The following is a 115,343-nucleotide window of genomic DNA, read 5'->3' as shown; positions in this document are numbered from 1 at the left end:
ACTGCGCTGGAACGACGTGCCGCCGCCCTTGCAGCGCCTCTGGTGGCAGTCTGCCCGGACCCCGCACAGCGGCCTCGGCTGTGGCTGGCGCAACTGGTTCTACGCCGAGCGTCCGGATCTCTTCCGTCGCCTCCCCGAGTCGACCCGCACCCGCATCGCGGCCACGGCGCTGGGACCGGCGGGCGCCTGGTGGGTGCGGGACCGGGTCGATCCGGTGGTGGAGATGCTGCTCGGCCGCGAGGTCGTCGCGGCCCGTGCGGTGCCGGGCGGCGTACGACTGGAGACGGTGAGTCGGACTGGGGAGCTGAACTCCCTGGATACCGAACACGTGATCGCAGCCACGGGGTTCCACGCGGCCCTGGACCGGCTCGACCTGCTCTCCGAGGAGTTGCGAGCGAGCCTGTCGACGACAGCCGACGGCTCCCCCGCTGTCGGGCGGGACTTCGAGTCCTCGCGCCGAGGGCTGTTCATGGCAGGTCTGCTGACGGCCTCCACCTTCGGCCCTGCCATGCGCTTCGTCCACGGAGCGACCTTCACGGCGACCACGCTCGTACAAGGCGTACGCCACCGGTTGCGCGCCGCAGCCCCGCCCGCCCAGGCAATCCCCGTACCGGTGGGCCGGGGACGCGCACAAGCACAGTGACGGGTCGCGCCGTCGACGGGGGGGGACCGGGTGCCGGAGGCAGTTCCTCCGGCACCGCGAGCGGAGCGCTATCGACCGGACCCGGCTCGGCCTCGTCGGTACAGGATGGCGCCGCTCGTCAACAAAAGCGCGGCGATGCCCGACGCCGCCAGCACCTGCCCGTCGGCGCCGGTCTCGGGGAGGGAGGGCGGTTGTCTCGGGGGCGAGGACGGTGGCTTCCGCGGCGGCATGCCGGCCGGAGCGCTCGAGGACGCCGACGCGGGGGGTGACTGCACCGGCGGCGTGGTGGGGGGCTGTGCCGCCCGCGGCGCGGTGGGGGGCTGTGTGGGTGGTGTGTCGCCGTAGCCATAGCCGTAGCCGTCGCCTGGCCCCCTGTCGTCGCCGTACCCGGCAGCGTCGCCATGGCCGTAGTCGTCGCTGGGCCCGCTGTCGTCGCCGTACCCGGCAGCATCGCCATGGCCGTAGCCGTACCTGCTGTCCCCGCCGTACGCGGCAGCGTTGCCGTGGTCTGTGCTGTGCATGTGATTCCCCTGCTCCTGGCCGTCAGCCGGGGCGGATTCGCGGTCACCACCCCGCGACCTGCTGGTCTTCGGGCCCCCGACGCGGACGTTCGCGAGGGGCGGGCCGGGCGCGGTGCTCGCGTCGCCGGTGTCGGGGCTCGGGCTTGTGAGACCGCTCCCCAGGGTGTGGACGCTGTCGCCGGGCCGGGCGGCAGGCGGCTCGGACAGGGCGCCGAGCGATTCCCCCGGGGTCACCTCCTGGGACGAGTCCGCGAACGCCGGGACGACGCACAGGGACAGCACACTCGTCGCAGCGGCGGTCACGACCATTCGCTTGCTCAGGTTCTTTCGCAATCTCGTCGTCTTTCTGATCAGATAAGTGGGAAGATCCGGACGACACAGTGGTCAGTTCCTTCTTCTCTTCCCACCGCTGCGCCGGGAAGCGATTTCACGCCTGCCGTAGTTTCGTCGCCACCCGATTTTTCGGCTGGTCCAGTGATGGGACCCGGTGAAGTGCCAGTACTGACAGTCGAAGCACCGGTAGATACGATCCGGAATCCTGTCCAACAGCGGCTGCCTCACCAGCCAGATCCTCGCCTCGGATTCATTACGGAACGACGCCTTCCCCGTCTCCGGGCAGCGCGGCAGGATAATCACATCAGTCATGTTCTCTCCGAGACGTGATTCGGATCGAATCCCCCTTCGACGGAAGGATGGAATCGATGGCGCATCGCCAGTAAACCCCTGGATCAAGGGAGTTACCGCCTTACGGATGAGTAGCCATCAAGCTTCATCCGAATAGCCCCGCATTGGCCGTTTGATGTGAATTGAACTGATCGGATGATATCGAGATGGGCACGCCGCTCCGTTCGCGGCCACAAGAGAGTGAAAATATCGAAACCTGCAAAAAAAGAAGCGACCATCGGAAGGATGGCCGCCGTCCGTGCCGGATCGACTCTGCGAGTACCGGTCCGGCTTTATTCAGTTTTCAATCTGCCCCAAGATCTCCGGGACAGCGACTGTCGCGGGCTGGAGCGACCTACGTGCAGAGATTGCCGATATCCGTACGCGGCAACCACTGAAAAAGCGGGTCCCGCACCGAAGTCGCGAGACCCGCCTCTCCACCGCACGAGGATCAGTCGATGGACCCGATCGGCTGGCAGAGGTTGTTGCCGAAGGCCTGCGACGCGTCGCCACCAACGGACACGTTGATGGGGATGGAGACGATCTGGGTCACGTCGGTCGACGACCGGCAGTCCGTAATCTGCAGGTTGTCGGCGAACGGGAACGGGTCGCTGTACTCGCCACCGTTGGCGCTGGCAACCCCGCCGCCGGCAAGACCGAGACCGCCGACCATGGCCGCGACGGCCGCGACCTTCTTGAGCTTGTTCATCATGTCTCCGTTTTCTTCTCGCACACGTCCATCCTTACGGACCGTGTTCGACTCGTCACTAAAGCTACACGAGCCCCCCTAGTCACACCATTTCCGACACACCCGACTGAGTGGCAGTAATCCCCTTATCCACCGTTTGGCGCAATCGACTTCACGGGATCCGGGTGGACGGTGGCAAGCGTTTCGCTCAGGCGGTTGTCGGCACGGAAGCGGCGGCCGGGGTGCGGACGGTGGTGCTCTCGCCGTTGGCCCGCAGCGTCGCGCAGACCTATGGGACCGGGGCACCGTGACGGTGGCCGTCCGCTGAGCATCGGCCTGAACGGCCTGTTGCAGCCTCGTGAGTTCGACGCCATCCGCGGTGATCCTCACCCCGCCGGTCTGCGTCTGCCGACACTGGATGCCGACAGTGACCGCACCGGTGACCATGGTGTCGACCTTCTCGACGCCGACCGCCTGAGGGAGGTCCTGCTGCTGCCCAGCCAGGTGCCGTACCGGGAGCCGGGCCGGAGGGGTGTCAGCTGTGGTAGAGCGCCTCGATCTCAACCTCGTACGCCGCCGTCACCACATGGCGCTTGACCTTGAGGGACGGGGTGAGAAGTCCGTTCTCCTCGGTGAAAGAACCCTCCACCAGCCGGAACGCACGGATGGATTCGGCTCGGGAGACCGCCTGGTTCGCGTAGTCGACGGCCTTCTGGACGTCCTCACGCATGCGGGGGTCGTTCGCCAGCTCCGAGAGCGGGGTGTCGGCGGGCATGCCGCGGACGTACAGCCAGTGGGCGACGTCCTCGGGGTCCAGGGTGATCAAGGCGGCGACATACGAGCGGTTGTCGCCGACGACGATGCACTGGCCGACCGGGGGGCGGCTGCGCAGCCGGTCCTCCAGCACGGCTGGCGAAACGTTCTTGCCGCCGGAGGTGACGAGAATGTCCTTCTTACGGCCGGTGATGGTGAGGTAGCCGTCCTCGTCGAGCGCGCCGAGGTCGCCGGTGGCGAACCAGTCGTCGGTGAGGGCGGCGTCGGTGGCGACCGGGTTGTTCCAGTAGGTGCCGAAGACGATGGCGCCCTTGATGAGGACCTCCCCGTCGTCGGCGATACGGATCGCGGTGCCGGGGACGGGCCGGCCGACGGTGCCGGGGCGGGGTTTGAGCGGAGGGACGATGGTGGCGGCCGCGGTGGTCTCGGTGAGGCCGTAGCCCTCGTAGACGATGATCCCGGCGGCGTAGAAGAAGAGGTTGAGGTCGCGGTCGAGCGGGGAGCCGCCGCTGATGGCGTAGCGCATCCGGCCGCCGAGCTCCCTGCGGATGCGGCGGTAGACCAGCAGGTCGTACAGGGCCCAGGCGGCGTACAGGCCCGAGGTCGGGCCGGGGCCCTGGTCCAGGAACCTGTCGAGGTGGGCGCGGGCGAAGCGGACGCCGAGGCGGTGGGCGCGGTCGAAGGAGGCGCCGCGGCCGATGCGTTCGGCGGTGGCGCGGCCGGTGGCGTGGATCCGCTCGAAGAGGTACGGGACGCCGACGAGGAAGGTGGGGCGGAACTTCTTGAGCGCGGGCCGCAGTTCGTCGGGCTTGATGCTCGGGCAGTGGCCGATCTCGATGCGGGCCATCAGGCAGGCGATCTGGATCGCACGGCCGAGGATGTGGGCCAGCGGGAGGAAGAGGAGGGTGGAGGCGACCTGGCCGGAGATCTCCTTGAAGATCGGGTGGAGCAGTTCGACCGTGTTGGCGGCCTCCGCGTGGAGGTTGGCGTGGGTGAGGACGCAGCCCTTGGGGCGGCCGGTGGTGCCGGAGGTGTAGCAGATGGTCGCGGCCGTGTCGGGGGTGAGTGCGGCGCGGCGTTTGGTGACCTCGTCGTCGGGGACGCCCCGGCCCAGGTCGGCGAGGTGGCCGAGGGCCCCCTGGTCGATCTGCCAGACGTGCGGGGGCTGGGAGTGGCGGGCGGTGGCCGTGGCGACGGCCTCCGCGTTCTCGGCGGACTCCGCGATGACGAAGCGGGAGCCGGAGTCGCGGACGATCCACTCGATCTGCTCGGGCGAGGACGTGGCGTAGACGGGGACCGACTGGCCGCCGGCCGCCCAGACGGCGAAGTCGAGGACCGTCCACTCGTAGCGGGTGCGGGACATCACCGCGACGCGGCCGCCGGGTTCGAGGCCGGCCGCGATCAACCCCTTCGCGGTGGCGGTGACTTCGCGGGCGAAGGCGGTGGCGGTCACCGGGTGGTAGGTGCCGTGGTGGTCGGCGCGGCGCAGGACCACCGCGTCGGGGGCCTCGGTGGCGTTGACGAAGGGGAGGTCGGCGATGCTGCCGCCGGCCAGGCGGGGCGCGAGGGCGGGTGAGCGCGCCTCGCGGACGACGCCCTGCGCGTCCCTGACGACCTCGACCTTGACCCGGTCGGTCAGGCCGCCGCGCTGCTTCGCCCGGCTCAAGTCCTTGCGTACGCCCATCACCGCTCCCCGAGGACTCTCGACCACTTCGTTACCGACGAGTCAACTTACCGGTGCGTAAGAAATTTTCAATGGTTTCGAACGATTCCGGGGAACGGGGAGAGCGGGGCGGCGGGCGTGGGTCGTCTCCAGGGCGGGGTCGTCAGGTTGTCCCGTCGTCGCGTCGTCATGTCAGCATCTCGTCCGCCTTTTCGATCGCGTCGGCCAGGTCGTACAGGTCCTTGTCCTCGCGGTCCCTCGCCAGGGTCTCGGCGCGGTAGGAGAGTTCGCGGAGGGTCGGGCTGGCCGGGAGGTCGGTCCAGAGGCTGTCCTGCTGGCGGAGGGAGTCGGCGAAGTAGGCGGCCACGGCGGCTACTTGGAGGCCGTACGGGGAGGCGTCCCACAGGTCGTCGTGGAGGGCCGATGCCTCCAGGCCGGCCGACTCCTCGTGCGGGGTGCGGGTGTCGGGGTCCAGCCAGCGGACGGTGGCGGTGGCGAGGTGGCCGCCGTCGGTGCCCTTCTTGCTGCGGACGACGTAGAGGGCGGTGACGGTGTGGCCGGGGCCGACCTCGCCGCCGTCCACGCGGTCGTCGCGGAAGTCCTCGTCGGCGACCTGCCGGTTGTCGTAGCCGATCAGGCGGAACTCCTCGACCGTCGCCGGGTCGAAGGAGACCTGGGCCTTGGCGTCGCGGGCGGTGAGGTCGATGTGGCGCGGGAGTTCCTCGCAGAAGACCTCCTCGGCCTCCTCCTCGGTGGCGACGTAGGTGGTGTGCCCGTCTCCCTGGTCGGCGAGTTGTTCCATGAGCGCGTCGCCGTAGTCGCTGCCGACGCCCACACCGAACAGGGTGATGCCGTGTGCGCGGCGTTCGCTCGCGATGCGTTCGAGGATGGTCTCGGCGTCCGTGGAGCCGGTGTTGGCGAGGGCGTCGGAGAGGAGGACGACCCGGTTGGTCGCACCCTTGCGCAGGCCCTCGACGGCGGTCTCGTAGCCGGTCTCGACGCCCGCCGCGAGGTTGGTGGAGTCGGTGGGTTCCAGGCTGTCGACCGCCTCACGGATCTCGCCCCGGTTGTCGTCGAGGCGGGTCATCGGCAGGACGGTCTCGGCCTCGTCGCTGAAGGTGACGATGGCCACGGAGTCGTCGTCGCGCAGCCGGTTCGTCATCGTGCGCAGGGCGTCCTGGGCGAGGTCGAGACGGCCCGGTTCGGCCATGGAGCCGGAGACGTCGATGACGAAGGTGAGGGCGGCGGGCGGGCGCTTGCTGTCGCCCTCGGCGGCGCGGGTGGCGAGGCCGACGCGGACCAGGGACCAGTTCTCGTCCTTGGTGCGGGCGCCGTCGACCGTGACCGAGAAGCCGTCTCCGTCGGGGCGTTCGTAGTCCTGGCGGAAGCTGTTGACGAACTCCTCCGGGCGGACCGTCGACGGGTCGGGCAGGCTGCCGTCGGCCAGGGTGCGGCGGGCGTAGCCGTAGGAGGCGGTGTCGACGTCGAGAGCGAAGGTGGAGAGGTAGTCGGGGGACGGGGCGATGTCGCGGGAGTCTTCCTTCCCTTGTTCGCCGCGTTGTTCGCCGGTGCCGGTGCCCTCGGGAGCGGGGGCCGGGAAGCCGTCCGCCTTGCCGCCGCCCTGTCCCCGGTCGTACGACGAGGAGTTGCCGCCGTCGCCGCTCGCGCTGCAGCCGGTGAGGAGCAGGGCGCCGGCCGCGCCCAGGGCGAGGAGTGCGGTGCCCATCCGTCGCCGTGCCGTTGCTCTCGGCCTCTGGCATGTCGTCCCACCGGTCCTGCGATACGTGTGCATCCGGGCCCCCTAGCCACGTCGTCCGTCGCCTTTTCGCGGGTTTTCGCAGGCGACTGTTGTGACTGTGACGGCGGAGGGGGCCCGGATGTGCGCCACGGGGTGTTGCGGATGCGTCTCGAAGCGGCCACGGCGGGGGCCCGCCGAGACCGGTGGGTGATCCTCCGGTGACCTAGGAGACGACGTCCTTGCGGCCGAAACCGCGGAAGGCCAGGGCGAACAGCACCAGCGCGTACGTTATGGAAACCGAGACGCCCTGGATCATGTCGGTGTACTCGGGCTGCGGGCGGACGACGTCCAGCCAGGCGTACTGCCAGTGCGCGGGCAGGAAATCGCGCCAGTCGCCGAGGGCGGTCACCGAGTCGAGCACATTGCCGACGATGGTGAGGCCGACGGCGCCGCCGACCGCGCCGAGCGGGGCGTCCGTCCGTGTGGAGAGCCAGAACGCCATGGCGGCGGTGACCAGTTGGGACACGAAGATGTATCCCACCGTGATCAGCAGCGCCTGAGCGGCGGCGCCTTGCGCGATCTCACCACCGGTGGGCAGTTCCAGGGGGCCCCATCCGTATGCCACCGAGCCGACGACGAGCGCGACGACCGGCAGCAGCACGATCGCCGCCAGGCTGAGGGTGAGGCCGACGACAAGCTTGGACCACAGCAGCCGGGCGCGCGGCACGGGTGCGGCGAGGAGGTAGCGCAGGGAGGACCAGCTGGCCTCCGAGGCGACCGTGTCGCCGCAGAACAGCGCGACGGGGATGACGAGCAGGAAGCCCGCGGCGGCGAACAGGTTCACCGCGGCGAAGTTCGCGCCGGACGCCGTCGCCGTGTCCATCAGGTTGACCCGGTTGCCGCCCTCCTCGCCGGGTGTGCCGCCGACCTGGAAGGCGATCAGCAGCACGAGCGGCAGGGCGAACAGGATGCCGCCCATGACCATCGTGCGGCGGCGCTTCAGCTGCCGGACCAGCTCGACCCGCAGGGGCAGGGTGCGGCCCGCGCGGTAGCCGTCGGCGACCTCGACGGGCTCTTTGTGCCCGGGGTGTCCGGGTTCCGTACGCGCGGGTTCTGCGTGCTCGGCACGCTCGGCCAGCGTGCTCATGCGGACTCTCCGATCAGGGTGAGGAAGGCGTCTTCGAGGCGGCGGTGCGGACCGACCGACTCCACGGGGACCTCCAGCCGCACGAGTTCGGCGACCAGGCGCTGGGCGCTGCCGTCGGCGTCGAGGCGGACCACCAGGCCGTCGTCGGCGCGGACGGCCGAGTCGACGCCCGGCAGGGCGGCGATCTTCTCGACGACCGGCTCGTCCACGGGTTCGGACGTGCCGACCAGGAGCGTGTCGCCGGAGCCGACGATCTCGCTCACGGGGCCGGCCTGGACGAGCTTGCCGTGGTCCATGACGACCAGGTGCGTACAGGTCTGCTCGACCTCCGCCAGCAGGTGGCTGGAGACGATGACCGTGCGGCCGGCCGCCGCGTAGCGGATCATGACCTCGCGCATCTCGCGGATCTGCGGCGGGTCGAGTCCGTTCGTCGGCTCGTCGAGGATCAGCAGGTCGGGCAGGCCGAGCATGGCCTGGGCGATGGCGAGGCGCTGGCGCATGCCCTGGGAGTAGGTGCGGACCGCGCGGGCCAGGGCGTCGCCGAGACCGGCGATCTCCAGGGCCTCGGCGAGGTGGGCGTCCTCGGCCGGGCGGCCGGTGGCGGCCCAGTACAGCTCCAGGTTCTCGCGGCCGGACAGGTGCGGGAGGAAGCCCGCGCCCTCGACGAAGGCGCCGACCCGGGAGAGGACCGGGGCGCCCGGCACGATCGCGTGGCCGAAGACACGGATCTGGCCGCCGTCCGGCTGGATCAGGCCCATCAGCATGCGCAGGGTCGTCGTCTTGCCCGCGCCGTTCGGACCGAGGAGGCCCAGGACCTGGCCCTTCTCGACGCGGATGGAGAAGTCACGGACGCTGTAGCGGTCGCCGTTCTTGTACTTCTTGCTCAGGTCGGTGATCTGGAGCGGGACCTCGGCGAGCGCCGGGTCGGGGGCCGGGGTGACGATCCGGCGGCGCCCGGTGACGAGGAGGACGGCCGCGATCACGGCGCCACCGATCGGCAGGTACCAGACCCAGGCGGGCAGGACGTCCGTGCGTTCGGCCCGGGCGAGCGGTGTGGGCACCTCCAGATCGCCCTTGAGGGAGACCGTGTACGTCGCCGGGGCCGTCGGGGAGGCGTAGCCGAGGTCGGTGGAGGCGAGGACGAGGCGGAGGCGGTGGCCGTCGTCGAGTTCGTGGTCGATGGCCGGGAGGGTGAGCTCGACGTCCTTGCCGGACTTGGCGCCCTCGACCCGCAGGGGCTCGACGAGCTGGGAGGGGAGGACCTGGGACCTGCCGTCCGGGCCGACGTCGTAGACCTTGGCGAAGAGGACGGCGTCCTCGCTGGTCGACTTCACGTGGACGGTGGCCGTGGGCGAGCCGGTGATCTGGAGGTCGTCCGCGACGGGCTTCGACTGGAAGGCGGCGAACTGGCCGGGGAAGTCGAGGGAGATGCTGACGCCGAGCGAGGACAGCTGGGCCAGGCCGCCGCCGGCGCCGAGGCCGGGGAGGGCCGACACGGCGGGCGGGTTGGCGCCGGCCGGGTTCTCGAAGCTCTGCTCGCGTCCGGCGAGGGCGATCGACGTGGGGTCGCTCTCCAGGCCCGGGTAGGTGTCGTCGGTCGTACCGCTCAGGCGGGTCTCGCCGTCGCCGGAGCCGGCGCCGAGGGTGCGGGTGACGCGGAACGCCGAGCCGGTGTCCGCGCTCTTGTCGTCCTTGAGGTATCGGTCGAACCAGGAGTTCACCCGGGACTGGACGCGGGAGGTCTCCATGTCGCCGCCGTCGTGGCCGCCGGAGATCCAGTCGACCTCCACGGGCGCGCCGTTGGCCTTGATCGCCTTGGCGGCGGCGTCGGCCTGGCCGAGCGGGAAGAGGGAGTCGGTCTGGCCCTGGAGCAGCAGCGTGGGCACCTTGATGCGGTCGCCGACGGCCTCGGGGCTGCGCTCGTCAAGGAGCTTCACGGCCTCCGCGTCGGGCTGCCCCGACTCGGCGACCCGCTGGTACATCTCGCAGAGTTGCGTCTCGAACTTGTCGCAGCCGCCGCCGCTGTTGACGAAGAGGCCGGCCCACAGCTTCTTGAACACGCCGTTCGGGAAGAGGGCGTCCGACAGGTTCCAGTACGTGATCGCGGGCGCGATGGCGTCGACCCGGTCGTCGTAGCCGGCGGCCAGCAGTGAGATCGCGCCACCGTACGAGGCGCCGGCGACGCCGAGGCGCGGGTCGCCCTTCTTGTCGAGCTGTACGTCGGGGCGCTTCGCGAGCCAGTCGATGAGCCGGGAGACGTCGGCGACCTCGCCCTTCGGGTCGTTCAGCCCGATCTTGCCGGTCGACTCGCCGAAGCCGCGCGCCGACCAGGTCAGTACCGCGTAGCCGTCCCGGGCGAGGGCCTCGGCCTGCCGGCGGACGTCGTCCTTGCTGCCGCCGAAGCCGTGGCCGAGCAGGACGGCCGGGCGGCGGCCGTCGGCGCCGGAGGTGAAGTACGAGGTGTCGATGCGCACGCCCTCGGCCGTGTCCATGGCCTGGTCGGTGCGGGTCACCGGCGCCGCCTCGTCCGAGGCGGTGGCCGTCCAGGTGCCCGCGCCGGCGAGCACGACGACAGCGGCCGCGGCGGCGATGGTCCGCCGCGGCCTCCGCCGTAGCGCTCCGCGCAGTCGCGGCCCGGTCAGTCGAAGATCCATGCGTCAACGGTACGGGGGCGTGGTGGTGGGTCACGGCCCCCTCAGGGGGGAAGAGTGGGACATCCCACGGTCGTACGGGAGGAATTCGGCATACAGCGGGTGCGGTATGCCGGGGTGTGGGACATGGCTGACAGCAACCTGATAAGTCGGGCAGGGCCGGGGAGCGGACATGGCGGGGCACCACCCTCTCCCGGGAAAAGGGCGCGGGCATTGTACGGAATCAGTCGTCGCCCTGAAACCGCTGTTGTTTCCCACCGACCTGCGTGTTTACCGTTGATCTTTGTTGGTCGCCATTGAGTCGTTCGGCTGTTCTACGGCACCCGGCGGCTGCCCCCACCGAGCGGCGCTCTGACGCGACACCTTCTGATCAAGGAGTCCAAGCCTGTGACGAGCCGTACCGTCACCCTGCCCACGACCGACTTCGGCAACGTCACACTCCTCGAGCCCGGCTGGTGCATCGGCCACCCGAACCACCGGCCTGAGGACCAGCGCGTTGACATCCTCCACAGTGGCCCCGACGTCACCCTCACCTTCCGCGGCCACCACATCGCCGACGCATGCCTCGTGCAGTCCCCGTTCACGACAATCGACATCCCAGAGATCTGCAGCCGTATGCCCGGTGTGTCCGTCAGCCTCATCGGTCGCACCCTTGACCCTGTCGGCCTGCACGAGATGGCGGCCACGCTCGACGGCTACGCCGACCGGCTACGCGACATGGCCGACGAACTCACTCAGCTGCTAGGCCGAAGCGGGGCATAAGAGTACGGGTGGGCACTCGCCAGGGGACGCGAGCACCCACCCCTGCCCAAGGTCAGCGATCGGACGGACATGCTGACCCCAAGGCCTATGTGCGCTTCTTCGCGGCCTTCTTGGCTTCCCTGTACGTGCGCCACATCTCGGTGGCCGTCTCGCAGTGGACCTGCCCGTACCCGCAGTCAGCGCACCCCGTCAGGTGGTTCATGAAGGTCCCGTACTCGGCTTCGCCGGGAAGCTGGTCCGGGAACACGAAGTGTGCCGGTCTGCGGGGTGCTCGCTGCCCCCGCTCGCTTCCACTCACGCCTTCCTCCGCTTACGGCGCGGAGGCTGATGATGGTTGCGAATCTCGACGTTGAGGTCAGATACGCGGGACATGTCGCCGCGCGCCCTGGCCTCCGTGCGCTGCCGGACCAGCGCGGCACACACCTGGCAGTCCGTCGACGGCTTGGGTTCATCAAGTGGAAGCCCGAGCGAGATCGGCGAGTAGTCGAGAGTCGTCCTGTGGCTGCTCATGCCCATGAGACTCCCGGAAATGTCCTGTCCTCCATCAGGACAGAACCAGGGCAGTTACCGACACCGGACAGGACAGTTTCACCAGGGGACTGCGTCGGTAGGACTACCGTCGAAGGCACGCGCACGAGGGGACACGGCCATGCCGAGGCAGCGGAACACCACGTTGGAGACGCTGCTCACCGAGTTCGGCTACACCCACCAGCAGCTCGCCAACGAGGTCAATCGCGTCGCCCTCGACAAGTACGGGGAGTCCGCGAACTGCACCGACCGGCACGTCCGCCGGTGGATCGCGGGCGAGGTCCGGTGGCCGTGGCCCCGATACCTCCGTCCTCTCCAAGAGCTCTTCGGCCGCACCCCGGAAGCCATGGGGTTCGTACCTCGCAAAGCCTGTCCGACGCTCCTCACGGCTCCGCAGCCAGCGCCCGCCAAAGAGCACCACCCTGTGCAGCGCCGCACCTTCATCGCCGGTGCCCTGATCACCGCCCTCGGCACCGACCAGGCACCCCAACACGGTCGCCTCGGCATGGCCGACGTGGACCGGATCCAGGGCACCATCACCAGGCTGGACGCGCACTTCAACGGTCTCGGCGGTGGAGCTCTGGTCGATGTGGCCACCGACTATCTCGCCCGCATCCAACGTGCCCTCGACTACTGCACTTACGGTGAACGCGTCGAGCGGGCGCTGATGCGCGCCGTAGCCGATGTGGCGGCCTGCGCCGGATGGTCGGCCCACGACTGCGGGGACCATGCGAAGGCCGCCCAATTGCGCAATGAGGCCCTGCAAGCGGCCCTGCTGGCCCGCGCCCCGGTCGCCGTGACCCGTGCGTGGTCCGACCTCGCCGCCCAGGCCGAGCACGCCGGACGCCCCGCCGAGGCCGCACGGATCAACAGGGCCGCCCTCTCCGAACGGCACCTGCGCACTCAACCGCTGATCTCCACGCTCCTCCACGCGCGGCTGGCCGACTGTCTCGCGCAGACCGGGGACCGGTCGGGCATGGGCCGTCAACTCGCCGCCGCCGAGCGGGTCTACGACCGTGCCGAGCCAAGAGGTGCCGCGAGCTGGCTCGCCTTCCTGACACCGGCGGAACTGTCCGGGCTCGGAGCCATCGCCCACCAGAGCGCGGGGCAGTACGCCCGCGCGGAACAGCAGACGGCGCAGGCTCTCGCTCTCCTCGATGGCCGGTTCACCCGCAACCGGGCCTACTACACGGTGCTGCTCGCGGAACTCCAGCTCGCGCAAGGGGACATGGAGCGAGCTGCGTCAACTGTGGCTGGTGTGCCCGTGTCCGGGGTGACGAGCAGCCGTATCACCGCCCGTCTCGACCAAGTGGCCAAAGCGGCCCGGCAGGAAGGAACCCAGTGACTACGCCCGCCCCACTCGACCTTCGCCAGTATGGACACGCGGACGCCCCAGGTATCCGTGTACTCCTCCTCGACGTCCATGACGAGGTGTACGAGGGCAGTGACGACCCTCTCGCCGGACGGGACGAGTTCGCGAAGTTCGTCGACCACTGGTCCGCGCACCCCGGCTTCGCGTGCGTGGTCGCGTACGAGGGCGATCAGCCTGTCGGGTACGCCTACGGCGCGCCGTTGAGTTCAGCCACGACCTGGTGGGCCAAGGTGACTCCCGCCCTGCCGGAGGTGTTCACTTCCGAGACCGGGACGCGGACGTTCGCTCTGTCCGAACTGATGGTTCGGGCGCCGTGGCGCGGCACGGGGGCCTCCCGTCGAATCCACGATGCCCTGTTGGAAGGTCGGCCGGAGGAGCGGGTGACTCTGCTGGTGCACTGGGACCACTGCAAAGTGCGCGCCCTGTATGGAGGGTGGGGATACCGGACAGTCGGCGAGACTGTGCCATTTGAGGGGGCGCCGAAGCTGTGCGCGGCCGTTTTGGATCTCCGTTGAGAAACGACCGCGTCAGCGCTGTGCCGTTGCACTAGCCGCCCATGCTGGCCAGGGCGAGGCCGTAAGGGCCCCTCCCCGGCTCTTCGTTAAAGGATGGCGCAGGATGCACTCGCTCACGAAAGGGCTGTGGACCAGCGCTCCATGGCGTGCTCTGCGAGGAAACGAACAAGCCTGAGGTCGGCAGCAAGATCCCTCGCCTCCCGGCTGTACGGGGCGAGAAGCGGCTCGCCCTTCCTTCCGCCGCCTTCCTTCATGTGCACAATTCTGTTTCTGATGCCGTACACGCGTGTGGACACGTCACGGCGATAGTCATAGCTGGCGCGTACGCCTCCGGAGGTACCGCTTGCAAGGGGCTGGACATCCTGGATGACCTGCGGGCTGCTCAGTGCTGCGAAAAGGTCTCCGTCCCGCAAAAGGCCCGCGAGCTGAGCCGGTGTCACAGCGAAGTCGATGACGGCGTCAAGCTGGTTCTTTTCGCTGTTCAGCCGGTCGGACCCAGCAGGTCGCGCAAACGGGGACGTTGCCTGGCTGGGTTTGGTGACGCCCTGGGCAGCGACGACCGAGGCGACAGCCTTATCCATGTAGAACTCCAGCACCTGGTAGTACTTCAGATAGCGCTCAACAGGATCACGGGCCAGCGAGTTCCCAGCGCCGTACAATTCCGCAGGATGCGCATCGTATTCCCGCTCGGGAAAGCGGACCTTCCCCGAGTACGACGGTCCACGGCGGCTGCCTACCCTGTACTCGGTGTTCCACAGACGCAGTGACGCTCCCGTCCCCTTTCCCAGACCGAAGAGGTACGAGGTGCCGTAGTTGATCAGCTCCTGCTCCGCATCGGCCGCGTTGAGGGCGGAGACCCCCGAGAGTTCGAGAGCTGGAGAGAGACCGCTTCCGTTACGAGCGTTGTAGAGCAGGCCCAAGTCGAGGGGCACAGAGACCAATCGCATGGTGCGGCCCGGAACACCTCCGGGGGCAGCCGTCTCGCTCACGACGAAGGCTCCGCCCTCGGCCAGCAGCCCAACCAAGTCGCGGCCGAGGGCACTGTCTGGGTCGATGGCCTTCTTCTGCTGGGGAAGCAGGTTTCGCGCCAGCACTCCGTGGAACTGGTCGAAGTCGCCGACAAGACGAGCCCTGATCACGTTGTCCTGCGGATACCAAACCGCGTGACGGCCGGGCAGGGGAGTTCCTGAGCTGATCACGCGAGTGACGTCGCTGAGCTGTGTAGCCGACCTCAGGCGCACACGGAGTCCGCCAGCCCCGGAGAAGACAACCCGAGCATCATTCTCCGGCCCACGCCCCCCGCTCCAGTCAACATGCACGTCGGTGCGCCCGCTCACGAGACGACGCAGGCTTTCGACCGCCTCGCGGTAGGTGATCCGGGGTTCCGCGAACCAGTCCTCGTCGAAGTCGTCTTCCCAAAGGTCCTCCTCATACAGCGAGAAACCTTCCACCTGCACCCTCCCTCTTCCGTACATGGCCTACCGGGTGTCAGCCAGTGAGGGCATGGTAGGGACGGACGTTGGCGAGGAACATCGGTTTTCGGGGTAGCGCTTGGCTCTTCATAGCGCTCTGTAAACGTGGCCGTCAGGTCGAGCCGGGAACTCACCCGGTGCATGACCTCGTATGCGATCTGTCCGGCAGCCGAACGGGAACCGCTGCCTTGTCCACAACGGCTCCGGTTCCGGCCGACGCAGCCACTGCGCAGATGGACCACAGTGGCGGGCTTCGTGTCCAGAGCTCTACCACGCTCCCGACGAGCCACCACCCGCCCCCGATGTGCCCGCCGACTGGAAACCACAGGTCAGCAGGCACATCAAAAAGGGGTCCTCAGTGGTTGCGCGGGAAGCCCAGGTCGACGCCGGTGGGGCCGTCGGCCGGGTCGGGCCAGCGGGTGGTGACGACCTTGCCCCGGGTGTAGAAGTGCGTGCCGTCGTTGCCGTAGATGTGGTGGTCTCCGAAGAGGGAGTCCTTCCAGCCGCCGAAGGAGTGGTAGCCGACGGGGACCGGGATCGGGACGTTGACGCCGACCATGCCGGCCTCGACCTCCAGCTGGAAGCGGCGGGCGGCGCCGCCGTCGCGGGTGAAGATCGCGGTGCCGTTGCCGAACGGGGAGGCGTTGATGAGGGCGATGCCCTCGTCGTAGGTGTCGACGCGCAGCACGGTCAGCACCGGGCCGAAGATCTCGTCCTGGTACGCCTTCGCCGTGGTCGGGACCTTGTCGAGGAGCGAGATGCCGATCCAGTGGCCGTCCTCGAAGCCGTCGACCGTGAAGCCGGTGCCGTCGAGGACCACCTCGGCGCCCTCGGCCGCCGCGCCCGTGACGTAGGACGCCACCTTGTCGCGGTGCACGGCCGTGATCAGCGGGCCCATCTCGGAGGTGGGGTCGTTGCCGGGGCCGATCTTGATCTTCTCGGCGCGCTCGCGGATCTTCTCCACGAGCTCGTCACCGATCGCGCCGACCGCCACGACCGCGGAGATCGCCATGCAGCGCTCGCCCGCCGAGCCGTAGGCCGCCGAGACGGCCGCGTCGGCGGCCGCGTCCAGGTCCGCGTCCGGGAGGACCAGCATGTGGTTCTTGGCACCGCCGAGGGCCTGGACGCGCTTGTGGTTGGCGGAGGCCGTGGTGTGGATGTAGCGGGCGATCGGGGTCGAGCCGACGAAGGAGATCGCCTTGACGTCCGGGTGCTCCAGGAGGCGGTCGACGGCCACCTTGTCGCCGTGGACGACGTTGAAGACGCCGTCGGGGAGGCCGGCCTCGGAGAGGAGTTCGGCGATCTTGATGGAGGCCGAGGGGTCCTTCTCGGACGGCTTGAGGATGAAGGTGTTGCCGGTCGCGATGGCCATCGGGAACATCCACATCGGGACCATCGCCGGGAAGTTGAACGGCGTGATGCCCGCGACGACACCGAGCGGCTGGCGGATCGAGGCGACGTCCACGCGGCTGGCGACCTGCGTCGACAGCTCGCCCTTCAGCTGGACGTTGATGCCGCAGGCCAGGTCGACGATCTCCAGGCCGCGCGCGACCTCGCCGAGCGCGTCGCTGTGCACCTTGCCGTGCTCGGCGGTGATCAGCTCGGCGATCGCGTCGCGGTTGGCGTCGAGCAGCGCGCGGAAGCGGAACAGGATCTCCGTGCGCCTGGCCAGCGAGGACTGGCCCCAGGTGACGTAGGCCTCCTTGGCGGTGCGTACCGCCTCGTCGACCTCGTCGACGGTCGCGAACGCGACCTTGGTGGTGACCGCGCCGGTCGCCGGGTCCGTGACCGGCCCGAACGTACCCGACGCGCCTTCGACGGTCTTGCCGCCGATCCAGTGGTTGACGATCTTCGTCATGCCGAAAGACTCCTTCTCACAGATGGCGGCGTCGGGTTGAGACGTGCCGGTCGTACTCCTGGCGTGCCTTGACCGCCGACGCGCGCGTCGCGGTCTCGGCCACAGGTACATCCCACCAGGCCTGCGCGGGAGGCGGGCCCGACACTGTGTCGGCCGTTTGGGTCTCCACGTAGACACATGTGGGAGTGTCGGCCGCCCGCGCCTCGGCGAGGGCGGCGCGCAGGTCACGGATGGTCTTGGCGCGCAGGACGCGCATGCCGAGACTGGCCGCGTTGGCGGCGAGATCCACGGGCAGCGGGGCGCCCGTGAACGTGCCGTCGTCGGGGTTGCGGTGCCGGTAGGCGGTACCGAACCGCTCACCGCCGACCGACTCGGAGAGACCGCCGATGGAGGCGTACCCGTGGTTCTGCACGAGCAGCACCTTGATCGGGATGTTCTCCTGCACGGCCGTGACGATCTCGGTCGGCATCATCAGATACGTGCCGTCGCCGACCAGCGCCCACACCGGGCGCCCGGGAGCGGCCAGCCGGACGCCGATCGCGGCCGGGATCTCGTATCCCATGCACGAGTAACCGTACTCCAGGTGGTACTGGTCCCGGGACCGTGTGCGCCACAGTTTGTGCAGGTCACCGGGGAGGGAGCCGGCCGCGTTGATGAGGATGTCGGACTCGTCGACGATCGCGTCGAGGAGGCCGAGGACCTGGGCCTGGGTGGGCCGGGTGTCCGGCTCGTCGGCCTCGTAGCAGGCGTCGACGCGGTGCTCCCAGCGCTGCTTGTCCTCCGTGTACTCGGAGACGTAGCCGTCCGCGACCCGGTGCCGGTGCGGTTCCAGGGCCTCGGCCAGCGCCTCCAGTCCCGCCCGCGCGTCCGCGATCAGCGGCAGCCCGGAGAGCTTGTGGCCGTCGTGGGGCGCGAGGTTGAGGTTGAGGAAGCGGACGCCGTCGGCGGCGAAGAGGGTGCCGGAGGCGGTGGTGAAGTCCGTGTAGCGGGTGCCGACGCCGATCACCAGGTCGGCGGTGCGGGCGAGTTCGTTCGCGGTCGCGGTGCCGGTGTGGCCGATGCCGCCGACGTCCTGCGGGTGGTCGAAGCGGAGCGAGCCCTTGCCGGCCTGGGTGGACGCCACGGGGATGCCGGTGGCGGCGGCCAGTTCGGCGAGCGTCTCCTCCGCGCGGGCGTGGTGGACACCGCCGCCGGCGACGATCAGGGGGCGGCGGGCCGCACGGATCGCGCCGATCGCGGCGGCCAGTTCGGCGACGTCGGCCGCCGGGCGGCGGATGTTCCAGGTCCGCTCGGCGAAGAACTCCTCCGGCCAGTCGTACGCCTCCGCCTGCACGTCCTGCGGCAGGGCGAGGGTGACCGCGCCCGTCTCCACCGGGTCGGTGAGGACACGCATCGCCTGCAGCGCGGCCGGGATCAGGGCCTCGGGGCGGGTGACCCGGTCGAAGTACCTCGACACCGGGCGCAGGGTGTCGTTGACGCTGATGTCGCCCGCGTACGGCACTTCGAGCTGCTGGAGTACCGGGTCGGCCGGGCGGGTGGCGAAGATGTCGCCGGGGAGCAGCAGCACCGGGAGGTGGTTGATGGTGGCGAGGGCGGCGCCGGTGACGAGGTTGGTGGCGCCGGGGCCGATGGACGTCGTCACGGCGTGCGTGGAGAGCCGGCCCGACTGCCGGGCGTAGCCGACGGCCGCGTGCACCATCGACTGCTCGTTGCGGCCCTGGAGGTACGGCATGTCGTCCGCGTACTCGATCAGCGCCTGGCCGAGGCCCGCGACGTTGCCGTGACCGAAGATGCCCCAGGTCGCGCCGATGAGCCGCTGCCGCTCGCCGTCGCGTTCGGTGTACTGGACGGAAAGGAAGCGGACGAGCGCCTGGGCGACCGTAAGCCGGATCGTGCTCATCGGTACCCCTCCGTGTGGTCGGGGTGGAAGCAGATCCGCCACTGCCGCTCGGATCCCGGACCGGCCATCACGTTCAGGTAGTACATGTTGTGGCCGGGCTGCGCGATGGACGGGCCGTGCCAGCCGTCGGGCACGAGCACCGCGTCACCGGAACGGACCTCGGCGAGCACCTCGGAGCCGCCCTCGCGGGAGGGGGACACGCGCTGGTAGCCGAAGCCGTGGGGACCGTCGATCTCGAAGTAGTAGATCTCCTCCAGCGCGGTCTCCTCCCCCGGCCGGTTCTCGTCGTGCTTGTGCGGCGGGTACGAGGACCAGTTGCCGCCGGGGGTGATGACCTCGACGGTGATCAGCTTGTCGCACTCGAAAGCGTCGGCGGAGGCGAAGTTGCGCACCTGGCGGGCGCAGTTGCCACTGCCCCGGTCTTCCACGGGGACCTCCGGCGCGGGGCCGTAGCGCGCGGGGAGTCGTCGCTCGCACTTCGCTCCTGCCAAAGCGAAGCGGCCTCCCGCGCCGGAGGCGATCTGTACCCGGGCGTCGCGGGGCGCGTACACGAAGTCGGAGACTCCGGCGAACACGCTCTCCCTGCCCAGGATCTGAAACTCTGCGTCCTCTTCGCCGCCGGGTTCACCTGTTTCACGGGATTCACCGGAAGTATCAGATTCACCTGACTCACCTGATGCACCCGATGCACCTGGTTCGTCCGATACCCGCACCGAACAGCCGCCGTTGAGGGACAGCACGATCCACTCGCTGTCCCCGGTCGTGAACGTGTGCGTCCCGCCCGGCCCCAACTCCACGACGCGCAGGCTGCTGTGGGACCAGCCGGCCCGCTCGGGGTCGATGTCGACGGCGTACCGCGCGTTCGCGGTGGCGCCCTTGGGTACGTACAGCTCGGTCTTCTGTGTCATGCGGCCCTCACAACAGTCCTACGGCGGTGTCCACGGCGGCGGTCACGTCGTCGTCCGCCGGGTAGAGCAGCGAGCGACCGACCACCAGGCCCTGCACGGTGGGCAGTTGCAGCGCGCCCCGCCACTTCTCGTACGCGCCCTCCTGGTCCTCGCCGACATCGCCGCCGAGCAGTACGGCGGGCAGCGTCGAGGTCTCCATCACACGGGCCATGTCGTCGGGGTTCTCGGTGACGGGCACCTTCAGCCAGGTGTACGCAGAACTGCCGCCGAGCCCGGCCGCTATGGCGATCGACTTGGTGACGGCGTCGGCGCTCAGGTCGTTCTTGACCTTGCCGGTGGCCGGGTCGCGGCGGCTGATGAACGGCTCGACGAACACGGGGAGCCTGCGTTCGGCCATGGCGTCCACGGCACGGGCGGTGGACTCCAGGGTCGTGAGGGAGCCCGGGTCGTCGTAGTCGACGCGCAGCAGGAGCTTGCCGGCGTCGAAGCCGAGGCGCCGCATGTCCTCGGGACGGTGGCCGGTGAAACGGTCGTCCAGTTCGAAGCTGGCGCCCGCGAGGCCGCCCCGGTTCATCGAGCCCATGACGACCTTGCCGTCCAGGGCGCCGAGGAGGAGCAGGTCGTCGAGGATGTCGGCGGTCGCGAGGACACCGTCCACACCGGGGCGGGAGAGCGCCAGGCACAGCCGTTCGAGGAGGTCGGCCCGGTTCGCCATGGCGAGCTTGCGGTCACCGACGGAGAGGGCGCCACGGGCCGGATGGTCGGCGGCGACGATCATCAGCCGCCCGGAGTCACCGACCAGGGGGCGCCGGATACGCCGGGCGGCGGCCTCGGCGATCGCCTCGGGGTGGTGGACCCGGGTGCGGACGAGGGCGGAGACGTCGACGCGGCCGAGGGGGCCGGTGGTGGAGGCGCGGCCGAGAGGGCCGGCGGCGGGGCTGCCGTTGGTGGCAGCGGTGGGGCGGCCGGGTTCGATGGTGCTCACAGGACCGCTCCCGCCGCGACCGCCGCCTCGATCTCTTCCACGGTGGGCATCGCGGAGGAGCACTCCAGGCGGGAGGCGACGATCGCGCCGGCCGCGTTGGCGTGCCGCATGATCTTCTCCAGGTCCCAGCCTTCGAGCAGGCCGTGGCAGAGGGAGCCGCCGAACGCGTCACCGGCGCCGAGGCCGTTCAGGACGGTCACGGGCAGCGGCGGGACCTCGGCGGACTCGCCCTTGCTGTTGACCGCGAGCACACCCTTGGGGCCCTGCTTGACGACCGCGAGTTCGACCCCGGCGTCGAGCAGCGCGCGGGCGGCGGCCTGCGGCTCGCGGACACCGGTCGCGACCTCGACCTCGTCGAGGTTGCCGACCGCGACGGTCGTGTGCCGCAGGGCCTCCTCGTAGAACGGGCGGGCCTCGGCCGGGTCGGTCCAGAACATGGGGCGCCAGTCGAGGTCGAAGACCGTCGTCCCGGCCCTGGCCCGGTGGGCGAGGGCCGCGAGTGTCGCCGTACGGCTGGGCTCCTCGCTCAGGCCGGTGCCGGTGACCCAGAAGATCCGGGTCCCGGCGACGGCGTCGAGGTCCAGCTCGTGGGCGTCGATCTCCAGGTCCGGGGCCTTGGGGCGGCGGTAGAAGTACAGCGGGAAGTCGTCCGGCGGGAAGACCTCGCAGAAGGTGACGGGGGTCGGCAGGCCCGGGACCGGGGTGACCCAGCGGTCGTCCACACCGAAGTCGCGCAGCGCCTGGTGGAGGTACTCGCCGAAGGGGTCCTCGCCGGTGCGGGTGATGACGGCGGTCGAGCGGCCGAGACGGGACGCGGCCACCGCGACGTTCGTCGCCGAACCGCCGAGGAACTTCCCGAAGGACGTCACCTGCGGCAGCGGAACCCCCGTCTGCAACGGGTAGAGGTCCACACCGATCCGCCCCATGGTGATGAGGTCGTACGCCATCGAGTTCCCTTCACGCGCCGGTTCCGACAAGGTCTAGTCCCGTCGGAGCAACCCTGTCAATACTTTGTCCAGACATTCGGACTACCTATTGACACCCTCAGCTTCGAGGCCTGAAGCTGACTTCCATGACGTCGTTGTCACCTCAGTCCTCACTCTCGCGCATCCGAGTCGGCTCGGCGCCCGACTCCTGGGGCGTCTGGTTCCCCGACGACCCCCAACAGGTCCCCTGGCAGCGCTTCCTCGACGAGGTCGCCGCTTCCGGCTACGAGTGGATCGAGCTGGGTCCGTACGGCTATCTGCCGACCGACCCGGCGGTTCTCACCGAGGAGACCGCCAAACGCGGCCTGAAAGTGTCGGCCGGCACGGTCTTCACCGGGCTGCACCACGGTCCGGACGTCTGGGAGAAGACCTGGGCCCATGTGGCCGACAACGCGGTCCTCGCTCAGGCCATGGGCGCCAAGCACCTCGTCGTCATCCCGTCGTTCTGGCGGGACGACAAGACGGGCAAGGTGCTGGAGTCCAGCGAGCTGACCGTCGAGCAGTGGCGGCACCTCACCCAGCTCACCGAGCGGCTCGGGCGGGAGGTGCGGGAGAAGTACGGCCTCCAGATCGTCGTCCACCCGCACGCCGACACCCACATCGACAGCGAGGAGAACGTCGTCCGCTTCCTGGACGGCACCGACTCCTCGGTGGTGTCGCTGTGCCTCGACACCGGGCACTACGCCTACTGCGGCGGCGACAGCGTCAAGCTGATCGAGACCTACGGGGAGCGCATCGGGTATCTGCACCTCAAGCAGGTCGACCCCGAGATCCTGGCGGACGTGCGCGCGAACGAGATTCCGTTCGGGCCGGCCGTGGCCAGGGGCGTGATGTGCGAGCCGCCGAAGGGTGTGCCCGAGCTGGGGCCGGTGCTGGCCGCCGCGCAGAAGCTCGACGTGGATCTGTTCGCGATCGTCGAGCAGGACATGTATCCGTGTGAGCCGGACAAGCCGTTGCCCATCGCCCAGCGGACTCGGGCCTTCCTGAGGTCCTGCGGCGCGTGAGCGCTCCGCTGGGAACCGGGCACTGAGACGAGGCGCCGGGGAACTGTGGGTTGTTCGCAGGCTGCGGCTGGTTCGTGGCTGGTCGCGCAGTTCCCCGCGCCCGCCCCTGACGGGGCGCTGATGCCGCACTCTTGTCACAAAGAACCCCCTTCTGTCACGTATGTCACGTGTATGCGGGTCTTCCGTCACACCTGTACGACGGACCCTGCCGGTGATCCCCTCGTGTCGTTGAGCGACACAGATTTGTGATCGCCAGCGCAGTGCCCGGCTCCCCCGACGGTCTTCCCGGCCGCCGCCGCGGTGCGCGCAGGGAGGGCCACTGATGACCGACCCACGACTCTGGTCGTACAAGGACATCGCGGCGCACATCCGTGTGCAGCCCGACACCGTCCGCTCGTACCGCAAACACGGGCTGCTGCCGCCGCCCGACCACATGGAGAACGGCAAGCCCTACTGGTACGCCGACACCGTCCGCACCTGGGTCGCCTCCAGACCGGGCAACCGGGGGCGCAAGGTCGACTGATCCGCTCCGCATCCCGCTTATTCGTTTGTCCCCGGGTCCGTTCGCTGTCCAGGATCCGGGGATGAGCTTTTCCCGGAAACCCCTGCTCACCGGTGAGAGGGCCGTGCTGCGGCCGTTCACCGAGGACGACGCGACCGTGATGGCGCGGATCCTGGCCGACCCGGAGGTCGTCCGGCTCACCGGCAGCACGACCGAGGAGTTCGGGCTGGACCGCCTGCGGTCCTGGTACGGCAGCCGCAACGACCAGGCCGATCGCCTCGACCTCGGCATCGTGGACCGGGCGAGCGGTGAGCTGGTGGGTGAGGCCGTGCTCAACGAATTGGACGAGGCCAACCGCAGCTGCTGCTTCCGGATTTTGATCGGGCCCGGTGGACGGGGTCGGGGGCTGGGCACGGAGGCTGTGCGACTGACGGTCGGGCACGCCTTCGAGGGGCTGGGGCTGCATCGCGTGTCGTTGTACGTCTACACCCACAATCCGCGGGCCCGGCGCGCCTACGAGAAGGCCGGCTTCGTGGCCGAGGGCGTCGAGCGGGAGACGCTGTGGCAGGGCGGAGAGTGGATCGACGCCGTGCGGATGTCGGTCCTCGCGCCGGAGTGGGCCGCCCATCGGGGACGGCCTGACGGAGGGCGGCCTGACCGAGGGCGGGGCGACGCAGGGCGGGCCGACAGTGGACGGCCCGGCAGAGGACGGGCCGACGGCGGGCGGGGCGAGTCGGGTGGGCCGGTCAGCTCCACGGCTCGATGACCGTCACTCCGCTGCCGGGTGCCGTGCCCATCGCCGCGAGGGCGGCGGGGGCCGCGTCCAGGGGGATCGTCGAGGTCACCAGGAGGTCGGGGCGGAGGACGCCCGCCCGGACCAGCTCCAGCATCCGGGGGTAGGCGTGGGCCGCCATGCCGTGACTGCCCAGGAGTTCGAGTTCCAGGGCGATCACTCGGGCCATGGGGACGGGGGTGGTGCCCGTCCCGGACGGAAGCAGACCCACCTGGAGGTGGCGGCCCCGGCGGCGAAGGCTGTTGACGGAGGCCGCGCAGGTGGCCGGGGAGCCGAGGGCGTCGAGGGAGAGGTGGGCGCCGCCGGCGGTCAGCTCGCGGACCGCTGCGGCTGTGTCTGGTTCTACCGACGCGTTCACGCACTCCGCCGCGCCGAACCTGCGGGCCAGGTCCAGGGCCTGGGGGGAGATGTCCACCGCGATCACCCTCGCGCCGGAGGCCGCCGCGATCATCACGGCGGAGAGTCCCACACCGCCGCAGCCGTGGACCGCGACCCACTCCCCCGGCGCGACACGGCCCTGTGCGACGACCGCGCGGAACGCCGTGGCGAAGCGGCAGCCGAGTGAGGCCGCCGTGCCGTACGACAGCTCCTCCGGCAGCGCCACCAGGTTCACGTCGGCGTGGTCCAGGGCGACGTACTGGGCGTACGAGCCCCAATGGGTGAAGCCCGGCTGGGTCTGCCGCTCGCACACCTGCTGGTCCCCGGCCGCGCAGGAGGCGCAACTGCCGCAGGCGCAGACGAAGGGGGCGGTCACGCGGTCGCCCGGGCGCCAGGCGGTGACCGCCTTGCCGGTCGCCTCCACGACGCCGGCGAGTTCGTGGCCGGGGACGTGCGGGAGGGTGATGTCGGGATCGTGGCCCTGCCAGCCGTGCCAGTCGCTGCGGCAGAGGCCGGTGGCTTCGACCCGGACGACGACTCCGTGGGGGGTGGGGGTGGGTGCGGTGAGGTTCTTGACTGTGGCCGGGGCTCGGAACTGTTCGAACACCACCGCGCGCATGCGTCCCATCCTTCGTTCGCGAGCCGTTGATCCCTTCCGGATCCCGGCCAGCATCGCATGCGACCACCCGCCCGCCGACCCCTCGAACACCCCCCGACCCCCGCCCTCCGACGCTCCCGGGCGCGGCACGCGAGCACCCGCCGCGCCCCGGACGGCCCCGGCACCCCACCCCCCGATCGGACTTCTCTTGGATTCATACCCCTAGGGGGTATAAGGTGGATGCCCTGATGGGTTACTCGAACCCCACACGCCCCGACGAGGAGTAACGACATGACCGTCGAGACCGACACCCCGGGTTCCGTCACCGCCGTCTACAAGGTGAGCGGAATGAGCTGCGGGCACTGCGAAGGCGCCGTTACGGGCGAGATCACCCAGCTGGCCGGTGTCTCCTCCGTGAAGGCCGTCGCCTCCACCGGTGAGGTCACCGTGACGTCAGCCGCCCCGCTCGACGAGGAGGCCGTACGCACCGCGGTCGACGAGGCGGGCTTCGAGCTGGTCGGCAGGGCCTGAGGCCGGGCACGGATACGGACGGCACGGGCACGGGCACGGACATGACGAGCACCACCGCGGTGGCCCGGACGAGTGAGCCCGTCCACGAGGTCGAGCTGACCATCGGAGGGATGACCTGCACCTCCTGCGCGGCCCGCGTCGAGAAGAAGCTCAACCGCCTGGACGGGGTCATCGCCTCGGTGAACTACGCGACGGAGAAGGCGAAGGTCGCCTACCCCGCGGGGGTGGCGGTCGCCGACCTGATCGCCACCGTGGTGAAGACGGGCTACACGGCCGAGGAGCCCCCGCCCCCGGCGCCCCCGGAGGCCGCCGCGGAACCGGCGACAGAGGAGGGGACCGACCCCGAACTCGCCGCCCTGCGGCAGCGGCTCACCGTCTCGACGCTGCTCGCGGCGCCCGTGATCCTCATGTCCATGGTCCCCGCCCTGCAGTTCGACAACTGGCAGTGGCTCTCACTGACGCTCGCCGCGCCGGTCGTCGTATGGGGCGGGCTGCCCTTCCACCGGGCCGCGTTCACCAACCTCCGGCACGGCGCGGCCACGATGGACACACTCGTATCGGTCGGCACGCTCGCCGCCTTCGGCTGGTCCCTGTGGGCCCTCTTCTGGGGCCACGCGGGCATGCCGGGCATGCGGCACGGCTTCGAGTTCACCGTCTCGCGCACGTCGGGCTCGTCGACGATCTATCTCGAAGTGGCCGCCGGGGTCGTGGCGTTCATCCTGCTCGGCCGCTATCTGGAGGCCCGCGCCAAGCGCCGCGCGGGCGCCGCGCTCAAGGCGCTGCTGAAGCTGGGCGCCAAGGACGTCTCGGTGCTCCGCCAGGGGCGTGAGGTGCGGATCCCCGTGGGACAGCTGGTCGTCGGCGACCGCTTCGTCGTACGCCCCGGGGAGAAGTTCGCCACCGACGGGACCGTCGTCGAGGGCGCCTCCGCCGTCGACGCGTCCATGCTGACCGGTGAGTCGGTGCCGGTGGACGTGACGGTCGGGGACGCCGTCACGGGCGCGACCGTGAACGCCGGGGGCCGGCTGGTCGTCGAGGCGACCCGGATCGGCGCGGACACCCAGCTGGCCCGGACGGCACGGCTGGTGGAGGACGCGCAGAACGGCAAGGCGGAGGCACAGCGGCTGGCCGACCGGATCTCGGCGGTGTTCGTCCCCGTCGTCATCCTGATCGCGGTCGCCACCTTCGGCGCCTGGCTCGGCCTCACGGACGACACCACCGCCGCCTTCACGGCGGCCGTCGCGGTGCTGATCATCGCCTGCCCGTGCGCGCTCGGCCTCGCCACCCCGACCGCCCTGATGGTCGGCACCGGCCGTGGTGCCCAGCTCGGCATCATCATCAAGGGCCCCGAGGTCCTGGAGTCCACCCGCCGCGTCGACACCGTCGTCCTGGACAAGACCGGCACCGTCACCACCGGCCGGATGACCCTCCAGAAGGTGTACGTCGCCGATGACGTCACCGAAGGCGCCACAGAGGAGGACGTACTGCGTCTCGCGGGCGCCGTCGAACACGCCTCCGAGCACCCGGTGGGCCGGGCGATCGCCGCGGGCGCCGAGGGCCGCGTGGGCGCGCTCCCACCGGTCGAGGGTTTCGAGAACCTGCCAGGAAGGGGCGTACGCGGCCGCGTGGCGGGCCACGACGTCCAGGTGGGCCGGTTCCTCGAAGGACCGCTCCCCGAGGCCCTGAGGAGCGCCAAGGAGGCCGCCGAGGGTGAGGGGCACACGGCGGTCGTGGTCACCCGCGACGGAGTGGCACTCGGTGTCGTCACCGTCGCCGACGCGGTCAAGGAGACCAGCGCCGAGGCGGTACGGCGGCTGCGGGCGCTCGGGCTCACGCCGGTGCTGCTGACCGGGGACAACGAGCGGGTGGCCCGGTCCGTGGCCGCCGCGGTCGGCATCGCACCCGAGCACGTGATCGCCGAGGTGCTGCCGCAGGACAAGGTCGACGTCGTACGCCGGCTCCAGAGCGAAGGCCGCACGGTGGCGATGGTCGGGGACGGGGTCAACGACGCGGCCGCGCTGGCCGCGGCCGACCTCGGGCTCGCCATGGGCACCGGGACGGACGCGGCGATCGAGGCGGGCGACCTGACGCTCGTCCGCGGGGACCTGCGGGTGGCCGCCGACGCCATCCGGCTGTCGCGGCGGACCCTGTCCACGATCAAGGGCAATCTCGCCTGGGCCTTCGCATACAACCTGGCCGCGTTGCCGCTGGCCGCCGCCGGGCTGCTCAACCCGATGATCGCTGGGGCAACTATGGCCTTTTCGTCCGTTTTCGTGGTAACGAACAGCTTGCGACTCAGGACATTTTCATGACCGCCGGGCAAAAGTCCCTCTAGAGTCCGGAAGCAGCACCACATAAGCTCTTCACAAGGCTCGCGCATCATCCTTACGCTGGGGCCTCGATCACCGATTCGCGCCTCTTGCGTATCTTCAGGACATACGGCGAGAGACGCAGATCACAGTGGTGTGAACGTAACCAGCGAAGGCGTTCGTGAGTCTAAGTTGGCGATGTCAGAAGCGTCTTGGGGGGCGTGACTGACATCTGGGGATGTCTTGGGGGACGTTCCCGGAATTGCGTTGCCGGGGCACGTGCACCGGGGAGCTTTGAGCGGCCCTCCCGTACGTACGCGTCCCGGCAGACCGCACACCGCCGCACAACAGAGAGATACAAGTAGGACGAGTTCTGCTCGTTCTGCTCAGCGATTCAGGCGCTGGTCCACCAGACGCCCGGCCGGATCCCGTGGGGGGAATCCGCACCGGGACATGGGAAGGCGCCCTGCTCGCCGGCCCGTGGGGGGACCAGCGTTGCAGGGCGCCTTCTCTTTATTTTTTGGGGCTCGGTTCGCCTCCGGGGCGCCTCAGCCGGTGTCGAGACGGCGAACGTGCTCGACCCTTCGGGCCTCCGCGCGATCGCCGTCTCGACACCGGCGCGCCCCTTCGGCTCACTCGCCGTAGGGCGCCCTCTTCTGTGGTGCGACAAAGCCGTGGGCCCCAGTGGGGCAGAGCAAGGGGCCCGTACGGATGGTTCTCCGTACGGGCCCCTTGGTCACACGTGCTCAGCGGGCAGTGCTCAGCACGTGCTCAGCGGGCCTCGACCGGGACGAAGTCGCGCTCGACGACGCCCGTGTAGATCTGGCGCGGGCGGCCGATGCGGGAGCCGGGCTCCTTGATCATCTCGTGCCACTGGGCGATCCAGCCCGGGAGGCGACCAAGGGCGAAGAGGACCGTGAACATCTCGGTCGGGAAGCCCATGGCGCGGTAGATCAGACCCGTGTAGAAGTCCACGTTCGGGTAGAGGTTGCGCGAGACGAAGTACTCGTCGGAGAGCGCGTGCTCCTCCAGCTTCAGCGCGATGTCCAGCAGCTCGTCGGACTTGCCGAGCGCCGAGAGGACGTCGTGCGCGGCAGCCTTGATGATCTTGGCGCGCGGGTCGAAGGACTTGTACACCCGGTGGCCGAAGCCCATCAGGCGGACGCCGTCCTCCTTGTTCTTCACCTTGCGGATGAAGGAGTCGACGTCGCCGCCGTTCTGCTTGATGCCCTCCAGCATCTCCAGGACGGACTGGTTGGCGCCGCCATGCAGCGGGCCCCAGAGCGCGGAGATGCCGGCGGAGATCGAGGCGAACATGTTCGCCTGCGAGGAGCCGACCAGACGCACCGTGGACGTCGAACAGTTCTGCTCGTGGTCCGCGTGCAGGATGAGCAGCTTGTCCAGCGCGGAGACGACGACCGGGTCGAGGTCGTACTCCTGGGCCGGGACCGAGAAGGTCATGCGCAGGAAGTTCTCGACGTAACCGAGGTCGTTGCGCGGGTAGACGAACGGGTGACCGATCGACTTCTTGTACGCGTACGCCGCGATGGTCGGCAGCTTGGCGAGCAGTCGGATCGTGGAGAGGTTGCGCTGCCGCTCGTCGAACGGGTTGTGGCTGTCCTGGTAGAACGTCGACAGGGCGCTGACCACGGAGGACAGCATCGCCATCGGGTGGGCGTCACGCGGGAAGCCCCGGTAGAAGTTCTTGACGTCCTCGTGCAGCAGCGTGTGCTGCGTGATCTCGCCCTGGAAAACAGCGAGCTCGTCGACGGTGGGAAGCTCGCCGTTGATCAGCAGGTACGCCACCTCAAGGAAGGTGGAGCGCTCGGCCAGCTGCTCGATCGGATAGCCGCGGTACCGCAGGATGCCGTTCTCGCCGTCGAGATAGGTGACGGCGGATTTATAGGCAGCGGTGTTGCCGTAGCCGCTGTCCAGGGTGACCAGACCGGTCTGGGCCCGGAGCTTCCCGATGTCGAAGCCCTTGTCGCCGACGGTGCTGTCGATCACCGGGTAGGTGTACTCGCCGTCGCCGTACCGCAGTACTACAGAGTTGTCGCTCACGTCATCCCTCACCGACGTAGTGCCTCATCCTTGAGGTGCCCTGACTGTCTCTACCATCCCCCAATTGGCTCAGGAGAGTGCACTCGGGGTCGACCATCGGGCCCATCGGCGGCACTGAGTGCCGCCAACTTGCTCATCCTGCCCCCTCCGTCCGACATCTGGAAGGGCTGTGTGACCTTTACGACTCGTTTGATCGATCAAATTTCACTCACGGGTCACACGAACGGCACGAGAGGTTCCCCCGAAGAGCGCCCACGGCTACAAAACCCGTGGTGCGAGCCGGAAGTCGAGGGCCGTGCACCGCCGGCCGGCGGAGACGGTGCGGACCGCCTGTCCTATCGCCCGGCGGGAGCCGACGAGGACGACCAGCTTCTTCGCCCTGGTCACCGCCGTGTAGAGGAGGTTGCGCTGGAGCATCATCCAGGCTCCGGTGGTGACCGGGATCACCACGGCCGGATACTCGCTGCCCTGGGACCGGTGGATCGTCACCGCGTAGGCGTGCGCCAGCTCGTCCAGTTCGTCGAACTCGTACGGCACCTCCTCGTCCTCGTCCGTCAGGACCGTCAGCCGCTGGTCGACCGGGTCCAGCGCGGTGACGACGCCCACGGTGCCGTTGAAGACGCCGTTCTCGCCCTTCTCGTAGTTGTTGCGAATCTGGGTGACCTTGTCGCCGATGCGGAAGACCCGGCCGCCGAACCGCTTCTCGGGCAGGTCGGGGCGGGCCGGGGTGATGGCCTGCTGGAGCAGCCCGTTGAGGTTGCCGGCGCCCGCCGGGCCCCGGTGCATGGGTGCCAGCACCTGCACGTCCCGGCGCGGGTCGAGCCCGAACCTGGCCGGGATGCGCCGGGCCGCCACGTCCACCGTCAGCCGCCCGGCCTCCTCCGTGTCGTCCTCGACGAAGAGGAAGAAGTCCTTCATGCCGTCGGTGACCGGATGCTGTCCGGAGTTGATCCGGTGCGCGTTGGACACCACCCCGGACTGCTGGGCCTGTCGGAAGACCTTGGTCAGCCGGACGGCAGGGATCGGGCTGCCGTCGGCCAGGAGGTCGCGGAGGACCTCGCCGGCCCCGACGCTGGGGAGTTGGTCGACGTCGCCCACGAAGAGCAGATGCGCCCCCGGCGGCACCGCCTTCACCAGCTTGTTGGCCAGCAGCAGGTCCAGCATGGAGGCCTCGTCGACGACCACCAGGTCGGCGTCCAGGGGGCGGTCCTTGTCGTAGGCCGCGTCGCCGCCGGGCTTCAGCTCCAGCAGGCGGTGGACGGTGGAGGCGTCGGCGCCGGTCAGCTCGGCGAGGCGCTTGGCGGCGCGGCCGGTGGGGGCGGCCAGCAGGACCTTCGCCTTCTTGGCACGGGCCAGTTCGACGATCGAGCGGACGGTGAAGGACTTGCCGCAGCCGGGGCCACCGGTCAGGACGGCCACCTTCTCGGTCAGCGCGAGGCGTACGGCCGCCTCCTGCTCGGGGGCCAGCTCCGCCCCCGTACGCCCCCTCAGCCAGGACAGCGCCTTGTCCCAGGCCACGTCGTGGAAGCCGGGCATACGGTCCTCGCCCGTGCGCAGGAGACGCAGCAGCTGGGCGGAGAGGGAGAGTTCGGCGCGGTGGAAGGGGACCAGGTAGATCGCGGTGACCGGGTCGTCGTGCTCGCCGTTCTGGCCGGGGACCTTCTCCCGTACGACACCGGGGTCGCCGGAGTCCTCGTCCGGCAGGGCGAGTTCGGCCAGGCATTCGATGACCAGGCCCGTGTCGACCTGGAGGAGCTTGACCGCGTCGGCGATCAGCCGCTCCTCCGGCAGATAGCAGTTGCCCTGGTCGGTGGCCTGCGAAAGGGCGTACTGCAGGCCCGCCTTGACGCGCTCCGGACTGTCGTGGGGGATGCCGACGGACTGGGCGATCCGGTCGGCGGTGAGGAAGCCGATGCCCCAGACGTCGGAGGCGAGGCGGTACGGCTGGTTCTTCACGACTCCGATCGAGGCGTCGCCGTACTTCTTGTAGATGCGCACGGCGATGGACGTGGACACCTCCACCGTCTGGAGGAAGAGCATGACCTCCTTGATCGCCTTCTGTTCCTCCCAGGCTTCGGTGATCTTCTTGGTGCGCTTGGGGCCGAGGCCGGGGACCTCGATGAGGCGCTTGGGCTCCTCCTCGATGATCTGGAGGGTGTCCAGGCCGAAGTGCTGGGTGATGCGGTCGGCGAAGACCGGGCCGATGCCCTTGACCAGGCCTGAGCCGAGGTAGCGGCGGATGCCCTGAATAGTGGCCGGGAGGACTGTCGTGTAGTTCTCGACCGTGAACTGTTTCCCGTACTGCGGGTGCGAGCCCCAGCGGCCCTCCATGCGCAGGGACTCGCCGGCCTGGGCGCCGAGGAGGGCGCCGACGACGGTGAGGAGGTCGCCGCCGCCCCTGCCGGTGTCCACGCGCGCGACGGTGTAGCCGTTGTCCTCGTTGGCGTACGTGATGCGTTCGAGCACGCCTTCGAGTACGGCGAGCTGTCGTTCGCCCGGGGGGTTCCCCGCCTGTTGAGCCATGATCCGACGGTACCGTCAGGGTCTGACGGCCGGGGTGGGCGGAGCGGGGCCGAAGCCTCGGGAGTACCTGGCGGGAACCGTCGGCGCCTAACCGACCTTGCGCAGTTCACCGTCGCCGAAGACCGCCACCATGACGAGATTTCCGCCCAGAGCCTCGACGTACCTCGCCACGACATCCGTTCCGGAGACCTGGCCGCTCTCGATCTGCGAGACCCTTCCCTTGGTCACGCCCATACGCTCGGCCACCTGGGCCTGGGTGATCCCGCGTTCCTGGCGCATGTCGGCCAACCGCCAGGCACGAGCCTCGGCGAGCATGCTTCGGGTGCCTTCGACGAACGCGTCCCGGCCGCCGGCCAGTTCCTCCGCCCGCTCACGATGTCCGCTCGCCGACCATGTGACGTGTCCGCTCACTTCCCCGACTCCTTCTTCCGATCAGCGACGTACTCGGCATACCGGCGCTCGGCCAGCGGAATGGCCTCGTCGTACCAGGCCTTCCAGTTTCCGGCCTTGTCTCCGGCCACCAGCAGGATCGCGGAGCGCCACGGGTCGAACACGAACAGGACACGCACCTCGCTCCGGCCGGAGGACCCCGGACGCAACTCCTTGAGGTTGTGCAGCGCCGATCCCTTGATCCGGTCCACCAATGGACGCCCCTCGGCAGGTCCATGGCAGGCGAGAATCCAGATCGCCTGGTTCACGAGCACGTACGAGTCGGCGTCGGACTTCTCCAGATCGTGCAGCCACTGATCCACCTCGTGCGTCAGGTAGACGTCCCACTGCTCTTCCACCTTCTTCGACCCTTTCGCGAGTTTAGCATTCACTAAACACAGGCGGAGTGGCCGAAAGGCGGCGAACGCGGAGGCGTTCACTCGTACGAGTCCACGTCGACGTCACCCCCGACTTCCCTCTCTGAGCGGCGTTCACCCCCCGGAGGGCCTCTTGAGCGCTTCGAGGAAGGGGGCGAAGGCGGAGGTGGACAAGGTAAGGGTGCGGGTGGTGGGGGTCTTGGAGTCGCGGATGGCTATGTGGGTGGGGGTGGTGGCTATTTCCACGCAGGCGTTGGCGTCGTCCGGGCCCGAGTAGGACGACTTCCGCCAGATGTACATGGGGCGCCTCACAGCGAACCGCCCCCGCCGCCTCAGCCGTTGGACGGGGTGGGTGAGCAGGAGGACGGGCGGGGGCTCGGGCTCGTCGTGGCCTGCACGCCGTACTGGGGGTGGATGCCCTCGGCCAGGTTCGGCGAGCGGGGCAAGTACGTGTGGTGCGAGCTGGCGGCGGCGTAGGACCGGGGACGGCCCCGGCAGACCGGGCCGCTACCGCGTCACCCGGTAGCGCAGGTGGACGAAGCGTGAGCCGAAGGTGCGGGTCTCCACGAGTTCGAGGTCCACCCGGCGCTCGTCCCGGGAGAAGAATGGGATGCCGCCGCCGACCAGCACCGGGTAGACCATGACCTGGTACTCGTCGATCAGGCCCGCCTCGGCCGCCTCCACGGCGAGAGTCGCGCCGCCGATCGCGATCTCGCCCTCTCCCGGCTCGGCCCGCAACCGCTCGATCTCCTCCGCCAGGCCACCCGAGGCCAGACGAGCGTTGCCCCGCACCGCCGACAGCGTGGTGGAGAACACCACCTTGGGGAGCGGATTCCAGAGTGCCGTCCACTCGCGCTCCGCGTCGTCGAGCGTCGCGTCCTGTTCGGCCGTCTCCCAGTACAGCATCGTCTCGTACAGCCGTCGCCCCAGCAGGTGGACGTCGACCCCACGGATCTGGTCGATCCAGAAGCGGAAGACCTCCGGGTCGGGGGCCGTCCAGTCGAAGCCGCCGTCCGGTCCGACGATGTAGCCGTCGAGTGAGACGCTCATCGAATAGGTCACGCTGCGCATCGGAAGTCCTCCTCGGTGACGGGTTCGCCACTATGACCGCCGGACGCCGCCGAACTCATCGCGGCTCGCGGGATCCCCTGGACCGAGTCGCCTCACGAGCCTCGGTCACGATTGGATTTCAGCCACTGCCGACCTCTTGCTCCAAGCCGTGTAATCGATTCCAATCCTCCTCGTGTAATCGATTCCACGAGGAGGTGGAGCGGCGATGGCGGGTATCAAGGACGTCGCGGCCGAGGCGGGGGTGTCCGTCGCCACGGTGTCGCGGGTTCTGAACGACCATCCGTCGGTCAGCGAGGACGCGCGTGCGCGGGTGACGGCCGCCGTGGCCGCGCTGGGCTACCGCCCCAACGCCCTCGCCCGCTCCCTGCGCACGGATCAGACCCATACCCTCGGGCTGGTCATCAGCGATGTCATGAACCCCTACTTCACGGAGCTGGCACGGTCCGTGGAGGAGGAGGCGCGGGCGCTCGGGTACAGCGTGATCATCGGGAACGCCGACGAGCGGCCCGAGCTGCAGGATCATCACGTACGGAATCTGCTGGACCGGCGGATCGACGGGCTGCTCGTGTCGCCGACCGACGGCGGTTCGCCGCTGATGCTGGACGCCGTGCGGGCCGGGACGCCGATGGTGTTCGTGGACCGGTGGATCCCGGGTGTGGACGTGCCGGTGGTGCGCTCCGACGGACGGGCGGCCGTGCGGGACCTCGTCGCGCATCTGCACGGGCTCGGGCGACGGCGGCTCGCGATCATCGCCGGTCCGGCCGCGACCACGACCGGTCGGGAGCGTGTCGAGGCGTTCCGGGAGGCCCTCGCCGAGCACGGGCTGCCGTTGCCGGACGCCTACATAGGGCAGGGCGACTTCCAGGCCGAGAGCGGGCGGCGGGTGACCGAGGGGTTCCTCGATCTGCCCGAGCCGCCCGAGATCGTCTTCGCCACCGACAACCTGATGGCGCTGGGCGCGCTCGACGCCGTCCGCGCGCGGGGTTTGCGGGTTCCGGAGGACATCGGCCTCGCCGCGTTCGACGACATCCCCTGGTTCGTGCACACCGATCCGCCGATCACGGCGGTCGCCCAGCCGACGGGCGAGCTGGGGCGGGCCGCCGTACGCGCCCTGGTCGACCGCATCGAGGGGCGGCCCACGCGGTCCGTCACCCTCCCCGCCCGTCTCGTCGTACGCCTCTCGTGCGGCGAATCCACCGACGATTCGCCCGCCGCGTTCCCGGCGGAGTCACCCGTAACGAACAGGAGCACGTCGTGAGCGACCCGGACGAGTTGCTGCGCATCGAAGGCCTACGCAAGACCTGAGCGCTTCGGTTCTGCCGAGTGCTTCGATCGTTCCGTCCGTCGGCGCGACCGGCCGTCGGGCGGCCCCAATCCACCTGTACAGGGAGATGGACATGTACGACTACGACCTCCTGGTCGTGGGATCGGCCAATGCCGATCTGGTGATCGGTGTCGAGCGGCGGCCGGGGGCCGGTGAGACCGTGCTCGGCTCGGATCTGGCCGTGCACCCGGGCGGCAAGGGAGCCAACCAGGCAGTGGCGGCGGCCCGACTCGGGGCGCGAACGGCGCTGCTGGCGCGGGTCGGTGACGACGGGCATGGGCGGCTGCTCCTCGACTCGCAGCGCGCGGCCGGGGTCGACACGGCCGGGGTTCTGGTCGGCGGGGCGCCCACCGGCGTCGCGCTGATCACGGTGGACCCGTCGGGCGACAACAGCATCGTGGTGTCGCCGGGCGCCAACGGGAAGCTGACCCCCGAGGACGTGCGGGCGGCGGACGCGCTGCTGCGGGCCTCGCGGGTGGTCTCAGCGCAGTTGGAGATCCCGTTGGAGACGGTGGTGGAGGTGGTGCGGCGGCTGCCGCAGGGGACGCGTTTCGTGCTGAACCCGTCGCCACCGCGGGAGTTGCCCGCCGAGGTGCTGGCCGCCTGTGATCCGCTGATCGTCAACGAGCACGAGGCGCAGGTCATCGTCGGCGGTGAGCTGGCGGGTTCGCCGGAGGACTGGGCGCGGGCGCTGCTGGCGCTGGGGCCGCGTTCGGTGGTCGTCACGCTGGGCGCGGAGGGCGCGCTGGTCGCGGACGCCGAGGGCAGTGCGCGGGTGCCGGCCGTGCGGGTGGACGCCGTGGACACCACGGGGGCCGGGGACGCGTTCACCGCGGCGCTGGCGTGGCGGCTGGGCGCGGGCGCGGAGGCGGCCGAGGCCGCCGCGTACGCGGCCCGGGTGGGGGCGGCCGCCGTCACGAAGGCCGGGGCGCAGGTGTCGTTCCCGACAGCCGCGGAGGTCGCTGCGCTGTGAAGCGGGCCGGGATACTCAACCGTCATCTGGCGGGCGCTCTGGCCGAGTTGGGGCACGGGCACAGGGTGCTGGTGTGCGACGCGGGGATGCCGGTGCCGGCGGGGCCGCGCCTGGTGGACCTGGCGTTCCGGGCCGGGGTGCCGTCCTTCGCCGAGGTGCTGGACGGGCTGCTCGACGAGATCGTGGTCGAGGGCGCGACCGCCGCGCGCGAGGTCCGGGACGCGAACCCGGAGGCGACGGCACTGCTGGAAAACCGCTTCCCCGACCTGGAACTCGTCTCCCACGAGAAGCTGAAGGAGCTCTCGGCGGGCGCGCGGCTGATCGTACGGACCGGGGAGGCGCGGCCGTACGCGAATGTGCTGTTGCGGTGTGGGGTGTTCTTCTGAGCGTGTGAACACGTTTCGCGAGCGGGTGAGCACGTCTCGCGGGCGAATACTTCGAGGGGCCCCGTCCATTGGACCGGGCCCCTCGGCTTTCCCCTCCCGTACCAGAACCCCCGCGATCCCCCCGGATCCCCCTCCGGAAGTCCTGATGCCACATACGACACCCGGAGTGCGGGGAGGGTTGCACGGTGTCTTGAGAAATCTTTGGTATGCCAATGCCGGGGCGGTCGGGGCTGATCGGGGGCGGTCGGTCAGGGCGCTCGGGTGGGCCCGGTCCGCGGCGGTAGGCGGTGACCGCGACACGAGGCTGTTCGAATTATGTCCCGATGGTGTCACTTCACGGGCAAGTGCGTTGCGGGTGCAACGCGTTGTGGGAGAGCATGTTCGGGACGTAGGTGAACCGGACACACGGGGGTGGACACGACGTGAAGTTCGACATGGGGTCGACGACCCTGGCGGACCTCGGCAAGAGCACGCTCGGATCGAGCGACGACCTCGGGACGCTGATCCAGCTGCTGATCAGCGCGGCGGAACCGCTGGAGGGCAAGTTCAACGGCGCGGGCAAGCTGGCGTTCGACTCGTTCAAGAACCGCGCGGACGAGATCACGGCCGATCTGAACGGCTCGCTCGCCGCGATCCTGGGCGGTCAGTCGGGCATGGACGACGCGTTCGGCACGGGTGACGTGGAGTCCCAGGACAACGCCAACCAGAACATGGGCCTGGCCAACTTCGACGCGGCCCGCTTCGGCGCCCGATAAGCCACCAAGAGCATCAGTAGGGGGACATCCACATGGCGCAGAATCAGGACCGCCGTTCGTACGACACCGGGGCTTCGGGCGAGGTGCAGACCGCGCTCGGCACGATCGTGGGGCAGCTGGAGCGGGTGCTCACCGACCGCGACGCCGCCGTCAAGGCCGCGATGACCGAGTTCCAGGCCGACGGTGTCTCGGACGACTACCACGGCAAGGAAGAGCGCTGGAAGAAGGCCGCGGCCGAGGTCCGCGAGATCATCCGTCTGGTGCGCACCACGCTCGAACAGAACGACGGCACCGCCCAGTCCACGCTGGCCAAGGCCCGCGCGGCGGTCGACCAGATCGGTTGACGGAGCGGATCGGGCGACAGCGTGCGGATCGGCTGACAGAGAAGTGATCGGGGTCCCGTAGCCGTGGCAGCGCAGGATTACGACAGCCAGTTGCTGGAGTCGGTGTCGGTGCGGCGTCGACGGCTGCGGGACGCCCTGCTGTTCGGGGCGCAGCGGCAGCGGCGCTCGGTGGACGAACGGATCGGGAAGATCTTCGCCGGGATCGTCATCGCGGCGGTGTTGTGCGCGGGATGTGTGGGGTGGTCTTTCGTGTCGAACCGCATCATCGGGAAGAGCCCGTACGGAGGTTCCGTGCAGCCGTCGGTCACGCCGTCCCCGTCTGTTTCCACAGCTGTTTCCACAGCCCCGACCAGCACTTCTACCCGGTGATAGGTTCGATCGCGTGATGTCTACGGGGACGTTGGGACAGGCAACGGGCGGAGCGCGGACGGCGCTCAGCCGGGTCACGCTGGTCGGTGAGCGGCGGCGGGTGGATCTCGTGCTGCCGTCACGGGAACCGGTCGGACTGCTGCTGCCGGAGATCATGCGGCTGCTGGACGACCGGGTCGGCGGGCAGCCCGAGTTGCGGCATCTCGTCACCGCGGACGGTTCCGCGCTGGCCCACGACAGCACGCTGGAGTCGGCCGGGGTTCCGGACGGCGCCGTACTGCGACTCGTCCGGGCCGAGGACGCGCCGTCGGCGCCCGTGGTGCACGACGTCACGGACGAGGCGGCCGAGGATCTCGATGCCCGCGGTTGGCGCTGGCGGCCGGCCGCGCGCCGGGTCACCGCCGGGCTCGCCACGGTCGGCTGGGCCCTGGCCGCCGGGGTGTTCGCACGGGCCGCGTACGAGCCCGGGGTCGTCGCCGGCGCGCTGCTCGGCGTCGCGCTGGTGGCCGCGCTCGCGGGTGCGCTGCTGGGGCGGGCCGGGAAGCGGGGCCTGGCGACGACGCTGATCGCGACGGCCGGTGCGCTGGGGCTGCTCGGCGCGTCGACGTTGGCGCAGGCACAGAACTGGTCCGGGACACCGCGGGTCGCGGCCATGGCCACGGCCGGGGTCGTCACGCTCGCCCTGCTCGGGCTGTTCACCCCGCTCGGCCGGGGCGGGCTGGTCGGGGCGGGGGCGCTGGCCGGGGCCTCGGTGTGCTGGTTGGGGGTCGCCGCGACCGTGTCGGACGCGGTGTCGCCGTCGGTGCCGGAGCAGGCCGAGGTGGGGGCCGTTCTCTCGGTGGTCTCCGTGGTCGTGCTCGGGCTGCTGCCCCGGCTGGCGCTGATGGCGTCGGGTCTCTCCGGTTTGGACGACCGGCGTTCCGGTGGCACGTCCGTGAGCCGCTTCCAGGTGTCGGCGGCACTCACCGCCACGCACCGGGGGCTGGCCCTGGCGACGGTCACGATGGCCGTCTCGGCCACTGCGGCCGGGGTGTTCGCGCTGCGCGCGCCCACCAAGTGGACCGTGCTGCTGGCCGTCGTCACCATGGTCGTCCTCGCGCTGCGTGCGCGGGCGTTCCCCCTGGTCGCCGAGGTCGTGGTGCTGCTCGGTGCGGCGGCCGTGCTCGCCGTGCGGCTGGTCTCGGTCTGGCTGGACCACTCCGGCGGGGCGGCCGGTCCGCTCACCGTCCTCGTCCTGCTCGCCGTACTTCCGCTGCTGGTGCTCGCCGTGCAGCCCGCCGAGCATGTACGCGTACGGCTCCGGCGCTTTGGCGACACCCTCGAATCCATTGGCGTCATCACTCTGTTCCCGCTGCTCATCGGGGTGTTCGGCGTGTACGGACGACTGCTCGACACGTTCGCTTAGGAGCTGGGGGCCGCACATGGCGCAGGCAGGGGACTGGCAGCGGGACGTGCTGCGCGAGCTGGGGCGACTGGAACCGGCCGGTGGGGGCGACGATCCCACTCCCGGGCCGCCGGAGGCACCCGCCCGGCGGGCCGAGCCGACGCTGCGGCTGGTGCGGTCGGTGCCGACGGGCCCGCCCGAGTCGGCGGACGTGCCTGAGCCGACGAAGACGCCTGCGGGGCCTGAGGCGTCCGAGCTGCCGGGGCTTCCGGGGTCCGCGAAGGGGGCCTGGGACGACCGCTCCCCGCGATCGGCACCGGCCCACGGCACACCTGCCGGGCAGCCGCCCGTGCGGGCGATGCCCGTCTCACAACCACCGGCGCATGCGACGCACACCGCACAGCCGACACGTGCCGCACAGCCGGGAGTGCCCTCAGTCCCGGACGTGTCGGCGCGGTCGGCGTCTCTCCCCCAGCCACCGGCGCATGCGACACCCGCCGCACAGCCACCGGCACGCCCGACACCCGCCGCACAGCCGCCCGTGCGGGCCTCACACATCACGCAGCCGCCGGTTCAGCCTGTCGTGCGGCCGTCGGTCGCGCCGCCCGTCATACGGCCGCCCGTGCCGCACACCCCCTCCGCGGACCCCCGCACGGGGCTCCCCCAGGCCTCCGCGCAGCCGCCGGTCGCGCCCGGTGACGGGGACCGGGCGGGGCAGCCCGGCGACACCCCTCCCGGGTCCGGGGCTTCCCCGGCCGCCCCCGTCCCCCGTGGCTCCCGTGCGCCGCAGACCCCCGTGCGCGCCCCCGACTCGGTCCCCACGATCGACCCTCGGCTCGCGCACGCGCTCGGGCGGCCGCAGCACGGGGACTCGGTGGCCCGGCGGACGGGGCGGTCGATCCGGAAGCTCACGTCCTCCGCCGCGCAGGACGTGGCCGAGGAGACGCGGATCGCGCGGGAGTTGCAGCAGCCGGTGACGACGGGGCGCGTGATCGCGGTGACGTCGATCCGGGGCGGGGTCGGGAAGTCGACGACGGCCGCGCTGCTGGGGCGGACGTTCAACCACTACCGGCACGACCCTGTGCTCACGATGGAGGCGGACGCGGCCCTGGGCACCCTGCCGGTGCGGATGGGGGCGGACTCGGTGCGCTGGGCGGCGGCCGATCTCGCGCGGATCCTGAACCCCGCCATGCAACTCACCGATGTCACCGGGTACCTGGTGCCGGTGTCCGACGGCGGCTGGCTGCTGCCCGGGAGCCAGGGCCGGGTCGGGGCCCCGCTGGACATCCGTACGTACCGCACGGTGACCCTCGCGCTGCGGCGCTACTTCGCGGTGACGGTGGTGGACTGCGAGACCCTGCCCGGCGAGGTGGCCCGTACGGCGATGGACACGGCGCACGCGCGTGTGGTCGTCGCGCCCATGACCGCCGAGGGTGTCAACGGCACCCGCCAGGTCCTGGACTGGCTCGGGCAGTTGCCGCACTCCGCGCTCGCCTCGACCGTCGTCGCGCTGACCGCCAACTCCCCCGACCTCACGCTGGACCTCAAAACGGCGGTCGCGCACCTCAAGGAGTCCGGCGTCCACGTCGTCCCCGTCCCCTACGACCGCCACCTCGCCCAGGGCGGCCCCATCCGCACCGCCCTGCTGGGCCAGGAGACCCGTGCGGCGGCGATCACGCTGGCGGCGGAGGCGATGACCCGGGCGGTGAGGATGCGATGAGCACGGCAGCCACCCAAGTGATACGAGAAGGGGTCCGTCCGTGACCCAGCAGTTGGTCCATCGGCCCGCGCGGAGCACCCGGCCGCTCAGGGCCGCCGGGGGCCGGACGATAGAACCGCCACCGAACCTCCCGGAGGGCAAGGCGGGGACGGCGGCGACGGCGTTGCTGCCGATGGCGGGTGTCATGGGCTCGGTCGTGATGATGACCGTGATCCGTAACAGCCAGTTCGCGGCGCTCGGCGCGATCGTGCTGGTGTTCGCGCTGCTCGGCGCGGTCGCCCTCTTCCTGTCCCAGCGCGGCAAGGCCCAGCGCACCCGGCGTACGCAGCGGGAGCGGTATCTGGAGTATCTGGAGGAGCTGCGCGAGGAGTTCGGCGCGGACGAGCGGCAGCGGCGGCAGCTCGCGCGGGTGCTCGATCCGCCCCCGGAGGCGCTGTACGACCTGGTGCGCGACCCCGCCCGGCTCTGGGAGCGACGGCGGCAGGACGCGGACTTTTTGCGGGTGCGGGTCGGCACCGGTGACGTACCCGTGGCGAATCTGGCCATCGGGCAGAACCAGGGCGGGGTGCTGACCCCGCCGGATCCGTTCATGCTGAACGAGGCCCGGGCGCTGCTGGCCCGCTATTCCGTCGCCAACGACTGCCCGATCACCGTGCCGTTGGACCGCGCGGGCAACGTCAGCGTGGTCGGCGACCGGGAGGGCGTGCTGCGGGTGGCCCGCGCGCTCCTCGTCCAGGTCGCCGTCTCGCACGCGCCGGACGACGTGGCCGTGGCGTTCGGGGTGCCCGGCGAGCGGCTGGCGGACTGGGAGTGGGTCAAGTGGCTGCCGCATGTGCTGGACGGGCAGGAGCACGACGGTCCGGTGGCGGCCCGCCGGATCGCGCCGAGCCTGCCGCAGCTGGCCCGGCACTTCCGGCACGAGCTGGGCCGGCGCGCGTCGTACGCGGCGGAGGTGCGCCGGGGGCTCGCCGACCGCAAGGCGCTGAGGCTGGCGTCCCGCATGCTCGTCGTGAGCGACGAGTACGGGGAGACGGCCGCCGAACTGCCCCGGCCCGACACGGCGGTCGGGCTGCCCGACATGGGGGTCACCGTGCTGCATCTGCTGGAGGAGCAGGTCCACGAGCCCGATCAGGTGTCGGTGCGGATCACCGTGCGGGGCGACCAGGTCGTCGTGGAGGACCTGCGTGCTCCGGAGGGCATCGTGGTCGCGGAGCCCCACACCGTCCCGGCCGCGCACGGCACCTCCGACCACGTCACCGCCGCCGGTGCCGAAGGCCTCGCCCGGTCGCTCGCGCCGCTGCGGCTGTCCGCCGAGTCGGCCGCCGAGGGCACCCCGGTCACCGGCCCCGTCGACTTCCCTGGCCTCCTGGGCATCGACGACCCGGCCGTTCTGAACCTGGTGGACCTCTGGGCGCCGCGCGGTGAGCGTGAGTTCCTGCGCGTACCCATCGGCTTGACGGACCGTCACGAGCCCGTTCTCCTCGACCTCAAGGAGTCCTCGGAGCTGGGCATGGGCCCGCACGGGCTGTGTGTGGGCGCGACCGGTTCGGGCAAGAGCGAGCTGCTGCGCACCCTCGTACTGGCGCTCGCCGCCACCCACTCCCCCGAGGATCTGGCCCTCGTCCTGGTCGACTACAAGGGCGGCGCGACCTTCGCCCCGTTCACCGAACTCCCGCACGTGGCGGGCGTGATCACCAACCTGGAGAACCAGGCGGGGCTCGTCGAGCGTGTCCACTCCAGTCTCGCGGGCGAGGTCAAGCGGCGGCAGCAGGTGCTGAAGGACGCGGGGAACGTGGCCGACATCGGGCACTACGCCGCCCTGCGCGCCACCCGGCGGCCCGACCTCGAACCTCTCCCCCACCTCTTCGTCGTGATCGACGAGTTCGGTGAACTCCTCACCGCCAAGCCGGACTTCATCGACCTGTTTCTCTCCATCGGGCGCATCGGCCGTTCCATCGGCGTGCATCTGCTCCTCTCCAGCCAGCGCATCGAGGGCGGCAAGCTCAAGGGGCTCGACACCTACCTCTCGTACCGGCTGGGGCTGCGCACCTTCTCCGCCGACGAGTCGCGGACCGTGCTCGACACGACCGACGCGTTCCATCTGCCGCCGCTGCCGGGCTTCGGCTATCTGAAGGTGGACACGTCGACGTACGAGCGGTTCAAGGCGGGGTACGTGTCGGGCGCGTACCGGGGTCCCGCGCTGGTCGCGCAGGAGGACGACACACCGCTGGCCTGGACGTATCCGACGTACAACACGCTCGGCAGCGGGCCCGTGTCCGCCGCGGACGGGGTCGCCGACGAGCCCCGGGCGACCAAGCGGGAGACCGGGCCGACCGTGATGTCGGTGATGGTCGACCAACTCGCCTCCGCCGCGCGGCCGGTGCGGCGGATCTGGCTGCCGCCGCTGCCGGACGCGATCACGCTGGACGCGGCGGCCGGGCCGGTGCGGGTGGACGAGCGGGGGTACCGACTGGCCGCCGCCGAGGGGCCGTTGCGAGTGCCGCTCGGGGTGCTCGACGATCCGGCGAAGCAGTGGCAGGGGCACTGGGTGCTCGATCTGACGGTCGCGGGCGGTCACGCGGCGGTGATCGGCGGCCCCCAGTCCGGCAAGACGACGCTGCTGCGGACACTCGCACTGTCCCTCGCCACGACCCACACGCCCGCCGAAGTCGCCGTCTACGGGCTCGACCTGGTCGGCGGCGGGCTCTCCGCCCTCTCCGGACTGCCGCACGTCGGCGGGATCGCCGGGCGGGCCGACCGGGAGCGGGCCGCGCGGACGGTCGCCGAGGTGCGGACGATGCTGGTCGAACGGGAGGAGCTGTTCCGGAAGCACGGGATCGACTCCGTCGACCAGCTGCGGCACCTGCGGAAGCAGGGCGGGCTGCGGGAGCTGGGGTCCACCGACATCGTGCTGATCATCGACGGGTTCGGCGCGCTGCGCGACGAGTTCGCCGAGCTGGACGACACGGTCGTGGATCTGCTCAAACGCGGCGGCGGCTACGGCATCCATGTCGTCGGCGGCATGCTCCGCTGGAACGACGTACGGATCGCGACGCAGTCGATGTTCGGGACGCGGGTGGAGCTGCGGCTCAACGACCCGAGCGATTCGAGCGTGGACCGCAAGCTCTCCGAGACACTGTCACCCGACACTCCGGGGCGCGTCCTGACCGACGGCAGGCTGTTCGCGCAGGCCGCTCTCCCTCGCCTCGACGGACGGCCGTCGACGGGTGACCTCGGTCCGGCGCTGGAGAACGCGGCCCGTACGATCCGCTCCACCTGGCACGGTGAACTGGCCGCGCCCGTAAGGGTGTTGCCGACGCGGCTGCCGTCCGACCGGCTGCCGTCGCTGGTCGCCGAGCCGAACCGGGTCCCGATCGGGGTGGACCAGGACGCCCTGGCACCCGCCCTCCTCGACCTCTTCGGCTCGGACCAGCATCTGCTGATCCTGGGCGACAACGAGTGCGGCAAGACGAACCTGCTGAAGCTGGTCGCCGAGCAGCTCGTGGACCGTTTCTCGGACGAGGAGCTGGTCTTCGGTGTCTTCGACCCCCGGCGCGGGCTGCGGGGTGTGATCCCGGAGCCGTACCGGGGCGGGTACGCGCACAACGCGAAGCTCGCGGCGAACCTCGCGACGGGCATCGCGAGCGAGCTGGAGAAGCGGATGCCGGAGAGCGCCGACCCGGACGCGTCGGCCGACGAGCCCGCGTTCGAGGGCCCGCGGATCGTGATCCTGGTCGACGACTACGACATCCTCACCACCGCCGGGCAGCAGCCGCTGGCGCCGTTCCTGCCGTACGTGTCGTCGGCGCAGGACATCGGGCTGCACTTCGTGATCACGCGCCGGGTGGCGGGCTCCTCCCGGGCGATCTACGAACCGCTGCTGCAGACCCTCCGCGAGACCGGTACGGCCGCGCTGCTCATGACCGGTGAGCGGAGCGAGGGCCAGCTCTTCCCGGGTCTGTACGCCTCGGCGCAGCCGGCCGGGCGGGGCACGCTGGTCCGCCGGGGCCGGGCCCACCAGCTGATCCAGACCGCCATGGCGACCGACGGAAACCCCGAAGGACCACACTCAGGACCGAACCTTCAAGGACTCCCGCTGTGACCAAGGACGTCATCGCCCTCACCCCGAAGATGCCCGACGTCTGGACCCTCATGACGAGTCTGTACGCCGGCGGCTCCGACCTGGACCTGTCGGCGGCGGCCGACGGCGCGGTCGTCCAGCTGCACGGCCCGGGCGGGCGTCCGCTGGTGTCCGTGGAGTCGCCGGTGCTGGTGCAGGTGCCGGGCGAGGCGGAGCGGCTGCTCGGGCAGCGTGCGGAGACCCCGTTCTGGTGGACGGAGGCGCGGGCGTCCACGGCGGTGCCGGAGGCGGAGCGGCTCGCGGGAGTGGTGTGCGGGCGGCTCAACGCCCTGCTGGGCGGCTCGACCTGGCCTCCCGGGGCGGCGAGCACGAAGGTGGTGGACGTGTCCGCCGTACCGTCGGCGGGGTCGGGGCAGCCCGCCGTGGACGTGGTGACCGAGCACGCGGCCGTCGTCCTCGTCGACCGCCCGGTGGTGGCACTGACGAGCTGGCTCGCGGAGATCATGCGGACGGCCGTGGCGTCCCGGCGGTCCCTGCAGATCGTCACGCCGCCCGGCGTACGCCTGACCACCGCCGCCCGTACGACGCTCGCGCGCGTCCCCAACCGCTGGGTGGTCCAGGACCCGGAGTGCGGCTACTACGACGGGCTGTCGGGGGCGGTGCTGCGCTGGCAGAACGGGGCGTTCTCGCCCGCGTTCGCGCAGGACGGAACGGCGACCGTGGCCGCCGCGTTCACGCGCCCGGCGAGCAGCCCGGCGGACGGCCCCGCGAACGGCCCGGCGGACGAGGCGCCGGGACGGCAGCTGATCGTCGCCCTCCGTACGGTGCACAGGGCCGACGAGCGGCTGCTGCTGGGCGGCGCCCTGGAGGCGGCCTGGGAGGCGCTGACGGGGACGGCACCTGCGGGCTGGGGTACGGCCGAACCGGTCAACCTCCCCTGGTCGCCACGGCAGTTGACCGACCTGGCCCGGGAGCGGGCGCCCGAGCCGTCGCAGCTGATCGTCGTCGGCACCCCGGACCGGCCGGCCATGGCGACGGTCCGGGTGACGCGTACGACGAAGGGTGTGGAGGAGGACGTGGTCCTGACCGTCGGGTACGCGGCCGGTGAGGAACCGCCGCTGGACCGGATCCAGCCGCTGGCCGACACGCTGGTCCGGGAGCACGGGCTGCGGACCATGCTGACCTCGGTGCGCGTGGCGCGCGCCGACCTGACGACCGCACCCCGCCTGGAGGGGCCGCCGCTGCCCACGGCCTTCACGCTCGGCCCGGACGACGTGCACACCGTCGGGCTGGACCGCGCGCGGCGGCCCCCGGTCGAGGTCCGGGCGGTCCACCTCGGCCCGCCGGCCCGTCCGGCGCTGCACTACCCGCTCGGGGACGGCGCGGACGCGGAGGCGTGGGGGCGGCTCCAGCAGCTCACGGCCCATCTCAAGGGTGATCGTTCTCGGCCATCCAGCCCTGCTCACCAAGGGTGACTCGCGTCACTAACTCAACGACCAATACGAGCAGTACGAGCTCTGACGGGCGAAGGATTTACCGGCCTGACCTGGGTGCCTAACCTCCCGGCAACAGCTGCCAGAAGGCACGCGCCAGGAGGAGAACCATGGCCAGATCCAGCCACGTCGGCACCGGGCACACCAGCGTCACCAGCACGGCGTCCGTGTACCGGCGTCCCGTCCGGCGCCCCCTCGCGGCGGCGTTCGCCGCGACCCTCGCGCTCGGCACCCTGGGCGCCTGCGGCGGTGGTGACGACGCCGCGCCGAAGGTGGCGGAGAACAAGATCGCGGCGGGCCAGGTGCCCGACTACTACCCGGCGGACTACGCCGACCTGATCGCGGCGGCCGAGAAGGAGGGCGGCAAGCTCACCGTCTACTCGAACCTCGGCGACGAGAACATGGCGCCGATCGTCCGGGACTTCAAGAAGAAGTACGGCTTCGTCAAGACCGTCTCCGTCAACGAGCTGGACAGCGACGAGCTGTTCCAGAAGACCCTGTCCGAGAACGCGGCCGGCTCCTCCCCGGCGGACGTCCTGATCTCCAGCGCGGCGACCGCGTGGGCCGACTTCTCGGCCCGCAAGGGCACGGTCCTGGAGTACAAGTCGCCGGAGCTGGAGGAACTGGGCGCCGGCGCGGAGCTGCTGCCGAGCGTGTACTCGATATCGCAGGACCCGATGACGATCGCGTACAACACGTCGCTGATGGAGACCCCGCCGACCACGCTGACGGACTTCGCGAAGATCCTCACCTCGGACGAGGACAAGTACAAGAACAAGGTGACGGTCCGCGACCCGGAGGGCTCGTTCGGCTTCACGGTCACGCGGGCGCTCACCGAGGGCAACCCGGAGTCCTGGTCCGACCTGGAGAAGATTCTTCCGCTGACCCGCCCGGAGACCTCGTCCGGCACCCAGCTGGAGAAGATCGTCGCCGGTGAGTACATGGCCGGCTTCCTGATCAGCGCCTCCCCCGCGTACCCGGTCGTCGAGGACAGCGCGGGCCTGGTGAAGATCGTCTTCCCGAAGGACGGCACGGTCGTCCTGCCGCGCGGTCTCGGTATCGCCGCCGAGGCGCCGCACCCGGCGACCTCGAAGCTCTTCCTGGACTTCGCCCTCTCGGACGAGGGCCAGCGCGCGGTCGCCGAAGGCGGTCTGGCCTCGTACCGCGAGGGCGTGAAGGGCGAGGGCCTGCACACCTACCAGGAGGTCGTCGACGCGGTCGGCGAGGAGAACATCATCCACGTCGAGTACAAGCCGGTCACGAAGGACGACGCCGCCGCCTGGCAGGAGCGCTTCGACGGACTCCGCAAGTAGGCAGCCCGGGACGATCGGAGTCAGAACAGATGTCAACCCTCACCCAGCCGCCGCGCACACCCGCCGGCGAGTCGCCCACGGAGACGTTCAGGCCGCCGCGCTACCGCCGCCCCCTCGGCATCGGGCGGGACACGGCCGTCCAGTACGCGGTCCTGGCGTTCCTCGCCGTCCTGGTGCTGGCCCCGATCGTCCCGACGCTCTACCAGAGCATCCGCAACCGCCCGCTCTACGAGGCGGGCGGGGCCTTCACCCTCAGCGGGTACAGCGACCTCTTCACCAAGGCCGGTTTCGGTGAAGTCGCGCTGAACACCCTGCTGTTCGCCTCTCTGACGACGATCCTCAGCCTGGCGATCGCCATCCCGATGGCGATCGTGGTGGTCCGGACGAAGCTGCCGGGCGGCCGGCTGGTCGCGCTGGCGATGCAGTGGCCGTTCTTCATCTCGTCGCTGATCCTGGGCTTCGGCTGGATCATCATGTACGGCCCGGCCGGGTTCGTCAGCGTCAAGGTGCAGCAGGTCTTCGGCGGGGTGCCGTGGAACCTGTACTCGATCCCCGGCATGGCGCTCACGGAGGCCGTGGCGCTCGCCCCGATCGCGTACGTCTTCTGCGCCAACGCCCTGCGGCAGTCGGACGCGTCACTCGAATCGGCCGCCCAGGTCTGCGGCGCCGGCCCCTTCCGCATCCTCGCCCAGGTGATCGTCCCGCTGCTGCGGCCCCCGATCGTCTACTCGGCGATCCTCGTCTTCTCCGTCTCCATCGAGACGCTGAGCGTGCCGCTGCTGTACGGCCAGCCGGTCAGCATCGACGTCTTCTCAACTTTCCTCTACCACAACGGACTTCAGTCGGTGGACCCCGACTACACGATGCTGGGCGCCGCCTCCACGGTGATCCTCGTGCTCACCCTCAGCCTGGTCGCCGTACAGGCGAAACTCCTGAAGGACGCGGCCCGGTTCGTGTCCGTGCGCGGCAAGGTGACCCGGCCGCGCAAGCTCGACCTGGGCTGGCTGAAGTGGGTGAGCATCGCCTGCATCTGGTTCTACGTGATCGTCGGCGCCCTGATCCCGATCGCGGGCCTGGTGATGCGGTCCTTCACGCTCGTCTTCACGCCGCTGCAGTCGCCGTTCAGGACGGTCACGACGAAGAACTACGAGCTCGTCTTCGACTCCGACAACTACGTGCAGTCGCTGTGGAACAGCCTCGTCGTGGCCGGTGTCGGCTCGGTGGTGGTCAGTGTCCTCGCCGTGCTCGCGGTGATGGTGGCCCGCCGCTCCACGTTCAAGTGGGGCCGGGCGGTGGAGTATCTGGCCCTCATCCCCCAGTCCCTCCCCGGCATCATCATCGGTATCGGCTTCTTCTGGGCCTTCGCGCTCGCCCCGTTCGGGATGGGCTCGGCCCTCCAGGGCACGATCTACGCCGTCATCATCGCCTTCGGCATGCGGGCCCTGCCCAGCGCGTTCGGCTCGGTCGCCCCGGCGATCATGCAGATCGGCGCTGAACTGGACAACGCGGCCCGGGTCTCCGGCGCCGACTGGCTGATGACCTTCTTCCGCGTCCTGCGGGCCCTGATCACACCGGCGTTCGCCGGAGCGCTCGTCCTCACCTTCGTGATCATGCTCAAGGAGTACTCCCCGGCCGTGTTCCTCAGCTCGGCCGACAACAACATCCTCGGCACCACCATGCTCAGTCTCTGGACGCAGGGCAGGGCCGGATCCGTCGCCGCGCTGGCCACCCTCCAGATCGGCATCACCGCGGTCTTCGTCGCACTCGCCGGACTGCTCATGAAGGGAAAGCACCATGCCTGAGGTGACCGTCAAGAACCTCGCCAAGACGTTCGGCGACAACTCCGTCCTCCGCGATGTCACCTTCACCATCAAGGACGGCGAGTTCTTCACTCTGCTCGGCGCGAGCGGCTGCGGCAAGTCGACGACGCTGAACTGCATCGCGGGCCTGGAGCAGCCGACGGAGGGCTCGATCGCGGTGGGCGGGAGACCGTTCGTGGACGCCGGGGCGGGGATCTTCCTGCCGCCCGAGGAGCGCAACCTCGGCATGGTCTTCCAGTCGTACGCGCTGTGGCCGCACATGACCATCGCGAAGAACCTCGCGCTGCCGCTCAACATACGCAAGGTGCCCAAGGACAAGCAGCGGACGCTGATCCACGACGCCCTCGACAAGGTGGGTCTGGCCGCGCTCAGCGGCCGGTACCCGCACCAGCTCTCCGGCGGCCAGCAGCAACGAGTGGCTCTGGCAAGGGCGTTGGTGTACTCGCCGTCGGTCCTGCTGCTGGACGAGCCCCTGTCGAACCTCGACGCGAAACTCCGCGAGCAGGCCCGTGCCTGGCTGAAGCGGCTCCAGGAGGAGCTGGGCATCACGACCGTCTACGTCACCCACGACCAGGACGAGGCCCTGGCGCTCAGCGACCGGATCGCCGTGATGGAGGGCGGCAACATGATCCAGATCGGCACGCCGCACGAGATCTACGAACGCCCCGCTGCCCCGGCCGTCGCCGCGTTCGTCGGCCGCTGCAACTTCCTCACCGGCAGGGTGGTGAGCCTGGACGGCACCCGGCACACCGTGCTCCTCGACTCCAGCGGGGACGTCGTACGGGTCGACAGCGAGCAGCGCGTCCCGGCCGGCGACTCCGTGACGGTGGCGGTCCGCCCCGAACGCCTTGAGGTCGTCGCCTCGGCCGAGACCCCGGCCGGCGTGAACAGGCTCAACACCCACGTCATCACCAGCTCCTACGTCGGCTCCCGCTACGAGTACGACGTCCGCCTGGGCGACCAGGTGGTGCAGGTGCTGAGCGGCAACGGCGGGCTCGCGGGCGAGGTGGCACTGGTCTTCGACCCGGGGCACGCGCTCCTCTACGCCGACAAGGTCGAACTGCCGCAGGACCAGCGGGACTTGCTGACGGTGACGTCGTAGCCATGGCGGCCCCCTTCTGACCATTCTCCCCTCCCCCAGTCCCCTGGAAGGCCGTTGAACCCGGCCTTCCAGGGGACGCCCTCATGAGCGGTGACTGCCGGGAAACGGCAACGAAGAGCGGAGCGAGGCTGCCCGACAACCTCGTTGTCTGCCCGGTCGTGGCGGGTGAGGCTGTGGCCATGAGAATCGGCGCGACGCTGCTCACGTTGTCCCTGGCCCCGTTGCTGGCCTGCGTCCTTGTGTTCGCCGTGTGGCTGCCCCAGGACATGAACCGCTACGAGGAGTACGGGGCGGCCGAACCGTGCGGCGCCGGCGCCCCGGCGAGGGAGTGGGAGGACTGTCTGCGTACGGTCTCCTTCACCGTCGACAGCACCCGGAACACACGGAGCAGAAGCGGCGGTTACCGGGCGGCGTTGTCCGGCGCGCCCCTCTGGAACCGGACCGTGGAATTCGGTGGCCCGGACCCCCTGCTGGAACGCCTGCGGCCGGGGGACCGGGTCACCGGAACCGTCTGGCGCGGAGACATCACGGCACTCAGCCGGGAAGGCGTCCGGCAGAGCACCTCCGAGGAGCCCCGCGACGAACCCCAGATGACGGCCGCGATCGGCACGTTCGCGGGCCTGCTGGCGGCCCTGGGGTTCTGGCTCGGCGCGATGCGGCTGACCCGGCCCCGTGACCGCGAGATCTTCACCTGGGCGGGGTACGGCAAACCACTGCTCATCGCGCTGCTCGTCGCCTGCTGCGGCGTGGGGCTGCCGTTCGTGTGGCTCGGCCTCCCGTGGTGGCTCGTGCCCGCCGTCGTCGTACCGCTCATGGTGTACACGGCCTGGCAGGTCCACCGGTACCGACAGCCGCGTGCCGCTCGACAGCCGGTGCCGGTACCGGAGTAGGAATGCCGGTGAGGCGGGTGGCCTCGCGCCCCGGCGGGCGGGCCGGGTCAGTGCCGCCGGACCGGGATGCCCAGTGCCCGGAAGATCTCCCGGGCCTCCTCCCGGTACGGGGCGGGGTCGTCGTGGCCGGTCCGTTCGGCGGCCCGGCCGAGGAGGTCGAGGGCCTGGGCCCGGATGGTTCTCGGCCGCGGCCTCGTGGACCCGCCTTCCGCTAGTACCGCCGACCGCGCCTCTTCGGCGGCCGGCGCCCGGGAAACCGTCTCACCAGCGACCGCCAGCCCGGCAGATCGATCTCGACGAGCACGGTCTTGCCGGGCGGCTTGCGGTCCTGGACCTCCCAGCGGTCGGCGAGCGCGTCGACGAGGAGCAGACCGCGCCCGTCCTCGTCCAGGGGGCGGGTCTGTCGTACGGCGCCGGGGCCGGGCGGCAGGCGTTCGGCGCGGGTGTCGGTGATCTCGATGCGGAGGGAGCCGGTGGGGAGGGAGAGGCGCAGCTCGAAGTCCCGGCCGGGGACGCGGCCGTGTGTCACGGCGTTGGCCGCCAGCTCGGCCACGACCGCCGCCGCCCTGTCGGAGGCGTCCGAGCCGTACGGGATGCCCCAGGCGTGCAGTTGGGTGAGAGTGAGGCGTCTCGCCAGGCGAGCGCCCAACGGTGTCGAGCTGAAGCGCTGGGTGAAGGCGTGCACGGTGGCGGGGTACCGCGGAGCGGGTGGAGCGGTCATGCCGCCAATGTGGCCTGCGGGGACGCCGGTTCACCAGCTCCGCGCCGCGTACGCTGCGGGAGCGTACGCGGTTACGCACTGGACGGTACTGGTGACGTGCTGTGACCATGGGCGTTGGACGGTGTGGTTCGGTGGGCGGGTGCGCGGGAGGTGGCCCATGGTGGCCGACAGCGGCGACATGGCGGCGACTGGGACGGGCGGCGGGGAGCCGGAGGCGTCCGACAGCCTGCGGACGTTCGGGGCGATGGTCCAGGCGCTGCGGGAACACGCGGGGCTGGGCCGCGAGGAGCTGGCCGACGTCATCGGTTACTCCAAGCACATGGTGGCCTCGGTGGAGTTGGGGCGGAGGATGCCGGACGCGGCGCTTGTGGAGGGGGTGGATCGGGCGCTGGGGAACACCGGGGCGCTGATCAAGGCGGCTCAGCATCTGGGGAGGCAGCCGGGGTTGGCGGCTTGGTTCCGGAAGTGGGCGCGGTTGGAGGGGACGGCGATCGTGCTCTATACGTACGAGTGCCGCCTGATTCCCGGGTTGTTGCAGACCGAGGCGTACGCGCGAACGCTGTTCAAGAACCAGCTGCCGCCATTGGGCGATGAACAGATCGAGGCCCAGTGGGCGGCACGGTCGGAACGGCAACGACTGCTGAGGGAGCGACCGAACACGGCGTTCGGGTTCATCCTGGAGGAGGGGTTGTTCCTGCGCCACACAGGCGGGGCGAAGATCACGAGGGAACTCATCGGCCACGTACTGGAACTCGGCGAGTTGCGGAATGTCGAGATTCAGATCATGTCTCAGAGGCAGGAAACCCACTCCGGACTCGATGGCCCCATGCAGTTGCTGGAGACACCCGAGAACCGACACCTCGCCTACTGCGAGGGGCAGGAAAGCGCCCAGTTCATCTCTGACCGCAAAGTGGTCAGCATGCTTCAGATGCGGTATGCCAGGATGCGCTCACAGGCTCTCACTCTCACAGACTCCAAGAGCCTGTTGCAGCGGATGCGAGGGGACCTATGAGCACCACTGAACTGGCCTGGTTCAAGAGCAGCTACAGCAGCGGCGGCTCCGGCGACTGCGTCGAGGTCGCCCTCTCCTGGCGCAAGTCCAGCGACGGCGACGACTGCGTCGAAGTAGCCACCTGCCCCCACACCATCCACATCCGCGACTCCAAGAACACCACCGGCCCCCAGCTCACGCTCTCCCCCACCGCCTGGGCCGACTTCCTCCCCGCCGCCGAAGGCTGACCGCACAGCGACGCCCCCACCGGAGGCGTCCGGCGGGGGCGTCGTGTGGTGCAGGTCGGGGTGGCTAGCCGGCCGTGGTCCTACGGCGGCGCATCCACCACACCAGCGCTCCGCCCACGGCGGCCAGCGCCGCGGAGACCGCCGCGATCAGGCCGACAGGGGTGTCGGATCCGGTGTCGGCGAGGTCGCCGCCCGGAGGCGTCGGCTTGTCTCCGGTGTCGCCCGGGTCCGGCTTGTCCGCACCGTCGGTGGGCTTGTCGGTCGGGGTCGGGTCGGGCTTGTCCGTCTCCGTGGGCGTCGGGGTCGGGGTGGGAGTTGGGTTGGGGTTGGGGTCGTCACCGTCGGAGGCGGTCACCTTGCCGCCGCCCAGATAGAGCGTGTCGGTGTCCCGGTAAGAGGCGTCGTCGGACTTCCGGGAGTTGACGGTGGTGTTGTCCAGGTCCCGGTTCTCCAAGTTGAACTGTGCACGGGAGATGTTCCGCTTGGGCTGCTTGGAGAAGTCCACGCCGCCGACGATGTACACCCGGACGCCTTGCGCGGTGTCCACGTCGTACGTGAACTCGCCCTCGGTGTAGATCTTCCGGTACTTGCGGAAGAGCTCGTCCTTGTCCCAGTTCTGGTTGGGGGCGCGCAGCGGCCACGCCTCGACGTCGTTGCTGTTGATGACCGGCCGGAAGTCGGTCGGGTTCTTCGCGTCCTGCTGCCGGATGTACTCGGCTGCGACCCGGGAGGTGTAGACGCGGCGCAGGTCGGCGTACTGCGGGGCGCTGTTGATCTGCTTCTCGACCTCGGGGACGATCATCGAGTCGATGACCGCCTGGGCGGCCCTGATCTCCGCGTCGTCGGGGTCGCAGATCGGCTCGCCCGGGCCCTCGGTGACGGTCTTCTGCGCGGTCGACTTCAGGGCCAGCGGGGCGTCGAGGATGTAGATGCCGCCGTCCTGCTCGCGCACCTGCGCGGGCTTGGGCTCGATCCAGTTCCGCAGGCCGGGCATGCACGGGTTGCCGTTCTGCTTGGGCAGGGCCGCCCAGTACCGCTTGCCGAGGTCCGTCTTGGGGTCCATGGCCTTGTAGAAGTCGTGCTTCATCTGAAGGTCGGCTTCGAGCAGGATGCGGCCGGCGTCGGTGGAGCCGAACTTGGAGTCCATGACGCGGTCGGGCTCGTCCGGGTTCAGGTTCACCCAGAACTTGTCCGGCGTCAGCGCCAGCCATGTGAACATCGCATCGGAGGCGAGCTGCATCTTCGCCTCGCCGCCCCAGCCGGGGTTGTTGTCCGGGTCGGGCATCTGGTCGGCGCGCATGCTGTATTGCATGCCCTTGCCCTTGCCCAGGCCGCCGACGTAACGCAGCTCGACGGTGGAGAAGTCGACACCGCCGAAGCCGCCCCTGGGCAGAGTGCCGCGGGTGTCGAGGCGGCGGGCCTCGGCCTGGAACCGCTTGGCTTCCTCCAGCGTGCGGCCGGAGCTCAGGGCCCGCTGGTTGGCCGGGCCGCGGGTGCCGCAGCTGTTCGCGGAGGCGGCCATGGTCTTGGGGCCGCCGGTCTGGCAGCCGGGGGCGAACCAGCGCTGGTGGTCGGAGTAGCCCTTGATGGGGGTGGTCTTGGGCGCGGGGTTGTAGATGCGCTGGTTGCCGCGTACCTGGTTGCGCTTGCCGCGCTCGTCCGAGATTTCCTTGTTGAAGTCGTTGATCAGCTTCTGCTGGCCGGCGGTGAACTTCTTCGCACCGGTGTAGCGGAAGGTGTGGTCCTTCATGGAGCGGGCGACGACCTTGTCCTTCTCAAGCTGTGCCTTCTCCAGGCGGGAGTTCGACTTGAACTCGTTGAACTGCTTGGTCCTCTTGTTGTAGGCGTCGTAGCGGCGTTCGCCCACCTTTTTATTGTCGGCGTCGAAGAGTTCGACGTAGACCTCACACCGCCAATCCGGGCCGATGAGCTTGTAGTCACGTACGAGCCGGGCCTCGAACGCGGCACCCTTGGTCACGTTGGTCTGGTTGCGGATGTAGATCTTGTCGAACCAGTCCTTGAAGTCCTTCTTCTCGCCGGTGTTGAGCCAGCGGGCGTAGATCTCCATCGCCCGGTCGGCGGGCTTGCCGGAGGCGTCGGCGGTCTTCCGCCACTCCTTGTAGTTCTTCTCCGGGTCCGAGTCCTTGGAGCTGGCGGTCTCCCTCTCTTGCGCCGTGGGGGCCTGAAGCCCGTCGTACGCCTGGCCCGGGAGGTCGAACTCGTAGTTCGCCGGAAGGTCGTTCGCTATGTGGAAGTTACCGCTCAGGTCGTCGGGGAATCCGGAGTCCAGCGGGGTCTCGGGTTCTTCTGGCAGCCCGTTGCGGGTGTCGCAGCGCTTGCCGGGCGGATTGCCCTTGAGCTTGGCCGTGACCGCCGGACCGGCGGCGGCGGTGTCGATGGGCATGCCCGGCAGGCCGGTCAGGGTGACGGCGGCGGCCAGGCCCGCGGCAGCCGTGAGGCGCGCCGTGAGCCGCCACCGTCCGGGTATCTGGAGAGCTCGGTTAAAGATGACGTCTTCCCTCGTTGTGGGGGGCACTGAGGGGGTGTGGGTCGCGCGTGAGGCCCCCGTGACGTGTACGCGCCGCGGCTCACCATAGAGCCCGAAGTCGGCGTATCAAGGGGATTGTTGACGTTGATGGCGTTGTCAACGAAGCATCAATTGTGGGTAAAAAGTGGGTAGTTCATCTCAGCGGGGTGCGACGGCAGTCCCACGCGGCGCCTCGGCGCCCGGCACGCGCCCTCGCCACACCGGCCAAAGCCCCAGGTAGTTCCTCCCCCGCTCCCGGCTTCACCCGACGCTGGGGCCTCGTCGAGGGCTTCCGTCCGACACATCGAGAACACGCCCCGAACACCACAGGCGCCGCACAGGACTTTCACAAGACCCGCCGGGTGTTCGGACGACTAGCCGCCGACGAAGTACAGCTCTTCCATCGTGGACGTGGCGAACTCGGTGTGCCGCACGCGGAAGGCCGTGGTCCGGATCTGCTGCCAACCCCAGGGGTCGGCTTTACCCAGGGCCAGTGCGGCGAAGTCGGCCCATTCGATGTCGGCCGGGTCCTCCTCGTCCAGGCCCAGGTCCTCCAGCGCCTCGGCGGGGATGCCTAGGGCGGAGGCGACGGCGCCCGGGTCGCCGGTCACCTCGAACGGCTCGTCCCCGGTCCAGCCGGCGGCGTGGAACATGGTCCCGTCGGGCAGCCAGACGATGTCCTCGGTGTGGGACGCCCCGCCGTGGAAATGGACACGGCCGACGATGCGGGCGTCCGGATAGCGCTCGCGCAACGTGCGGGCCTCGGACAGGAGGGGGGTGTCGTTGCCGCTGTCGGCCAGCGCCGGGTCGCTGATACCGAGGACGTGCCCCCACGCGGCGGCCTGGACGATGTCGAGGTCGGTCCGTGTGTCCGGGGAGGGCACGTCGAGGACGGACCGGGGCCCGATCTCCTCCAGGACCTCGTCGACGGTTCCGAACGACGCGGCGAACTCCGCTGCCCGGACGCGGTCGTTGGGGGGAAACGTGCGCGCGTCCACGTCGAACGGCGGGAGGAGGACGGTGATGTTGCAGTGGCCCATGGATCCGCGCACCATGCGGTCGGGCGGGAGGGTCCAGAAGCTGTTGTCGGTCATGCGGGCCACCGTAGCGGCGCTCACAGGCGGGCCGACGAAACGGCCTGTTGGCGTTTGAGGTCCGACGAAGGCTTCATCAGCCCTGATGCGGAAGCGGTGGCCACGGTGGTACTTGGCCTGTCAGCTTGTCGGACGGCCATGGCTGCTGAGGGAGAGGCCGAACACGGCGCTCGGGTTCAGATGCGGTATGCCAGGATGCGCTCACAGGCTCTCACTGTCACAGACGCCAAGAGCCTGTTGCAGCGGATGCGAGGGGATCTATGAGCGCCACGGAACTGGTCTGGTTCAAGTCGAGCTACAGCAGCACCGGCTCCGGCGACTGCGTCGAGGTCGCCCTCTCATGGCACAAGTCGAGCTACAGCAGCGGCGGAGACGGCGACTGCGTCGAAGTAGCCGTAGCCCTCCCCCACACCATCCACATCCGCGACTCCAAGAACACCACCGGACCTCAGCTCGCCCTCTCCCCCAGCGCCTGGGCCGACTTCGTCCCGTACGCCGGGCAGGGCTGACCCCGACATGATCGGAACGGTCTTCCGGAGCGACGACGTGCCCGAGGAGCACCGGTTCGAGTACTGGGGCGAGTTGATGCACCGGGCGATCGCGCCCAGTCACATGAGCAGCCCGTTCGCCGACGACTTCTGGGCGGAACAACGGCTGATGGAGCTGGGCCCGGTGCTGGTGTGGCCGACGTCGCACCTGCCGACGGGGTTCCGGCGTACCGAGAAGCAGGTGCGGCAGTCCGACCCGGAGATGTACCACCTGTCGCTGGTGCTCGGCGGCGACCTGGGGTTCGAGCATGTCGGGCGGGCCGAGGCGTACGGCCCGAGCGACCTGTGGGTGAGCGACACGTCACGGCCGTACGAAGTGCACCTGCCGACCGACCGGGGCCGTCAGGTGATCACGGGCGTGGGCGTGGACTTCCCCAAGGCGCTGGTGCCCCTGCCGCCCGTCCGCATCCAGCAGTTGCTGGGGCGGCGGCTGCCGGGGCGGGCAGGGGTGGGTGCCCTGCTGACGGGGTTCCTCACCGGCCTGGAGCAGCAGGCCGACGTCCTCCAGCCGTCCGACGCGCCCCGGCTGGGCACCGTCCTGATCGACCTGCTCTCCGCCTGGTTCGCCCAGGTGCTGGAGGCGGAGGACGCGCTGTCTCCGGAGACCCGCCAGCGGGCGTTGACGACGCGCGTACGGGCGTTCATCCGCCAGAACCTGCACGACCCCGAGCTGGCACCGCCCGTGATAGCGGCCGCGCATCACATCTCACTGAGCTATCTGCACCGGCTCTTCCAGGAGGACACCCCCGGTGAGACGGTCGCGGCCTGGATCCGCGCCCAGCGCCTCGAAGGCGCCCGCCGCGACCTGGCGGACCCCAACCTCGGCTCCACTCCCGTCCACACCATCGCCACCCGCTGGGGGATGGTCCGCGCCTCCGACTTCACGCGCGCGTTCCGCAGCACGTACGGGGTGTCGCCCATGGAGTACCGCGTGCTGGTACAGGCGGGGGCACAGCCATCGTGATCCCCTGCGGTGAGCCGCTGGGCGAGCACCGCGACACCCATCGGAACGGACGACACCCCGCCCGTCAGCGATTCAGGTCCATGACCCCGACCCCGAGCCCCTCATAGGGCTCGGGCTCCACCGTGGCGACCAACGCACCCATGGGGATCATGTGGTTCGGCCTCGCCGCATGAACAGCGGCCGAAACGCTGTGGGCAACGCCCCCACGACCAAGCTCCGCAATGGTCACGGCCATCGCATAGTCGTCTTCGACGAGATGGAGTACGTCGATCAGCAGACCCACGTGGTCGACGATTCCCTCGCTGTGGCGCTCGGCCTCCAGAAGACAGAAGACGGGCGCCCACAGGCGTACGTCGTCGCTCGCGGCCGCGGCATGGATGAGGCCGGAGACCTGTTTGTTGCCCCCCATGGCCAGGAGAGTCGGAGCGTCGAGGACGTAGTGCTCAATCTGGTTCATCCGGACGCCTCCGGTTCCGACACCGACACCGCTAGGGCGGCTCGGTGAGCGGCCGTGGCCTCCCGCATCTTGCGGCGCATTTCGGCGGACTCCTCGTCCGACACGTAGTGGCCGAAGCGGTCGGCGATCAGGGCGCGCGTGCGATCGGCACGTTCCTTGATCTGCTCGGGTGTCAGTGTCTGAGCGGCTATGTCCTGCATGAGGGCACGAAGGCTCGTCCCTCGGGCCTCGGCCACGGCGGCAAGCTGGTCACGGACTTCGGCGGGCACGCGGATCATGACGTCGGACATGGGGCCAGTATACGTGATGTATACGCCCACTCCGGCGGCGAGACCGGCACCGACCACTCTGCCGGGCTCGCCGCCGGAACTACGCCGCGTGCTCCACGAAGCGCCGCGCCGTCTGTGCCAGCAGCTCGCGGCCGTCGCCCGCCCACAGCTCGTCGTTGAACAGCTCGACCTCGATGGGGCCGGTGTAGCCCGCCGCCTCGACGTAGGACTTCCACTCGCGCATGTCGATCGCGCCGTCGCCGATCTGGCCCCGGCCGGTCAGGACGCCCTGGGGCAACGGGGTGATCCAGTCGGCGAGTTGGAAGGTGTGGATGCGGCCGGAGGCGCCCGCGCGGGCGATCGCCGCCGGGGCCGTGTCGTCCCACCAGATGTGGTAGGTGTCCACGGTCACGCCCACCTGGTCCGCCGGGAAGCGTTCCGCGATGTCCAGCGCCTGGGAGAGCGTCGACACCACGCAGCGGTCCGAGGCGAACATGGGGTGGAGCGGTTCGATGGCCAGGCGTACGCCGTTGGAGGCGGCGTAGGGGCCCAGCTCGGCCAGCGCGTCCGCGATGCGTTCCCGTGCGCCGTGCAGGTCCTTCGAACCCGCCGGAAGGCCGCCCGAGACCAGGACCAGCGTGTCCGTGCCCAGGGTCGCCGCCTCGTCGATCGCCTTGCGGTTGTCGGCCAGCGCCGCCGCCCGCTCCGTCGGATCGATCGCCGTGAAGAAGCCGCCCCGGCAGAGGGTCGTGACCGACAGCCCCGCGTCGCGGACCAGTTTGGCCGTGGCGTCCAGGCCGTACACCGCCACCGGCTCGCGCCAGAGGCCCACGCCCCCGATACCCAACTCCACGCATCCGTCGACCAGTTCGGGCATCGACAGCTGCTTGACCGTCATCTGGTTGATGCTGAAACGCTCAAGTCCGGTACTCACTGGGCCACTCCATACACCGCGAGCAGGTTCTTCATCCTGGCCTCCGCCAGCGCCGGGTCCGGGAACAGGCCCAGGCCGTCGGCGAGTTCGTAGGCGCGCGCGAAGTGCGGGAGGGAGCGGGCCGCCTGCAGGCCGCCGACCATCGTGAAGTGCGACTGGTGGCCGGCCAGCCACGCCAGGAACACCACGCCCGTCTTGTAGAAGCGGGTGGGGGTCTGGAAGAGGTGGCGGGAGAGTTCGACGGTGGGGTCCAGGAGCTCCCGGAAGCCCTTCGTGTCGCCGGTGTCCAGGACGCGGACCGCCTCCGCCGCCAAGGGGCCGAGCGGGTCGAAGATGCCGAGCAGCGCGTGGCTGAAGCCCTTCTCGTCGCCCGCGATCAGCTCGGGGTAGTTGAAGTCGTCGCCCGTGTAGCAGCGGACGCCGACCGGGAGCCTGCGGCGGATGTCGATCTCGCGCTGGGCGTCCAGCAGGGAGACCTTGATGCCGTCGATCTTGTCGGGGTGGGCGGCGATGACGGCGAGGAAGGTGTCCGTGGCCGCGTCGAGGTCCGACGAGCCCCAGTAGCCGTCCAGCGCCGGGTCGAACATCGGGCCGAGCCAGTGCAGGACGACCGGTTCGGTGGCCTGACGGAGCAGATGGCCGTAGATCTCCAGGTAGTCCTCGGGGCTCGTCGCGGCGGCGGCCAGCGCGCGCGAGGCCATCAGGATCGCCTGGGCGCCCGACTCCTCGACGAGCGCCAGCTGCTCCTCGTACGCCTTGCGGATCTCCGGCAGCGAGGCCGTCGACGGGTCGGTGAGCTGGTCGGTGCCCACGCCGCAGGCGATACGGCCGCCCACCGACTTCGCCTCCGCCGCGCTGCGGCGGATCAGCTCCGCCGCGCCGGCCCAGTCGAGGCCCATGCCGCGCTGCGCGGTGTCCATCGCCTCGGCGACGCCCAGGCCGTGCGACCACAGGTGGCGGCGGAAGGCGAGGGTGGCGTCCCAGTCGACGGCGGCGGGGGAATCCGGGGACACGTCCGCGTACGGGTCGGCGACGACGTGCGCCGCCGAGAAGACCGTACGGGAGGTGAAGGGGGCGCCGGTCGTCAGCGCCAGCGGTTCGGTGCGGGGGCTGTAGGGCCTCAACAGCCCGTCCGCGCCGGGGAGTCGGATCGTCACAGCGAGATCTCCGGTACGTCGAGACGGACGCCCTCGGCCGAGGACTTCAGGCCCAGTTCGGCGAGCTGGACGCCGCGGGCTCCGGCCAGCAGGTCCCAGTGGTAGGGCGCGTCGGCGTAGACGTGCCGGAAGAACAGCTCCCACTGCGCCTTGAAGCCGTTGTCGAACTCGGCGTTGTCCGGCACCTCCTGCCACTGGTCGCGGAAGGAGTAGGTGGCGGGGATGTCGGGGTTCCACACCGGCTTGGGGGTGGCGGAGCGGTGCTGGACACGGCAGTTGCGCAGGCCTGCCACCGCCGAGCCCTCCGTGCCGTCGACCTGGAACTCCACCAGCTCGTCGCGGTTGACGCGGACGGCCCAGGACGAGTTGATCTGGGCGATCGCGCCGCCGTCCAGCTCGAAGATGCCGTACGCGGCGTCGTCGGCCGTGGCGTCGTACGGCTTGTCCTGCTCGTCCCAGCGCTGCGGGATGTGGGTGGCGGTGAGGGCCTGGACGGACTTCACGCGGCCGAACAGCTCGTGCAGCACGTACTCCCAGTGCGGGAACATGTCGACGACGATGCCGCCGCCGTCCTCGGCGCGGTAGTTCCAGGAGGGGCGCTGAGCCTCCTGCCAGTCACCCTCGAAGACCCAGTAGCCGAACTCGCCGCGGATGGAGAGGATCCGGCCGAAGAAGCCGCCGTCGATGAGGCGCTTGAGCTTCAGCAGGCCCGGGAGGAAGAGCTTGTCCTGGACGACGCCGTGCTTGATGCCGGCGGCGTTCGCGAGGCGGGCCAGCTCCAGTGCGCCGTCCAGGCCGGTCGCCGTCGGCTTCTCCGTGTAGATGTGCTTGCCGGCCGCGATCGCCTTCCTGATGGCCTCCTCGCGGGCCGAGGTGACCTGGGCGTCGAAGTAGATCTCGACGGACTCGTCGGCGAGGACCGCGTCGACGTCCGTGGTCCAGTGCTCCAGGCCGTGCTGCTCGGCGAGCGCCTTCAGCACGTGCTCCCGGCGGCCGACGAGGATCGGCTCCGGCCACAGCACGGTACCGTCGCCGAGGTCGAGGCCGCCCTGCTCACGGATGGCGAGGATCGAGCGGACGAGGTGCTGGCGGTAGCCCATGCGTCCGGTCACGCCGTTCATGGCGATCCGTACGGTTTTGCGTGTCACGGCCGGTCCTTTCGTTGGTGTGCGTTCGTTTCTGCGTACGCGTCCGGCGCCGCGTACGCCCGACGAAAGGGTGAGCGTCACAGCAAGCGCTTTCTATCCAATGAGAAGCTAGCCTCTGAGCAGCGGTCTGGACAAGACCGCGAGGGGGTCGAGTTGTTCGAGGGAGCGAACGGTGATCGCGGCCGTAAGGTTCCCCGACAGCCCGAACATCACGCGCACCGGAGGACGAGCAACGATGACTGTGACCCTGGCGGACGTGGCGGCCCGTGCGCAGGTGTCGCCCGCGACCGTATCCCGGGTGCTCAACGGCAACTACCCGGTTGCCACGTCCACGCGCGAGCGGGTGCTGAAGGCCGTGGACGAGCTGGACTACGTCCTCAACGGTCCCGCGAGCGCGCTCGCCGCCGCCACCTCCGACCTGGTCGGCATCCTCGTGAACGACATCGCCGACCCCTTCTTCGGAATCATGGCCGCGGCCATCCAGTCCGAGATCGGCGGGCCGGGCGGGCGTGCGGGCGGCGAGCGGCTGGGTGTGGTGTGCAACACGGGCGGCTCCCCGGAGCGCGAGCTGACCTATCTCACGCTGCTGCAGCGGCAGCGGGCCGCCGCGGTCGTGCTGACCGGTGGGGCCATCGAGGATCCGGCGCATCTGGCCGCCGTCGGCCACAAGCTGAGGAAGCTGGCGGAGGCCGGGACGCGGGTGGTGCTGTGCGGACGGCCGCCGACGCCGGAGGCCATCGCGATCACCTTCGACAACCGGGGCGGCGGTCAGCAGCTCACCGAGCATCTGATCGGGCTGGGGCACCGGCGGCTCGGGTACATCGCCGGGCCGCAGGAGCGGACGACGACCCGCCACCGTCTGGAGGGGCACCGGGCGGCGCTGGAGGCGGCCGGGATCGAGGACGATCCCCGGTGGACGGTGTACGGGCGCTATGACCGGCTCTCCGGGTACGAGGCGACGCTGGAGCTGCTGCGACGGGATCCGTCGCTGACCGCCGTGGTCGCCGCCAACGACACCGTGGCGCTGGGGGCTTGTGCGGCGCTGCGGGACTCCGGGCTGCGCATTCCGGACGATTTCTCCGTGGCCGGGTTCGACGATCTGCCGTTCAGCATCGACGCGGTGCCCGCGCTGACGACGGTGCGGTTGCCGTTGACGGAGGCGGGGGCCCGGGCCGGGCGGATCGCCATGGGCCGGGAGGAGCCGCCGCCGGGTGGGATCGCCACGGTGCGGGGGGAGTTGATGGTGCGGGGGTCCAGTGGGGGGCCTCGGGAGGCCTGAGGCGGGGCGGGTTCGGAGGGGTTGGGGGCGTGCCGGGTCGGGGGCGTGCCGGGTCGGGGGATCTGCGGAGTCCTTGGGAGAGGGTCGCGCACAGGGTGAGCGCGCAGAGCGTGATGCCGCCGAAGACGGTCGGGTTCACCCAGCGGGGGCACCAGCTCGGTTCCCGCGCCGCCCGCTGTGACGCACCGGGAGCTGACCGGCAGGGTCATGCGCGTCACCGCATGGACCCCGGTGGCGCCGACGGCCGCGCACATCATCTGGTCCGGGTCGAGGATGTTGAGGATGTAGAGGCCTTGCATCACGCCGTACGCGTACGCGCCGAGCGCCGCCGCGCCCGTCATGACCGCGAGCAGGGCGCGCGAACCGGGCGTTGGGCGGGCGCCGACCGCTGCCCGGCTTCCGGCTTCCGGCTTCCGGCTTCCGGTGAAGAGGAAAGTCCACGATTGGCGAGTGCGGGTCGGCGAGTGCGGGTCGGTCGTGGTTGCTCGCGCAGTTCCTCGCGCCCCTTTCGAGGTGCGGGGGTGTGGGCCGGAGCGGTTCGAAGGCGAGGGTCCCTCACGGAGCGTGATGGTTCGACGCGCGACAGTTACCACTCCGCCTTACGTTGGGCGGGAAGCCATCTCACCCCACCAAGGAGGAACCATGGCCGCCAAGGACAAGGGCAGCATGGACAAGATCAAGGGCAAGGCCAAGGAGATGACCGGCAAGGTCACCGGCGACCGCGAGCAGCAGGCCGAGGGCAAGATGCAGCAGGCGCGCGGCGAGGCCAAGAAGATGAAGGGCAAGGCGCAGGAGCGCGTCCAGGAGACGCAGCGCTCGGCGAAACGCGGCAGTAACGGTATGTGAGGTCGCGTAGCGCCTACTCGTACTCAGACGCGTACGAATACGAGTACGGCCGAGGACTGGTGACACTGCGGTTCGCGGCCAGTGGATGGGGGCTCCCGTAGGCAAGGGAGCCCCCATCGCCATGAGCGCCGCGATCGCCTCCACAGAGGGCCACTCCCGCCGCGCATGGCCCCCGCCAAGCCGTTGGGACGGCCTCGGGCAGAGCCGCGCCCCTTGGCCTCCGCCAGACCACCGGCACGGCCGTGAGCTGGGCGGGCAGGTGAGTACTCACGCATCACGGGTACCCGGCGCCCATGGAGACTCGGGTCGCAGGGCCGGTGCTGCCGGAGAGCAGGGGCCGGGTCTCGGCTGCGGTCGTGGAGTTCCTGCGGGGGAAGGGCGCTCCGCCGGACAGCCGGGAGATCGCCGGGGCCGACCCCTTCGGCGACGATCTCCAGCTCGCCCTCTACCTCTGCTACGAACTGCACTACCGGGGCTTCGCCGACGTCGACGCCGACCTCGAATGGGACCCGGAGCTGCTGCGCTGCCGGGCGGCCCTGGAGTGGCCGTTCCTCGAATCGCTGCGTGACCGGGCGACCCGGCATGTGAGCGCCAAGGAGGCGCTGGACGACCTGCTCGTGGAACCGGCGGCCGGCGACGGCGGTGTCGGTGTCGGTGTCGGTGACTTTCTGCAGGACGAGGGCGAGCTGTGGCAGGTGCGTGAGTACGCGGCGCAGCGGTCGCTGTACCACCTGAAGGAGGCCGACCCGCACGCCTGGGTGCTGCCCCGGCTGTGGGGGCGGGCGAAGGCGGGGATGGCCGCGGTGGAGTTCGACGAGTTCGGCGGGGGCCGGGCCGAGCGGGTGCACGCGCGCCTCTTCGCCGACCTCATGACCGACCTGGGTCTCGACCCGGCGTACGGCCGTTACGTGGACGCCGCCGGAGCCGAGGCGCTCGCGCTGGTGAACCTGATGTCCCTCTTCGGACTGCACCGTGCCCTGCGCGGCGCACTGGTCGGGCACTTCGCGACGGTCGAGATCACCTCCTCCCCCGGTTCCCGGCGGCTCGCCCACGCCATGCGGCGGACCGGGGCCGGCGCCGCCGCCGAGCACTTCTACGACGAGCACGTGGAGGCCGACGCCGTACACGAGCAGATCGTCCGGCGGGAGGTCGTCGCCGGGCTGCTGGAGGAGGAACCGCAGCTGGACGCCGACGTGGCGTTCGGCGTCGACGCCACCAACCATCTGGAGGATGCCCTCGCCGACCGCGTCCTCGGAGCGTGGCGGGCGGGCCGGTCGTCCCTTCGCACGCCGGTCTGACGAGTCCGACGAGTCCGACGAGCCTGATGGACGAGTCTGATGAGTCCGACGATCGGATGACCGATTGCCCTGCTGACGCACCAACCGGAGGCCAATCCCCGTGATCCCACTCTCCCTGCCCGTGTCCCTGCCCGGCGTCTACGCCCCGCAGGACGACACCGAACTCCTGGTCCACGCCCTGGGGCGCGAACCTCTCGCCCCGCGGGCCCGTGTGCTGGACGTCGGTACGGGGACGGGAGCCGTCGCGCTGGCCGCGGCGCGGCGGGGCGCGCTGGTCACGGCGGTCGACATCTCCTGGCGGGCCGTGCTCAACGCCAAGGTCAACGCCGTACTGGCCGGGCTGCCGATCACCGTCGTACACGGAGACCTCCTGGGGCCCGTGTCCGGGCGGTCCTTCGACCTCATCCTGTCCAATCCGCCGTACGTGCCAGGCCCACAACCGGCGCGGCGGCGCGGGCCGGGCCAAGGTCCGGGCGCGGCGCCGAGGCCCGACAGGCTCGGCCCACCGAGGGGCACCGCGCGGGCCTGGGACGGCGGGTGGGACGGCCGGCTCGTGCTGGACCGGATCTGCCGGGACTCGCCGTCGCTGCTGCGGCCCGGCGGGGTGCTGCTGTTGGTCCACTCGGCCCTGAGCGACGCGGAGCGGACGCTGACGCAGTTGCGGGCGGCGGGGTTGCGGGCCGACGTCGTGGAACACCGCCGGGTCGCGTTCGGGCCCGTCCTGCGATCGCGGAGCGACTGGCTGCGCGGTCGTGGGCTGCTGGGAGCTGGGGCCGAAGGGGACGACGGCAGCGGCAGTAACGGGGGCGGCAGCGGCAGTAACGGTGACGGCAGCACTGACGGTGGCGGCGACGAGAAGGAAGAGCTGGTGATGATCCGTGCCGAACGTCCCCGCTGAACGCCGCCGCGTCAGCCTGCAACGTCCTGGCCCACTGCTGGTCGAGGGGCCGGTCGAGGTCACGCTGGACGACGGTACGACCGTGTCGTCGGACCGCTTCTGCGTGGCCCTGTGCACCTGTCGTCGCAGCCGGATCCACCCGTGGTGCGACACCAGCCACCGGCGCCGCGCCCAGCCGCCCACCGGTGTCGACGACCCCGGCCCCGCCCAGCCGCCACCACCCGTCTGAAGGGACCCCGAAGCCATGCGGCCCAAGGAGCACAAGCGGCCGGAGCATCGGTCGTACCGGATCGGGAGCGCGCCGCAGGAGGGCGAGCACCCGGCGCCGGACCGGGGACAGTGCCTCTGCCACGGCTCCCGCTTCGGCCCGGACGGGAGCATCGCCCACGGGAACATCGTCCACGGGCCGGCTGCGCAGCCGTCGGAGCGGCGGGACATCCGATGCGGCCGCGGGTCCGACGGTGGCCGGTCGCGCCCCGCGGCGGAGCCGCGTTCCAGTCACGGCCCGCGCCCCTGAAAACAGGGCTGCGCCCATGTCCTGCCGACCCCGTCAGCCGGCTGGAGCCTTCCGGCCCCCACCCGACAGCCGACCCGCACCCACACGCCCCGGCGGGGTGACGCACATCGCCGCCCGACGTGTACGGTCCGAAGGCATGAAGCTCGCATTTTCCACCCTCGGTGTCCCCGGTCTCCCCATCGCCGACGTCGTACGGCTCGCCGTCACGCACGGCTATCACGGCGTCGAGTTGCGCGCCCATCCCGAGGAGCCGGTGCATCCGGGGATCGGGGCCGACGACCGGGCCGAGGTGGCCGCCGAGTTCAAGGCGGCGGGCGTGGAGATCCTGGGGCTCGCCGGGTACGCGCGGGTCGCGGCACCGGGCGAGGACGGCCCCGTACTGGACGAGATCCGCGAACTGCTGGACCTGGCAAAGGACTTGGGCGCCCCCTTCGTCCGCGTCTTCCCCGGCGCCGACCTGGCCGGCGGCCAGAGCACGCACGAGGCCGACGCGATCGCCGCCCGGCGGCTCGGTACGGCGGCGGAGGACGCGGCCGACCGGGGCGTACGGGTCCTGCTGGAGACCCATGACTCGCACCGCACCGGCGCCGACGCGATCCGCGTGCTCGGCCCGGTCGGCCACGGCAGCGTCGGCTCGCTCTGGGACGTGATGCACACCTGGCTCGGCGGCGAACAGCCCGCCGAGTCCTACGCCGCCCTCTCCCCCTTCCTCGGCTACGTCCAGGTCAAGGACATCGCCTCCCCCGACGACACCACCCCGCTCCCGCTCGGCGCGGGCGTCCTCCCGCTCGGCGAGTGCGTCGAACTCCTCTCCCGCAAGGACTGGGACGGGTGGCTCTGCTGGGAGTACGAGAAGCGGTGGTACGAGGGGGCCGCGCCGCTGCCGGAACTGCTGGCGGCGGGCCGGGAGCACCTCGGACGACTCCTCAACGACGCGGCGTAAAGCCACGGCCTGAGCTTGAAGTATCAAGCAGAACAGCAAGCTCAGGCGGCTTTCCACAGGCGTTTTGACCGTGAATCACTATCGACTCACCCAAAGTCGATCACCTATCGATCACCCGTCAAACAAGTACCGACAGTAACTCTTGGAAAACGGAGCGCTGCGGCACACCCCTACAGCAGACTTACCTCCCGCAACGGCCTGCGCAACTGGCCACGTATCGGGGGGATTTGGCATATGCAAGGCACGGTAGACGGTTTCAGCTACGGTGCGGTCACCCCAGTGACCGCCTATGTCATGGCCTGCTTAGGCGCGGCGCTCGGACTGCGCTGCGTCGTCAGGTCGATCTACAACGAACAGTCCTGGAAACCCGGCTGGCTGGCCCTCGGGGCCGCGTCGATCGGCTGCGGCATCTGGACGATGCACTTCATCGCGATGATCGGCTTCCGGGTCAAGGAGAGCGAGATCCACTACGACGTCGGGCTGACCGTGCTCAGCCTCGTCGTGGCCGTCACCGTCGTCGGCATCGGTGTCTTCGCCGTGGGCTACCGCGGGGTCAGCACGTCCACGCTGTGCTCGGCGGGGTGTGTCACGGGGCTCGGCGTGGCCGCCATGCACTATCTGGGCATGGCGGCCATCCAGTTGAACGGCTACATCCAGTACGACATCGCCGTCGTCACCCTCTCCGTCGGCATCGCCATTTTCGCCGCGACCGCCGCGCTCTGGGCGGCCGTGTCGATCCGGGGCTTCCTGACCAGCCTGGGCGCCAGCCTGGTGATGGGGGTCGCCGTGTCCGGGATGCACTACACGGGGATGGCCGCGGTGGGGGTGCATCTGCACGGCACGGCCCCCGGCGCGTTCACCGGTGAGTCGCCCACGTCGATCCTCCTGCCCATGCTCATCGGGCCGATCATCTTCCTGCTGCTCGCGGGTGTGGTCGTGATGTTCGACCCGATGCTCGTGCTGGGCGAGGGCGACTGGGACCGGTCCGCCGTCCGTCGGCAGGAACGGGATCGGGCGGAATCCCGGCAGCCTTGGCGCGCCGACCGCCCCGACGTACCGCTGCAGCACCCGGACGACTCCCCCGGCTCCCTCTTCGACCCCTCGACCCGCCGAACCCAGCAGCCTCCGCAGGCACAGCCCCAGCCCCAGCACACCGGACGCCGCATCCAAGAGTGGTGAGGCCGGTCGGTGAAGCCGCTCCGAGGAAATCTCGTACGCGATGGTTGAGGAACCCCGCCCTCGCATCCCCGGGCCACGGACGCGATCCGTGCCGCCCGGGCGCGGAGTGAACGCGGGCAACCAGAACGCCCGACACCGTCCGGGGCGTTCGGCCGAGCACGAGACCTGGTAACAGGATTCACTCCCGCTCAGTCCCCAGGAACGGTAGCCCAAGCTCCGCGAACGCCTCGTGGAAGCCCGGGAACGTCTTCCGTACGCAGCCGGGGTCGTCGAAGGTGATGCCGGGTGTCCGCAGGCCCGTCACGGCGAAGGACATGACGATGCGGTGGTCGCCGTGGGTGGTGATCTCCGCGCCCCGGGGGGTGCCGGGGCGGATCTCGATCCAGTCCTCGCCCGTCGCCACGTCCACGCCCAGCCGCCGGAGGTTCTCCGCGCAGGCCTCCAGCCGGTCGCACTCCTTCACCCGCGTGTTCGCCACGTCCTCGATGCGCACCGGCCCCGAGGCGAAGGGGGCGATCGCGGCGAGCGTCGGCATGGTGTCGGAGATATCCCGCATGTTCACGGTGACGCCGTGCAGTTCGCCGGTGCCCTTCACCGTCGTACGGTCCACGCCGACGTCCACCAGCGCGCCCATCCGCCGCAGCACCTCCACGAAGCCCAGGTCCCCCTGGAGCGCCCCCTGGCCCAGGCCCGGCACGGTGACCTCGCCGCCGGTGAGCGCGGCGGCCGCGAAGAAGTAGCTGGAGGTGGAGGCGTCGGGTTCGATCGGGTAGGTGGTGGCGCGGTAGCCGCCCGGCGGGACGACGTAGGTGTCGCCCTCCCGGCCGACCTCCACACCGAACGCCCGCATCATCGCGATCGTGATCTCCACGTACGGCACCGAGACCAGGTCGGTGACGGTGATGCGCAGGCCGGTGCGGGTGAGCGGGCCGAGCAGGAGCAGGGCGGTCAGGTACTGGGAGGACTGTCCGGCGTCCAGCACCACCTCGCCGCCCTCGACGCCGCGCGCGGTGACGGTGAGCGGGTGGTGGCCCTCCGCCTCCTCGTGCCGCAGGTCCACGCCGAGGTCGCGCAGGGCGCGGGTCAGCGGGGCGAGAGGGCGGCGGCGCATCTGGGCGGAGGCGTCGAAGCGGTAGGTGCCGTGGCCGGCGGCGGCGAGGGTCGGCAGGAAGCGGGCGGTGGTGGCGCCGTCCCGGCAGTACACGTCCGCCTCCGCGACCGCGGGGCCCTGCGGGCGGCCGTCGACCTGCCAGGCGTCCGGGGTACGGCCGACGCGGTAGCCGAGGCGGACCAGGCCCTCCGCGAAGCCCTCCGTGTCGTCGGACCTCAGGGGGCGGAGGAGGGTGGTGACGCCGTCGGCTGCCGCCGCGAGGAAGAGGGCACGGGCGGTGAGGGACTTGGAACCGGGGATGTCGACGAGGGCCATGGCGCCATGCTGGACCTTGACCGTGTCGGTGCGCCGGACTGTCCGGCAAGTGGACCCCGGGTGCGGTTGGCTTCCGGCGCGGGGGAGTTCGGGGGTTTTGGAGGTTCGGTGCGTTGGCGGGTGCGGGTGAGTGGGGCTTCTCGCGCAGCTCCCCGCGCGCCTGAAAGACACGGCCCCTGCGGGTTGAAAAGCACGGGGCGGAGTCCCTGCTTTTCAGGGGCGCGGGGCAGTGTCGATGTGCGGCTCCGCCGCGTGGGCGCGACCAGCCCCCACCGGACCCGCACCCGCCAACGCACCGAACCCCCGAACTCCCCGCGCCCGCCGCGCCGCCGGTTTACTGTGCACTCCCTTGACCGGAAGAAACTTCCCGGATATTCGTGACACCTTGGAAGTTTCCTTCAACGGATCCCATGGATCTCTCCGGAAGGAGCACACGTGCCCACCAGACGTACCGTTCTCGCCGCCACGGCCGGTGTCACCGCGGCCCTGACCCTCGGCACCGACGCACAGGCCGCCGACGCGGACGCGGAGGCGGATGACAGGAGACTTCGCGCCCTGGTCGCGCGCATGACCCTTGAGGAGAAGGTCGGCCAGCTCTTCGTGATGCGGGTCTACGGGCACTCGGCGACCGCGCCCGACCAGGCCGACATCGATGCCAACCTCCTGGAGCTGGGCGTCCGGACGGCCGCCGAGCTGCTGGCGAAGTACCGGGTCGGCGGGATCATCTACTTCTCCTGGGCGCACAACACCCGCGACCCGCACCAGATCGCCGACCTGTCCAACGGCATCCAGCGCGCCTCGCTCGGCCTCCCCCGCGGTCTGCCCGTCCTCGTCTCCACCGACCAGGAGCACGGCATCGTGGCCCGGGTCGGCAGGCCCGCCACGCTGCTGCCGGGCGCGATGGCCCTCGGCGCGGGCGGCTCCGGGGCCGACGCCCGCGAGGCCGGACGCATCGGCGGCGCCGAGCTGCGGGCGATCGGTGTCCGGCAGGACTACGCGCCGGTCGCCGACGTGAACGTCAACCCGGCCAACCCGGTCATCGGTGTGCGGTCCTTCGGCGCCGACCCGAAGGCCGTCTCGGCGCTGGTCGCCGCGCAGGTGAAGGGGTATCAGGGGGCCGGGGTCGCGGCCACCGCCAAGCACTTCCCGGGGCACGGGGACACGGCCGTCGACAGCCACTACGGCTTCCCGGTCATCGAGCACACCCGGGAACAGTGGACGGCCCTCGACGCTCCGCCGTTCCGGGCCGCGATCCGCGCCGGCATCGACTCGATCATGACCGCGCACATCATGGTCCCCGCCCTGGACCCCGCCGGCGACCCGGCCACCCTGTCCCGCCCGATCCTCACCGGCATCCTGCGCGGCGAGCTGGGCTACGACGGGGTCGTCGTCACCGACTCGCTCACCATGCAGGGCGTACGCGAGAAGTACGGTGACGACCAGGTGCCGGTGCTGGCGCTGCGGGCCGGTGCCGACCAGCTCCTCAACCCGCCGTCGATCGACGTGGCGTGGAACGCCGTCCTCTCCGCCGTACGCGCCGGCCGGCTGACCGAGGCCCGCCTCGACGAGTCGGTCCTCCGCGTCCTGCGGCTCAAGGCGAAGCTCGGGCTGTTCGAGCGGCCGTACGTGAGTGACGCCGACGTCGACCGGGTGGTGGGGACCGGGCGGCATCTCGACGCCGCCGACCGGATCGCCGAGCGGACCACGACCCTCCTGGTCAACGAGGGCTCGCTGCTGCCGCTGTCCCGTCGTACGCACCGGAACGTGCTGGTGGTCGGTGCCGACCCGGCGTCCCCGTCGGGCACCACGGGACCGCCGACAGCCGTCCTCGCCGCCGAACTCACCTCCCTCGGCTTCACCACGACCCGCCTGTCGACCGGTACGGCACCCACGCAAGCCCTCATCGACCAGGCCGTCGCGGCGGCGGCCGGCAAGGACGCGGTGGTCGTGGCGACGTACAACGTGACGGCGGCCGGCACGCAGAGGACCCTCGTCGCGCGGCTCCTCGCCACCGGGGTCCCAGTGGTGGCGGTCGCGGTCCGGAACCCGTACGACGTGGCCCAACTGCCCGAGGTGAAGGCCTGTCTGGCGTCGTACTCGTGGACGGACGTCGAGGTGCGGGCGGCGGCGCGGGTCCTGGCCGGGCGGGTGGCGCCGCGCGGGAAGCTGCCGGTGCCAGTGCAACAGGCCGACGACCCGGCGCGGGAGCTGTACCCGATCGGGCACGGGCTGACGTACGCACCCTGACCTACGCCCCCTGGCCTACGGACGCCGACGTACCGATCCTGACGTATGGGTCCTACGTCGCAAAATTCGCTCACCATCCCCAAGTGGCGCAAAGCGCACGGTTTGTCTGGCGTGGCCCTCTCCGCGGGGTCACGCTGGGCGGGGGTTCAGCGGGGGTGACCATGCGAGGGGTGCGGCGCGTTCGAATGGTGCGTACAGGGGTGGTCGTGGCTGCCGTCGTCCTGGCCGTCGCCGCGCTCCCGGGGTGTGCGTCCTGGTCGGGCGGGGTGGGCGAGGAGACCGGGGAACCGACGACCACGACGGCGCCGACCCGGCCGTCCGGGTACGGGACGGTGTTCCTCGGGGTCGACGAGTGCAGTTCGTTCGGGACCACCAGCTTCACCGAGGTGCCCTGCGCGGGCGAGCGGGCCGCCGCCCGGGTGGTGGCGCGGCACGACGGCCGGGTCGGGCAGGGGCCGCTCTGCCCGCCGACCACCGACTTCGTCCTCCACATCAGCGAGTCCCCATCCTCCTCCGGCGAGTCCGGCGCGTCCGTGGAGTCCGGGGAGTCCGGGCAGTCCGCCGAGGACGAGGACGGCGACGGTTCCGTACCGCGGGGCTACGCCTGTATGCGCAAGCTCCAGGGGCCGCACCCGGGCGACCCCGGCGGCGGAGGCGGTCCCCGCACCATCGCCGGTGACTGCGTCTACGGCGCCGGGCGGGGCGAGGTCCGCGAGACCGCCTGTGACGGCCGGGGCGAGCACGATCCGGAGTACGAGGTGACGACGGCCGTCGACGCGAGGACGCGGTGCCCGGCCTCCACGGACCTGTATGTGCGGCTGGGCGGGGCCCGGCCGGTGGGGTGCGCGGTGCCGGTGTGAGAGGGGCCGTCGACGACTGAGCCCCGGTGCCGCCCGTACAGGCTCGGCACCGGGGCTCGCATCACGTGCGGCGCGCGCCGGTTACGGCCGCAGCGCCGGCTCCCGCTCGACGTCACGCTTGTCGAGCTTGGAGTCGAACTTCGCCAGCGGCTTCGCCTTGCTCGGGTCCGCCTGGACGGTGGCCGGGGCGACGCCCGCCCACTTCAGGATCCGGGCCGTGGCCAGGTCCTTCTGCGCCTCGACGAGACCGGCGACGTTGGCGCCGTGGTTGGCGCCGGGTGCCGTGAACACGTACGAGTCGCGGGCCTTCTTGCCCAGGTGGAACGGCTCGGCGCCCCACGGGTCGTTCTGCCCGTAGACGAAGAGCATCTGCTTGGCGTTGTCGTGGACCCAGGTGTCGACGTCCCGCATCGCGTGCCGCTGGAACTTCATCTTGATGTCACGCGGGACGAAGTTCCGGGGCGGCTGGTAGCCGTAGCGGATGTACTTCTTCTCGATGTGCGGGAACTCGATCGTGGGCGCGCCCAGCTGCGTACCGGCCTGGTAGAAGTACGGCGTGTACGGCTCCAGGCCCTGGTCGGCGTAGAAGGAGAAGCCGGAGATCGTGTCGATGGACGTCCAGATCTCGTCGTCCGTCGCGGACTTGGCGTCCTTCGGGATGACGTCGCTGTCGCAGTCCGCGAGCTTGCTGTACTGCCAGAAGCCCCAGACGTAGTCGAGGACGACCGCCTCGTACGCCTTGTCGAGGCTGCCGACCGTGTCGAAGGTGTAGCCCTCGGCGGCGGCGACCTCCGCGTACTTCTTCTCCAGCGGCTCACGACGGACGAGCGCCTCGCGCTGCACGGCGTTCAGCCGGTCGCGGCACTCCTTGGTGCCGACCTTCGCGAAGAACCGGTCGTACGCCGAGTCCTCCTTGTTGACGACGTCGTTGGGGGCGACGTACGCGACGACGCCGTCCATGTCGTGCGGGTAGAAGCGCTCGAAGTAGGTGGCGGTCATGCCGCCCTTCGAGCCGCCCGTCGAGATCCACTTCTTGTCGTAGATCTTCCTCAGCGCCCTGAAGATCCGGTGCTGGTCGCTGGCCGCCTGCCAGATGTCCAGCTTGGACCAGTCGGCCGGATCGGGGCGGGACGGGTTGAAGAAGCGGTACTCCATGGAGACCTGGTTGCCGTCCACGATCTGCGTGGGCTCGCGGCGGCCGGGGTTCGTGGAGACGTTGTAGCCGCCGGTGTAGAAGACCGTCGGGCGGGCCGTGTCCTTGTGCAGGACCGTGATCCGCTGCTGGAACGTGCCCTTCTTCGGGTTCCTGTGGTCCACCGGCTGGGTGAAGTTGAGGACGAAGAAGCGGTAGCCCGGATACGCCTTCTCCTCGACCAGGCTCACGCCCCGTACCCCGAGCAGTCGGTCCTTGATGTCAGCGGTGTCCGACCCCGCGGCGGTGGCCGCCCCCGCCGTGCTCAACGTGCCAATGAGCACCACGAGCGACAGCACCCATCTGAGTGCTTTGCGCATGCGTTTCTCCCCTATGCAGCAGCTGTGCGCCGGAAGCTATCGGAGCCACGGCCGGGGCACCAGGGAAGAATGGGGCCAACTGGACTGCTTTCAGCCGCAGATGGGAGGGATAGGGAAAACCCTGTGTGGCACACCGATCCGCCGGCGGTCCCGGAGGCCCGGGAGGCGGCGGCCCGGTGCGTGGCGGTTCAGCGGAGGATCCAGCCCGAGTCGTACGTCTCGCCGCCGGCCCGTGCGTTGATCCACACGGCGCGTCGGCCCGCGTGCACGGTCACGGGACCGGCGGGGTGTTTCCCGTTGCGCACCCACTGGCCGCCCCAGGCCCGGATGCGCAACGTCCCCTTGCGGGCCTGCTTCCTGGGTACGAGCACGGCGCACACATACCGGCTGCCCTTGCGGTACACCCGTACGGTCCCGGAGTCGAAGGTCAGGGTCCGCACCTTGCGCCCGGCGCAGGACGCGGCGGCCTCCGCGCTCGCCGACGGCCCGGCCAGGGTCAGCAGCCCGGCGGTCGTCAGCACGGCCACTCCGAGCGCCATGTGCCGACGTATCCCACGCCTGCTCACCGCTGCCCCTCCCGCCGCACATCCGTACCGATATCCCGTACTGATGTACGGACGCACGACCCCCTCGAACGGTTGCGCGCTCAAAGGGACACGCTACCGGGATTCATTCGCAGTGCATCGGGCTTCAGCCCGGTGGTGAAGCGAATCTGATGGTTGCGACGCGGAGCGTCGCCGCGTCTGGTCCGGCGGAGCCGGACACGGCATGTTCACCACCCGCGGTGCGGAGCGTCGTGATCGCTGGTCCCGGCGGAGCCGGGCTGTGCTCACACCGGCCGGTTCTGCTGCTCGATGTACTGCCTGACCACGGTGAGCGGGGCGCCGCCGACGGTGCCGGCGAAGTAGGAGCCCGACCACAGCTTATTGGCCCGCCAGTAGTGCCGTACCAGGTCGGGGAATTCTCCCCCAGCCTTCGGCCGGGAGGTGCCCCCAGGCGCAGACGGCGCGAGGAGACGCCCTTGAGGGAGTTGACCAACTTGGTGACGGCGACCTTGGGCGGGAAGTTCACCAGGAGGTGGACGTGGTTGTTCTCGCCGTTGAACTCCACCAGCGTGCACTCGAAGTCCGCGCACACCGACCGCATGATCTCCTCCATGCGCGTCAGATGAACATCGATGAACACCTTGTGCCGGAACTTGGTCACGAAGACCAAGTTCACATGCATCACGAAAGCACAGTGACGACCAGTTCTGATCTCCTGCATCTCACTCATAACCCAAGTATGTAGCGTGGCCGTCATGCAGCTCAGGTACGCCTTCCGCCTGTACCCGGACCCCGGCCAGCGCACCGCGCTGGCCAAAGCGTTCGGGTGCGCCCGCGTCGTGTTCAACGACGCGGTGCGTGCCCGTGAGGACGCCCGCAAGGCCCAGCAGCCGTTCCCGAAGATCGGCGAGCTGTCCACCCGCCTGATCACCCAGGCAAAGCAGACCACCTCACGCTCCTGGCTGGGCGAGGTCTCAGCGGTCGTCCTGCAGCAGTCCCTGCGCGACGCCGAGACCGCGTACCGCAACTTCTTCGCCTCCCTCAAGGGCACCCGCAAGGGCCCGAAACTGGGTGCACCCCGGTTCAAGTCCCGCAAGGACACCCGCCAGTCGATCCGGTTCACCGCCAACGCCCGCTGGTCCCTCACCGGGAGCGGACGGCTGAACCTGCCGAAGATCGGGGCGGTGAAGGTGAAGTGGTCCCGCACGCTGCCCGCCACCCCCACCTCGGTCACCGTGGTCAAGGATTGCGCCGGCAGGTATTTCGCCTCCTTCGTCATCGACACCGACCCACAGGCGGATGCCGAGCGGATGCCCGCCACCGACCGCACCGTCGGCATCGACCTCGGCCTGACTCACTTCGCCGTTCTGTCCGACGGCACGAAGATCGACTCCCCGCGGTTTCTGCGCCGCGCGGAGAAGAAGCTGAAGAAGGCCCAGCGGGAACTGTCCCGCAAACAGAAAGGTTCGAAGAACCGCGAAAAGACCCGGCTCAAGGTCGCCCGCACCCACGCCGAAGTCGCTGACGCCCGCCATGAGTTCCACCACCAACTCTCCACACAGCTGATCTCCGAGAACCAAGGGATCGCCGTGGAGGACCTGTCGGTGACGGGACTGGCCCGCACCAGACTGGCCAAGTCCGTCCACGACGCCGGCTGGGCCTCATTCATCAACATGCTCCGGTACAAGGCGGAGCGGTACGGACGGACCCTGATCAAGATCGGCCGGTTCGAACCGACATCCCAGACCTGCTCGACCTGTGGCGTCAAAGACGGGCCCAAACCCCTGAACGTGCGGGAATGGACCTGCGCCGCCTGCGGCACCGTCCACGACCGGGACATCAACGCCGCGATCAATGTGAAGACGGCCGCCGGACTGGCGGTATCGGCCTGCGGAGCGCCGGTAAGACCAGGAGCAATCCCGGCACAGCGCGAAGAAACAGGAAGCCACGGATTCCCGACCGCACCCTGTGCCGCGTAGCGGCACAGCAACGATCGAGAAGGCCAGAATCCTCGCCCTTCAGGGCGAGGTGCAAGTCAAGAAAGGCCCCTACGGCTTCAGAACCGGCTCGCCCACGAAGGTCCGCCAGAGTTCCGCGTACCGGCCCTCGCGGGCCAGCAGTTCGTCGTGGGTGCCGTCCTCCGCGACGCGGCCGTGGTCCATGAGGACCACGCGGTCGGCGCGGGCGGCCGTGGTGAGACGGTGGGCGACGACAAGGGTGGTGCGGCGGCCGGCGATACGGTCGGTGGCTTGGTTGACCTGGGCCTCGGTGGCCAGGTCGAGGGCGGCCGTCGCCTCGTCGAGGAGCAGGATGTCGGGGTTCACCAGCTCGGCGCGGGCCAGGGCGATCAGCTGGCGCTGCCCGGCGGAGAGGTTGCGGCCGCGCTCGGCGACCTCGTGGAGATAGCCGCCGTCGAGCGTGGCGATCATGTCGTGTGCGCCGACGGCCCGGGACGCCGCCTCCACCTCGGCGTCGGTGGCGTCGGGACGGCCGTAGGCGATGGCGTCCCGGATCGTGCCCTGGAAGAGGTAGGCCTCCTGCGGGACGACGCCCAGGCGGTGGCGGTACGAGGTGATGTCGAGGTCGCGCAGATCGGTGCCGTCGACCGTGACGCGGCCGCCGGTGGGGTCGTAGAAGCGGGCGACGAGTTTGACGAGCGTCGACTTGCCGGCGCCGGTCTCGCCGACGAAGGCGACGGTCTGCCCGGCGGGGATCGACAGCGCCACACCGCTCAGGGCCGCTTCCCCTTCGAGGTCGGCCCCGTACGCGAAGTCCACGTCCTCGAAGGTGATGTCGCCGCGCAGGGAGAGCACCTCCAGCGGCTCGGCGGCGGACTTCGTGGACGTCGGCTCCTGGAGGAGTTCCTGGATGCGGCCCAGGGAGACGGTGGCCTGCTGGTAGCCGTCGAAGACCTGGGAGAGCTGCTGGACGGGGGCGAAGAAGAGATCGATGTAGAGGAGGTAGGCGACCAGGGCACCGGTCGTCAGGGTGCCCGCGTCGACGCGGTGGGCGCCGACGACCAGGACGGCCGCCGCCGCCGCCGAGGACAGGAACTGCACGAAGGGGAAGTAGAGGGAGATCAGCCACTGGCCGTGGACGCGTGCCTGGCGGTAGCTGTCACTGCCGGCCGCGAACCGCTCGCCGCCGTCACGCTCGCCCCGGAACGCCTGCACGATCCGCAGCCCGGCCACCGACTCCTGCAGGTCCGCGTTGACCACGGACACCCGCTCCCGGGCCAGCTCGTAGGCCTTCACGCTCGCCCGGCGGAAGAAGACCGTACAGACAATCAGCGGGGGGAGCGTGGCGAAGACGACGAGGGCGAGCTGTACGTCGAGCACGAGCAGGGCGCCCATGATGCCGAAGAAGGTGACGACGGAGACGAAGGCCGTGACCAGGCCGGTCTGGAGGAAGGTCGAGAGAGCGTCGACGTCCGTCGTCATCCTCGTCATGATCCGGCCCGTCAGCTCCCGCTCGTAGTAGTCGAGTCCGAGGCGCTGCAGCTGGGAGAAGATCTTGAGGCGGAGGGAGTAGAGGACGCGTTCGCCGGTACGGCCGGTCATGCGCATCTCGCCGATCTGGGCCGCCCACTGCGCGAGGACCGCGACCAGGCCCAGCAGGGACGCGGCCCAGACCGCGCCCAGGGCCGCCTGCGAGACGCCCTCGTCGATGCCGTGCCGGATCAGCACCGGCAGCAGCAGGCCCATGCCCGCGTCGACGGCGACAAGCGCCAGACTGATCAGGAGGGGCAGGCCGAAGCCGCGCAGCAGCCGCTTCAGGCCGTACGACTCCTCCGGCGCGACCGCGCGGGCCTCGTCGATGCCGGGGGTGTCGGTCGCCGGGGGCAGCGCCTCGACCTGCGCGAGGAGTTCGGGGGTGGCGGGGGTGCCGTCGAAGGCGGTGTCGCGGGGCTCCCGGTCGCCGGTCCACAGCCGGGGCGTGATGCCGCGCTCGGCGTCGAACTCGGCGTCCAGCTCGTCCCGTATCGAGTCGCGTACGGGGGTGTCGTCGGCCTTGGTCAGGGAGGCCGGGGGGAGGTGGCCGGGTGAGACGCCGCCGAGTTCGTCGGGGTCGGTGAGCAGGCGGCGGTAGAGGGCGGAGCGGCGCTCCAGTTCCTCGTGGGTGCCGATGTCGGCGAGGCGGCCGTCGTCGAGGACGGCGATGCGGTCCGCGAGGCCCAGGGTGGAGCGGCGGTGGGCGATGAGGAGGGTGGTGCGGCCCTCCATGACATGCGCCAGCGCCTCGTGGATCTCGTGCTCCACTCGGGCGTCCACGGCGGAGGTCGCGTCGTCGAGGACGAGGAGGCGGGGGTCGGTGAGGATCGCGCGGGCGAGGGCGACGCGCTGGCGCTGGCCGCCGGAGAGGGTGAGGCCGTGTTCGCCGACCCTGGTGGCGTAGCCGTCGGCCAGCTCGGCGATGAAACGGTCCGCCTGGGCGGCGCGGGCGGCGGTCTCGATCTGCTCGTCGGTGGCGTCCGGGCGGCCGTACGCGATGTTGGCGCGGACCGTGTCGGAGAAGAGGAAGGAGTCCTCGGGGACCAGGCCGATCGCGGCGCGCAGCGAGTCGAGGGTCAGCTCGCGGACGTCGTGGCCGCCGATGAGGACGGCGCCGCGGGACACGTCGTAGAAGCGCGGGAGGAGGAGGGAGACGGTGGACTTGCCGGAGCCCGAGGAGCCGACGACGGCGAGGGTCTCGCCGGGCCGGATCTCGAAGCTGAGGCCGTCGAGGACGGGGCGCCCGTCTTCGTAGCCGAAGGACACGTCGTCGAACTCGACGGTCGCGGGCGCGTCGGCGGGGAGGGTCTTGGTGCCGTCGGTGAGGCTCGGCTCGGTGTCGATCAGCTCCAGGACGCGTTCGGTGCCGGCGCGGGCCTGCTGGCCGACGGTGAGGACCATGGCGAGCATGCGGACGGGGCCGACCAGCTGGGCGAGGTACGTCGAGAACGCGACGAACGTGCCGAGCGTGATGTGACCGCGCACGGCGAGCCAGCCGCCGAGCGCCAGCATCGCGACCTGACCGAGCGCGGGGACGGCCTGGAGGGCGGGGGTGTACCGGGAATTGAACCGGATGGTGCGCAGCCGCCCCGCGAAGAGCCGGCGGCCCACTTCGCGCAGCTTCCCGGTCTCCTGCTCCTCCTGCCCGAACCCCTTCACCACGCGTACGCCGCTGACGGCGCCGTCGACCACGCCCGCGACGGCGGCGGCCTGGGCCTGGGCGTACCAGGTGGCGGGGTGCAGCTTGGTGCGGCTGCGGCCGGCGATCCACCACAGGGCGGGGGCGACGGCGATCGCGACCAGGGTGAGCGGCAGGGACAGCCACGCCATGATCACGAGGGAGATCAGGAACAGCAGGATGTTGCCGATGGTCATCGGCAGCATGAAGAGCAGGCCCTGGATCAGCTGGAGGTCGCTGGTGGCCCGGCCGACGACCTGCCCGGTGGACAGCTCGTCCTGCCGCCGCCCGTCGAGGCCGGTGATCGTCCCGTACATCTCCGTGCGCAGGTCGTGCTGGACGTCGAGGGCGAGGCGGCCGCCGTAGTAGCGGCGGATGTAGGTGGAGACGTACACGAGGAGGGCGGCGCCGATCAGGGCCGCCGCCCAGGGGGCCATGTCCCTGGTCCTGTCCCCGATCACGTCATCGATGATCACCTTGGTGATCAGGGGGACCAGCGCCATCACCGCCATACCGGCGAGGGAGGAGCCGAGGGCGAGGGTCACACCCTTGGGGTACCGCCAGGCATATCCGGCCAGTCTGCGCGCCCAACCTCGGTCGCCCCCCTGTTGCGCTGCCACGCCGGTGCCCTCCTGTTCGTCCTGGTCTCCGCAAGACACCAACACGGCGGGCTGCGGATTTCATCCCGCCGCAACAATCTCGCTCCGCGGTCGAGCCCGGGAGGATGGGGTTCGTCGGGCGGGTGCGGGTGGGTGGCAGGTGGATGGGGGTGGATGGGGGCTGGTCACGCGGTTCCCCGCGCCTTTGAAAGCCGGGGCTGCGCCCGGTGTACTGATCACTAGGCCGGGCCCTGGACACCCACCCCTGCGCCGACAGGCCCCTCGTGCGCAGCCGAACCACCGTCTGCGCCGAAGTCGCGCGGGGCACCTGGGCCGCCAACGCCGACAGCAGCCCTTCCCACGCGTCGGGGAGTCCCGTGTCCACGGCCGACCGGTAGGCGGCGCAGGCCTCGGGCGACCGTCCCTGTTCCAGGTACAGGGCGGGAGCGCGGCGTACGCCTCCGTGTCACCGGCCTCGCAGCCACGGACATAGGCTCGTTCGGCCGGCTCTCATTCTCCCCCCTCCCCCCCGCCCGAACCGCGGGACGCGCAGCGGGCCGCCGTTGTGGCACGCGCCGTCGGGTGCGACGATGCGGGTCGGCGAGCGAAAGGACACCGACGTGAGGCACGAGGACCAACGGCCGCCCGCCGCAGTGCTGTTCGACGCGCTGGGCCCCGTCTACGAGAAAGCGTTCGCCCATGCCCCCGCGCATCTGTCCACGCTGGAGTGGCTGATCGAGCGGCTGCCGCCCGCCGCGCGGACACTGGACGTGGGCAGCGGCACCGGGCGGCCCACCGCAGCCGCGCTCATCGCGGCAGGGCACTCGGTGCTGGGCGTCGACGTCTCCCCCGTCATGGTCGAACTCGCCGCCCGTCAGGTCCCCGAGGCCGAGTTCCGCTGCGGCGACATCCGGGAGCTCCCGCTGGAGGCGGAATCGTTCGACGGCGTGTGCGCGTTCTTCTCGCTGCTGCAGATGACCCGCGCCGAGCAGTCGGCTCTGACGCGGCGGCTGGCCCTGGCCCTGAGGCCCGGCGGGCATCTGGTGCTGGCCACCGTGCCCGCGGACGTGGAGGACGTCGAGGTGGTCTTCATGGGCCAGCCGGTCCGCGCGACAAGCTTCGCCGAGGAGGACTTCGCCGACATGGTGGGGGCGGCGGGACTGACGGTGCTGTCCCGGCACAGCACCGTCTTCACCCCGGACCATCCCGAAGCCGAGCCCGAGCCCCATCTCTTCCTGCACTGCCGCCGCGACGAGACGGGGCGCTGACGCTCGGCCGGCTCGCTTGCGCAGTTCTCTCCACCCGCGAGAGGGAGCCTGCGTCGCCTACGCCGGGGCCTCCGCCCGCTCCTCCTCGGCCGCCGCCGTGCCCGTGGTCTCCTCAGCGGTGCCCTCGTCCCGACTGAACAGGCAGACGAAGGCGCACCCTGCGGCGATCACCGCGGCCACGTACCAGTTCGCGCCCGGCATGTCCCAGGAGAGGGACAGGTCGAAGAGGATGCCCGCCAGCAGCGAACCGATCATGTTGCCGGCGCTGCGGAAGAAGTGCATGGCGCCCATGGCCTTGGCGAGCCGGTCGGCGGGGACCTTGCGGGCGACCCAGATGTCGAAGGACGGGACGAACAGGATCTCGCCGAGGACGACGGTGAGGCAGCCGACGACCACCCAGGGGGCGGAGCGGCCCGCGCCGAACGCCGTGAACGCGACGACCATGCCCGCCAGGCCCAGCGCCATCACCGCGCCCGGCCGCAGCTGCTTGATCAGGAACTTGAACAGGGGGTACTGGAGGACCAGGACGGTCAGACCCGTGATCCAGAAGGGCGCCGAGGGGGCCCACCCGGACGCGTACTCCTCCATGTGCAGCGGGATGCCGACCATGAAGCCGATGGAGAGGAACCAGAACACGGCGGAGAGGAGGAAGTAGCGGGTGGCTCCGCGGACCTCGATGCCCTTGAAGACCGCCGTGCTGAACAGCGGGACCAGGTCCGCCGTCCTGCCCGCCGTCCGGTCCGCCGCCTCCCCGAAGCCGTCCCTCGGGATGAACGCCGAGGCCGCCAGGCAGAAGCCGATGAAGATCGCGAAGACGACGGAGAAGAGGGTGCGCAGGTCGACGTCCGCGAGGAGGCCGCCGGCCAGCGCGCCGCCGAAGAGGCCCACCTGGGCGGACATCTGGAACGTGGAGAAGGCCTTCGGGCGCTCGTCGTCGGGGTACGAGACGAGGATGTTCTTCAGGCCGGGGAAGGCCGTGCCCGAGCCGAGGCCGATGAAGAGGGCCAGCACGCTGTACACGACGACACCGCTGCCGAAGCCCATCAGGCCCAGCGCGACCGCCTCCGTGGCGGTGCCCGCGAACACCGCGCCCCGGATGCCGATCCGGGCGGCGACCCCCTCGTAGAAGAAAGTGGCGGCGAGGCGGCCGACATACGTCATGCACATCACGACACCGGCCCAGAAGCCGCTGTCGGTGCCGCCGAGGGAGGCAACGAGGACGGGGAACCAGATGAAGTTCCCGATGTGGGCGAGGAAGATGCCGGCGTTCACGCCGATCAGAGCCCGCCTGCGTTCGATGGTCACGCGGCCATTCCCTTCGGGTCGGTCACAGCGTCGGTGGCGCGCAGGGCCGCGATCGCGCGGGCCAGCGCCGGGCGGTCGATGTCCCTGCCCCGGACGACCGTTGTGACGGGCAGTGCCGACAGCGGGCGGCCGGGGGCGGACGCGTGGAGGAGGTTGTACGTGGCGGGGGCGCCGACGCTCAGCGGGTGCGCGCCCGCCGGGTCGCCGCTCAGTTCGTCGAAGTAGCGGCGGCCGCCGACCGTGGCCTGGTGGCGCAGCATCCGGTCCAGTGAGGGGTCGTCGCCGCGCAGCAGGTCCAGCTCGCTGAGCAGCGAATAGCCGTGGTACGCGCCGGTGTTGCCGGAGTCGGTGCCGACCAGCAGGTCGCCGCGGGCCAGCGCGGCCAGGGCGTTGCGGCGCATGTCGGCGAGGGCGGCGGTGCGGGTCTCCTGGACCCCGTACTCGATGCCGTACGGCTTCTCGATGCCCTTGACGAAGTCGAGGTTGCGGACGTCCTGGGTCTCGGCGAAGCCCTCGCGGGCGTACTCGGTGAGGAACTCCTCCCCCGTCATGATCATGGGGCGTAGTCCGGCGAGCGTCGAGACGAACCGTGCCCCCTCGAACTCCTTCCAGTCGATCTCGTCGAGGGTGCGGTCGCGCACGGTGTGGGCGAAGAGGCGGAAGCCGCACTCGTACGCCCAGCGGGTCTCCTGGAGGGTGTTGCAGTCGATGACCGCCGTGACACCGCGTTCGGCGGCCAGGCGGGCGGTGAAGCGCAGCACCCGCTCGGAGAGGCGCGAGAAGCGGACCGGGCTGCCCGGCTGTTCCGTGCCGTCGGTGAACATCACCTTCAGGAAGGTGCCGCCACGTTCGGCGTTGGCCCGCAGGGCGTGGTCGAGGTCGGACTCGACGGCGAGCATGTACACCGGGGCCGGGAACTCGACGCCGTGGCCGGTGCGGCCCGCCGCGTCGGTCGTCGCCGTCACCGCGTAGCCGCAGTGCGCGATCTCCGGGTACGGCCACGGGGAGGCCTCCCGGCCGGCCGCCCAGGCGTCGGCGGCCAGCGGGAAACCGAACATGTCCACGACGTGGGTGACCCCGTGGTACAGGTACTGGAGGGCCACGATCCGGGGGTCCTCGACCGTGTCGTCCCAGTTGGCGGGGAGGGAGACATGGGCGTGGGTCTCGGTGTAGCCGGGCCACAGCTCGTGCTCCCCGCCCTGCCGGGGGCCGGTGGGCGTGAACGCGGTGAAGACGCCGTTCTCCGTGGTGACGTCGTAGAGCGCCTCGGGGTCGAGGGCCGGGACGGCCACCCCCCACAGCTGCCCGCCGCTCCGCGGGGCGGGGGTCATCGCGCCACCTCGACCTTCAGGCGCAGGTCGATGGCGTCCAGGGCCTCCTCGTTGCGCTTGTTGACCTCGTCGCGGTCGCCGCCGGTGAAGATGACGTGGCCGATCCAGTCGAAGTTGCTCTTGGAGAGACGGCTGACCTCGACGCCGGGCTTCTTGTAGGCGAGGGCGCTGTGGAAGCCGGGCAGGTCCTTCAGGCCGTCGAAGCCGATGGCCTCGACCGTGCCGGCGACCGGGGAGCCGAACCAGTGGCCGCCCGCGATGGTCTCGCCGGGGAAGGGCAGTTCGGGGCGCTCGCCGAGGGCCTGGCGGATGACCTCCAGATAGGCGTCGACGCCGGAGCTGATCTGCATGAGGCTCGGCACGATGCCGCCGATGAGCCGGCCGTTGACCTCGCACAGGACCGGGCCGTCCGGGCCGAGCAGGAACTCGGTGTGGATGAAGCCGAAGTCGACGCCGAGCTCGTTCAGGACCTTCGTCGTCATCGCGAACAGCTCGTCCTGGAGCGGGTGTCCGGTGAAGTACGTGGCGCCCATCTCGATGAAGTGCGGGAAGCCGCTCAGCGGACGGTCGGTCAGCCCGAGGTTGACGATCTCGCCCTTGCCGAGCACGCAGGACTCCACCGAGATCAGCTCGCCGGTGACGAACTCCTCGATCAGGATGTCCGGGATGCGGACGACGCCGCGCCCGTAGTCGACGACCTCCGCCAGCTCGGCGAGGTAGGCGTTGAGGTCGTCCTCGTCCCTGAGGTGCAGGACGTGCAGGCTGGCGGTGCCGTCGGACGGCTTCACCACGCACGGGAAGCCGATCTCGCGGACGGCCGCCTCGACCTTCGTCGGGTCGGAGACGTGCGCGAAGCGCGGCTGGCGGATGCCCCGGCCGTCCAGCGTAAGGCGGGTGAGGTGCTTGTGGCGGGCGTTGCGGGCGCCGTCGACGCTCATGCCGGGCAGGCCGAGCGCCTCGGCGACGGCGGCGGTGTGGACGGTGTGGTACTCGCTGTACGTGGTCACCCCGTGCACCGGGCGCTCGGCGTGGACCTCGCGGGACAGGGCCGTCAGCTCCTCGATGGAGAACGCCTTCTCGCTCTTGAGGACGTGGCAGTTGGGGTGCGCGTAGGCGGCCTCGGTGAGCGGGGAGACGGCGAGGTAGAAGTCGGGGTCGACCGAGACGAGGGTGACGTCGTGGCCGAGGTCGAGGGCGTTGGCGATGCCGGCCATGCCGTTGGGGTTGCATTCGATCATGAGGATGTGCACGGGGACTCCTTGGAAGGCTTGGATCGGCTGGTGGGTGTGATCAGTTCGTGGGGTGGCCGGCGGCGGCCGTCGACGTCGTCGACGCGCGGCCCAGTGCGTCCAGTACGGCGGGCAGGTCCAGGCCCAGCGCGGCCATGACCTCCTCGTGGTCGCCGCCCTGCGAGGGCCAGCTCCGGTCGGCGCTCACCGACGTGACCCGGCAGTCGGGCAGCAGCAGGGCCAGCGCTTCGGCGACCCCGCCCTGGCCCCGGTGCTCCTCGACCACCACGAACCGGCAGTGGTGGCGGGCGAGTTCGGCCGCGGCTTCGGTCAGGTGCTCGTGGTCCAGGTACACCAGGTGCGCGTGGGCGGTGCCGGGCACGGCCCGCCGGGCGGCGAGGGCGAGCCGGGTGCCCTCCTCGCCGACGGAGACGAGGCACACGTCCTCGGGTCCGGCCCTGAACTCCCAGTTGACGAGCGGGAGTTCGTCACCGAGCACCGGGAGGGAGCCGTACGTGGCGTTGCGTCCCGTACGGATGTAGTGCGGGCGCCCGGAGCGGACCGCCTCCCGTACGACCGCGCGCATCTCGGCGTCGCCGTACGGCGCCGCGATGGTCACGCCCGGCACGCTGCGCAGGATCGCCAGGTCCTCCAGGCAGTGGTGGGTGGTCCCGAACCAGGCGCCGGAGACACCGGCGTACGGCGCGACGACCGTGACCCCGGCGGCCAGGTAGCCGAGGGTCAGCTTCAGGCTCTCGGCGGCGCGCAGGGCGGCGAACGGGGCGAAGGTGCTGACGAACGGCTTGTGACCGCCGGCCGCAAGACCCGCGGCCATGTCCACCATGGCCCCCTCGGCGATCCCGAGGTTGAGGAAACGCTCCGGGTGGGCGGCCTGGAAGGGGTGTCCCTTGCCGCCCAGATCCGCCTCCAGGCAGACGATCGTGTCGTCGGAGGCGGCGAGCCGGGTCAGCTCGTCCCGGTAGGCGTCACGACCGGAGAGGGTCACCGGTCGCTGGTCGGTGGGGGGCACGGGCGGCACGGAGGCCACCTGGCCCTGGTCGGTGGGGAGCGTAGGCGGCACGGAGGCCACCGGCTGCTGGTCGGTGAGGGGCGCGGGCGGAACCGAGGCCACAACCCCGGGCCGCTCGTCTGTGAGGCTCATCGGATCGCTCGCTTCCACTTGGCGGCGCGCGCCTCGTCGATGGTCACGTAGTGGCTGCCGGCCTTGCCCTCGACGGCTCGGACGCCCTTGCCCTTGACGGTGTCGGCGATGACGGCGAGGGGGCGGCGGGTGGCCGAGCGGTCCTCGGCGAACAGGCCGGTCAGGGCCGCCAGGTCGTGGCCGTCCGCCTCCGTGACGTCGAACCCGAACGCGGCGAACCGGTCGGCGAGCCGGGGCAGCGGGGAGATGTCGGCGACCATGCCGTCGTTCTGGCCGCCGTTGCGGTCGACGACGAGCACGAAGTTGCCCAGTCGCTGCGCGGCGGCGACCTGGCAGGTCTCCCAGACCAGGCCCTCCTGCAGCTCACCGTCCCCGGCGACCGCGATGCCCAGCCCGTGCCGCCCCCGCAGCCGCTGGGACAGCGCCCACCCGGCGGCGTACGGGACACCGTGGCCGAGGCTGCCGGTGGGGAAGCGGACGCCGGGCACCTTGGGACCGGGATGGCCGGTGTAGGGGTGGCCGGCGAGGCCGTACAGCGGGGCCGGGTTCTCCGGCAGGACCCCGCTGACGTGCAGGGCCGCGTAGAGCCCGGCGGCGGCGTGGCCCTTGCTGAGCACGACCTCGGTGCCGTCGCCGGCCGAGGCGCGGTGCAGCGCGGCGATCAGGATGTCGAGGACGGAGAGGCTGCCGCCCAGGTGGCAGCCGCGCGGGCTCGCCGCCATGTCGACCACCAGCCGGCGGGCCGCGACGGCTCGTGCGGCGAGGGTGGCCGCCAGGTCGGCCGGGTCGGCGTCCCCGACCCGGGGTTCTTCGAGTACGGCCGTGGTCATCGCCGGCTCCCCTCGGACAGGGCGAACCACCGGTGGACCGCGTCGGCGAGCAGGGTGCGGGCGGTGCGGTACTCCATGGGATCGATGCGTTCCTCGTCGGTGTGGTCGAGCGCGGAGTCGCCGGGCCCGTAGGCCACCATCGGGACGTCGTGCCAGGTGGTGGCCAGCGTGTTCATGTCGGACGTGCCCTTCTTCACCACGAAGCGGGGCCTGATCCCGGCCTGTGCGAAGGCCCGGGTGAAGACCTTGACCAGGGCACTGGAGCGGCCTCCGGCGTGCCCGGGGGTGGCCCTCAGCACGTCGACGCGGACGTCGTCGCGGACGTGGCCCAGCGCGGCGGTCGTGAGCGCCTCGACGTCGACCCTGGGCGGCACCCGGAAGTTGAGGATCCCGGTGGCCGTGCTGCGCTCCCGTCCGTTCTCCACCCGGACGTCGATGACCGCGCTGAGCGCGTCCGGCGCCTGGGCGAGCACCGCCGCCCGGATGCGGCCGAGGACGTCGATCAGGTGGTCCGGCGCGGACACGGCGTCCATCCCGGCGGAGTGGCCGCTGGGCACGGACGCGGTCACCCGGAGCTTGAACAGTCCGAAGTAGCCGAGGGTCAGGGTCCCGGAGCCGCTGGGCTCGCCGATGACGACGGCGTCGGCGGGGTACCGGTCGCGGACGTGGAAGGCGCCCTTGGAGGACGAGATCTCCTCCTCGACCGCGCCGACCACGCGGAGTTGGCCGTCCTCGGGGATGTCCGCGTGGGCGAGCACCTCCAGGAAGTTCGCGAGGCTGCCCTTGGCGTCGACGCTCCCCCGCGCCCACAGCTCGCCGTCGCGCCACTCGGCCGGCCAGTGGTGCGGGACCGTGTCGAGGTGGCCGAGGAGCAGCAGCCGCCGGGGCCCGTCGCCGCGCGTGGCGACGAGGTTGCCCGCCTCGTCCACATGGGCGTCGATGCCGCGCTCCCGGCACCACTCGGCGAGGTACACGGCGAGTTCGGCCTCGTCCCGCGACACCGACGGCACGCACACGACCCGGGTGAGCAGCCCGAGATCGGCCGCCGGCTCCTTCGTACGCCAGAACCGGGTCCAGCCGGACGGCTCGCTCATCGTGTGCGGGCCGGTGATGGCGACGTCCGCGCCGCTGTCCCGCATGGCGATCTCGGCGGCCCGCACCTTCTGCCGCATCCTGCCGCCCGCGTACTTCGCGCCCTCGCCCGGATAGGCGTCGTACAGCGTCGAGCCGGGGACGGCCGGGTCGGTGAGCAGTCCGGCGGTGCCGGTGACCAGCCGCAGATGGTCGGCGCCGAGCGCGCCGGTCAGCACGGCGGCGAGCACGTCGGCGTCCACGTTCAGCGGTGCCCCGCCGGCCGGGTCGGCGACCGGCGGCGACAGACAGACGACGTCGTACGCCTCCAGCAGCGCGGTCAGCCCGTCGACGTCGACCCCCGTCGGCACACCGGCCCGGTGATCACGTACGACGAGGGTGCGCCCCTCGCCGGACACCGCCTTCAGCGGCCGGTTGGCCCTGCCGGTGACGAGTCCGCCGCGCGCGGCGACGGAGGTGAACACGCTCAGACCGAGCGCCCGCAGCTCCCGTTCCACGGCGGGCAGGGTCACCCGCTCGTAGGCGTCGACCAGGTGTGTCATCTCCTCCGGCGGGCAGTACCGCACCGAGTCGCCGTTGGTCAGCCGCAGGTGGGGCATGGGCCGTCCGACGGCCGCGTAGTGCCGCTCGATGCCGGTGGCCCCGCCCGCGACCAGCAGCACCCGGGCGCCACGGGCCACCAGGTCCGCGAGTTCCTTGTGGATGGTCCCGCGATCGAGGGTGGCGCTGCCGGCCTTGACCACGTAGAGGGGGCGGGTGGGCTTGATGACGGGCCGGGTCTGCGCGGAGGTGTCCCGCGAGGCGGGAGCCGGGGCCTGAGCCGGGGCCTGGGCCGAGGACGGCGGCAGGGTCGGGGTCGGTCGTTGCATCTGCGTCGTCATGGCGACACCGCCGTGGTCGGCAGGCCGGCCGACTCCTCGAAGCCGCTGATCAGGTTCATCGCCTGGACGGCCTGTCCCGCCGCGCCCTTGATGAGGTTGTCGAGGGCGGCGACGGCGACGACCTGGCCGCCCTGGACCGCGATGGCGACCTCGGCGACGTTCGAGCCGACGACCGCCTTGAGCATCGGGAAGTCCTGCGGGGCCTTGGGCGCCGGGCGGACCCGCACGAAGGGCTTGCCGACGTACGCCTTGGCGTAGGCCCGCTTGACGTCCAACGAGGTGACGCCGTCGCGGAGTTCGGCGTACGCGGTGACCAGGATGCCCCGGGCCACGTCCAGGCTGTGGGTGGAGAACCTCAGGTCCACGGCCGCGCCGGTGAAGTCGGCGATGGCCTGCCGGACCTCGGGCGCGTGCCGGTGCCCGTACAGCTTGTGCACCCGGAAGTTGCCGGTGCGCTCGGCGGGAGGCTCGTTGCTGCCCCGGCCGCCGCCGGTGGAACCGGTCTTGGCGTCGACGACGACCCGGTCGGTGGCCAGCGGCTCGGCCCCGGCGAACAGGGGGTACAGGGCGTAGATCGTCGTGACGGCCATGCAGCCGGGCAGGTTCACGAACCGCCCGGTCGGCACCTCGGTGCTCAACTCCGGTACGTAGTACGCGAAGTGCTCCAGCGGCGGGTGCTCGGCGGTCTTCGGGTAGTGGGCCCGCACCTCGTCCTCGGCCCGCAGCCGGAAGTCACCGCCCAGGTTCAGCACCCGCTTGGCCTGTGACGCGATCAGCGGCAGCCGCTCGGGCAGCGCGCCGGTGGGCAGGCAGCCGAAGGCGACGTCGACGGGGTCGATCTCCGCCAGCTCGGCCAGCGGCCGGAACTTCAGCCCGCCCGCCTTCGGATGGTTGCGCAGCCACGGGTGAACGCTGCCGATGGCGGCACCGGCGGCCCGCTCGGCGGACAGGAAGGCGAGTTCGACGTGCGGATGCTCAAGGAGCAGCCGGATGACCTCGCCCCCGGTGTACCCGCTGGCGCCGACGACGGCGACGCGGATCCTGTCGTGTGTGAGTCCGGTGTCAGCCAAGGCGGGCCGCCTTCTCGTACGGCCGCACGTACTCGCGGTCCTCGACGAGCTTGCGGATGGCGTCGGGGCGCCGGGCGACCTTGCGGAAGGCGTCGGCGTAGCGCAGGATCCGCTCGTACTCGACCGGGGAGCGCAGCTCGCGGCAGAGGACGAGGGTGGAGTCGAGCATGCCGAGCGTGACGGGGAAGTCCTCGGGCCGGTGGTCGCGCACGGCGCCCGGGTTGAGGCTGAACGGATAGCCGTTCCCGAAGCCGTCCCGGTGCTGGAAGGGCAGATGGCACGGGATGGGTGTGTTCTGCCACTCGCGCGCCGGCACCCCCTCGGCGACCAGCAGCTCGTGCACGGCCTCCTTGACGGCGTACACGGGCAGGTCGTCAAGCCCGACGGCCTCCGGGTGCAGGGTGATCCGGTACATGTTGTACGCGTGGACGTGCCCGGCCGGCACGTGCGGCGGAGTGAACAGCCCGGTCCCGCGGAGGGCCTCCCCCAGCAGTGCGGCGTTACGGGCCCGGATCTCGTCGTAGTACGGCAGCCGCTTGAGCTGGCTGCTGCCGAAGGCCGCGGCGACCCAGGACATCCCGTAGTCGATGCCGTGCCGGGCGAGGTAGGAGACGGCCCGCTCGTACGACTCCTCCTGGGCGAAGAAGGCGATGCCGCCCTCTCCGCCGAGCGGGAAGTTCTTGTCGGCCATCAGGCTCTGCCCGGCCGCGTCGCCGAGGGATCCGGCGACCCGGTCGCCGATCTTCGCGGAGTGGGCGTGGGAGGCGTCCTCGACGAGGGCGATGCCGTGCCGGTCGGCGAGGGCGCGCAGGGCGGGCACGTCGGCGGGCAGACCGTGGACGTGCACGGGCATGAGCGCCCGGGTCCGCTCGGTGACCGCGGCGGCCGCGGCGGCCGGGTCCATGCAGTAGGTGACCGGGTCGACGTCGACGAACACGGGAATGGCGTGGGCCGCGACGACCGCCTGCGCGGTGGCGATGAACGTGAACGCCGGCACGATGACCTCGTCGCCCGGCCGCACCCCGGCGCCCACGAGCGCCATGTGCAGACTGGACGTACCGCTGGCCGTGGGCAGCGCGAACCCGGCGCCCACGTATGCCCGGTAGGCCTCGGCGAAGTCGGCGACGACCTTCTCGGGCGTCTGCCGCTGGGCGAGCATCAGGTTGAACACGTCTTCCTTGGTGATGACGGGGAAGAGCGTGCGGCGCATGGCCTTGGGGATGATCTCAGCGCCCCCCAGGGCGGCGAGTTCGTCGTCGAGGTCCGCCGGATTCGGCAGCGGCAACGGCGAGTTCGGAAAGTCGGTGATCATGACTGGGTCGCTCCGGAGGTCACGGCGGGCCGGTGCTGTGCCGCCTGGGTCTGTGCCGCCTGGGTCTGTGCCTGGGTCAGGGCCATCCGCACACAGGCGGCGACCAGCGGGCTGAGCCGGTAGTTGAACTGCACGCCGGGCACGAGGTCGGCGTCCGCCTCCTCCTGCGTCCACATCGTCCGCAGGTCGTAGGCGCCGAAGATCTTCAGCCGCTCGGCGCGGGCCCACAGACGCGGGTCGTCGGTGAGCACGGCGGCGGCCGGGCCGAAGCCGAGGCCCGTCAGGTCCACGACCAGCGCCGGCGCGGTGGCCCCCGCGGCCAGCTCGCCGAGCCGGTCGGCGTTGGCCGGGTCCAGCGCGATGTGGTCGTACGCGGCGGGCCCGTCGTACGCCGTGACGTGCACGCCGAGCCAGGCCAGGAACGCGGCGGTCTCCGCGTCCGGCTCCGCCAGGGCGACGCTGTCCCCGTGGCCGATCCCCTGACCGGCCAACGCGGCATGTATCGCCCCGGTACGGCTGTTGAGCAGAACGGCTTTGCTCCGCCTCGTCTTCTTCGTCAGCAGTCGTTCCAGACCGGGCAGCTCCCGGTCACTCTTCTCGATACTCATCACCACGCCGGAGGTGAGGACGCGGGTGAGCACGGTGGCGGTGTCGAACAGTTCCATGGGGTGCAGGGCCTTCTTTCCGTGCAGATGGGAAGGGTTCGGCAGCGGGTGCGGGTGAGTGGGGGGCTGGTCGCGCAGTTCCCCGCGCCCCTGAAAAAGCAGGGGCTGCGCCCCGTGCTTCTTCAGCCCGCAAGGGCCGTAGGCCCTTAGGGGCGCGGGGAACTGCGCGACCAGCCCCCCACCGGACCCGCGGATGGGGGTCGCAGGGGCGCAGCCCCTCGGGGATGGGGGGTCGCAGGGGCGCAGCCCTTCGATGGGGGCACCTCCCGCTCGAGCGAAGCCGAGAGTGGGGGAGGGACGGGTAGGGGCGGCGGGGGCGAGCAAAAACGCCCGCCGGCTAGACGGTCGCGGTCACCGACAACTGCTCGGCCACGAATTCCGCGTACAGCCCCGCCACATCCACCCCATGCGTCGCGGACGACTTGGCGAACTCAGGATTGGCGTTCACCTCAAGGACCAGCAGCTCCCCGGCGGCCCGGTCCTCCACCAGGTCCACCCCGTAGAACCCGGGCCCCAGCACATCCACCACCTGCTGACACAACTTGTCGATCTCGGCGGTCACTTCGACCCGCTGAACACGAGCCCCGAGATGCGTGTTCGTCCGCCAGTCGTCCGACACCCGCTGAATCGCCACCACAGGAGTCCGTCCGACGACCACGACCCGCAGATCGTGCCCCGGCTTGTCGACGTACGCCTGCACGACCACGGGAAACAGCTTCCCGGTCGCGTCCGCGGACTCCCGCCCGCCGGCCCACGCCTCGACACACTCCGCGTTGGCCATCTTGGTGACCCCCCGCCCCCACGACCCGCTCACGGGTTTGACGACGGCCGGCATTCCCAACTCGCCTACGGCCGAACGCACTTGGTCGTAGCTGAAGGCATGCCGGGTGACCGGATGCGGGATGTCGTGGCGTGCGAACAGCAGCGACTGCAGTCCCTTGTCGTTGCACGCCTCGATGACGGAGGACCGGTTGAGGGTGGTCACCCCGGCGTATTCCAGCCGCCGGGAGACGTTGATGGCGTCCCGGTGGGACAGGTTGCGGATCACGGCGAGAGCGGGTGGGCCGCCGGTGCGGCCCGCCACGACCTCCGCCAGATCTTCCATCAGCAACGGCCGGGCCGTCAGTCCCTCGGCCCGCAGCGCCCCGAGGAGCAGTTTCTCCTCGGGACGCAGCATCGTCACCGAGAGCAGGACCTGATCGGCGGTCGTCACTCGCCCCAGTCCTCTTCCACCTCGGGGGCGAGATCGAGACGCGCGCCGGTGGCGGACTTCTCGACCACCTCGTGCTCCTGCCCGCAGGCCGCGCACTCGGTGATCTCCCCCTTTTCCCAGTCCTCCTGGACCTCGAATTCGGTGTCGCACACCAAGCACTTCGGTGCGGCAATGGCGGTGGTCATTTCCTCGGTCTCCCTCATTGGTTTAAAATGAAACCGACTGCCGGAGGAACCCATGAACCGGCAGGCCGAATTCACCGGACATCGAATGGACATCGATCCGGGCGGACGGGTCCCCGTCAACCGCTTTCTTTGCGAACTCATACGCGTGAACCACGACCTGACGACTGTCAGTCACGACCCCCCGGGGCGCGAACACCGCGTGCGCATCGGGTCGGCGCAGCGTGAGCGTCACACGCCCGCCACGCGATCGTCATGCGGTCGTCATGTGAGCGCGCTACTGGATCTACGCGCGTTTTACGTGGGCCTTACCCGCGTTGACGCGGTCGGCGCCACGGTTCAGGGCCAGCCGGGGTCGCCCGGGGCGTTGGACGCCTGGGCGTTGGCGACCGTGGTGCGGTCGGCCGTCTCGGCGGCGGCAGAAAGAGTCAGCACCGCGGCGGCGACAAAAGCGAGCGCCCCGGCAAGTCTGCGCATGTACTTCATTTCCCGTACCCCCCAGAAGAATTCTCGGACTTGCGGCTCTCCGCCGCTGCCCACATGAAGAGCATGCCGTGGGCTGCCGGTTGCCGGAAGCGATTGAAGGGGTCATGATCGTGCACTGCAGGAATCTGAAGGGGGCGGGCATGTGCGGAGAGTCGGACATACGCGGGGGCGCCGAGACCCATGCGGAGGTGTGCGCTGAGGGCATCGAGTTCTATCGCACCGCGCTGCTGGCGGGAAGGGCCCCGCGCGCGGAGGCGCCCGGCTGTGTGAGCGCGTTCGGGCTCGTGGCGCCCGCGGTGGACGACCCGGAGGCGTTGGTGCCGATCCCGCCCTCGGTGGCGACCGCGGCGCTGTCCCACCCGATGGAACGGCTGATCCTGGAACAGCAGCAGGCCCTGGCCGCCGTACGGGCGTCGATGTCGCAGGCGGAGAGCGTCTACCGCACCGCCCGCCGCAAGGAGAACGAGTCCTCCCAGCGCCTCACGCCCGCGCCGGCGATCACCGCCGCGCTGGACGAGGCGATCCAGGGCACGAGGAACGAGCTGCTGACCGCGCACCCCGGCGGCCGGCGCCCCGAGGAGGTTCTGGTCAAGGCGCTGCCGCGCACGCTGGAGGCGCATCGCAAGGGCGTCAAGCAGCGCACGCTCTACCAGCACACCGTCCGCGCCCACGGCCCGACCCTCGACTACATCAAGCAGGTCACCGACCTGGGCGTCGAGGTGCGTACGGTCGACGAGGTCTTCGACCGGATGATCATCTGCGACCGGTCCGTGGCGTTCATCCCGGACATGGGCAAGGACCACGGCACCCACGCCCTCAAGGTCACCGACCCCGGCGTGGTGCACTTCCTGGTCTCCGCCTTCGAGTACGCCTGGGAGCGGGCGAAGCCGGTCGTCTACGAGCACGACCAGCAGCGCCCCCCGCTGCTCACCGACGAGACCCGGCTGCATGTGCTGCGCCTCATGGTCGACGGCTACACCGACGCCGCCATCGCCGGCCGGCTGGGCATCAGCGCCCGTACCGTCGCCAGCCACCTCAAGAAGGTCGGCGATCTGCTCGGCAGCAACAGCCGCGCCCAGCTCGCCTATCTCACCGCCAAGAGCGGCCTGTTGGAGGACGGGGCGGCGGCCGATTGCGACTGCGAGCAGCAGAGCTGACGCCCGCTCACCGGCGTACGGGCACGGGCGGGGCTCAGGCGGCCACGGAACCGGAGCGGTTCAGGCCGCGCGGACCCGAAGGAAGTAGAAGCGGGTCGTCTGTACGGCGTTCTGGTTGTCGTCGCTGACCAGCACCACGTCCAGCCATCCCGGTACCGATCCCCGTCCCGGTACCGATCCCCGTCCCGGCCCCCGCCCCTCGTGCTGCTGCCCCTCGTGCTGCTGCCGCTGCCGCCCGGTGACGGCCATCCCCTCGATGTTGTCGAGCAGCGGGTTGGGCTGGGGCTGCTTGGCGGTGGCGCCGAGGGAGGGGCAGTGCACGAGGTCGGCGAGGAGGGTCTTACGGACGAGCCGTACGCCGTCACCGTCCTGTCCGGTGAGGACGTCGACGCCGCTGGTGTCGGTCGCGCGGCGTGTGTCGGCGGCGTAGAGGCGGACCGTGTTGCCGACCCCGGCGGTGAAGCCCCGCTCCAGCACCAGCAGTCGCCCGCCCGGGAGGCCCGCCACCTCGACGACGCCGAGTCCGGTGTCGGCGCGGTAGCCGTACTGGGCGGAGAGCCCGAAGTCCCGTGCGCCGCCGTGCCGTTGCCAGGTCTGGAAGCGGACGACCCCGGCCGTGTCGCCGGACAGGGAGCCTTCCATCGAGGCGAGCAGAGTGCGCCCGCCGGGCAGGAGGGTGAGCCCTTCGAAGGTCTGGTTGGCGACGGCCCGGCCGGCCGGGGCCACCTTCAGCGCGTCGGGCACGGGAAGGCCGCCAAGGAGCCGCCCCTGCCGGTCGTACCGCCGTACGGACGGCTCGGTCTCGGAGGTGACGAGCCGGGTGCCGTCGCGGTCGACGGCCAGACCTTCGGAGTCGAGCGCGGCGCCGGTCTCCGTGGCGAGCGGGACGACGCCCCTCGGCCGGAGCGTGCGGCCGTCGAGGGCGAAGAGGGAGGACCTGTCGGAGACAGCGAGGAGCGAGCCGCCGCGGTCGACGGCGAGGCCGGAGAGGTTCCCGACGAAGGTGCCCGCGTACGTCGTCTTGTCCAGGGCGTCGGAGTACGCCTCGATCGACACGGACGACGAACAGGCGTGACTCCGCGCCGAGTCGGCGTGGACGGGCCCGGCGGCGGCGAAGGTGGTGGCCGCCGCCAGGCCTGCGGTCAGGGTCGCGACGAGACTTCTGAGAGGCATGGCGTCACGGTAGGACGACGCCGGTGATCCACGGATGGCCTCGCCGTGAACGTCCGGACATCAGCCGCTGCCGGCACCGGACTCCGGCACCGGCACGGTCGCCTCCTGCGGCTGGTCGGTGGGCACGTACCGCTGCACGCTCGGCGAACCCGAGGCACTCTTCGCGACCGGCACGAGATCCTTGTGGATGACCTTGGCGACACCCTGGATGGTGTTGACCCCGTACTGCATGTCGGGGTTGCCGTGGGTGAGGACGGTGATCGTGTAGTCACGCCCGCCACCGACGAACGTGCCGACGCTGTGCACCCGCCAGCCGTGCGTGGCGCGCGACAGCCACCCGTTCTTGACGTGCACCTTCACGGTGGAGGGCGCCCCGGCGGGAGTACCCCAGCGCTGCCCGGCGACGACCTTGTTCATGAGCTTGAGGACGTAGGCGCGGGCGTTGTCGGTCAGGACGCTGTTCTTCGCGGTGAGCAGCGCGAGCAGCCGCTGCTCGTCCCGGACGGTGATCTGGGTGAGGCCCCAGTAGTTGTCCGCGCCCGGCTTGGTCTGGGTCATCTTGGCGGCGGTGAGGAACGCCTTGATCTTGGTCAGTCCGAGTTGCTTCCACAGGGTGCTGGTGGAGGCGTTGTCCGACTTGGTGATCATGGCGGTGGCGAGCTTGGTCTCACGGTCGGTGAGATACCGGTTCTTCTTCTTCGCGTCGTACAGCAGCGCGGCGAGCACGGTGACCTTCACGACGCTGGCCGAGTCGAAGGCGGTGTCGCCCCGCAGCGTGCAGGTGGTGCCGGTGACCCGGTCGTACAGCCCGACCGCCACCGTCCCCTTCCGCTTCGACAGCGCGGCTGTGATGTCCTTCTGCAGCTTCTCGGCCAGTCCGGCCTGCTTCGACGTACAGCTGACCTGCGGTGTCGGCGCCGCGGCGGCGGCCGGCGCGAACGCCGTGGCCGCCGACGACACGGCCATCCCGGCCCCGATCCCCGCAGCGACCACACGCGTCCGCCTGGACGAACGCGACACCCGGGATACCCCCGATATCCGGTGAGTCATCAAACCCTTCCCATCCCCTTGAGCGACTGGAACCCACCACTGGCGGGTTCACCTCACTTGACTCGTAAGGATGAGCGATAGTTGTACGCCAGTTCCCTTCTTCTCGGGGTCGGATAGGCGCTCATGAACACCAAGAACCCGGACAAAGCCGAGCTGCACCCCGGATCGCAGCTGCGGAACCACCTCGCGGAGGCCGGCCGGCAACTGCTCGCAGCCCCCGCGCCCGGCGAGGCGGACGGCGGCAAAGGGGACGGCGGCGCGGGGACTCGGACAGTAACCTCGACGCCCATGACCACCACCCTGCAGACGATCCACGACGTGTCCGTCCTGATGTGCGCCCCCGAGGGCGAGGCGATCGCCCGCGAGAGCGACGCTCTGGACCTCATCGGCAATGCCGGGTACCAGGGCGCCGCCTGGGTCGTCGTCCCCGTCGAGCGTTTCGACGAGGCGTTCTTCGAACTGCGCACCCGCATGGCCGGCGACATCATCCAGAAGTTCGTCCAGTACGGCGTCGGCCTCGCCGTCATCGGCGACATCTCCCGCCACACGACGGCCAGTTCGTCCCTGCGGGACTTGGTCCGCGAATGCAACCGCAACCGTCAGACGTGGTTCCTGGCCGATGTCGGCGAACTGCGGGAGCGGTTGGGGGGCTGAGGAACCCGCACCAGTTCCGGGTGCCGTTCGGGGTGGGGTTCGGAGGGCTCGGCGGGCTCGGAAGGCTCGGAGGACTCGGGGTGAGGTTCCGGGTGTGGCTCCGGGCGCGGCCCCGGCACGGACTTCGGCACCCACCGCTTGTCGACCCGTACGAAGCCGTACACCACTGACGCCATCACCAGGAGGAGGAGCGGTCCGGCAACCCACGGGTGTCGGGCCATCTCCAGCGGCAGGTGACGGTACGCCAGCAGAAGCGCGACGAACACCGTCGCGCCATAAGCGACCAGCCGAATTCCCGACCGGTCCCAGCCCCGGTCGAACGTGCGCAGGGCCGCCTCGATAGTGACCGTGAAAACAACACCGGCGATGAGATCCACGCCGTAGTGATAGCCGAATCCCAGCGTCGCGGTAAGCGTGGCGATCAGCCAGAACGTGCCCGCGTAGCGCAGAAATCGGGGGCCGCCGCGGGAATGAATGAAAATCGCGGTGGCCCACGCCGTATGCAGACTGGGCATGCAATTGCGTGGCGTGATCTCGTCGTACGGCATCGAGTGCGGGGGACCGATCGGCGGCGGCGTGTCGGGCCACAAATTGGCCAGTGCCCAGTGCTCGCCGCCGGTGCCGAAGGCGCCGGGGCCGTAGGCGAAGACCGGCCCGACCACCGGGAAGATCATATAGATGCCCGGCCCGAGGAGGCCGATCACCAGGAACGTGCGCACCAGATGGTGGCGCGGGAAGCGGCGCTCGGCGGCCACATGACGCAGCTGATAGAGCGCGACGCCGACCGCGGCCACCGCGAGCTGGATGTAGACCCAGTCGAGAAGATGCGAGCCGACCGGACCGGTGGCCCTGACCATCCGCCCCACCAGCCACGACGGGTTGCCCAGTGCGTGGTCGGCGGTCGCCAGATACGGGTCGAGCACCGACGGGCGGGTCTTGGACGTGATCAGCAGCCAGGCGTCGCCGGTCTTACGGCCGGCCACCAGCAGCAGGCCCAGCCCGACGCCCTTCAGCAGCAGCACCCGTTCGCGGCCGGTGCGGCGCGTGACGGCGATGACCGCCCAGCCCAGGATCACCCACAGCGCGCCGTTGCCGAACATCATCGGCGCGTCGAGAACCCATCTCACCAGAAAGAAGACGACGTCGATTCCGATCGCGACACCGGCCGTTATCCACCGTTGCCGCCAGGTGAGCACCACCATCGTCAGCGCCATGCTGGCGTACAGCAACGGCCCCGACTTGGGGGCGAATATCACCTCTTGCGCCTGGTTGGTGATCGGCCCCGGCAGGCCGTAGCCACGTGAGGCTATCTCCAGCGCGAGAATGAATCCGATGGCCGCGACGCTCACCGCGGCCCACAGAATCATTCTCGGTTGACGCCACGTGGTGGACGCGAACGTGCTTCGTATTCGCGGGAGCGCCCGCGAGATTATGGATATCAATTATCCGGCCGCTGTCTTGTTCGGTCGGCCAGGTCTTCTTCTGGTGGGCAGCATGACTTTCCGGTGAGTCGGGCGGGCGGGCGGACCGGACCACGACGGACGTGATCGCTGTAGGGAAGACGGTTGATCCCCCGTCGAGGTTGCTCTGCACCGGACAACTCCGCAAGGCCGCATAGAGGCCCAGCACGCCTGAATCCCCACGTCAATGGGGGTCCCCCCTTGACTCGGAGCACGGGCAGGGGAGTTGGCGCACGGGGGTTGCCCCGTTGGCCATTTCGTCACCAGATTGCCTTCCCTTCGTAACACATGGACTGACCCGTCCATGCCAATCTCTCGATTGCCCACACAGTCAACCCGCGTAGAACGAGACTCCCCTAAGCAACTCCTCGTGCTGCGCGGCCCTCTGGGAAGGGACACCCCTCATGCCCGCTGCGCGGATACGCAGTTGGAAGTCGGTCGCTCTCGCGACGTCGGCCGTGCTCGTCGGTATCGTCCTCCCGGCCGCCACGGCCTCCCCCGCCTCGGCGACGACGACCGCCTACGACACCACGTACTACGCGAACGCGATCGGCAAGACCGGTACGACCCTGAAGTCCTCCCTGCACACGATCATCAGCGCCAACGTCTCCAAGATCTCGTACTCCGCGGTCTGGAACGCGCTCAAGGTCACCGACCAGGACCCGAACAACACCAGCAACGTGCTCCTGCTGTACAGCGGTGTCTCCCGCAGCAAGTCCCTCAACGGCGGTGACGTCGGCGACTGGAACCGCGAGCACACCTGGGCCAAGTCGCACGGCGACTTCGGCGAGGTCACCGGGCCGGGCACCGACCTGCACCACCTGCGCGCCTGTGACGTCCAGGTCAACAGCACCCGCGGCAACCTCGACTTCGACAACGGCGGCAGCACCGTCACCAACGGCGGCGGCAGCACCGTCGACTCCGACTCCTTCGCGCCGCGCGCCGCGGACCGGGGTGACGTGGCCCGCATCATCCTCTACATGGCCGTGCGCTACGACGGCGGTGACGGCTTCGCCGACCTGGAGCCGAACGAGAAGGTCAACAACGGCTCCAACCCGTACATGGGCAAGCTCTCCGTCCTGAAGGCATGGAACGAGGCGGACCCGCCGAGCGCCTTCGAGGAGCGCCGCAACCAGGTCATCTACGACACCTACCAGCACAACCGCAACCCGTTCATCGACCACCCGGAGTGGGTCGAGGCGATCTGGTAGACGCCGGGCCACGGCACAGCGCCGCGCCACGAGCAGGACGTACACGGCGAACCCCCGGCCCGGCGGCCGGGGGTTCGCCGCCTTCGCGGGTACTTCCACCGGCGCGTTCACAGCGGCCCACTTTACTTCCGCCGGAGTGAACTCACAGGCCGCTGCCAGCCACACCACAGTCCGCGCCCAAGCCGTCACCGCACGGTGCAGTGGTGACATCTGCCACCGATCCGCGCCCCCACACCAGCGACAGCGCCGAGCCTGTCCCGACCCCGTCGGCGCCGGCCTCCGAGCCGCCACCGCCCGCCACGCCCGTACAGCCGCCGGAGACCGCGCCACGCTGGTCGCTCCCCGCCCTGATCGGGATCATGGTCCTCGCGGCGGCGCTGTACTCCTGGAACCTGTCCTCCTCCGGTCTGAACAGCTTCTACAGCGCTGCCGTGCTGAGCGGCACGCAGAGCTGGAAGGCGTGGTTCTTCGGCTCGCTGGACGCGGGCAACTTCCTCACCGTCGACAAGCCGCCGTTCGTGCTGATGGTGATGGGCCTGTCCTGCCGTGTCCTCGGCTTCGGGACCTGGCAGATGATGGCCCCGCTGATCGCCTCCGCGCTCGGCAGCCTCTGGATCCTGCACTCCTCGGTGAAGCGGGTCTGGGGCCACGGGGCGGCGGCCGTCGCCGCGCTCGTGCTCGCTCTCACCCCCATCACGGTCGCCATCAACCGCGACAACAACCCCGACACCCTCCTCGTCTTCCTGATGGTGGCGGGCGCGGCCCTCGCACTGCGCGCCGTGCACAACGGCAGGCTGCTGCCGCTGCTCGGCTCGGCCGCCTGCTTCGGCCTCGCCTTCAACACCAAGATGCTCCAGGGCTACATCGCCCTGCCCGCCGTCTTCGCCGTCTACCTGTACGCGGCGAACACCGGCCTGGTGAAGCGGATCACCAACCTGCTGCTCGCGGGCGTCGCCCTCGCCGCCTCCAGCTTCTGGTGGGCGGCGGCCGTCTCCCTCGTACCCGCCGACGAGCGGCCGTACATCGGCGGCTCCACGGACGGCACCGCCTGGAACCTGATCATGGGCTACAACGGCCTGGGCCGGATCCTCGGCGGCGAGGGCAACGGTGGAGGCGGGGGCGGCGGAGGCGGCGGTTTCTCCGGCACCGCGGGTCTCGGCCGGATGTTCAACGACGTCCTCGGCGGCCAGATCTCCTGGCTGCTCCCCTTCTCGGCCATCGCGCTCATCGGCGGCCTGGTGCTGTGCGGCCGCGCCCCGCGTACGGACCTCACGCGCGCCGCACTGGTGATGTGGGGCGGCTGGACCGCGCTCCACTACCTCACCTTCAGCCTCGCCGAGGGCACGATGCACCCGTACTACACGACCGCGCTCGCCCCCGGTATCGCGGCCCTCTGCGGGGGCGGCGGCGTGATGCTGCTGCGCGCCTTCCGCGCGGACAGGCGGTGGCTGTGGGTGCTGCCGGCCGCGTTCGCCGTCACCGGTGTGTGGGCGGTCGTGCTGCTGCGCCGGGCGACGGAGTGGAACACCTGGCTGTGGCCGGCCGTCGCGGTGGTCATGGTGGCCGCGGTCGTGGGCCTGGTCGTCTTCCGCTCCGGCGGCTCCGGCGTCCGCGTGCGGCTGCTGGCCGCCTCCCTCACCGCGGCGGTCGTCGCCTCGGTCGCGGGCCCGGCCGCGTACGCCGCCACCGAACTGTCCGCCACGGGCGGCGGCATGGGCGGCACCAACCCGACCGCCGGGCCCACGACGGGCAGCGGCATGGGCGGCTTCGGCGGCGGTGGTGGCGGCAACCGCGCGAGCGGCGGTCCCGGTGGCGGCGGGTTCCCGGGCGGCGGACAGAACGGCCAGGCGAACGGGCAGACCGGCGGTCAGGCCAATGGGCAGCAGCAGGGCGGCGGTCAGATGGGTACGCCCCCGAGCGGTACACCCGGCGGCACCCAGCAGAACGGGACCCAACAGGGCGGCCAGGCCGACGGCCAGGCCCCGCAGGGCGGCACGGGCGGCGGCCCCGGTGGTGGCATGGGCGGCGGCGGTGGAGGCGGCATGGGCGGCGGCGCCAGTAGCGAGCTGATCTCCTACCTGAAGAAGAACCAGGACGGCGCCAAGTGGCTGCTCGCGGTGTCGAGTTCACAGAGCGCGTCCCAGCTCATCCTCAGCAGCGGCGAGCCCGTCATCTCCATGTGGGGCTGGTCCGGCAGCGACCAGGCCATGACCCTCGCCAAGCTCAAGGAACTGGTGAAGAACGGCGAACTGCACTACATCCAGCTCGGCGGCGGGGGCGGCCGCGGCGGCGACTCCGGCCTCAGCTCCGAGGTGACCGCCTGGGTGCAGGAGAACGGCACGGCGGTGGACGCGAGCGAGTACGGCGGCAGCTCGACGTCGGACTCGGGTTCCACAACCAGTGAGAACAACCAGTCCGCGAGCGTCTACCGCCTGGACGCGTCGGACGTGAAGTAGACACCGGCCCGTACCTCACACCTCACACCTCACACGAGTACCCCTGGACGAAGTCACGTCGAAGTCACGTCCAGAGGTACTCCGCTCAGTCAGTTACCCATCCATGACATTCGAACGCACAACCGGTGAAGGCCTATTGGAGTCGAACTACACGGACGCGGCACTTCCGCCCGCCGGATCCGCCGGACCCCACCGACCCGAAAGGCACGTGCATGTCACGAGCAGGAGCACGACGCAGCACCCGCGCGGCACGAGTGAGCGCCCCCATCGCGGCGGTGGCGCTACTGACCGGCGGCCTGACCGCCTGGTCGCTCGGCCCGGCCGCGGCGGCCCCCGCGAAGGTGGGCGTGGCGGACGACTTCAACGGCGACGGATACGCCGACCTGGTCGTGGGCGCCCCGAACGCCAAGGTGTCCGGGAAGGCCAGGGCGGGCTATGTGGCCGTCATGTACGGCTCGAAGAACGGGGTCTCCACGGCGAACAAGAAGCTCGTCAGCCGTTCCACGAGCGGCGTGCCGGGTTCCGCCACCGCGAACCAGCGCTTCGGCTCGACGTTCACCAAGGGCGACCTGGACCGGGACGGCTACGGCGACCTGGTGATCGCGGGCGGCCCGGCGGGCTCCGTGATCGTCTGGGGGTCGGCCTCCGGGCTGACCGGCGGTACGAGCATCGCCAAGTTCGGGGCGGCCCCGCAGGCGGGCGACTTCAACGGCGACGGCAAGACCGACCTCGCGCTCTTCTCCGCGCAGGACATCTCCGGCGACGACCCCGAGGGAGCCCCGGCGACCCTGTGGAAGGGCCCGATCTCCCGCGCCGGCAAGCCCGCAGCCGTGCTCCCCCTCCTCGACAAGTCCCTGTGGTGGGGCTGGTACGAGGAGGACGCCTCCTGCGCCACCGGCCACGGCTGCGAGAACGGCCCCGCCTCCATCACCGGCCCGGTCGTCTCCGGCCAGGTCGGCGACGTCAACGGCGACGGCCGGGACGACCTGGTCCAGTGGCACTACACGGGCGACGGCACCTGGGGCAACCGCCTGCTCCTGGGCGGCGCTTCGGGCTTCACCCGCGGCTTCGTGCCCGGGGACGACACGAGCCGCGACCCGGCCGGCACGGGCATCGGCGACGTGAACGGTGACGGCTACGACGACGTGGTCGTGGGCGCCGAAGGCTGGTCCGACCAGGTCCGCGTGGCCTACGGCTCCCCGACCGGCCCGTCCGAGGCGAACGTCCAGACCTTCGACCAGAGCCTCCCCGGCTTCCCCGGCGCGCAGGAGGACGGCGACCTCGTCGGCTCGGCGGTCTCGGTCGCCGACGTCACCGGCGACGGATACGCCGACCTCGCCCTCGGCATCGCGTACGAGGACGTCGACGGCATCACCAACACCGGCTCGGTCGCCCTGGTCCCCGGCACCGCCAACGGCATCACGGGCGCCGGCACCAAGGTCTTCCACCAGAACACCGCCGGGGTCCCCGGAGCCGCCGAGGCGGAGGACAAGTTCGGTACCACCACAGCCCTGTTGGACCTCAACGGCAACGGCCACCCCGACCTCGCTGTCGGCGCCCCCGCCGAGAACAGCGACAACGGAGCGGTCTGGGTCCTCCCGGGCACCACGACCGGCCTGACCACCACGTCGGCCCTCGCGTTCGGCCCCGGCGGTGTGTCGGGCCCGGCCACGGACGCGATGTTCGGCGCGACTCTGCGCTGACCGCCGTTCCGGTTCGGCGTGACCGCCGCCGCGCGGTCACGCCGAACCGATGAGGTGACCGGTGTCAGCCCTGTACGTGTGTCGGCGCGAACATCCGCAGTACCGCCGGAAGCACGACCACCGAAGGGCCGGGCGCCGCAAGGGACTTGGCCAGGTCGTCCGCGAGGGTCTCGGGGGTGGTCCGTAGGCCCGGTACCCCGAACGACTCGGCCAGGGCGACGTAATCCGGCCGCGTCAGCTCCGTACCGGTCGTCGCGCCGTACGCGTCGGTCATGTACTCGCGCAGGATGCCGTACCCGCCGTCGTCGACGATGAGCCAGGTGACGTCGAGGTCGTACTGCCGGGCCGTGGCCAGTTCGGCGATCGAGTAGAGCGCGCCGCCGTCGCCCGAGACGGCGAGGACCGGGTGGGTCGGGTCGGCCACCGCCGCGCCGAGGGCCGCCGGGAAGGCGTAGCCGAGTCCGCCCGAACCCTGCGCGGAGTGCATGGTGTTCGTGCCGCGCGGGTCGAACGCCGACCAGGCCCAGTACGCCAGGATCGTCATGTCCCAGAAGGAGGGCGCGCGGGACGGGAGGGCCCGCCGGATGGACGCCAACAGGTCCTGCTCCAGGGTGAGTTCCTGGGCGTCGATGCGCTCGCGGACTTTCCCGAGCACCTCCCGCACCCGCTCCGGCGCCGAGGCGTCCTCCCGCGTCTCCTCGATCGTCTCCAGCAGTGCCTGAAGGGCCAGGCGGGCGTCCGCGTGGATGCCGAGCGCCGGGTGGTTCGCCTCCAGCTTCCCGAGGTCCGCCTCGATCTGGATCACCCGGCCCCGGGGCCTGAACGTGTGGTAGTTGGACGACAGTTCACCGAGGCCCGATCCCACCACCAGCAGGACATCCGCGTCCTCCAGGAAGTCCGTGGTGTGCCGGTCCTCCAGCCAGGACCGGAGCGACAGCGGGTGCGTCCACGGGAAGGCGCCCTTCCCCCCGTACGTCGTCACGACCGGCGCCGACAGCCGCTCCGCGAGCTGCCGCAGCTTGCCGGACGCGTCCGCCCGTACGACCCCGCCGCCGGCGATGATCGCCGGGCGGGTCGCGGACGACAGCAAGTGGGCTGCCAGTGCGGTCAGTTCGGGGCGTGGGGGCAGTTCCTCAGGGAAGGCGTCGCCGCCCGTCACCACCGGGACCGACGTCTCGGCGAGCAGCACGTCCTGCGGGATCTCCACCCAGACCGGGCCGTGCGGGGCGGTCAGCGCGGACTGCCAGGCGGCGGCGACGGCGGAGGGGATCTGGGACTGCGTACGGACGGTGTGGACGGACTTGACGACCCCCCTGAACGAGGCGGACTGGTCCGGGAGTTCGTGGAGGTAGCCGTGGCGTCCGCCGCCCAGGCCCGCCGTCGGGATCTGGCTGCTGATGGCGAGGACGGGCGCCGAGGCCGCCGCCGCCTCCTGGAGCGCGGCCAGTGAGGTCAGCGCGCCGGGGCCGGTGGACAGCAGCAGCGGGGCCGCCTCACCCGTGACGCGGCCGTACGCGTCCGCCGCGAACCCGGCGTTGTTCTCCACCCGCAGGCCGATGTACCGCAGGTCGGACCGCCGCAGCGCGTCGAACACGCCGAGCGCGTGCTGGCCGGGGAGGCCGAAGACCGTCGTCGCGCCGAGCCCGGCCAGTGTCTCCACGACCAGGTCTCCGCCGCTGCGGCCGGGGGGAGGATTCAGCGCGGCCTCCGTCTGGGCGGCCGTCGGGCGGAGTACCAGGTCGTGGTCGTGGGTCACTGCGCTGCCTTGTCCTTCTTTTCCTGCGCGATCTGACGGGACATGATCGTGGTGAGTTCGTACGCCGTGTGCGAGGCGGCCACCGCGGTGATCTCGGCGTGATCGTACGCGGGCGCCACCTCGACGACGTCGGCGGAGACCAGGTTGCAGGAGGCCAGGCCCCGCAGGATCTCCAGCAGTTCCCGCGAGGTCATGCCGCCGGCCTCGGGCGTCCCGGTGCCCGGCGCGTGGGCGGGGTCGAGGCAGTCGATGTCGATGGAGATGTAGAGGGGGCGGTCGCCTATGCGCTGGCGCAGCTGGTCGGCCACCTCGTCGGCGCCCCGGCGGTAGATGTCGGCGGAGGTGACGATCCCGAAGCCCATCTTCTCGTCGTCGGTGAGGTCCTGCTTGCCGTACAGCGGGCCGCGCGTGCCCACGTGCGACAGGGCCTCGGTGTCGAGGATGCCCTCCTCGACCGCCCGCCGGAACGGGGTGCCGTGGGTGTATTCGGCGCCGAAGTAGGTGTCCCAGGTGTCGAGGTGCGCGTCGAAGTGGAGGAGGGCCACCGGCCCGTGCTTCTTCGCGACCGACCGCAGCAGTGGCAGGGCGATGGTGTGGTCGCCGCCGAGGGTCATCAGGCGGGCCCCCGTCCCCAGCAGCTCGTCCGCCGCCGCCTCGACCGTCTCCACCGCCTCGTTGATGTCGAACGGGTTGGCGGCGATGTCTCCGGCGTCCGCGACCTGGGCGAGGGCGAAGGGGGAGGCGTCCTGGGCCGGGTTGTAGGGGCGCAGCAGCCGGGACGCCTCGCGGATCGCGTTGCCGCCGAAGCGGGCACCCGGCCGGTACGAGACGCCCGAGTCGAACGGCACCCCCACGACCGCGACGTCCGCGCGGCCCACCTCGTCGAGGCGCGGCAGCCGGGCGTAGGTCGCGGGACCGGCGTAGCGCGGGATGCGGGAGGAGTCGACCGGGCCGCGGGGCGGGTCGACCGGGCCGCGGGGCGTCTCGTTGCTGGTCATGGGGGCTGCCTACTTCCTGCATACGCGTCGGTCGGCACACATGGTTGTGCGCTGATATGTGCGACCCGAGATGACTCCACTGGTGACGGGCACCGACCCTAGGCCGCGGGAAGGCGGCTGCGAAGTGTACGTTTCATCCATTCACGCCGTGTCCGATGGAAGGAACGCACACCATGCCGGACTCGGCCGCACCCCACACCCCGGCCGTCCCTCCCACCCCACCCGTGCCCCTCTCGGCCCTCCTCGCCCGCGACGACCTGGGCCTGCGCCAGATCGCCGGGCCGGTGGACGAGGGAACGGTCATCCACTGGGCGCACACCTCGGAGATGTCGGACCCCTATCCGTACCTGCTCGGCGGCGAGCTGCTGCTGACGGCCGGTGTCCACATCCCGGAGGCCGCGGGGTCCGGCACCTACTTCGACGGCTACGTCTCCCGCATCGTCGCGGCGGGCGGCGCGGCCCTCGGCTTCGGCGTCGCCCCGGTCCACGACAGCGTCCCGAGGGCGCTGGTCGCGGCCTGCGACACCTACGGGCTGCCCCTGATCGAGGTCCCGCCCCGGACGACCTTCTCGGGCGTCGCCCGCTCGGTGTGGCAGCTGATGGCCCAAGCCCGGCACGCGGAACTGCGCCGTGTCACCGAGGCCCAGCAGAGCCTGGCGGCGGCGGCGTCCCGCCCGGACCCGGTACGAGCGGTCCTACGGCGACTGGCCCAGCGGGTCGGCGGCCGGGCGGTGTTGTACGGCCCGGACGGCGCGGAGCTGGCGACGGCAGGGCGAGGACCGACGCCGGATGCCCTGGCCGGCCTGGCGGCGGTGGTACAGCCGGTTGCCGCTCAGAACACCGGCCGCCTCTCAAGGGGCGCGGGGAACTGCGCGACCAGCCCCGACGAACCCGCGCCCGCCAACCCACCACAACCCCCCTCCCCGCGCACCTCCACACCCACCTCCGCCACGGACACGGTCGACGGCACCCACCTCGCCGCCTACACCCTCACCTCCCAAGGGCACGGCTTCACCCTCGGCGTGGCCACCCCCCACCGGGACCCCGGCGACCACACGATCGCCTCCGTCGCAGCCGTCCTCCTCTCCCTCCTCACCGGCGAACAACAGAGCGGCACGGGTGCGGCACGCGCGTCCGCTCTCGTCCGCCTGCTGCTGGGCGCCCCGCCCGATGAGGTGGCCCCCCTCCTGGGCGGAGCCCCCCGCTGGCTCGTCGTACACGCCCACCCCACCGAGGACGGCCCCCACCCCGACACCCTCGCCGCCGCCGCGCTCGGCACCGCCCTGGGCTCCGCGCTGGTCGACGCGCACGGCGACGTCGTCCGCGTCCTCGTCCCCGCCGACCGCGAGGTCGACGCCCAGCCCGGCTGGACGTGCGGGGTGAGCGCCCCCACCGAGCCGCACGCGTGGACGGCCGCCGACATACAGGCCGCCCGCGCTCTCGCCCGGGCCAGGGCGACCCGAACGGCGCTGGTCCGGCACGGCTCCCGCACGGCCCTCACCGACCTGGTGCCGGCGGCGGACGCGACCGCCCACGCCCAGGCCCTGCTGGCCCCCTTCAACACCGCGCCCGGTGCCGCCGCGCTCGCCGAGACCCTGCACACCTGGCTCTCGCTGCACGGCAGTTGGGACCGTACGGCCGTGGCACTGGCCGTGCACCGCAACACGGTCCGCCAACGGATCGGCCGGTGCGCGGCGTTGCTGGACGTGGACCTCGACGACCCGGACGTACGGATGGAGTTGTGGTTCGCGCTGCGGCGGGAGTGACCTTCGGCCGGAGGCCACCGGTCCGCCGGAGAGTGACGCAGGTCGCAGCGGCGGGGACGCCCGCGACTCCCGCAGTCGTCTGCCTCACAATGGACGCATGCCGATACCCGGGACCCCCAGCCGCGCCGAGCTCGTCGAACACCTTGTACGGACGCGTATCGCGGGCGACGTCGCCACGCCGCGCGAGAACAACCTCTCCCACTACCGCGAACTGGCCAACGGCAACCGCCACTACTGGCTCGGCCTGGAGCTCGGGGACCGCTGGAGCGACGAGCAGGACGTGCTGGCCGTGATGGCGGAGCGCGTCGGTGTGAACGACGACCCGGGGTACCGCTACGGCCAGGACACCATCGACCCGGACCTGACGGTCGACGCGCTGGAGCGCATGGCGGCCCGGCTGCGCAAGGCCGCGGAGGGCGCGCAGCGCGTCCTGTTCGCCACCGGCCACCCCGGCGGGCTGCTCCAGGTGCACCACGAGACGGCGCGGGCGCTGCGCGCGGCCGGCTGCGAGATCGTCGTCATCCCGGACGGCCTGCAGACGGAGGAGGGGTACGTCATGCAGTTCGCGGACGTCGCCGTCCTCGAACACGGCGCCACGCTCTGGCACACCCACTCCCCCGAGCCGATGCGTGCCATCCTGCGGGGCCTGGAGGGCGCCGGCCGCCCGCTGCCCGACCTGGTCGTCGCCGACCACGGCTGGGCGGGCTGCGCCGGCCAGCTCGGCGTCGACTCCGTCGGCTACGCGGACTCCAACGACCCCGCCCTCTTCCTCGGCGAGTCCGAGGGCACGCTCCAGGCCGTGGTCCCGCTCGACGACCACGTGGTCAGCCCGCGCTACTACGACCCGATGTCGGCGTACCTGCTGGAGCAGGCGGGGCTCAAGGACGGCTAGAGCCTTCCCGGGAGGTCACCCGACCCCGGGAGTCACCCGAGGTCAGGAGGTCACCCGAGGTCAGGGCGTCTTCGGCCTCGGTACGCGGACGACGCCCTCCTGGATCACGGAGATCGCGAGCCGGCCGTCCTGCGTGTAGATCCGGCCCTGGCCGAGGCCCCGGCCGGCCGACGCGGACGGCGACTCCTGGTCGTACAGGAGCCACTCGTCGGCGCGGAACGGCCGGTGGAACCACATGGCGTGGTCGAGCGAGGCCCCGACGACATCGCCGACGGCCCAGCCGCCGCGCCCGTGCGCGAGCAGGATGGAGTCGAGGAGCGTCATGTCGGAGACGTAGGTGGCGAGGACGACGTGCAGGAGCGGGTCGTCGTCGAGCTTGCCGTTGGCCCGGAACCACACCTGGGAGCGCGGTTCACGCGGCTCGCCGTAGCGGCCGTAGGGCGGGTCGTCGACGTAACGGAGGTCGACGGCGGCCCGTGCCTCCAGCATCTTCTCCACGACGGCCGGGTCGAGCGCGTACGCCGGGAGCCGCTGATCGGCGGTGGGCAGGGACTCCGGGTCGGGTGCGGCGGGCATCGGGGCCTGGTGGTCGAGGCCGTCCTCGTACCGCTGGAAGGACGCGGAGAGGGCGAAGATCGGCTGGCCGTGCTGGACGGCGACGACGCGGCGCGCGGTGAAGGAGCGGCCGTCGTTCATACGCTCCACGGTGTACACGATGGGCGCGCCGGCGTCGCCGATGCGCAGGAAGTACGCGTGGAGGGAGTGCGGCAGCCGGTCCGCGGGGACCGTCCGCCCGGCGGCTACGAGCGCCTGTGCCGCGACCTGCCCGCCGAAGACCCGGGGGACGATGGCGGGCCGGGACTGGCCGCGGAAGATGTTCTCCTCGATCTGCTCGAGGTCGAGCAGATCGAGGAGAGACTGCAGTGGTACCTGACTCATGGGATCAGTTGTACTGCACAGTAATTTCCGGGGCCTTACGGACCCGTGTCACGGTCCGTGTCACAGACCCATGTCCTTGGCGATGATCGACTTCATGATCTCGCTGGTGCCGCCGTAGATGCGGTTGACGCGGTTGTCCGCGTACAGGCGGGCGATCGGGTATTCGTTCATGAAGCCGTAGCCGCCGTGCAGCTGGAGGCAGCGGTCGATGACGCGGTGGGCGACCTCGGTGCAGAACAGCTTGGCGCTGGCGGCCTCGGCGGGCGTCAGCTCACCGGCGTCGAGGGCCTCCGTGGCTCGGTCGGCGACGGCCTCGGCCGCGTCCACCTCGGCCTGGCAGGCGGCCAGCTCGAACTTGGTGTTCTGGAAGTGCGCGACGGGCTTGCCGAAGACGACCCGGTCCTGCACGTACTGCTTGGCGAACCGGACGGCCGCCTTGGCCTGCGCGTACGCGCCGTAGGCGATGCCCCAGCGCTCGGAGGCGAGGTTGTGGCCGAGGTAGGAGAAGCCCTTGTTCTCCTCGCCGAGAAGGTTCTCGACGGGCACCTTGACGTCGACGAACGCCAGCTCGGCGGTGTCGGAGGTCTTCAGGCCGAGCTTGTCCAGCTTGCGGCCGACCGAGTAGCCCTCGGACTTGGTGTCCACCACGAAGAGAGATATGCCGTGGCGGCGGTCCTCGGCGCTGGGCGCGTCGGTGCGGGCGCAGACGATCATCTGATCGGCGTGGACGCCACCGGTGATGAAGGTCTTGGAGCCGTTGAGGACGTAGTGCGTGCCGTCCTCGCTGAGCTTGGCGGTGGTCTTCATGCCCGCGAGGTCGGAGCCGGTGCCCGGCTCGGTCATCGCGATCGCCCACATCTCCTCACCGGAGACGAACTTCGGCAGGTAGCGCTTCTTCTGCTCGTCGGTGGCGAGCAGTTTGACGTACGGCAGGCCGAGCAGCACGTGCACACCGGAGCCGCCGAAGGTGACACCCGCGCGGGCGGTCTCCTCGTACAGGACGGCCTCGAACTTGTACGAGTCGATGCCGGCGCCGCCGTACTCCTCGTCCACGCGGATGCCGAAGACACCCAGCTCGGCCAGCTTGTAGTAGAAGTCGCGCGGCGCCTGGCCGGCGGCGAACCACTCGTCGTACACGGGCACGACCTCGGCCTCGATGAAGGCACGCAGGGTCTCCCGGAACGCCTCGTGATCCTCGTTGAACACCGTACGGCGCACCGCCGTCACCTCCACCTGAGTACCTTCGGATGTGCCCAAGCGCCCTGCCGGGCCCGACCGGCTCGGCTAAGCGCTTGCTCAGAGGAACCGTACCGGCGGGTAGTGACACCCGTCCAGACGTACAGCCCCGTAACGCTCGTCACGCCGGTTCAGCGGTACCGGACCAGAACCGGCCGTTCGGTGATCCGCAGGGAGTCCTCGGCG

The 115,343-nt window shown here is 70.6% G+C and carries 98 protein-coding genes and 3 pseudogenes (2 of these 101 running past the window's edge); 47 read left to right on the top strand and 54 right to left on the bottom strand.

What is annotated here, in order from left to right; genetic code table 11:
* A protein-coding gene (locus OG622_RS32480) for an NAD(P)-binding domain-containing protein (RefSeq protein ID WP_371580178.1) crosses the window boundary here: on the top strand, positions 1–643 show its 3' portion. It extends 611 nt beyond the left edge of the window; the window shows 643 of its 1,254 coding nt (coding positions 612–1,254); its start codon lies off the left edge, out of view; it ends in the stop codon at positions 641–643.
* Positions 644–711: 68 nt separating this feature from the next.
* On the opposite strand, the gene OG622_RS32475 is transcribed toward OG622_RS32480, so the two are convergent.
* The 6 genes from OG622_RS32475 to OG622_RS32450 all read right to left on the bottom strand — a co-directional run bounded on the left by OG622_RS32475 (position 712) and on the right by OG622_RS32450 (position 10,491).
* A complete protein-coding gene (locus OG622_RS32475; RefSeq protein WP_371580177.1) occupies positions 712–1,467 on the bottom strand; it encodes an LPXTG cell wall anchor domain-containing protein in 756 nt (251 codons plus the stop codon).
* Positions 1,468–2,278: 811 nt separating this feature from the next.
* Positions 2,279–2,536: a hypothetical protein gene (locus OG622_RS32470; protein ID WP_371580176.1), complete on the bottom strand. Its 258-nt coding sequence runs from the start codon at positions 2,534–2,536 to the stop codon at positions 2,279–2,281.
* 514 nt (positions 2,537–3,050) lie between these two features.
* Positions 3,051–4,973, bottom strand: coding sequence for a long-chain fatty acid--CoA ligase (locus OG622_RS32465; protein ID WP_371580175.1), 1,923 nt, complete (start codon positions 4,971–4,973; stop codon positions 3,051–3,053).
* Positions 4,974–5,139: 166 nt separating this feature from the next.
* Positions 5,140–6,744, bottom strand: coding sequence for a von Willebrand factor type A domain-containing protein (locus tag OG622_RS32460; RefSeq protein ID WP_371580174.1), 1,605 nt, complete (start codon positions 6,742–6,744; stop codon positions 5,140–5,142).
* 169 nt (positions 6,745–6,913) lie between these two features.
* Entirely contained in the window at positions 6,914–7,837 is a 924-nt protein-coding gene (locus OG622_RS32455) for an ABC transporter permease (RefSeq protein ID WP_371580173.1), read from the bottom strand.
* Positions 7,834–10,491 (bottom strand): alpha/beta fold hydrolase, encoded by a 2,658-nt coding sequence (locus tag OG622_RS32450; protein WP_371580172.1) that lies wholly within the window; start codon positions 10,489–10,491, stop codon positions 7,834–7,836. The genes OG622_RS32455 and OG622_RS32450 overlap by 4 nt, the downstream gene beginning before the upstream one ends.
* 384 nt (positions 10,492–10,875) lie before the next feature.
* Between OG622_RS32450 and OG622_RS32445 the strand changes: the two genes are divergently transcribed.
* Positions 10,876–11,250: a hypothetical protein gene (locus tag OG622_RS32445; RefSeq protein ID WP_371580171.1), complete on the top strand. Its 375-nt coding sequence runs from the start codon at positions 10,876–10,878 to the stop codon at positions 11,248–11,250.
* A gap of 85 nt (positions 11,251–11,335) precedes the next feature.
* Here OG622_RS32445 and OG622_RS32440 read toward each other — a convergent pair whose 3' ends face one another.
* Together OG622_RS32440 and OG622_RS32435 are read right to left on the bottom strand one after the other, a co-directional pair.
* A complete protein-coding gene (locus tag OG622_RS32440) occupies positions 11,336–11,548 on the bottom strand; it encodes a hypothetical protein (RefSeq protein ID WP_371580170.1) in 213 nt (70 codons plus the stop codon).
* A complete protein-coding gene (locus tag OG622_RS32435) occupies positions 11,545–11,760 on the bottom strand; it encodes a hypothetical protein (protein WP_371580169.1) in 216 nt (71 codons plus the stop codon). The genes OG622_RS32440 and OG622_RS32435 overlap by 4 nt, the downstream gene beginning before the upstream one ends.
* Before the next feature lie 139 nt (positions 11,761–11,899).
* Between OG622_RS32435 and OG622_RS32430 the strand changes: the two genes are divergently transcribed.
* Positions 11,900–13,123, top strand: a complete 1,224-nt coding sequence (locus tag OG622_RS32430) for a transcriptional regulator (RefSeq protein ID WP_371580168.1) — start codon at positions 11,900–11,902, stop codon at positions 13,121–13,123.
* Positions 13,120–13,665: an N-acetyltransferase family protein gene (locus OG622_RS32425; protein ID WP_371580167.1), complete on the top strand. Its 546-nt coding sequence runs from the start codon at positions 13,120–13,122 to the stop codon at positions 13,663–13,665. The genes OG622_RS32430 and OG622_RS32425 overlap by 4 nt, the downstream gene beginning before the upstream one ends.
* Positions 13,666–13,778: 113 nt before the next feature.
* Here the strand turns inward: OG622_RS32425 and OG622_RS32420 are convergent, their stop codons facing one another.
* The 6 genes from OG622_RS32420 to iolC form a co-directional block, all read right to left on the bottom strand.
* Complete coding sequence (locus OG622_RS32420; protein WP_371580166.1) at positions 13,779–15,116, bottom strand: hypothetical protein; 1,338 nt, start codon at positions 15,114–15,116, stop codon at positions 13,779–13,781.
* A 376-nt stretch (positions 15,117–15,492) separates the two neighbouring features.
* Positions 15,493–16,995 carry a CoA-acylating methylmalonate-semialdehyde dehydrogenase gene (gene mmsA / locus OG622_RS32415; RefSeq protein ID WP_371580165.1) on the bottom strand — a complete coding sequence of 501 codons (1,503 nt, stop codon included), beginning with the start codon at positions 16,993–16,995 and terminating at the stop codon, positions 15,493–15,495.
* A 16-nt stretch (positions 16,996–17,011) separates the two neighbouring features.
* The gene (iolD, locus tag OG622_RS32410) at positions 17,012–18,895 is read right to left on the bottom strand and encodes a 3D-(3,5/4)-trihydroxycyclohexane-1,2-dione acylhydrolase (decyclizing) (RefSeq protein WP_371580164.1); all 1,884 of its coding nucleotides are present in this window, start codon (positions 18,893–18,895) and stop codon (positions 17,012–17,014) included.
* A complete protein-coding gene (gene iolB / locus OG622_RS32405) occupies positions 18,892–19,803 on the bottom strand; it encodes a 5-deoxy-glucuronate isomerase (protein ID WP_371580163.1) in 912 nt (303 codons plus the stop codon). Before iolB ends, iolD begins: the two co-directional genes overlap by 4 nt.
* A 7-nt stretch (positions 19,804–19,810) precedes the next feature.
* A complete protein-coding gene (locus OG622_RS32400) occupies positions 19,811–20,641 on the bottom strand; it encodes a deoxyribose-phosphate aldolase (RefSeq protein WP_371584292.1) in 831 nt (276 codons plus the stop codon).
* 143 nt (positions 20,642–20,784) lie between these two features.
* Positions 20,785–21,735 (bottom strand): 5-dehydro-2-deoxygluconokinase, encoded by a 951-nt coding sequence (gene iolC / locus OG622_RS32395; protein ID WP_371580162.1) that lies wholly within the window; start codon positions 21,733–21,735, stop codon positions 20,785–20,787.
* A gap of 125 nt (positions 21,736–21,860) precedes the next feature.
* On the opposite strand from iolC, the gene OG622_RS32390 reads away from it, so the two are divergent.
* The 3 genes from OG622_RS32390 (at position 21,861) to OG622_RS32380 (ending at position 24,046) form a co-directional block, all read left to right on the top strand.
* On the top strand, positions 21,861–22,778 hold the full coding sequence (locus tag OG622_RS32390; protein ID WP_371580161.1) for a sugar phosphate isomerase/epimerase family protein: 918 nt from the start codon (positions 21,861–21,863) through the stop codon (positions 22,776–22,778).
* 322 nt (positions 22,779–23,100) lie between these two features.
* Positions 23,101–23,301 carry a helix-turn-helix transcriptional regulator gene (locus tag OG622_RS32385; protein ID WP_371580160.1) on the top strand — a complete coding sequence of 67 codons (201 nt, stop codon included), beginning with the start codon at positions 23,101–23,103 and terminating at the stop codon, positions 23,299–23,301.
* A 61-nt stretch (positions 23,302–23,362) separates the two neighbouring features.
* Positions 23,363–24,046: a GNAT family N-acetyltransferase gene (locus tag OG622_RS32380; RefSeq protein WP_371580159.1), complete on the top strand. Its 684-nt coding sequence runs from the start codon at positions 23,363–23,365 to the stop codon at positions 24,044–24,046.
* Here the strand turns inward: OG622_RS32380 and OG622_RS32375 are convergent.
* On the bottom strand, positions 24,027–25,070 hold the full coding sequence (locus OG622_RS32375; protein ID WP_371580158.1) for a zinc-dependent alcohol dehydrogenase family protein: 1,044 nt from the start codon (positions 25,068–25,070) through the stop codon (positions 24,027–24,029). The two genes, OG622_RS32380 and OG622_RS32375, sit on opposite strands and share 20 nt — an antisense overlap.
* Positions 25,071–25,340: 270 nt before the next feature.
* On the opposite strand from OG622_RS32375, the gene OG622_RS32370 reads away from it, so the two are divergent.
* Both OG622_RS32370 and OG622_RS32365 read left to right on the top strand, forming a co-directional pair.
* Positions 25,341–25,580 carry a heavy-metal-associated domain-containing protein gene (locus tag OG622_RS32370; RefSeq protein WP_371580157.1) on the top strand — a complete coding sequence of 80 codons (240 nt, stop codon included), beginning with the start codon at positions 25,341–25,343 and terminating at the stop codon, positions 25,578–25,580.
* 41 nt (positions 25,581–25,621) lie between these two features.
* A complete protein-coding gene (locus OG622_RS32365) occupies positions 25,622–27,892 on the top strand; it encodes a heavy metal translocating P-type ATPase (RefSeq protein ID WP_371580156.1) in 2,271 nt (756 codons plus the stop codon).
* A 768-nt stretch (positions 27,893–28,660) separates the two neighbouring features.
* Here OG622_RS32365 and OG622_RS32360 read toward each other — a convergent pair.
* The 5 genes from OG622_RS32360 to OG622_RS32340 all read right to left on the bottom strand — a co-directional run bounded on the left by OG622_RS32360 (position 28,661) and on the right by OG622_RS32340 (position 33,579).
* On the bottom strand, positions 28,661–29,950 hold the full coding sequence (locus tag OG622_RS32360) for a citrate synthase (protein WP_371580155.1): 1,290 nt from the start codon (positions 29,948–29,950) through the stop codon (positions 28,661–28,663).
* A gap of 258 nt (positions 29,951–30,208) precedes the next feature.
* The gene (locus OG622_RS32355) at positions 30,209–32,473 is read right to left on the bottom strand and encodes an ATP-dependent RecD-like DNA helicase (protein ID WP_371580154.1); all 2,265 of its coding nucleotides are present in this window, start codon (positions 32,471–32,473) and stop codon (positions 30,209–30,211) included.
* A gap of 87 nt (positions 32,474–32,560) precedes the next feature.
* On the bottom strand, positions 32,561–32,884 hold the full coding sequence (locus tag OG622_RS32350; RefSeq protein WP_371580153.1) for a helix-turn-helix domain-containing protein: 324 nt from the start codon (positions 32,882–32,884) through the stop codon (positions 32,561–32,563).
* Complete coding sequence (locus OG622_RS32345; protein WP_371580152.1) at positions 32,881–33,261, bottom strand: type II toxin-antitoxin system RelE/ParE family toxin; 381 nt, start codon at positions 33,259–33,261, stop codon at positions 32,881–32,883. Before OG622_RS32345 ends, OG622_RS32350 begins: the two co-directional genes overlap by 4 nt.
* A gap of 132 nt (positions 33,262–33,393) precedes the next feature.
* Positions 33,394–33,579, bottom strand: coding sequence for a DUF397 domain-containing protein (locus OG622_RS32340; RefSeq protein WP_371580151.1), 186 nt, complete (start codon positions 33,577–33,579; stop codon positions 33,394–33,396).
* A 15-nt stretch (positions 33,580–33,594) separates the two neighbouring features.
* Here OG622_RS32340 and OG622_RS32335 point away from each other — a divergent pair.
* A pseudogene (locus tag OG622_RS32335) lies at positions 33,595–33,756 on the top strand (ATP-binding protein); the annotation flags it as partial.
* A gap of 30 nt (positions 33,757–33,786) precedes the next feature.
* Here OG622_RS32335 and OG622_RS32330 read toward each other — a convergent pair.
* On the bottom strand, positions 33,787–34,350 hold the full coding sequence (locus OG622_RS32330; RefSeq protein WP_371580150.1) for a dihydrofolate reductase family protein: 564 nt from the start codon (positions 34,348–34,350) through the stop codon (positions 33,787–33,789).
* A gap of 205 nt (positions 34,351–34,555) precedes the next feature.
* Between OG622_RS32330 and OG622_RS32325 the strand changes: the two genes are divergently transcribed.
* The 14 genes from OG622_RS32325 (at position 34,556) to OG622_RS32260 (ending at position 52,304) form a co-directional block, all read left to right on the top strand.
* Entirely contained in the window at positions 34,556–35,608 is a 1,053-nt protein-coding gene (locus tag OG622_RS32325) for a LacI family DNA-binding transcriptional regulator (protein WP_371580149.1), read from the top strand.
* Between the two features lie 139 nt (positions 35,609–35,747).
* Positions 35,748–36,647, top strand: a complete 900-nt coding sequence (locus tag OG622_RS32320) for a ribokinase (protein WP_371580147.1) — start codon at positions 35,748–35,750, stop codon at positions 36,645–36,647.
* Entirely contained in the window at positions 36,644–37,033 is a 390-nt protein-coding gene (rbsD, locus tag OG622_RS32315) for a D-ribose pyranase (protein ID WP_371580146.1), read from the top strand. The genes OG622_RS32320 and rbsD overlap by 4 nt, the downstream gene beginning before the upstream one ends.
* A 422-nt stretch (positions 37,034–37,455) precedes the next feature.
* Positions 37,456–37,788 carry a hypothetical protein gene (locus tag OG622_RS32310; RefSeq protein ID WP_371580145.1) on the top strand — a complete coding sequence of 111 codons (333 nt, stop codon included), beginning with the start codon at positions 37,456–37,458 and terminating at the stop codon, positions 37,786–37,788.
* 32 nt (positions 37,789–37,820) lie between these two features.
* Complete coding sequence (locus OG622_RS32305; protein WP_371580144.1) at positions 37,821–38,132, top strand: pore-forming ESAT-6 family protein; 312 nt, start codon at positions 37,821–37,823, stop codon at positions 38,130–38,132.
* A 63-nt stretch (positions 38,133–38,195) separates the two neighbouring features.
* Complete coding sequence (locus tag OG622_RS32300) at positions 38,196–38,501, top strand: hypothetical protein (protein ID WP_078935760.1); 306 nt, start codon at positions 38,196–38,198, stop codon at positions 38,499–38,501.
* A 16-nt stretch (positions 38,502–38,517) separates the two neighbouring features.
* Positions 38,518–39,906: a type VII secretion integral membrane protein EccD gene (gene eccD, locus OG622_RS32295; RefSeq protein ID WP_371580143.1), complete on the top strand. Its 1,389-nt coding sequence runs from the start codon at positions 38,518–38,520 to the stop codon at positions 39,904–39,906.
* Between the two features lie 601 nt (positions 39,907–40,507).
* Entirely contained in the window at positions 40,508–41,605 is a 1,098-nt protein-coding gene (locus OG622_RS32290; protein WP_371580142.1) for a type VII secretion protein, read from the top strand.
* A gap of 40 nt (positions 41,606–41,645) precedes the next feature.
* Complete coding sequence (gene eccCa / locus OG622_RS32285; RefSeq protein ID WP_371580141.1) at positions 41,646–45,707, top strand: type VII secretion protein EccCa; 4,062 nt, start codon at positions 41,646–41,648, stop codon at positions 45,705–45,707.
* The gene (locus OG622_RS32280; protein ID WP_371580140.1) at positions 45,704–47,161 is read left to right on the top strand and encodes a DUF6177 family protein; all 1,458 of its coding nucleotides are present in this window, start codon (positions 45,704–45,706) and stop codon (positions 47,159–47,161) included. Before eccCa ends, OG622_RS32280 begins: the two co-directional genes overlap by 4 nt.
* A 128-nt stretch (positions 47,162–47,289) precedes the next feature.
* The gene (locus OG622_RS32275) at positions 47,290–48,492 is read left to right on the top strand and encodes an ABC transporter substrate-binding protein (protein ID WP_371580139.1); all 1,203 of its coding nucleotides are present in this window, start codon (positions 47,290–47,292) and stop codon (positions 48,490–48,492) included.
* Between the two features lie 29 nt (positions 48,493–48,521).
* Positions 48,522–50,294 carry an ABC transporter permease gene (locus tag OG622_RS32270; protein WP_371580138.1) on the top strand — a complete coding sequence of 591 codons (1,773 nt, stop codon included), beginning with the start codon at positions 48,522–48,524 and terminating at the stop codon, positions 50,292–50,294.
* Positions 50,287–51,414, top strand: coding sequence for an ABC transporter ATP-binding protein (locus OG622_RS32265; RefSeq protein ID WP_371580137.1), 1,128 nt, complete (start codon positions 50,287–50,289; stop codon positions 51,412–51,414). Before OG622_RS32270 ends, OG622_RS32265 begins: the two co-directional genes overlap by 8 nt.
* 179 nt (positions 51,415–51,593) lie before the next feature.
* Positions 51,594–52,304: a hypothetical protein gene (locus OG622_RS32260; protein ID WP_371580136.1), complete on the top strand. Its 711-nt coding sequence runs from the start codon at positions 51,594–51,596 to the stop codon at positions 52,302–52,304.
* Between the two features lie 211 nt (positions 52,305–52,515).
* Here the strand turns inward: OG622_RS32260 and OG622_RS32255 are convergent, their stop codons facing one another.
* The gene (locus OG622_RS32255; RefSeq protein WP_371580135.1) at positions 52,516–53,025 is read right to left on the bottom strand and encodes an ATP-binding protein; all 510 of its coding nucleotides are present in this window, start codon (positions 53,023–53,025) and stop codon (positions 52,516–52,518) included.
* A 157-nt stretch (positions 53,026–53,182) separates the two neighbouring features.
* On the opposite strand from OG622_RS32255, the gene OG622_RS32250 reads away from it, so the two are divergent.
* Together OG622_RS32250 and OG622_RS32245 are read left to right on the top strand one after the other, a co-directional pair.
* Positions 53,183–54,037 carry a Scr1 family TA system antitoxin-like transcriptional regulator gene (locus OG622_RS32250; protein WP_371580134.1) on the top strand — a complete coding sequence of 285 codons (855 nt, stop codon included), beginning with the start codon at positions 53,183–53,185 and terminating at the stop codon, positions 54,035–54,037.
* The gene (locus OG622_RS32245; protein ID WP_371580133.1) at positions 54,034–54,264 is read left to right on the top strand and encodes a DUF397 domain-containing protein; all 231 of its coding nucleotides are present in this window, start codon (positions 54,034–54,036) and stop codon (positions 54,262–54,264) included. The genes OG622_RS32250 and OG622_RS32245 overlap by 4 nt, the downstream gene beginning before the upstream one ends.
* A 64-nt stretch (positions 54,265–54,328) precedes the next feature.
* On the opposite strand, the gene OG622_RS32240 is transcribed toward OG622_RS32245, so the two are convergent.
* Complete coding sequence (locus OG622_RS32240; RefSeq protein WP_371580132.1) at positions 54,329–56,800, bottom strand: hypothetical protein; 2,472 nt, start codon at positions 56,798–56,800, stop codon at positions 54,329–54,331.
* A 365-nt stretch (positions 56,801–57,165) separates the two neighbouring features.
* The gene (locus OG622_RS32235; RefSeq protein WP_371580131.1) at positions 57,166–57,885 is read right to left on the bottom strand and encodes a DUF6333 family protein; all 720 of its coding nucleotides are present in this window, start codon (positions 57,883–57,885) and stop codon (positions 57,166–57,168) included.
* Between the two features lie 174 nt (positions 57,886–58,059).
* Between OG622_RS32235 and OG622_RS32230 the strand changes: the two are divergent.
* The 3 genes and pseudogenes from OG622_RS32230 to OG622_RS32220 all read left to right on the top strand — a co-directional run.
* Positions 58,060–58,149, top strand: a pseudogene (locus tag OG622_RS32230) (transcriptional regulator); the annotation flags it as partial.
* On the top strand, positions 58,146–58,394 hold the full coding sequence (locus OG622_RS32225; protein WP_371580130.1) for a DUF397 domain-containing protein: 249 nt from the start codon (positions 58,146–58,148) through the stop codon (positions 58,392–58,394). The pseudogene OG622_RS32230 and the gene OG622_RS32225, both read left to right, overlap by 4 nt.
* 7 nt (positions 58,395–58,401) lie before the next feature.
* A complete protein-coding gene (locus OG622_RS32220; RefSeq protein WP_371580129.1) occupies positions 58,402–59,397 on the top strand; it encodes an AraC family transcriptional regulator in 996 nt (331 codons plus the stop codon).
* Between the two features lie 64 nt (positions 59,398–59,461).
* On the opposite strand, the gene OG622_RS32215 is transcribed toward OG622_RS32220, so the two are convergent.
* From OG622_RS32215 to OG622_RS32195, 5 genes are all read right to left on the bottom strand, one after another.
* Entirely contained in the window at positions 59,462–59,854 is a 393-nt protein-coding gene (locus OG622_RS32215; RefSeq protein WP_371580128.1) for a hypothetical protein, read from the bottom strand.
* Positions 59,851–60,144 carry an Arc family DNA-binding protein gene (locus tag OG622_RS32210; RefSeq protein ID WP_371580127.1) on the bottom strand — a complete coding sequence of 98 codons (294 nt, stop codon included), beginning with the start codon at positions 60,142–60,144 and terminating at the stop codon, positions 59,851–59,853. Before OG622_RS32210 ends, OG622_RS32215 begins: the two co-directional genes overlap by 4 nt.
* 79 nt (positions 60,145–60,223) lie before the next feature.
* A complete protein-coding gene (locus tag OG622_RS32205) occupies positions 60,224–61,021 on the bottom strand; it encodes a sugar phosphate isomerase/epimerase family protein (protein ID WP_371584291.1) in 798 nt (265 codons plus the stop codon).
* 32 nt (positions 61,022–61,053) lie between these two features.
* Positions 61,054–62,214 (bottom strand): dihydrodipicolinate synthase family protein, encoded by a 1,161-nt coding sequence (locus OG622_RS32200; protein WP_371580126.1) that lies wholly within the window; start codon positions 62,212–62,214, stop codon positions 61,054–61,056.
* Positions 62,211–63,362 carry a Gfo/Idh/MocA family protein gene (locus tag OG622_RS32195; protein WP_371580125.1) on the bottom strand — a complete coding sequence of 384 codons (1,152 nt, stop codon included), beginning with the start codon at positions 63,360–63,362 and terminating at the stop codon, positions 62,211–62,213. The genes OG622_RS32200 and OG622_RS32195 overlap by 4 nt, the downstream gene beginning before the upstream one ends.
* 235 nt (positions 63,363–63,597) lie before the next feature.
* Here OG622_RS32195 and OG622_RS32190 point away from each other — a divergent pair, with 235 nt between their 5' ends.
* The 7 genes from OG622_RS32190 (at position 63,598) to OG622_RS32160 (ending at position 70,322) form a co-directional block, all read left to right on the top strand.
* Entirely contained in the window at positions 63,598–64,641 is a 1,044-nt protein-coding gene (locus OG622_RS32190) for a LacI family DNA-binding transcriptional regulator (RefSeq protein WP_371580124.1), read from the top strand.
* Positions 64,642–65,283: 642 nt separating this feature from the next.
* A complete protein-coding gene (locus OG622_RS32185; RefSeq protein ID WP_371580123.1) occupies positions 65,284–65,487 on the top strand; it encodes a CsbD family protein in 204 nt (67 codons plus the stop codon).
* Positions 65,488–65,780: 293 nt separating this feature from the next.
* On the top strand, positions 65,781–66,785 hold the full coding sequence (locus OG622_RS32180; RefSeq protein ID WP_371580122.1) for an iron-containing redox enzyme family protein: 1,005 nt from the start codon (positions 65,781–65,783) through the stop codon (positions 66,783–66,785).
* 100 nt (positions 66,786–66,885) lie between these two features.
* A complete protein-coding gene (locus OG622_RS32175) occupies positions 66,886–67,683 on the top strand; it encodes a methyltransferase (protein ID WP_371580121.1) in 798 nt (265 codons plus the stop codon).
* Positions 67,664–67,912 carry a CDGSH iron-sulfur domain-containing protein gene (locus OG622_RS32170; protein WP_371580120.1) on the top strand — a complete coding sequence of 83 codons (249 nt, stop codon included), beginning with the start codon at positions 67,664–67,666 and terminating at the stop codon, positions 67,910–67,912. Before OG622_RS32175 ends, OG622_RS32170 begins: the two co-directional genes overlap by 20 nt.
* Before the next feature lie 424 nt (positions 67,913–68,336).
* A complete protein-coding gene (locus tag OG622_RS32165) occupies positions 68,337–69,143 on the top strand; it encodes a sugar phosphate isomerase/epimerase family protein (RefSeq protein ID WP_371580119.1) in 807 nt (268 codons plus the stop codon).
* Positions 69,144–69,377: 234 nt separating this feature from the next.
* Positions 69,378–70,322 carry an MHYT domain-containing protein gene (locus tag OG622_RS32160; RefSeq protein WP_371580118.1) on the top strand — a complete coding sequence of 315 codons (945 nt, stop codon included), beginning with the start codon at positions 69,378–69,380 and terminating at the stop codon, positions 70,320–70,322.
* A 178-nt stretch (positions 70,323–70,500) separates the two neighbouring features.
* Here the strand turns inward: OG622_RS32160 and aroA are convergent, their stop codons facing one another.
* The gene (gene aroA, locus OG622_RS32155; protein ID WP_371580117.1) at positions 70,501–71,748 is read right to left on the bottom strand and encodes a 3-phosphoshikimate 1-carboxyvinyltransferase; all 1,248 of its coding nucleotides are present in this window, start codon (positions 71,746–71,748) and stop codon (positions 70,501–70,503) included.
* 435 nt (positions 71,749–72,183) lie between these two features.
* On the opposite strand from aroA, the gene OG622_RS32150 reads away from it, so the two are divergent.
* Positions 72,184–73,995, top strand: a complete 1,812-nt coding sequence (locus OG622_RS32150) for a glycoside hydrolase family 3 protein (RefSeq protein ID WP_371580116.1) — start codon at positions 72,184–72,186, stop codon at positions 73,993–73,995.
* 185 nt (positions 73,996–74,180) lie between these two features.
* Positions 74,181–74,855, top strand: coding sequence for a hypothetical protein (locus tag OG622_RS32145; protein WP_371580115.1), 675 nt, complete (start codon positions 74,181–74,183; stop codon positions 74,853–74,855).
* A gap of 81 nt (positions 74,856–74,936) precedes the next feature.
* Here OG622_RS32145 and OG622_RS32140 read toward each other — a convergent pair whose 3' ends face one another.
* The 3 genes and pseudogenes from OG622_RS32140 to tnpA all read right to left on the bottom strand — a co-directional run bounded on the left by OG622_RS32140 (position 74,937) and on the right by tnpA (position 77,642).
* Complete coding sequence (locus OG622_RS32140; protein ID WP_371580114.1) at positions 74,937–76,367, bottom strand: S28 family serine protease; 1,431 nt, start codon at positions 76,365–76,367, stop codon at positions 74,937–74,939.
* Positions 76,368–76,555: 188 nt separating this feature from the next.
* Complete coding sequence (locus tag OG622_RS32135; RefSeq protein ID WP_371580113.1) at positions 76,556–76,906, bottom strand: hypothetical protein; 351 nt, start codon at positions 76,904–76,906, stop codon at positions 76,556–76,558.
* 290 nt (positions 76,907–77,196) lie between these two features.
* Positions 77,197–77,642 (bottom strand): annotated as a pseudogene (tnpA, locus tag OG622_RS32130) (IS200/IS605 family transposase).
* A 25-nt stretch (positions 77,643–77,667) separates the two neighbouring features.
* Between tnpA and OG622_RS32125 the strand changes: the two are divergent.
* Complete coding sequence (locus tag OG622_RS32125) at positions 77,668–78,891, top strand: RNA-guided endonuclease InsQ/TnpB family protein (RefSeq protein WP_371580112.1); 1,224 nt, start codon at positions 77,668–77,670, stop codon at positions 78,889–78,891.
* Between the two features lie 69 nt (positions 78,892–78,960).
* Here OG622_RS32125 and OG622_RS32120 read toward each other — a convergent pair whose 3' ends face one another.
* Positions 78,961–82,701, bottom strand: coding sequence for an ABC transporter ATP-binding protein (locus OG622_RS32120; protein WP_371580111.1), 3,741 nt, complete (start codon positions 82,699–82,701; stop codon positions 78,961–78,963).
* Positions 82,702–83,270: 569 nt separating this feature from the next.
* Between OG622_RS32120 and OG622_RS32115 the strand changes: the two genes are divergently transcribed.
* Positions 83,271–83,948 (top strand): class I SAM-dependent methyltransferase, encoded by a 678-nt coding sequence (locus OG622_RS32115; RefSeq protein WP_371580110.1) that lies wholly within the window; start codon positions 83,271–83,273, stop codon positions 83,946–83,948.
* A 57-nt stretch (positions 83,949–84,005) separates the two neighbouring features.
* On the opposite strand, the gene OG622_RS32110 is transcribed toward OG622_RS32115, so the two are convergent.
* The 12 genes from OG622_RS32110 to OG622_RS32055 form a co-directional block, all read right to left on the bottom strand.
* Positions 84,006–85,253, bottom strand: coding sequence for an MFS transporter (locus OG622_RS32110; RefSeq protein ID WP_371580109.1), 1,248 nt, complete (start codon positions 85,251–85,253; stop codon positions 84,006–84,008).
* Positions 85,250–86,584, bottom strand: a complete 1,335-nt coding sequence (locus OG622_RS32105) for a hydrolase (RefSeq protein ID WP_371580108.1) — start codon at positions 86,582–86,584, stop codon at positions 85,250–85,252. The genes OG622_RS32110 and OG622_RS32105 overlap by 4 nt, the downstream gene beginning before the upstream one ends.
* Positions 86,581–87,834, bottom strand: a complete 1,254-nt coding sequence (locus OG622_RS32100) for an ATP-grasp domain-containing protein (RefSeq protein ID WP_371580107.1) — start codon at positions 87,832–87,834, stop codon at positions 86,581–86,583. The genes OG622_RS32105 and OG622_RS32100 overlap by 4 nt, the downstream gene beginning before the upstream one ends.
* A gap of 40 nt (positions 87,835–87,874) precedes the next feature.
* The gene (locus tag OG622_RS32095) at positions 87,875–88,975 is read right to left on the bottom strand and encodes a transketolase family protein (RefSeq protein WP_371580106.1); all 1,101 of its coding nucleotides are present in this window, start codon (positions 88,973–88,975) and stop codon (positions 87,875–87,877) included.
* Positions 88,972–89,805, bottom strand: coding sequence for a thiamine pyrophosphate-dependent enzyme (locus OG622_RS32090; protein WP_371580105.1), 834 nt, complete (start codon positions 89,803–89,805; stop codon positions 88,972–88,974). The genes OG622_RS32095 and OG622_RS32090 overlap by 4 nt, the downstream gene beginning before the upstream one ends.
* Positions 89,802–91,778 (bottom strand): M20/M25/M40 family metallo-hydrolase, encoded by a 1,977-nt coding sequence (locus OG622_RS32085; protein WP_371580103.1) that lies wholly within the window; start codon positions 91,776–91,778, stop codon positions 89,802–89,804. The genes OG622_RS32090 and OG622_RS32085 overlap by 4 nt, the downstream gene beginning before the upstream one ends.
* Positions 91,775–92,848, bottom strand: coding sequence for an N-acetyl-gamma-glutamyl-phosphate reductase (gene argC / locus OG622_RS32080; protein ID WP_371580102.1), 1,074 nt, complete (start codon positions 92,846–92,848; stop codon positions 91,775–91,777). Before argC ends, OG622_RS32085 begins: the two co-directional genes overlap by 4 nt.
* Positions 92,841–94,160: a DegT/DnrJ/EryC1/StrS family aminotransferase gene (locus OG622_RS32075; RefSeq protein ID WP_371580101.1), complete on the bottom strand. Its 1,320-nt coding sequence runs from the start codon at positions 94,158–94,160 to the stop codon at positions 92,841–92,843. The genes argC and OG622_RS32075 overlap by 8 nt, the downstream gene beginning before the upstream one ends.
* Positions 94,157–94,825: a degT/DnrJ/EryC1/StrS aminotransferase gene (locus OG622_RS32070; RefSeq protein ID WP_371580100.1), complete on the bottom strand. Its 669-nt coding sequence runs from the start codon at positions 94,823–94,825 to the stop codon at positions 94,157–94,159. Before OG622_RS32070 ends, OG622_RS32075 begins: the two co-directional genes overlap by 4 nt.
* A 337-nt stretch (positions 94,826–95,162) precedes the next feature.
* A complete protein-coding gene (locus OG622_RS32065) occupies positions 95,163–96,038 on the bottom strand; it encodes a RimK family alpha-L-glutamate ligase (RefSeq protein ID WP_371580099.1) in 876 nt (291 codons plus the stop codon).
* The gene (locus OG622_RS32060) at positions 96,035–96,223 is read right to left on the bottom strand and encodes a lysine biosynthesis protein LysW (protein WP_371580098.1); all 189 of its coding nucleotides are present in this window, start codon (positions 96,221–96,223) and stop codon (positions 96,035–96,037) included. The genes OG622_RS32065 and OG622_RS32060 overlap by 4 nt, the downstream gene beginning before the upstream one ends.
* 336 nt (positions 96,224–96,559) lie before the next feature.
* Positions 96,560–96,697 (bottom strand): hypothetical protein, encoded by a 138-nt coding sequence (locus tag OG622_RS32055; protein ID WP_371580096.1) that lies wholly within the window; start codon positions 96,695–96,697, stop codon positions 96,560–96,562.
* 149 nt (positions 96,698–96,846) lie between these two features.
* Here OG622_RS32055 and OG622_RS32050 point away from each other — a divergent pair, with 149 nt between their 5' ends.
* Positions 96,847–97,863: a LuxR C-terminal-related transcriptional regulator gene (locus OG622_RS32050; protein ID WP_371580095.1), complete on the top strand. Its 1,017-nt coding sequence runs from the start codon at positions 96,847–96,849 to the stop codon at positions 97,861–97,863.
* Between the two features lie 60 nt (positions 97,864–97,923).
* Here the strand turns inward: OG622_RS32050 and OG622_RS32045 are convergent, their stop codons facing one another.
* Positions 97,924–99,036 (bottom strand): esterase-like activity of phytase family protein, encoded by a 1,113-nt coding sequence (locus tag OG622_RS32045; RefSeq protein ID WP_371580094.1) that lies wholly within the window; start codon positions 99,034–99,036, stop codon positions 97,924–97,926.
* 60 nt (positions 99,037–99,096) lie between these two features.
* Positions 99,097–100,086 (bottom strand): serine hydrolase, encoded by a 990-nt coding sequence (locus tag OG622_RS32040; RefSeq protein WP_371580093.1) that lies wholly within the window; start codon positions 100,084–100,086, stop codon positions 99,097–99,099.
* Positions 100,087–100,374: 288 nt separating this feature from the next.
* On the opposite strand from OG622_RS32040, the gene OG622_RS32035 reads away from it, so the two are divergent.
* Complete coding sequence (locus OG622_RS32035; RefSeq protein WP_371584290.1) at positions 100,375–100,740, top strand: DUF4180 domain-containing protein; 366 nt, start codon at positions 100,375–100,377, stop codon at positions 100,738–100,740.
* Here OG622_RS32035 and OG622_RS32030 read toward each other — a convergent pair.
* On the bottom strand, positions 100,686–102,107 hold the full coding sequence (locus tag OG622_RS32030) for a phosphatase PAP2 family protein (RefSeq protein WP_371580092.1): 1,422 nt from the start codon (positions 102,105–102,107) through the stop codon (positions 100,686–100,688). The genes OG622_RS32035 and OG622_RS32030 overlap by 55 nt on opposite strands.
* 497 nt (positions 102,108–102,604) lie before the next feature.
* On the opposite strand from OG622_RS32030, the gene OG622_RS32025 reads away from it, so the two are divergent.
* From OG622_RS32025 to OG622_RS32015, 3 genes are all read left to right on the top strand, one after another.
* The gene (locus OG622_RS32025; protein ID WP_371580091.1) at positions 102,605–103,411 is read left to right on the top strand and encodes an endonuclease I family protein; all 807 of its coding nucleotides are present in this window, start codon (positions 102,605–102,607) and stop codon (positions 103,409–103,411) included.
* Positions 103,412–103,614: 203 nt separating this feature from the next.
* Positions 103,615–105,867, top strand: a complete 2,253-nt coding sequence (locus OG622_RS32020; protein WP_371580090.1) for an ArnT family glycosyltransferase — start codon at positions 103,615–103,617, stop codon at positions 105,865–105,867.
* A gap of 212 nt (positions 105,868–106,079) precedes the next feature.
* On the top strand, positions 106,080–107,570 hold the full coding sequence (locus OG622_RS32015) for an FG-GAP-like repeat-containing protein (protein ID WP_371580089.1): 1,491 nt from the start codon (positions 106,080–106,082) through the stop codon (positions 107,568–107,570).
* Between the two features lie 64 nt (positions 107,571–107,634).
* Here the strand turns inward: OG622_RS32015 and OG622_RS32010 are convergent, their stop codons facing one another.
* Together OG622_RS32010 and speB are read right to left on the bottom strand one after the other, a co-directional pair.
* The gene (locus tag OG622_RS32010; RefSeq protein ID WP_371580087.1) at positions 107,635–109,326 is read right to left on the bottom strand and encodes a thiamine pyrophosphate-binding protein; all 1,692 of its coding nucleotides are present in this window, start codon (positions 109,324–109,326) and stop codon (positions 107,635–107,637) included.
* Positions 109,323–110,324, bottom strand: coding sequence for an agmatinase (speB, locus tag OG622_RS32005; RefSeq protein ID WP_371580086.1), 1,002 nt, complete (start codon positions 110,322–110,324; stop codon positions 109,323–109,325). The genes OG622_RS32010 and speB overlap by 4 nt, the downstream gene beginning before the upstream one ends.
* Before the next feature lie 173 nt (positions 110,325–110,497).
* Between speB and OG622_RS32000 the strand changes: the two genes are divergently transcribed.
* Together OG622_RS32000 and OG622_RS31995 are read left to right on the top strand one after the other, a co-directional pair.
* Positions 110,498–112,090 (top strand): helix-turn-helix domain-containing protein, encoded by a 1,593-nt coding sequence (locus tag OG622_RS32000; protein ID WP_371580085.1) that lies wholly within the window; start codon positions 110,498–110,500, stop codon positions 112,088–112,090.
* A gap of 97 nt (positions 112,091–112,187) precedes the next feature.
* Positions 112,188–112,982: a phosphatase gene (locus OG622_RS31995; RefSeq protein ID WP_371580084.1), complete on the top strand. Its 795-nt coding sequence runs from the start codon at positions 112,188–112,190 to the stop codon at positions 112,980–112,982.
* 60 nt (positions 112,983–113,042) lie between these two features.
* Here the strand turns inward: OG622_RS31995 and OG622_RS31990 are convergent, their stop codons facing one another.
* The 3 genes from OG622_RS31990 to OG622_RS31980 form a co-directional block, all read right to left on the bottom strand.
* Positions 113,043–113,921 (bottom strand): acyl-CoA thioesterase, encoded by an 879-nt coding sequence (locus OG622_RS31990; protein ID WP_371580083.1) that lies wholly within the window; start codon positions 113,919–113,921, stop codon positions 113,043–113,045.
* A gap of 60 nt (positions 113,922–113,981) precedes the next feature.
* On the bottom strand, positions 113,982–115,139 hold the full coding sequence (locus OG622_RS31985) for an acyl-CoA dehydrogenase family protein (protein WP_371584289.1): 1,158 nt from the start codon (positions 115,137–115,139) through the stop codon (positions 113,982–113,984).
* A 149-nt stretch (positions 115,140–115,288) separates the two neighbouring features.
* Positions 115,289–115,343 carry the end of a helix-turn-helix domain-containing protein gene (locus OG622_RS31980; RefSeq protein ID WP_371580082.1) on the bottom strand. Its footprint extends 1,679 nt past the window's final position, so only the last 55 of its 1,734 coding nucleotides appear in the window; its start codon lies beyond the right edge, outside the window; the stop codon is at positions 115,289–115,291.

Origin of the sequence: Streptomyces sp. NBC_01314 (genome assembly GCF_041435215.1) — a bacterium.
Taxonomy (GTDB): Bacteria; Actinomycetota; Actinomycetes; order Streptomycetales; family Streptomycetaceae; genus Streptomyces.
Note: the sequence above shows the minus strand (reverse complement) of the source record. Positions and strands in the feature narration are given on the sequence as shown.

Excerpts from the sequence above, each read along its gene's own strand:
- OG622_RS32470 (WP_371580176.1), bottom strand. The coding sequence starts at position 2,536 with ATGAACAAGCTCAAGAAGGTCGCGGCCGTCGCGGCCATGGTCGGCGGT.
- OG622_RS32465 (WP_371580175.1), bottom strand. The coding sequence starts at position 4,973 with ATGGGCGTACGCAAGGACTTGAGCCGGGCGAAGCAGCGCGGCGGCCTG.
- OG622_RS32460 (WP_371580174.1), bottom strand. The coding sequence starts at position 6,744 with ATGCACACGTATCGCAGGACCGGTGGGACGACATGCCAGAGGCCGAGA.
- OG622_RS32455 (WP_371580173.1), bottom strand. The coding sequence starts at position 7,837 with ATGAGCACGCTGGCCGAGCGTGCCGAGCACGCAGAACCCGCGCGTACG.
- OG622_RS32450 (WP_371580172.1), bottom strand. The coding sequence starts at position 10,491 with ATGGATCTTCGACTGACCGGGCCGCGACTGCGCGGAGCGCTACGGCGG.
- OG622_RS32435 (WP_371580169.1), bottom strand. The coding sequence starts at position 11,760 with ATGAGCAGCCACAGGACGACTCTCGACTACTCGCCGATCTCGCTCGGG.
- OG622_RS32430 (WP_371580168.1), top strand. The coding sequence starts at position 11,900 with ATGCCGAGGCAGCGGAACACCACGTTGGAGACGCTGCTCACCGAGTTC.
- mmsA (WP_371580165.1), bottom strand. The coding sequence starts at position 16,995 with ATGACGAAGATCGTCAACCACTGGATCGGCGGCAAGACCGTCGAAGGC.
- iolD (WP_371580164.1), bottom strand. The coding sequence starts at position 18,895 with ATGAGCACGATCCGGCTTACGGTCGCCCAGGCGCTCGTCCGCTTCCTT.
- iolB (WP_371580163.1), bottom strand. The coding sequence starts at position 19,803 with ATGACACAGAAGACCGAGCTGTACGTACCCAAGGGCGCCACCGCGAAC.
- iolC (WP_371580162.1), bottom strand. The coding sequence starts at position 21,735 with ATGGCGTACGACCTCATCACCATGGGGCGGATCGGTGTGGACCTCTAC.
- OG622_RS32390 (WP_371580161.1), top strand. The coding sequence starts at position 21,861 with ATGACGTCGTTGTCACCTCAGTCCTCACTCTCGCGCATCCGAGTCGGC.
- OG622_RS32385 (WP_371580160.1), top strand. The coding sequence starts at position 23,101 with ATGACCGACCCACGACTCTGGTCGTACAAGGACATCGCGGCGCACATC.
- OG622_RS32380 (WP_371580159.1), top strand. The coding sequence starts at position 23,363 with ATGAGCTTTTCCCGGAAACCCCTGCTCACCGGTGAGAGGGCCGTGCTG.
- OG622_RS32375 (WP_371580158.1), bottom strand. The coding sequence starts at position 25,070 with ATGCGCGCGGTGGTGTTCGAACAGTTCCGAGCCCCGGCCACAGTCAAG.
- OG622_RS32370 (WP_371580157.1), top strand. The coding sequence starts at position 25,341 with ATGACCGTCGAGACCGACACCCCGGGTTCCGTCACCGCCGTCTACAAG.
- OG622_RS32365 (WP_371580156.1), top strand. The coding sequence starts at position 25,622 with ATGACGAGCACCACCGCGGTGGCCCGGACGAGTGAGCCCGTCCACGAG.
- OG622_RS32355 (WP_371580154.1), bottom strand. The coding sequence starts at position 32,473 with ATGGCTCAACAGGCGGGGAACCCCCCGGGCGAACGACAGCTCGCCGTA.
- OG622_RS32340 (WP_371580151.1), bottom strand. The coding sequence starts at position 33,579 with ATGTACATCTGGCGGAAGTCGTCCTACTCGGGCCCGGACGACGCCAAC.
- OG622_RS32330 (WP_371580150.1), bottom strand. The coding sequence starts at position 34,350 with ATGCGCAGCGTGACCTATTCGATGAGCGTCTCACTCGACGGCTACATC.
- OG622_RS32325 (WP_371580149.1), top strand. The coding sequence starts at position 34,556 with ATGGCGGGTATCAAGGACGTCGCGGCCGAGGCGGGGGTGTCCGTCGCC.
- OG622_RS32320 (WP_371580147.1), top strand. The coding sequence starts at position 35,748 with ATGTACGACTACGACCTCCTGGTCGTGGGATCGGCCAATGCCGATCTG.
- OG622_RS32305 (WP_371580144.1), top strand. The coding sequence starts at position 37,821 with ATGGCGCAGAATCAGGACCGCCGTTCGTACGACACCGGGGCTTCGGGC.
- eccD (WP_371580143.1), top strand. The coding sequence starts at position 38,518 with ATGTCTACGGGGACGTTGGGACAGGCAACGGGCGGAGCGCGGACGGCG.
- OG622_RS32275 (WP_371580139.1), top strand. The coding sequence starts at position 47,290 with ATGGCCAGATCCAGCCACGTCGGCACCGGGCACACCAGCGTCACCAGC.
- OG622_RS32270 (WP_371580138.1), top strand. The coding sequence starts at position 48,522 with ATGTCAACCCTCACCCAGCCGCCGCGCACACCCGCCGGCGAGTCGCCC.
- OG622_RS32265 (WP_371580137.1), top strand. The coding sequence starts at position 50,287 with ATGCCTGAGGTGACCGTCAAGAACCTCGCCAAGACGTTCGGCGACAAC.
- OG622_RS32260 (WP_371580136.1), top strand. The coding sequence starts at position 51,594 with ATGAGAATCGGCGCGACGCTGCTCACGTTGTCCCTGGCCCCGTTGCTG.
- OG622_RS32255 (WP_371580135.1), bottom strand. The coding sequence starts at position 53,025 with ATGACCGCTCCACCCGCTCCGCGGTACCCCGCCACCGTGCACGCCTTC.
- OG622_RS32250 (WP_371580134.1), top strand. The coding sequence starts at position 53,183 with ATGGTGGCCGACAGCGGCGACATGGCGGCGACTGGGACGGGCGGCGGG.
- OG622_RS32245 (WP_371580133.1), top strand. The coding sequence starts at position 54,034 with ATGAGCACCACTGAACTGGCCTGGTTCAAGAGCAGCTACAGCAGCGGC.
- OG622_RS32235 (WP_371580131.1), bottom strand. The coding sequence starts at position 57,885 with ATGACCGACAACAGCTTCTGGACCCTCCCGCCCGACCGCATGGTGCGC.
- OG622_RS32225 (WP_371580130.1), top strand. The coding sequence starts at position 58,146 with ATGAGCGCCACGGAACTGGTCTGGTTCAAGTCGAGCTACAGCAGCACC.
- OG622_RS32220 (WP_371580129.1), top strand. The coding sequence starts at position 58,402 with ATGATCGGAACGGTCTTCCGGAGCGACGACGTGCCCGAGGAGCACCGG.
- OG622_RS32215 (WP_371580128.1), bottom strand. The coding sequence starts at position 59,854 with ATGAACCAGATTGAGCACTACGTCCTCGACGCTCCGACTCTCCTGGCC.
- OG622_RS32210 (WP_371580127.1), bottom strand. The coding sequence starts at position 60,144 with ATGTCCGACGTCATGATCCGCGTGCCCGCCGAAGTCCGTGACCAGCTT.
- OG622_RS32205 (WP_371584291.1), bottom strand. The coding sequence starts at position 61,021 with ATGACGGTCAAGCAGCTGTCGATGCCCGAACTGGTCGACGGATGCGTG.
- OG622_RS32190 (WP_371580124.1), top strand. The coding sequence starts at position 63,598 with ATGACTGTGACCCTGGCGGACGTGGCGGCCCGTGCGCAGGTGTCGCCC.
- OG622_RS32185 (WP_371580123.1), top strand. The coding sequence starts at position 65,284 with ATGGCCGCCAAGGACAAGGGCAGCATGGACAAGATCAAGGGCAAGGCC.
- OG622_RS32180 (WP_371580122.1), top strand. The coding sequence starts at position 65,781 with ATGGAGACTCGGGTCGCAGGGCCGGTGCTGCCGGAGAGCAGGGGCCGG.
- OG622_RS32165 (WP_371580119.1), top strand. The coding sequence starts at position 68,337 with ATGAAGCTCGCATTTTCCACCCTCGGTGTCCCCGGTCTCCCCATCGCC.
- OG622_RS32160 (WP_371580118.1), top strand. The coding sequence starts at position 69,378 with ATGCAAGGCACGGTAGACGGTTTCAGCTACGGTGCGGTCACCCCAGTG.
- aroA (WP_371580117.1), bottom strand. The coding sequence starts at position 71,748 with ATGGCCCTCGTCGACATCCCCGGTTCCAAGTCCCTCACCGCCCGTGCC.
- OG622_RS32145 (WP_371580115.1), top strand. The coding sequence starts at position 74,181 with ATGGTGCGTACAGGGGTGGTCGTGGCTGCCGTCGTCCTGGCCGTCGCC.
- OG622_RS32140 (WP_371580114.1), bottom strand. The coding sequence starts at position 76,367 with ATGCGCAAAGCACTCAGATGGGTGCTGTCGCTCGTGGTGCTCATTGGC.
- OG622_RS32135 (WP_371580113.1), bottom strand. The coding sequence starts at position 76,906 with ATGGCGCTCGGAGTGGCCGTGCTGACGACCGCCGGGCTGCTGACCCTG.
- OG622_RS32125 (WP_371580112.1), top strand. The coding sequence starts at position 77,668 with ATGCAGCTCAGGTACGCCTTCCGCCTGTACCCGGACCCCGGCCAGCGC.
- OG622_RS32115 (WP_371580110.1), top strand. The coding sequence starts at position 83,271 with ATGCGGGTCGGCGAGCGAAAGGACACCGACGTGAGGCACGAGGACCAA.
- OG622_RS32105 (WP_371580108.1), bottom strand. The coding sequence starts at position 86,584 with ATGACCCCCGCCCCGCGGAGCGGCGGGCAGCTGTGGGGGGTGGCCGTC.
- OG622_RS32095 (WP_371580106.1), bottom strand. The coding sequence starts at position 88,975 with ATGAGCCTCACAGACGAGCGGCCCGGGGTTGTGGCCTCGGTTCCGCCC.
- OG622_RS32090 (WP_371580105.1), bottom strand. The coding sequence starts at position 89,805 with ATGACCACGGCCGTACTCGAAGAACCCCGGGTCGGGGACGCCGACCCG.
- OG622_RS32085 (WP_371580103.1), bottom strand. The coding sequence starts at position 91,778 with ATGACGACGCAGATGCAACGACCGACCCCGACCCTGCCGCCGTCCTCG.
- OG622_RS32075 (WP_371580101.1), bottom strand. The coding sequence starts at position 94,160 with ATGATCACCGACTTTCCGAACTCGCCGTTGCCGCTGCCGAATCCGGCG.
- OG622_RS32070 (WP_371580100.1), bottom strand. The coding sequence starts at position 94,825 with ATGGAACTGTTCGACACCGCCACCGTGCTCACCCGCGTCCTCACCTCC.
- OG622_RS32060 (WP_371580098.1), bottom strand. The coding sequence starts at position 96,223 with ATGACCACCGCCATTGCCGCACCGAAGTGCTTGGTGTGCGACACCGAA.
- OG622_RS32055 (WP_371580096.1), bottom strand. The coding sequence starts at position 96,697 with ATGCGCAGACTTGCCGGGGCGCTCGCTTTTGTCGCCGCCGCGGTGCTG.
- OG622_RS32050 (WP_371580095.1), top strand. The coding sequence starts at position 96,847 with ATGTGCGGAGAGTCGGACATACGCGGGGGCGCCGAGACCCATGCGGAG.
- OG622_RS32045 (WP_371580094.1), bottom strand. The coding sequence starts at position 99,036 with ATGCCTCTCAGAAGTCTCGTCGCGACCCTGACCGCAGGCCTGGCGGCG.
- OG622_RS32040 (WP_371580093.1), bottom strand. The coding sequence starts at position 100,086 with ATGACTCACCGGATATCGGGGGTATCCCGGGTGTCGCGTTCGTCCAGG.
- OG622_RS32035 (WP_371584290.1), top strand. The coding sequence starts at position 100,375 with ATGACCACCACCCTGCAGACGATCCACGACGTGTCCGTCCTGATGTGC.
- OG622_RS32030 (WP_371580092.1), bottom strand. The coding sequence starts at position 102,107 with ATGATTCTGTGGGCCGCGGTGAGCGTCGCGGCCATCGGATTCATTCTC.
- OG622_RS32025 (WP_371580091.1), top strand. The coding sequence starts at position 102,605 with ATGCCCGCTGCGCGGATACGCAGTTGGAAGTCGGTCGCTCTCGCGACG.
- OG622_RS32015 (WP_371580089.1), top strand. The coding sequence starts at position 106,080 with ATGTCACGAGCAGGAGCACGACGCAGCACCCGCGCGGCACGAGTGAGC.
- speB (WP_371580086.1), bottom strand. The coding sequence starts at position 110,324 with ATGACCAGCAACGAGACGCCCCGCGGCCCGGTCGACCCGCCCCGCGGC.
- OG622_RS32000 (WP_371580085.1), top strand. The coding sequence starts at position 110,498 with ATGCCGGACTCGGCCGCACCCCACACCCCGGCCGTCCCTCCCACCCCA.
- OG622_RS31995 (WP_371580084.1), top strand. The coding sequence starts at position 112,188 with ATGCCGATACCCGGGACCCCCAGCCGCGCCGAGCTCGTCGAACACCTT.
- OG622_RS31990 (WP_371580083.1), bottom strand. The coding sequence starts at position 113,921 with ATGAGTCAGGTACCACTGCAGTCTCTCCTCGATCTGCTCGACCTCGAG.